Source organism: Rothia sp. HMSC036D11 (genome assembly GCF_001814205.1).
Taxonomy (GTDB): Bacteria; Actinomycetota; Actinomycetes; order Actinomycetales; family Micrococcaceae; genus Rothia; species Rothia dentocariosa.
The window spans coordinates 1-81,930 of sequence record NZ_KV815297.1 but is presented as its reverse complement, the minus strand read 5'-3'; the positions used below and the strand labels follow the sequence as shown (position 1 = coordinate 81,930).

At 56.1% G+C, this 81,930-nt stretch carries 67 protein-coding genes and 4 tRNA genes; 36 read left to right on the top strand and 35 right to left on the bottom strand.

Translation table 11 applies throughout. The features are described from left to right. The first annotated feature begins 350 nt into the window (after positions 1–350). The 4 genes from HMPREF2958_RS05085 (at position 351) to asd (ending at position 4,095) form a co-directional block, all read left to right on the top strand. Complete coding sequence (locus tag HMPREF2958_RS05085) at positions 351–968, top strand: hypothetical protein (protein WP_070697081.1); 618 nt, start codon at positions 351–353, stop codon at positions 966–968. Between the two features lie 172 nt (positions 969–1,140). Continuing rightward, the gene (locus HMPREF2958_RS05080; protein ID WP_070697080.1) at positions 1,141–2,049 is read left to right on the top strand and encodes a thymidylate synthase; all 909 of its coding nucleotides are present in this window, start codon (positions 1,141–1,143) and stop codon (positions 2,047–2,049) included. 8 nt (positions 2,050–2,057) lie between these two features. Then, on the top strand, positions 2,058–2,744 hold the full coding sequence (locus HMPREF2958_RS05075; RefSeq protein WP_070697078.1) for a dihydrofolate reductase: 687 nt from the start codon (positions 2,058–2,060) through the stop codon (positions 2,742–2,744). Positions 2,745–2,955: 211 nt separating this feature from the next. After that, on the top strand, positions 2,956–4,095 hold the full coding sequence (gene asd / locus HMPREF2958_RS05070) for an aspartate-semialdehyde dehydrogenase (protein ID WP_048778374.1): 1,140 nt from the start codon (positions 2,956–2,958) through the stop codon (positions 4,093–4,095). A gap of 240 nt (positions 4,096–4,335) precedes the next feature. On the opposite strand, the gene HMPREF2958_RS05065 is transcribed toward asd, so the two are convergent. Beyond that, positions 4,336–4,680 carry a PGPGW domain-containing protein gene (locus HMPREF2958_RS05065; RefSeq protein ID WP_048754332.1) on the bottom strand — a complete coding sequence of 115 codons (345 nt, stop codon included), beginning with the start codon at positions 4,678–4,680 and terminating at the stop codon, positions 4,336–4,338. Positions 4,681–4,958: 278 nt separating this feature from the next. On the opposite strand from HMPREF2958_RS05065, the gene HMPREF2958_RS05060 reads away from it, so the two are divergent. From HMPREF2958_RS05060 to HMPREF2958_RS05045, 4 genes are all read left to right on the top strand, one after another. Beyond that, positions 4,959–5,771: a hypothetical protein gene (locus tag HMPREF2958_RS05060; protein WP_048752571.1), complete on the top strand. Its 813-nt coding sequence runs from the start codon at positions 4,959–4,961 to the stop codon at positions 5,769–5,771. A gap of 426 nt (positions 5,772–6,197) precedes the next feature. Then, complete coding sequence (locus HMPREF2958_RS05055; protein ID WP_070697076.1) at positions 6,198–7,526, top strand: MFS transporter; 1,329 nt, start codon at positions 6,198–6,200, stop codon at positions 7,524–7,526. 299 nt (positions 7,527–7,825) lie between these two features. After that, the gene (locus tag HMPREF2958_RS05050) at positions 7,826–9,556 is read left to right on the top strand and encodes a hypothetical protein (RefSeq protein ID WP_070697074.1); all 1,731 of its coding nucleotides are present in this window, start codon (positions 7,826–7,828) and stop codon (positions 9,554–9,556) included. Positions 9,557–9,630: 74 nt separating this feature from the next. Then, complete coding sequence (locus HMPREF2958_RS05045) at positions 9,631–10,167, top strand: DUF1697 domain-containing protein (RefSeq protein ID WP_070697072.1); 537 nt, start codon at positions 9,631–9,633, stop codon at positions 10,165–10,167. Positions 10,168–10,234: 67 nt separating this feature from the next. Here the strand turns inward: HMPREF2958_RS05045 and HMPREF2958_RS05040 are convergent, their stop codons facing one another. From HMPREF2958_RS05040 to HMPREF2958_RS05025, 4 genes are all read right to left on the bottom strand, one after another. Then, positions 10,235–10,495 carry a type II toxin-antitoxin system Phd/YefM family antitoxin gene (locus HMPREF2958_RS05040; RefSeq protein ID WP_023133167.1) on the bottom strand — a complete coding sequence of 87 codons (261 nt, stop codon included), beginning with the start codon at positions 10,493–10,495 and terminating at the stop codon, positions 10,235–10,237. A 197-nt stretch (positions 10,496–10,692) separates the two neighbouring features. Further along, positions 10,693–11,802: a UDP-N-acetylmuramate dehydrogenase gene (locus HMPREF2958_RS05035; protein WP_070697070.1), complete on the bottom strand. Its 1,110-nt coding sequence runs from the start codon at positions 11,800–11,802 to the stop codon at positions 10,693–10,695. 138 nt (positions 11,803–11,940) lie between these two features. Further along, positions 11,941–12,402, bottom strand: a complete 462-nt coding sequence (locus HMPREF2958_RS05030) for a MaoC family dehydratase (protein ID WP_048753195.1) — start codon at positions 12,400–12,402, stop codon at positions 11,941–11,943. Beyond that, positions 12,402–12,857, bottom strand: a complete 456-nt coding sequence (locus tag HMPREF2958_RS05025; protein WP_048753199.1) for a MaoC family dehydratase N-terminal domain-containing protein — start codon at positions 12,855–12,857, stop codon at positions 12,402–12,404. Before HMPREF2958_RS05025 ends, HMPREF2958_RS05030 begins: the two co-directional genes overlap by 1 nt. 121 nt (positions 12,858–12,978) lie before the next feature. Between HMPREF2958_RS05025 and HMPREF2958_RS05020 the strand changes: the two genes are divergently transcribed. Together HMPREF2958_RS05020 and HMPREF2958_RS05015 are read left to right on the top strand one after the other, a co-directional pair. Beyond that, a complete protein-coding gene (locus HMPREF2958_RS05020) occupies positions 12,979–13,974 on the top strand; it encodes an LLM class flavin-dependent oxidoreductase (RefSeq protein WP_048753197.1) in 996 nt (331 codons plus the stop codon). Between the two features lie 169 nt (positions 13,975–14,143). Then, a complete protein-coding gene (locus tag HMPREF2958_RS05015; protein WP_004005385.1) occupies positions 14,144–15,082 on the top strand; it encodes a cation diffusion facilitator family transporter in 939 nt (312 codons plus the stop codon). A gap of 73 nt (positions 15,083–15,155) precedes the next feature. Here HMPREF2958_RS05015 and HMPREF2958_RS05010 read toward each other — a convergent pair. From HMPREF2958_RS05010 to HMPREF2958_RS04990, 5 genes are all read right to left on the bottom strand, one after another. Then, positions 15,156–15,227, bottom strand: a tRNA-Thr gene (locus HMPREF2958_RS05010). A 1-nt stretch (position 15,228) separates the two neighbouring features. Further along, positions 15,229–15,302 (bottom strand) — tRNA-Met (locus HMPREF2958_RS05005). A gap of 29 nt (positions 15,303–15,331) precedes the next feature. Next, positions 15,332–15,403: transfer RNA gene (locus HMPREF2958_RS05000), tRNA-Thr, on the bottom strand. Between the two features lie 207 nt (positions 15,404–15,610). Next, positions 15,611–17,698, bottom strand: coding sequence for a DEAD/DEAH box helicase (locus HMPREF2958_RS04995; protein ID WP_070697069.1), 2,088 nt, complete (start codon positions 17,696–17,698; stop codon positions 15,611–15,613). Between the two features lie 465 nt (positions 17,699–18,163). Continuing rightward, complete coding sequence (locus HMPREF2958_RS04990; RefSeq protein WP_070697067.1) at positions 18,164–19,915, bottom strand: DUF2079 domain-containing protein; 1,752 nt, start codon at positions 19,913–19,915, stop codon at positions 18,164–18,166. Between the two features lie 219 nt (positions 19,916–20,134). Here HMPREF2958_RS04990 and HMPREF2958_RS04985 point away from each other — a divergent pair, with 219 nt between their 5' ends. Beyond that, on the top strand, positions 20,135–21,274 hold the full coding sequence (locus HMPREF2958_RS04985; protein ID WP_246828040.1) for a DNA-3-methyladenine glycosylase family protein: 1,140 nt from the start codon (positions 20,135–20,137) through the stop codon (positions 21,272–21,274). 101 nt (positions 21,275–21,375) lie between these two features. On the opposite strand, the gene HMPREF2958_RS04980 is transcribed toward HMPREF2958_RS04985, so the two are convergent. The 3 genes from HMPREF2958_RS04980 to HMPREF2958_RS04970 form a co-directional block, all read right to left on the bottom strand. Further along, positions 21,376–21,741, bottom strand: coding sequence for a thioredoxin family protein (locus HMPREF2958_RS04980; RefSeq protein WP_004005389.1), 366 nt, complete (start codon positions 21,739–21,741; stop codon positions 21,376–21,378). 178 nt (positions 21,742–21,919) lie between these two features. Then, positions 21,920–22,001: transfer RNA gene (locus HMPREF2958_RS04975), tRNA-Tyr, on the bottom strand. A gap of 145 nt (positions 22,002–22,146) precedes the next feature. Next, the gene (locus HMPREF2958_RS04970; protein ID WP_004005392.1) at positions 22,147–22,503 is read right to left on the bottom strand and encodes a hypothetical protein; all 357 of its coding nucleotides are present in this window, start codon (positions 22,501–22,503) and stop codon (positions 22,147–22,149) included. A gap of 149 nt (positions 22,504–22,652) precedes the next feature. Here HMPREF2958_RS04970 and HMPREF2958_RS04965 point away from each other — a divergent pair, with 149 nt between their 5' ends. After that, positions 22,653–23,144 (top strand): YajQ family cyclic di-GMP-binding protein, encoded by a 492-nt coding sequence (locus tag HMPREF2958_RS04965; RefSeq protein ID WP_048753676.1) that lies wholly within the window; start codon positions 22,653–22,655, stop codon positions 23,142–23,144. Between the two features lie 106 nt (positions 23,145–23,250). On the opposite strand, the gene htpX is transcribed toward HMPREF2958_RS04965, so the two are convergent. Then, positions 23,251–24,132, bottom strand: a complete 882-nt coding sequence (gene htpX, locus HMPREF2958_RS04960; protein WP_004005394.1) for a zinc metalloprotease HtpX — start codon at positions 24,130–24,132, stop codon at positions 23,251–23,253. Positions 24,133–24,427: 295 nt separating this feature from the next. Between htpX and HMPREF2958_RS04955 the strand changes: the two genes are divergently transcribed. Together HMPREF2958_RS04955 and HMPREF2958_RS04950 are read left to right on the top strand one after the other, a co-directional pair. Continuing rightward, positions 24,428–25,006, top strand: coding sequence for a Fur family transcriptional regulator (locus HMPREF2958_RS04955; protein WP_013397694.1), 579 nt, complete (start codon positions 24,428–24,430; stop codon positions 25,004–25,006). Between the two features lie 129 nt (positions 25,007–25,135). After that, a complete protein-coding gene (locus tag HMPREF2958_RS04950) occupies positions 25,136–26,626 on the top strand; it encodes a catalase (RefSeq protein ID WP_070697095.1) in 1,491 nt (496 codons plus the stop codon). Positions 26,627–26,837: 211 nt separating this feature from the next. Here HMPREF2958_RS04950 and HMPREF2958_RS04945 read toward each other — a convergent pair whose 3' ends face one another. Beyond that, on the bottom strand, positions 26,838–28,193 hold the full coding sequence (locus HMPREF2958_RS04945) for an SseB family protein (RefSeq protein WP_004005397.1): 1,356 nt from the start codon (positions 28,191–28,193) through the stop codon (positions 26,838–26,840). A gap of 254 nt (positions 28,194–28,447) precedes the next feature. Here HMPREF2958_RS04945 and HMPREF2958_RS04940 point away from each other — a divergent pair, with 254 nt between their 5' ends. Together HMPREF2958_RS04940 and rarD are read left to right on the top strand one after the other, a co-directional pair. Further along, entirely contained in the window at positions 28,448–29,974 is a 1,527-nt protein-coding gene (locus HMPREF2958_RS04940; protein ID WP_070536510.1) for a DUF6882 domain-containing protein, read from the top strand. A gap of 245 nt (positions 29,975–30,219) precedes the next feature. Continuing rightward, entirely contained in the window at positions 30,220–31,323 is a 1,104-nt protein-coding gene (rarD, locus tag HMPREF2958_RS04935) for an EamA family transporter RarD (protein ID WP_070697066.1), read from the top strand. A 143-nt stretch (positions 31,324–31,466) separates the two neighbouring features. On the opposite strand, the gene HMPREF2958_RS10720 is transcribed toward rarD, so the two are convergent. The 5 genes from HMPREF2958_RS10720 to HMPREF2958_RS04915 form a co-directional block, all read right to left on the bottom strand. Further along, entirely contained in the window at positions 31,467–31,604 is a 138-nt protein-coding gene (locus HMPREF2958_RS10720) for a methionine/alanine import family NSS transporter small subunit (RefSeq protein ID WP_080513847.1), read from the bottom strand. After that, entirely contained in the window at positions 31,604–33,214 is a 1,611-nt protein-coding gene (locus HMPREF2958_RS04930; RefSeq protein WP_070536514.1) for a sodium-dependent transporter, read from the bottom strand. The genes HMPREF2958_RS10720 and HMPREF2958_RS04930 overlap by 1 nt, the downstream gene beginning before the upstream one ends. Before the next feature lie 290 nt (positions 33,215–33,504). Next, positions 33,505–34,815: a hypothetical protein gene (locus HMPREF2958_RS04925; RefSeq protein ID WP_048754343.1), complete on the bottom strand. Its 1,311-nt coding sequence runs from the start codon at positions 34,813–34,815 to the stop codon at positions 33,505–33,507. A 119-nt stretch (positions 34,816–34,934) separates the two neighbouring features. Further along, positions 34,935–35,996: a polyprenyl synthetase family protein gene (locus tag HMPREF2958_RS04920; protein WP_048754344.1), complete on the bottom strand. Its 1,062-nt coding sequence runs from the start codon at positions 35,994–35,996 to the stop codon at positions 34,935–34,937. Positions 35,997–36,064: 68 nt separating this feature from the next. Next, on the bottom strand, positions 36,065–36,790 hold the full coding sequence (locus tag HMPREF2958_RS04915) for a demethylmenaquinone methyltransferase (protein ID WP_004005403.1): 726 nt from the start codon (positions 36,788–36,790) through the stop codon (positions 36,065–36,067). Positions 36,791–37,093: 303 nt separating this feature from the next. Here HMPREF2958_RS04915 and HMPREF2958_RS04910 point away from each other — a divergent pair, with 303 nt between their 5' ends. The 3 genes from HMPREF2958_RS04910 (at position 37,094) to HMPREF2958_RS04900 (ending at position 39,649) form a co-directional block, all read left to right on the top strand. Next, positions 37,094–37,927: an ABC transporter substrate-binding protein gene (locus tag HMPREF2958_RS04910; protein WP_070697064.1), complete on the top strand. Its 834-nt coding sequence runs from the start codon at positions 37,094–37,096 to the stop codon at positions 37,925–37,927. Positions 37,928–38,014: 87 nt separating this feature from the next. Then, positions 38,015–38,818, top strand: coding sequence for an amino acid ABC transporter permease (locus HMPREF2958_RS04905; RefSeq protein ID WP_013397707.1), 804 nt, complete (start codon positions 38,015–38,017; stop codon positions 38,816–38,818). Positions 38,819–38,845: 27 nt separating this feature from the next. Then, complete coding sequence (locus tag HMPREF2958_RS04900; RefSeq protein WP_070697062.1) at positions 38,846–39,649, top strand: amino acid ABC transporter ATP-binding protein; 804 nt, start codon at positions 38,846–38,848, stop codon at positions 39,647–39,649. A gap of 214 nt (positions 39,650–39,863) precedes the next feature. On the opposite strand, the gene HMPREF2958_RS04895 is transcribed toward HMPREF2958_RS04900, so the two are convergent. Both HMPREF2958_RS04895 and HMPREF2958_RS11150 read right to left on the bottom strand, forming a co-directional pair. After that, the gene (locus HMPREF2958_RS04895) at positions 39,864–40,241 is read right to left on the bottom strand and encodes a cupin domain-containing protein (RefSeq protein ID WP_238382373.1); all 378 of its coding nucleotides are present in this window, start codon (positions 40,239–40,241) and stop codon (positions 39,864–39,866) included. 145 nt (positions 40,242–40,386) lie between these two features. Continuing rightward, the gene (locus HMPREF2958_RS11150) at positions 40,387–41,877 is read right to left on the bottom strand and encodes a phosphatase PAP2 family protein (protein ID WP_246828039.1); all 1,491 of its coding nucleotides are present in this window, start codon (positions 41,875–41,877) and stop codon (positions 40,387–40,389) included. A 141-nt stretch (positions 41,878–42,018) separates the two neighbouring features. Between HMPREF2958_RS11150 and HMPREF2958_RS04885 the strand changes: the two genes are divergently transcribed. Next, positions 42,019–43,071, top strand: a complete 1,053-nt coding sequence (locus HMPREF2958_RS04885) for an o-succinylbenzoate synthase (RefSeq protein ID WP_070697060.1) — start codon at positions 42,019–42,021, stop codon at positions 43,069–43,071. A gap of 102 nt (positions 43,072–43,173) precedes the next feature. After that, the gene (gene menD / locus HMPREF2958_RS04880; protein ID WP_210400882.1) at positions 43,174–45,105 is read left to right on the top strand and encodes a 2-succinyl-5-enolpyruvyl-6-hydroxy-3-cyclohexene-1-carboxylic-acid synthase; all 1,932 of its coding nucleotides are present in this window, start codon (positions 43,174–43,176) and stop codon (positions 45,103–45,105) included. Between the two features lie 157 nt (positions 45,106–45,262). Here the strand turns inward: menD and HMPREF2958_RS04875 are convergent, their stop codons facing one another. Continuing rightward, on the bottom strand, positions 45,263–46,156 hold the full coding sequence (locus tag HMPREF2958_RS04875) for an MBL fold metallo-hydrolase (RefSeq protein ID WP_013397713.1): 894 nt from the start codon (positions 46,154–46,156) through the stop codon (positions 45,263–45,265). Positions 46,157–46,329: 173 nt separating this feature from the next. Between HMPREF2958_RS04875 and gluQRS the strand changes: the two genes are divergently transcribed. Together gluQRS and putP are read left to right on the top strand one after the other, a co-directional pair. Further along, positions 46,330–47,319, top strand: coding sequence for a tRNA glutamyl-Q(34) synthetase GluQRS (gene gluQRS, locus HMPREF2958_RS04870; RefSeq protein WP_070450914.1), 990 nt, complete (start codon positions 46,330–46,332; stop codon positions 47,317–47,319). Between the two features lie 301 nt (positions 47,320–47,620). Beyond that, the gene (gene putP / locus HMPREF2958_RS04865; protein WP_070697059.1) at positions 47,621–49,123 is read left to right on the top strand and encodes a sodium/proline symporter PutP; all 1,503 of its coding nucleotides are present in this window, start codon (positions 47,621–47,623) and stop codon (positions 49,121–49,123) included. A gap of 109 nt (positions 49,124–49,232) precedes the next feature. Here the strand turns inward: putP and HMPREF2958_RS04860 are convergent, their stop codons facing one another. Next, positions 49,233–50,615 carry a hypothetical protein gene (locus HMPREF2958_RS04860; protein ID WP_238788969.1) on the bottom strand — a complete coding sequence of 461 codons (1,383 nt, stop codon included), beginning with the start codon at positions 50,613–50,615 and terminating at the stop codon, positions 49,233–49,235. Positions 50,616–50,922: 307 nt separating this feature from the next. On the opposite strand from HMPREF2958_RS04860, the gene HMPREF2958_RS04855 reads away from it, so the two are divergent. The 4 genes from HMPREF2958_RS04855 (at position 50,923) to HMPREF2958_RS04840 (ending at position 55,993) form a co-directional block, all read left to right on the top strand. Next, positions 50,923–51,876 carry a 1,4-dihydroxy-2-naphthoyl-CoA synthase gene (locus HMPREF2958_RS04855; RefSeq protein WP_070450967.1) on the top strand — a complete coding sequence of 318 codons (954 nt, stop codon included), beginning with the start codon at positions 50,923–50,925 and terminating at the stop codon, positions 51,874–51,876. 11 nt (positions 51,877–51,887) lie between these two features. Beyond that, positions 51,888–53,414, top strand: a complete 1,527-nt coding sequence (locus tag HMPREF2958_RS04850) for an AMP-binding protein (RefSeq protein ID WP_083313702.1) — start codon at positions 51,888–51,890, stop codon at positions 53,412–53,414. 50 nt (positions 53,415–53,464) lie between these two features. Beyond that, the gene (locus HMPREF2958_RS04845) at positions 53,465–54,379 is read left to right on the top strand and encodes a 1,4-dihydroxy-2-naphthoate polyprenyltransferase (RefSeq protein WP_070697057.1); all 915 of its coding nucleotides are present in this window, start codon (positions 53,465–53,467) and stop codon (positions 54,377–54,379) included. 369 nt (positions 54,380–54,748) lie between these two features. Beyond that, positions 54,749–55,993, top strand: coding sequence for a trypsin-like serine peptidase (locus tag HMPREF2958_RS04840; RefSeq protein ID WP_070697055.1), 1,245 nt, complete (start codon positions 54,749–54,751; stop codon positions 55,991–55,993). Positions 55,994–56,190: 197 nt separating this feature from the next. Here the strand turns inward: HMPREF2958_RS04840 and HMPREF2958_RS04835 are convergent, their stop codons facing one another. Further along, positions 56,191–56,478: a DUF4229 domain-containing protein gene (locus HMPREF2958_RS04835; protein ID WP_004005418.1), complete on the bottom strand. Its 288-nt coding sequence runs from the start codon at positions 56,476–56,478 to the stop codon at positions 56,191–56,193. Positions 56,479–56,614: 136 nt separating this feature from the next. Between HMPREF2958_RS04835 and HMPREF2958_RS04830 the strand changes: the two genes are divergently transcribed. Continuing rightward, positions 56,615–57,037: a PLD nuclease N-terminal domain-containing protein gene (locus tag HMPREF2958_RS04830; RefSeq protein WP_246828038.1), complete on the top strand. Its 423-nt coding sequence runs from the start codon at positions 56,615–56,617 to the stop codon at positions 57,035–57,037. 330 nt (positions 57,038–57,367) lie between these two features. Here HMPREF2958_RS04830 and ccsB read toward each other — a convergent pair whose 3' ends face one another. From ccsB to HMPREF2958_RS04790, 9 genes are all read right to left on the bottom strand, one after another. Further along, on the bottom strand, positions 57,368–58,480 hold the full coding sequence (gene ccsB / locus HMPREF2958_RS04825; protein WP_070697051.1) for a c-type cytochrome biogenesis protein CcsB: 1,113 nt from the start codon (positions 58,478–58,480) through the stop codon (positions 57,368–57,370). Between the two features lie 3 nt (positions 58,481–58,483). Further along, a complete protein-coding gene (locus HMPREF2958_RS04820) occupies positions 58,484–60,238 on the bottom strand; it encodes a cytochrome c biogenesis protein ResB (protein ID WP_246828037.1) in 1,755 nt (584 codons plus the stop codon). Between the two features lie 15 nt (positions 60,239–60,253). Next, positions 60,254–61,270 carry a cytochrome c biogenesis CcdA family protein gene (locus HMPREF2958_RS04815; RefSeq protein WP_070697049.1) on the bottom strand — a complete coding sequence of 339 codons (1,017 nt, stop codon included), beginning with the start codon at positions 61,268–61,270 and terminating at the stop codon, positions 60,254–60,256. Next, positions 61,263–61,904 (bottom strand): TlpA family protein disulfide reductase, encoded by a 642-nt coding sequence (locus HMPREF2958_RS04810; protein WP_013397728.1) that lies wholly within the window; start codon positions 61,902–61,904, stop codon positions 61,263–61,265. Before HMPREF2958_RS04810 ends, HMPREF2958_RS04815 begins: the two co-directional genes overlap by 8 nt. 70 nt (positions 61,905–61,974) lie before the next feature. Next, positions 61,975–62,664, bottom strand: a complete 690-nt coding sequence (locus HMPREF2958_RS04805) for a histidine phosphatase family protein (protein WP_070697047.1) — start codon at positions 62,662–62,664, stop codon at positions 61,975–61,977. 56 nt (positions 62,665–62,720) lie between these two features. Next, a complete protein-coding gene (locus HMPREF2958_RS04800) occupies positions 62,721–63,044 on the bottom strand; it encodes a glutaredoxin family protein (protein WP_239652931.1) in 324 nt (107 codons plus the stop codon). A gap of 180 nt (positions 63,045–63,224) precedes the next feature. Further along, positions 63,225–63,323 (bottom strand): 30S ribosomal protein bS22, encoded by a 99-nt coding sequence (locus tag HMPREF2958_RS10715; RefSeq protein WP_005504750.1) that lies wholly within the window; start codon positions 63,321–63,323, stop codon positions 63,225–63,227. A gap of 311 nt (positions 63,324–63,634) precedes the next feature. Beyond that, entirely contained in the window at positions 63,635–66,553 is a 2,919-nt protein-coding gene (locus HMPREF2958_RS04795; RefSeq protein ID WP_070697045.1) for a FadR/GntR family transcriptional regulator, read from the bottom strand. A 109-nt stretch (positions 66,554–66,662) separates the two neighbouring features. Continuing rightward, entirely contained in the window at positions 66,663–69,128 is a 2,466-nt protein-coding gene (locus tag HMPREF2958_RS04790; RefSeq protein WP_070697043.1) for an ArsR/SmtB family transcription factor, read from the bottom strand. Positions 69,129–69,553: 425 nt separating this feature from the next. On the opposite strand from HMPREF2958_RS04790, the gene HMPREF2958_RS04785 reads away from it, so the two are divergent. Together HMPREF2958_RS04785 and HMPREF2958_RS04780 are read left to right on the top strand one after the other, a co-directional pair. After that, positions 69,554–70,963, top strand: coding sequence for a TrkH family potassium uptake protein (locus HMPREF2958_RS04785; protein WP_070536569.1), 1,410 nt, complete (start codon positions 69,554–69,556; stop codon positions 70,961–70,963). Next, positions 70,956–71,618 carry a potassium channel family protein gene (locus HMPREF2958_RS04780; RefSeq protein WP_004005437.1) on the top strand — a complete coding sequence of 221 codons (663 nt, stop codon included), beginning with the start codon at positions 70,956–70,958 and terminating at the stop codon, positions 71,616–71,618. Before HMPREF2958_RS04785 ends, HMPREF2958_RS04780 begins: the two co-directional genes overlap by 8 nt. Positions 71,619–71,704: 86 nt before the next feature. On the opposite strand, the gene proC is transcribed toward HMPREF2958_RS04780, so the two are convergent. After that, the gene (gene proC / locus HMPREF2958_RS04775) at positions 71,705–72,553 is read right to left on the bottom strand and encodes a pyrroline-5-carboxylate reductase (RefSeq protein ID WP_070697042.1); all 849 of its coding nucleotides are present in this window, start codon (positions 72,551–72,553) and stop codon (positions 71,705–71,707) included. A 161-nt stretch (positions 72,554–72,714) separates the two neighbouring features. Between proC and HMPREF2958_RS04770 the strand changes: the two genes are divergently transcribed. The 6 genes from HMPREF2958_RS04770 to HMPREF2958_RS11145 form a co-directional block, all read left to right on the top strand. Next, positions 72,715–74,085 (top strand): chloride channel protein, encoded by a 1,371-nt coding sequence (locus HMPREF2958_RS04770; RefSeq protein WP_070697040.1) that lies wholly within the window; start codon positions 72,715–72,717, stop codon positions 74,083–74,085. Between the two features lie 576 nt (positions 74,086–74,661). Beyond that, positions 74,662–76,008 carry a hypothetical protein gene (locus tag HMPREF2958_RS04765; protein ID WP_246828036.1) on the top strand — a complete coding sequence of 449 codons (1,347 nt, stop codon included), beginning with the start codon at positions 74,662–74,664 and terminating at the stop codon, positions 76,006–76,008. 434 nt (positions 76,009–76,442) lie between these two features. Next, the gene (locus tag HMPREF2958_RS04760) at positions 76,443–76,931 is read left to right on the top strand and encodes a hypothetical protein (protein WP_004005442.1); all 489 of its coding nucleotides are present in this window, start codon (positions 76,443–76,445) and stop codon (positions 76,929–76,931) included. Positions 76,932–77,319: 388 nt separating this feature from the next. Then, positions 77,320–79,137 (top strand): pentapeptide repeat-containing protein, encoded by a 1,818-nt coding sequence (locus tag HMPREF2958_RS04755; RefSeq protein ID WP_070697038.1) that lies wholly within the window; start codon positions 77,320–77,322, stop codon positions 79,135–79,137. Between the two features lie 141 nt (positions 79,138–79,278). Then, complete coding sequence (locus HMPREF2958_RS04750) at positions 79,279–80,598, top strand: hypothetical protein (RefSeq protein WP_246828035.1); 1,320 nt, start codon at positions 79,279–79,281, stop codon at positions 80,596–80,598. A 77-nt stretch (positions 80,599–80,675) separates the two neighbouring features. Further along, positions 80,676–81,930, top strand: a 1,255-nt coding sequence (locus HMPREF2958_RS11145) for a pentapeptide repeat-containing protein (RefSeq protein ID WP_246828034.1), incomplete at its 3' end; no start/stop codon positions are given.

Genomic DNA, 81,930 nt, shown 5'->3' with positions numbered 1-81,930 from the left:
TCTTGCCTCAAAGGTACACCTGGTGCATAGTGAATTTACCGAGCCAGACCCTTCTATATAAACACTATGGGGTATAAATGCGACTACAAGAATGAGTTCATTGTTCCTGTATTCACTCAGGAGAGTGGGTATTGGCACCGGGCCACGAAGTAGTTTTTACCGGCCCTGATGCTAAGCACCCTTGGTCTCAATAGGAAGATCGGAAGAAGAAATATTTCCCTAGTGGTTTTCCTGACCCGTTGTATGAGGATGGGGAGTGGATTAATGATCCTGATGAGTACCCTGAGAGCACTTCCTATACCGGAGGGAACAGCTAACAGCGTACTAAGTAATCAAGAAGTGAAAATTATATGGGTTTCTATAAGAACGAATCAGATGATACATTCTTCCCCACTATCTACATCACCGAAGACAAGGTGCTAGAACGCCAAACCCAAGCCCTTCGCGATCAAGGATGGGCCATCATCGAAATATCCTGCAAAAACATAGCAGCCTCCCAAGACCCACAAGCAGGAGCCCTCGAAATCATCCGAGCCGTCAACCTCCCGCACAAACTCCCAGATGACAACTTCATGAGCTGGACCCAAGAAATCATCTCAGACCTTGACTGGCTCGATCTGAGCAAAGGAGTCTTCGTCATTCTCAAAGACTATGACGCTCTCTTCACCCCCTGGAGCGGTCCTGAAGAATTTGAAGCAAAATGGATGGCACGACACCTACAAACCGTAGACAGCAACCTGCGCTACCGCCACAGCCGGTTCGCCTACGCTGATTACGACCCACCCCACGTACTCTACGCTATAGAAGTGTCCCGCGATAAACTCGATACAGTCCTCGAATTTTTCGAAGGACACGCCACTATCATCCCTGAGTTTGATGAGGATAACCCAGGAGCAGAATACCCACCTTTTAAAAAATATGTCGATGAGACCCACAGGAACAGGTTATACGGTATCTCTACCTGGTAACTCGATAGCTTCGGAAAATACAAAAGCCTCAGCAAAAACAGGTAGAGCTATATTTTCTGAGCGTCAAGAATCCAGTTTTACGCTTAACGTGGAAAAGCTACTTGGCTCCACTCCCCCTGTACCCGTACAATAGAGTTCTGGCTAAAAATCTACGCCCAGGAGTCAAGTCACCATGAGTACGCCCGCGCATCACGCCTCTGGTCAGCAGAGCATCCCAACCCCCTATGAGGATCTGCTGCGCGAAATTCTTGATGAGAACCGTGATGCTATTGCCGCCGATGCTCAGCGCAAAGACCGTACGGGCACCGGCACGTTCGGCGTATTTGGGCGGCAGATGCGCTTCGATCTGCGTAACTCTTTCCCCCTGATTACCACCAAGCGCGTGCACTTCAAATCGGTAGCGATCGAACTTCTGTGGTTCCTGCGCGGCTCCTCAAATATACGTTGGCTGCAGGAACGCGGCGTGACTATATGGGATGAATGGGCTGACGAAAATGGTGACCTCGGCCCGGTCTACGGGGTGCAGTGGCGCTCCTGGCCCACCCCCAACGGCGGCACCATCGACCAGATCGCGAAAGTGATCGAATCTCTCAAAACGAACCCGTCGTCACGCCGCCACATTGTCTCGGCATGGAACCCCGCCGAGGTTGATGAGATGGCACTGCCGCCCTGCCACGCCATGTTCCAGTTTTACGTGCACGAGCGCCCTGACGGTGTGAAGGAACTATCGTGCCAGCTGTACCAGCGCAGCGCCGACATGTTCTTGGGTGTACCCTTCAATATCGCCTCCTACGCCCTGCTGACCTACCTGATAGCCCACGAGGTCGGTATGGAACCCGGCGAGTTCATATGGACGGGCGGCGACTGTCATATCTACTCCAACCACCTGGAACAGGTGAAAAAGCAGCTCGGTTACGGCAACGACCCCGAGGGTAATCCCTATCCCCCGCGTGAGCCCTACCCGTACCCCAAACTCATTATCAAAACGAAGAAACCTTCTATTTTTGATTATGAGTATGAAGACTTTGACCTCGTCGATTATAAGCATCATCCGGGGATTTCTGCCCCCATCGCGGTTTAGGACAATCGATGCGTGAATATGATTCCTCCTCCCCCGCACGACCGTGCCTCGGCGCTATTTGGGCGCAGACCGATGCGGGTATTATTGGGCGCGACGGCACCATGCCCTGGCGTGTCCCCGAAGACCTTGCGCATTTCAAAACCGTCACCATGGGTAAGCCCGTCATCATGGGGCGGCGCACCTGGGAGTCTTTTCCACCGCGTTTTCGACCGTTGCCTGAGCGCACCAATATCGTCATCAGCCGCAGTATTACGAGCGATTCAGCCGCGCCTCTTAAACGCGATGGCGCGCTTTGGGTTCCGTCGCTGGATGCGGCTCTCACCCTCGCGGGCAACACGCCTTTAACACCCAACGCTACCCAGCACCCAGATGTGGCGCACCAGCGAGTTACTGCCTGGATCATTGGCGGCGGCTCAGTCTATGCGGAGGCGCTTTCCCGCGAGGATTTACCTTCCTTTGGTCGCGTCGAGATTATCGAACGCACCTTCTTCTATTGTCAGGAAGGTAACGAGATTACGGGTGATACCTACGCCCCCGAACTCGCGGTAGAAGGATTTATGGCTGCGGACGAACCAGCGCGATGGCGCATCCTGGGTGAAAGTGCCTGGGAGAAGAGCGAGCGCGGCTACCTGCTGGATGCTTCGGGCGGGAAAAATCCCATGTACTACTCGTTTCAGACCTTAGCCCGCCTCTGATGTACCTGGCGCGGAAATTCCGTACAACAACGTTCGCCTGTGTAAAGGGCAAAGTTTAGTCTCGTTTGTCTGAGGTACATTCGTTCCCCTCACAACGTCTTACGCCAGAGCTCATCACGCTCCTCGCACTTCACCTGGTCTTTCCCCATACTGACTAGGGGTTATGACGCTGTTCCACACGATATGTGATACACGGGGTAGACTAGAAATTATGAATTTTAATCCCGGTGACTCAGTAGGTTTTGTAGGTTGGCGCGGCATGGTTGGTTCCGTGTTGATGAAGCGCATGCTTGAAGAGAACGATTTCAACGATATTTCTCCCGTTTTTTTCACAACCTCCAATGTGGGCGGTGAAGCCCCCACCTTCGACGGCACGCTTGAGCCTTCTACGCTGAAGGATGCGTACGATCTGAATGAGCTTCGCCAGCATAAGATTATTGTGACCGCACAGGGCGGTGACTACACGAAAGAGGTTCACCCGAAGCTGCGCGAGTCCGGCTGGGAGGGCCTGTGGATTGATGCCGCTTCTGCCCTGCGCATGAACGATGATGCCATTATCGTGCTCGACCCCATTAACCGTGATGTGATTGACCGCGGTCTCGAATCCGGTGTGAAAGATTTTATTGGCGGCAACTGCACCGTCTCATGCCTGCTCATGGGGCTGGGTGGTCTCTTCAAACAGGGTCTGGTGGAATGGACCACCTCGATGACCTATCAGGCGGCTTCGGGGGGCGGCGCCCGCCATATGCGCGAGGTTCTGGGGCAGTTCCGCGACCTCGGCAATGAGGTGTCTGCCGAGCTTAACGATCCGGCAGCGGCGATCCTGGAGATTGACCGTAAGGTGCTCGCTAAGCAGCGTTCGGGTGAGCTGGATACCGCGCAGTTCGGGGTTCCGCTTTCCGGTTCGCTGATCCCGTGGATTGACTCTGACCTGGGCAATGGGCAGTCCCGCGAGGAATGGAAGTCTGATGCCGAGACCAACAAAATTTTGGGTCTTGAGGGCGATAACCGTGTGATAATGGACGGTTTGTGTGTGCGTATCGCGGCCATGCGTTCGCATTCTCAGGCGCTCACGATGAAGCTGACCGACGACCTGCCGGTTGCCGAGATTGAGCGCATTATCGCTGAAGATAACCAGTGGGCCCAGGTGGTGCCGAATACTAAGGATGCCACGATGGAGGGGCTGACTCCGGTCGCCGCTTCCGGCTCGCTGAATATTCCGGTGGGGCGCATCCGCAAGTTGGCGATGGGTCCGCAGTACATTAGTGCTTTCACGGTGGGTGACCAGCTGCTGTGGGGTGCCGCCGAGCCGGTGCGCCGCATGCTCAAAATCGCGGTCGGCCAGCTCTAAAGTAGCCTTCTCAAAGTATTCGTGGGCGCGGTGCCGTAAGAACGGTTCCGCGCCTACGTATGTTGAGCCTAGCCCACAAGCTTTGAACGATATGCGTGGGAATGAGCAAAACGTTGCCTGTACCCGCCTCTTGGTGAATAAGCTTTCTGGTTGCCCCGAACCTAGCGGATAAGCCTGTGCCCCGCATCCTCAATCAGGATGCGGGGCACAAACTCAAAGTAGGCAGGTATATCTTTCAGGCTATGCTTTACGCGCAGCCTTCTGGGCTTTTCGTTTTTCACGCCAGGCTACGTAGCGGTGCCAGAGTGAAATCACTAGCTTTTTGAGTCGCTGATTCAGACGATGCGCCCATGCGAACTCGGTTCCCCAGATTCCCAAACCGATAAAGATAAACAGCCAGCCGGGGCCAGGTGTGACAAGCATAATCAGACCGGCAATGAAACAGAAGCCGCCTACGGCAATCACAAGAGGCTTGTAGAGATGTTTCAGCACCGGGTGAGCGTGCATCCGAGCTTTCTTTTTCTCTAGCCACAGGTGAAACTTGCTGGTTTCACTCTCTGTAACTTCATCCTCTAAGGTTTTCACACATCACCTCTTCTCAGGGCGGCTCTCACCTGTGCGTACACGATACATCAACAGCCTAGCACCCGCGCCTGGGAACTCCCTGATAGCCTAACATCGTAAAAAATATCTTTTATGACACCCTCACTATCGCGGCGCCAAAAGATTATAGTATTGTTATCACAACACCTTAATAGCGGACAAGGTTTATAAATATTTGATAACAATATGGCAATGTCTTCTATTTTTAGACCTTTTACCTCATATTAAGGAAATGCACCTCTACACACGCAGAGAGAATCATGGAAAAACTTTCCTATACAACAGAATTTACACTCTGGCCGGTTCCCCATGCCCGACCCCTGATTGATGGAAAGCCAGAGCCGGGTGCGCATCCGGCAGAATATTTGCATCCCGGTAAGCTGCATCTTGAAACGAGCGATGATAATTACGTTGATTTATACATCGTTCCTCCCCTTTTTAAACCCGGATATCCCCCGGGGTACCAGTTTTATGCCGATCTTATTTTTAGCAATATTTATATTGCACAAGATTTACAGTTTTATTATCGAGCATTTCATGATGAATTACAGTTTGCAGTATCCTCTGATACTATTTGGCAAAATCGCGATCATCAATATGCTGTAGCAATTGTTGACAAAGATTTGAACCTAAGCTGGACTCTGCGCGATTCCGACCCCTTGCGCATGGAATTTATCGAAACCGTTATCAACACCATTCACGCAAGCATGTTCAAAATGCCCCCCATTCTTGCCGAGGGCGAGTATATGGAGTTTATGAATGAGAGGAATATTCTGGACTCCGCTCACCTATGCTGCGGCGATCGTGTTCTTCGCGCGATTGATGTTAAGGCACACACGAATGACCCCGTACGAGTTCTCACGGAAACCGATTACAGCGCTGTTATACGCGGTACCGTCTATCCCAGTGCCCGCCTCATCTGGAGCGTCCCTCTAGAAGATGCACGCTACTGGCACAACGCCTACAACGTTTTGACTGTTGATCCGGTCATTGGCGCCAAGATCCCCGCCGATGTGCGCACCATCTTAGAGCATCTGCCCGCCGCGCCCGCCTATACACAGGGACACTCGTAGGTTACTGCGGGTCTTACCCCGCATATCCAATCGGTATTAGATGCGTGATGGCCTGCCCGTGGGCCGTGATGTGCTGGCACACTGTCAGGTTTCGTAGGATGCGGTACCGCATCCTGCCGCCATCCGGGATGTTGACAATACACCCCAGGCTCCTCTGCTGGCGTGAGATATTGTCGATACAAATCACGACCGCATGGCGTATATTCGTGCTGTTTTGAGGGTATCGCCAGGTTCTTGCGGTTAGACAGTCCTGTGCTGCCTGCGGGCGAACACTATATTTCCCGGGACTCTCAGAGGGTTTAAGACTTTATATGACATGTTTAGGTCATTACTACCTTATGTTGATGTAAACTATAGACACGGGAACAAAATTCCCCTTTAGGTACCTATTCCTCGTCAATACTTTCGCATTATCTTAGGCTCCTCATGGCAAAGACCTCTCTGACAGCACGACTAGAAACTCTCCCCTTTACTAAGAAACACACCAAGCTCTTGGGCGTCACCGGTATCGGCTGGGCGCTCGACGCCATGGATGTTGGGCTGATCTCCTTCATCATGGCGGCACTCACCAAACAGTGGGCGCTCTCCCCCACCGAAACAAGCTGGTTAGGCTCCATCGGATTTTTGGGTATGGCTCTCGGTGCCACCGTCGGCGGGCTTCTCGCCGACCGTTTTGGGCGACGCTACGTTTTCGCCGCAACTCTGCTCATCTACGGTTTGGCGACGGGCGCATCCGCACTCGCCGGTTCACTAGCCGTTTTGATGGTTTTCCGGTTTATCGTGGGGCTGGGGCTCGGGGCTGAGCTGCCGGTCGCATCCACGTTGATGTCGGAATTTTCGCCGCGCGCTATTCGCGGTCGCGTGGTCGTTATTTTAGAGGCGTTTTGGGCGCTCGGATGGATTCTTGCGGCGCTTATCGGTACCTTTGTTGTGCCGAACCCAAACGGCTGGCGGTGGGCGCTTGCTATCGGCGTGGTTCCGGCACTGTATTCGCTGATTATTCGTTGGGGAACGCCCGAATCCGTGCGCTTCTTAGAGTCGAAAGGGCGCACTGACGAAGCAGAACGCGTAGTTGCAGAATTTGAGAGCTCCGCGGCCCTCAGCACACGAACTCACGCGGATGAAACCGCCAGCGACAATGCACCTGAGGCTTCTGCCAACGACGCCCAAGAGGCAACCTCCATCTGGTCCGCTCCGCTGCGTAAACGCACGCTGGCGCTGTGTACCGTGTGGTTCTGTATTAACCTCTCGTATTACGGGGCGTTCATCTGGATACCCTCACTGTTGAGCGCACAGGGGTTCAGTCTGGTAAAGTCCTTCGCATTCACCCTGATTATGACCCTGGCGCAGCTACCCGGCTATGCAGTGGCCGCCTACCTGATTGAGAGGTGGGGGCGCCGCGCCACCCTCGCCGTATTTTTGGCTGGTTCGGCGGGCGCGGCGGTATGCTACGGCCTCTCGCATTCGGATTTCTACATTATCCTCAGCGGGTGCTTCCTCTCGTTCTTCAACCTAGGCGCATGGGGCGCGCTCTACGCCATTAGCCCGGAAGTATTCCCCACCCGGCTGCGCGGCACCGGCACCGGCACGGCGGCCGGGCTGGGGCGCATCGCCTCGATTCTGGCACCGCTTATCGTTCCGCCGCTCATCTCTTTCGGCGGCACCGGAGTACTGTTCGCTGTTTTCGCGGCGGCGTTCCTTATTGCGGCAATAACAACCTTCGCGCTGCCCGAAAAGCGCGGGAAATCGCTCTAGCGGCTAAAACCTCCAACACAGGAATGATGTGAAACATAGTGTGCCGAGAAGGTGGGAATCTCTCACCTTCTCGGCTTTTATCGGTCGGTCAGGTTCTCGTGAAGTCGCAGAAGACAAAGGGCGTGTAATCCGTGGCATGCCGCAGGCACACACTATGAGGTGCTGGCGTATTTCCGGGTGCCGGTACGTTATGATGACTAAACATCGCGTGTTGCCGCCTCATGATGGTGTACAGGGTGGGGCTCAGTGCGTATCAGATGAGATAAAACGGTCCAGACATCAACCTCAAGGAGCGCGGCATGGCAGACACACCCGCAGTCACCTATATTCCCTGGCCCATAGCCCACACGCCTGCCCCGCTTGAAAACGGCCAGCCGGTCGCAGGCAGGCACCCGGCAGAATATCTGGGGCCCGGTGTGCTGCACTATATCGGTTCGGAATTTCACCTGATGGCGGAGCTGAACCCCCAACCTTTCGACCCCGAAAATTCACGGCGCTTTCGGGGCGATCTGGTGCATCGGGACACGTATTTCTCAGGCAATATCACGTTCAGTTTCGAAGCTGATGAGGATTATCTTTACTTTACGGCACACGTTTTTCTGACCTGGCAAGAGCCCTCTGACCGCACCTACGCGCGCGCCCGGGTGGATCGTAATTTCGCTTTTCACTGGGAGCAGTCCGATGATGACCCGCAGCGTTCGGTCTATATTGAGGCGGTCTTCATGGCACTGTACCGCAGCCTCAGCGTTGAGCATACGGCGCTTGAGGACGGTGAGTTCCTAGACCTGAACGAAGACAAGCGTTACTATTCATACCATATGCGCCAGGGTGACGATATTATTCGGCTGGCGTACGTTACCGACTACAGTTCTCGAACATACCTTGACGTGACGACCGACTACCGGGCAACGGTTTTGAGCTACTGCCACCCTCCGGCGCAGCTGGCGTGGAGCGTTCCGACCGAGGATGCGCGCTACACTCTCGAACACACCGACCCTCTCATCTATCCCCCAGAGACCGGGGAAAATATTCCCGAATATGTGCGCCGTGTACTCCCCCACCTGCCGACGGCACCCTATCAGCGAGAGGCCCGCACCTATGTTCCCGCCTCAGGCTATAAGGCAACCTTTACGCCTTGGCCTATGACGGTTCAGCAGGGTGAGGATATTCGTGGCGCCCAGTATCCGTGGCAGAGGCTCGTTTCCGGGGAGTTTTTAATTCAAAGCCCGCAAAGCGCCCCCTTCAGAATGTATCTGGATGCCTGCGAACCCGATTGGGATTCCATGAAGGGCGACCACGATACCTACGCCGAGCTAATGCCCATCTCGGGGATTATGCCTAACTTGAATCATGCGCGGCCCTGGTTTGGCGTAGATTTTACGCTCGTCATGCGCCGCTGGCAGAACAATTTGGTGTTTTCCGCGGAGCATCTGACGAAATGGCGTGCCACCGACTGGGAGGTGTGCGCCGTCGCGATCCTAGATGCGGAAGGAAACCTGGTCTGGGAGCTTCGCGATGAGGTCCCCGGGCGCGGCGCCTATATCGAGGCGCTGGTGGGGCATATTGTGGATTCTCTGGGAACCGAGCCGCCCGTACTCGCCCCGGGCGAAGGAAAGGTTCTCTACGACCAGGACGGCCAGGTCTCTTCGGTGCACGTCAATACGGGTGAAGCCATGCTGCGGGCGCTCATCACGCGTATCTGGTACGGGGTAAACCCGACGACCGGTGAGAGGGCACCGTACCTGTATGAGGCGCGGGTCAAAGACCAGTTTGATGAGGATTCCAGTGGCGGGTTCAGCACGATCGCGTGGAGCTCACCCGAGAAATTCTACTACTGGAGCTGGGATCGGGTGCCCGGGTTCGTGCCTGCGGTAACCGACCCCGAGATTCTGCGCCGCGACGAGGTGGATCTGCTGATTCCGCATCTTCCAGTTGCCCCCGGCGTACCCTCGCAGGAGAATGAAGACGATGCAGCAGTGCCGTGGTTTTACGAGGCTTCGGGTGCTGTTTCCGACAATCCTGAGCCGTAAACGCGGGCAACAAAGCCTGCGCCGAGAACTCGACCCAGATTTTTACCATTCATCGTTAGAAAGGGTTTAAGCCCATGCAGTACATTCTTTTACTCAGGAGCGTGAACCTGGGGAAGCTGCGCAAGGTGTCGATGCCCGAGCTGAAGAAGCGGCTGGCTGCGCTGGGGTACGAGAACGTCACAAGCTATATCAACTCGGGGAACCTGCTATTTGTGAGTTCGCGGGATAAAACCACCGTGGTGCAGGAGATTACCGAGCTGCTGGCGGAGTATTACGATTTCGAGATTCCATTCTCACTTCTCACCGCTGACGAATACCGTGAGGATGCGCACAACCTGCCCGCGTGGTGGAACGAGGACATGCCGCGCCTGGACGCCATGTTTTTCACCATTGATGCTGATCGCGATGCGCTCGCCACCGAGCTCGAAACGCTGGATGTTCCCGACGAGGTGCTTCACATAGGAACCTGCGCCGTCTACTTCGGCAACTACAGCACGCCCGACTACAAGAAAGCGCAGTACGGAAAGTTCATGTCAAAGAAAGCCTTCGCAAACCAGCTGACTCTGCGTAACGCCAAAACCTGCAACAAGATTCTGGACCTGCTGGATTAACAACGCCACCCCACCCACATCACAGTTTGAGTTTCGTATGGGGTGGGTGATCCGTTTAATCCGCCAACTAATCCTCAAAATCCACAGGACGGCGTTGGGCACGGCTGCGCGGCTGTAGTTCTAATTCAATATCGGCGGCGTCGAGTGGCATCAAAGCGTCTAAACCACTCCGAACGGATTTAGACTGCAAAGTCTTCTCATACTCGGTATAGGTCATGAGCACATATGCGGGTTCGCCCCGATTGGTAATAATGACTGGTTCGGTTTGTGCCGTTTTCTGTGCTTGGCTGACGTTCTGCTTGAACTCTTGATTGGTCATCACGGTCATTACGATAGCTCCTTACGCAGCGATATATCTGCAAGAATAGGATGCGCCCCTGAGAACGGCAAGAAAACTTCTGAACTTACAGACCCCACAAACCACGAGCAGATAGGATTTCGATGAGCAGATAACTGAGCGCTATCTTTTCGTCAAAATCCTATCTGCTCGCGGGAGTATTCGCGGGAATAAGAGGCTGAAGAGTCCTAAATCTTCCCGTTCACCACAACCGGCTCGGGCACCAGCTCAACCCCGAATTTCTCGGCAACACCGGCGCGCACCACCCGGGCGATCGCGAAAATATCCTCAGCGCTGGCATCCCCACGGTTCGTAATCGCCAGCGTATGCTTGGTCGAGAGCGAGGCGCGACCGCCCGCAATCTCGCGCGAATCACCTTCGAGCCCGAAGCCTTTCTCGAACCCGGCGTGCTGAATCAGCCAGGCGGCGGAGAGCTTCACATGCTCCTCGCTCTCCTGCTGCTCGGTTCCGAACACTCCGGTGCGCGTTACTACCGGGAAACGCGGCGCATCCTCAGGCAAAGAATCAAGCACAGACACCGGCACAATCGGGTTCGTGAAGAACGAGCCGGTCGAGAAGGTATCGCGGTCGGAGGCATCCAGCACCATCCCCTTGGAGGCACGCAGCGCCAGCACCTTATCCCGCACCAGCGCGGATTCGGCACGCTTCCCCACCTGCACACCCAGGCTCTTCGCCAGTTCCCCATACTTAATGGGTGAAGACAGGCTGCCGAGCGTGAACTGGAAATCCACGGTCAGCACCACATAACGCGGTGAACCGTTCACCATGTTTTGCTTCAGAATTGAATCGCGATAGCCGAAACGCAGATCGGCGTTCGCAAAAGTCTTGAAATTCCCCGTCTCGCGGTCCCAGGTGCGCACGGACGCAATGAACTCGCTAACCTCCACCCCGTAGGCGCCCACATTCTGCACGGGGGTTGCACCCACGGTCCCGGGAATACCCGACAGTGCCGCCGGGCCGGACCATTCTTTTTCAATGCTCAGCTGCACGAAATCATCCCACACAGTACCCGCCTGCACGCGCACATTCGCGCCACCGCACGCAGGAATGGGCAGCTCCTCAACCCCGGTGGATGCAATATGCACAACGGTACCGTCAAACCCGGCATCAGAAACCAGCAGGTTTGAGCCGCCACCCACGATCAGCACGGGTTCGTTGGCGGCATCGGCGGAGGAAACGGCCTCGACAATCTCGGCTTCAGTCGTGGCGCGGATGTATGTGCGGGCAGGGCCGCCAACTTGGGCGGTGGTGATCTCACTCAGCAGCTTTTCAGTCATGTCTTTAAGAATACCGGTCTGTCACGTTTTATTCCGTTAGGGTCAGCTAAACCTTATGGTAGGCCCGCCCCGTAGTCGGAGCGGATCTGCCATAACTCAACACACAATCACATAGAGTATCGACCACGAACGCACGGGCTAGGCAAATTTCACTACGGCCTGAGTCTTCATCAGAACCTTCTGCTGCCTGCCTTCACCGTCGTCAGCGGTAACGGTAAGGTCGATGCGAGCCGTGCGCACATCTTCATCCACGGCGCCTACCTTGCCAGTGATGGTCAGCGTATTCGTGGGGGTGTCCGGGTTGTCGCCGCCGGGCGCATCCGGCACCGGTACAGGTTTGGTGAAGCGAGTCTGGTAGTCCACGATCGCGCCCGGATCGCCCGCCCAATCGCTCACCAGCTGCACGGCGGTGCCCATCGTGAGCATACCATGCGCAATCACACCGGAAAGCCCCACGGACTGGGCAAAACGCTCGTTCCAATGAATCGGGTTGAAGTCACCGGATGCGCCCGCATACCGCACCAGTGATGCACGCGAAATCTCGACGGTTCGGGAACCGATCTCTTGCCCTTTTTCGAGTTCTGCAAAGTTTACGGACATTATTCGCCTTCCTCGTCGGCGCGTACCAGCAGGGATGAAATACAGGTGGTGACGGGTTTACCGTCAGCATCGGTGATTTCTTCGCGGGTGGTGAGCATGGCGCCCACACCCATCACACGCACGGAATCCACATGAACTTCGGTGCGCAATTCGTCCCCCGCCACGATGGGACGGTGATGCGTAAAGCGCTGGTCGGCGTGCACCACACGAGAGAAATCGATGCCCGCAGATTTATCACCAATCAGAGCGGCATCGGCAGCTTGGGACAGGATGATAGCGAAGGTGGGCGGGGCGATCAGGTCTGCGTAGCCTGCGGCGCGTGCCGCCTCAACGTCATGATGCAGAGGGTTTTCGGCGTGTACGGCGCGGGCAAATTCCCGGATCTTCTCGCGACCGACGACGTAGGTGCCCTCGGCGGGGTACACGCGACCCACAATGTCAGGGTTAATACTCATACCCACCAGTCTATCGGGTTGGTACCGTAGCTGCCGCCGCTTACCGCGAACATAAAGGTATCCATGAGCATAGGGAGCGTAGACTAAAAGGGTACTTTTTCTCGTTCTGAAAGGAGCCATCATGTCTATCCCGTTCTCGGTCCTTGATCTTATGCCCACGCGCCCCGATGATTCTCACGCGCAGACCATGCGCAAGACGGTTCAGGCGGCGCAGGCGGCTGAGCGTTTTGGGTTCAACCGTTTCTGGGTTGCCGAGCATCATAACGCGGGTTCGCTGCTGTCGTCGGCAACGGTCGTGGTGATGGCAGAGCTCGCCGCCGCAACCGAGCGCATCCGGGTGGGTTCGGGCGGCATTATGCTCCCCAACCACGCCCCCTATGTAGTGGCAGAACAGTTTGGCACCTTAGAGGCGTTCCATCCCGGGCGCATTGATCTGGGTTTGGGTCGTGCGCCCGGTACCGACCCTATGACCGCGCAGGCGCTTCGTCGCGATAATTCTGCGGCCATGAATTTCCCCGCCGAGGTAGAAGAGATTCAGCGCTATCTGGGTGAGCCCTCCCCCATGCGCCGCGTACACGCTATCCCCGGGCAAGGGTCCAATGTGCCGCTCTATATTCTGGGGTCATCAACTTTCGGGGCCTCTTTGGCGGCTAAGCTGGGTCTGCCGTTCTCGTTTGCTTCACACTTCGCCCCGGCTGCCCTGCAGGATGCGCTCAATGTCTACCGCAATAACTTCACCCCGTCGCAAACCCTGGATAAACCCTACGTTATTGTGGGTGCAGGGTCGCTGGTTGCCGAAACGGATGAGCAGGCGCAGCATCTTTTCACGACTGCGCAACAGCACGCCCTGGGGATTATTCGCGGGCGTCCGCAGTTCTCTCCGCCAGTCGACGATATGGAAAAGCTGTGGAGTCCTGCCGAGAAACGGCATATCTCCTCAATGCTTCAGGAGGCGGTGGTCGGTTCCCCACAGACGGTTCAGAGCAAGCTCGAAGATTTGGTTGCCCGCACCGGTGCAGACGAAGTGATTATCACAAGCACGCCGTGGGAGTTTGAAGACCGCATTCGAAGCTACGAATTGCTTTCGGAGCTGCCGATTTTCCAGAAAACCAATTAGACTAACGAGGATTTATCTCACCTCTTCTGAGCGATTTACCACATACTTCTGGCATGTCTTGGCATAAGGTTTATGAGGCTTTACCCTAGATATATAAAATAACTTTTATATATTATTGGTAAGCCCCTTCCCCACACCAAGACATGCCAGAACAACAAAAGGTACGCTCATGAGCTCGGAAGACCAGTATTCTTCTGCCCGCACCCGTTCCCAGAACCCAGACCTGCGTCCGCGAATTGCACTCGCCTTTGGGCTTGCTGCAGCGATTGTCGTAATCCAGTTCGTCGGATCTCTTATGACGGGCAGTCTCGCCCTTCTTACCGATACGGCGCACGCGCTCACCGATGCCTCCGGACTGCTAGTCGCTTTGATAGCGGCGACTCTCGCGCTGAAGCCCGCAACGGCACAACGAACCTGGGGATTCCGACGCATCGAAGTTCTTGCAGCACTCGCCCAAGCCACCTTACTGATGGCGGTCGGTCTTTATGCGGCCTTTGAAGGGATTCATCGTCTCTTCGAGCCTCCAGAGGTACCGGCTTCCGAACTTTTGCTCTTCGGCGTCATTGGTTTGGCGGCAAATATTGCCGGAATCATGGTGCTTTCTGGGCGCCGTGATGCGAACTTTAATATGCGCGCTGCGTTCCTTGAAGTCCTCAACGATGCACTTGGTTCCGTGGGCGTCATCGTCTCTTCACTCGTTATAGTCTTCACCGGCTTCATGCAGGCCGATGCCATTGCGGGCTTATTCATTGCGGCGCTAATTGTTCCTCGCGCGGCAAAGCTCATGCGTGAGACCACCGGTGTACTGATGGAGTTCTCTCCCCAAGGGCTGGATCTTGAAGAAGTGCGTCGCCATATATTGACCGTGCCGGGTGTACATGAGGTTCACGATATACATGCCTCAACCATAGCAACGGGTCTGCCCGTACTGACCGCTCATATCGTTATCGCCGATAAATGCTTCACGAATGGTGAGGCCCTGGAAATCTTGCGGCAAGCCCGAACCTGCGTATCCGAGCATTTCGAGGTATCTATTAGCCACTCGACCTTCCAGCTTGAGAATGCGCTTTTCGGGCAGACAGAACCCGAAGAGACCCAACACCCTTAGATACGTGTGACCCATTTAGCCACCCGAAAGGCACAAACAAAAAAGCCTGCCTCATACGAGACAGGCTTAGCTGAGCCCCGACCGGGAATCGATCCCGGGACCTCCATCTTACCAAGATGGCGCTCTACCACTGAGCTATCGGGGCGTAGCGGTGGACGGGCTCGATCCGTCGACCTCACGATTATGAGTCGTGCGCTCTAACCAGCTGAGCTACACCGCCAGAACATCAACCTTGCAGGCCAATGCGAGAGCCCCGACCGGGAATCGATCCCGGGACCTCCATCTTACCAAGATGGCGCTCTACCACTGAGCTATCGGGGCAACAGATAAAAGTTTACAGTATCCTAAACCACCCGCGCAAATAAGGGTTAGGTGTTCTGTGACACTTTGTTTTGGCCCTAAAAATAGGCGTTTTTACACCGTTTATTCGCGGATGCGCCCGCCGGTTTTTCCGTCCACAATACCGGCGGGCGCATCCCGCTTTTATGAAATAACGAAACGCCTTATTTTACGGCTAACTTTCACAGACTAGTAGCGTTTACCGTGTGACTTTCCGCGGCGATCATCCCGACCGCCACGGTGATCATCGCGACGGGAACGGAACCCGCCGTCGCGGCGATCGTTGCGGCGGAAACCGCGGCCACCGCCTCCCTGAGGTCCCCGATCCTTACGGATGTTGATAAACTCACCGGCAATCTTGGTATCACGCAGACGATCGAAGAAACCCTTGGGCAGATCCTCGGGAAGACCCACGATCGTGAAGTGCTGGCGAATATCGATCGAGCCGATCTGTGAGCCCTTAATACCGCCCTCGTTTGCAAGCGCGCCCACAATGGCAGAGGCTTTAACCCGAGAGGCGCGGCCCACGTTGAGTTTGTAGTTCACCATGCCTTCGTCGCTGTGGTTTCGCCCCTTCTTGGGCCCGCGTTTGCCGCGGTCCTTGGTGTCGTCTGCGAAAGCGCGGGATTTACGGGCAATATCGTCGTTTTCATCGAGGAAGAAGGCGCGACCTTGCTGTGCAATGACGGCGAGCGCGGCGGCGATGTCTTCTGCCGTGGTGTCGTGCTCGTTTTCGTAGTCTTCGATGATCTTGCGGAAGAAGTTTAGGTCTTCCGATTCGATCGTTTCGGTGATCTGCTCGGCGAAGCGCTGTTTACGGCTGCTGTTCACGTCTTGCGCGGTGGGCATGTGCATTGGCTCAACCTTTTGGCGGGTTGCCTTTTCGATCTGCCGCAGCATGTATTTTTCGCGCGGAGTTACGAAGAGTATCGCTTCGCCGTCACGCCCGGCTCGACCGGTACGCCCGATGCGGTGCACATAGGATTCGGTGTCGTGCGGAATATCGTAGTTCACCACGAGGGAGATGCGTTCAACATCCAGTCCGCGGGCGGCTACGTCGGTTGCTACGAGAATGTCGATGCGCCCGTCGCGCAGCGCATCCACGGTGCGTTCGCGCAGCTGTTGAGGAATGTCGCCGTTAATAGCTGCCGCTTGGAAACCGCGTGCCTTGAGTTTATCGGCTACTTCTTCGGTTTCTTTTTTGGTGCGCACGAAGACGATAATGCCGTCGTAGTTTTCGACTTCGAGCACGCGGGTCATGGCGTCAAGTTTGTGGGAGTGCATGACCTGCATGTAGCGCTGGCGGATGTTCGCCCCGGTGGTGGTCTTGGTTTTGACGCGCACCTCGGTGGGGTCGTTGAGGTATTGCTGGGCGATTTTGCGGATCGAGTTGGGCATGGTGGCTGAGAAGAGTGCCACCTGTTTGGCGTCCGGGGTGCCTTCGAGAATGGTTTCTACGTCTTCAGCGAAGCCCATGCGCAGCATTTCGTCGGCCTCATCGAGTACCAGGTACTGCAGGTTTGAGAGGTCGAGCGAGCCCTTTTCGAGGTGGTCGATCACGCGCCCGGGGGTACCGACGACTACCTGTGCACCGCGGCGCAGTCCGGCAAGCTGGGGTCCGTAGGGTGAACCGCCGTAGATAGGAAGCACGGTGAAGTCTTCCATGTGGGTTGCGTAGGAGGAGAAGGCCTCGGCAACCTGCAGGGCGAGCTCACGGGTGGGGGCGAGTACAAGCACCTGGGTGTCTCGGGAAACGCCGTTGATATCGGCAAGTTCTGCCATGCGGGAGAGCGCGGGCAGCGCGAAGGCTGCGGTTTTGCCGGTACCGGTCTGGGCCAGACCCACCACATCGTTGCCGTCCAGCAGCAGCGGGATGGTCTGTTCCTGGATGGGGGAAGGTTTCTCGTAGCCGACTTCTTCAAGCGCGGAGAGCACTCGGGGGTCTAGTCCCAGGTCGGTGAATCGGGGGCCTTCTTCGTGGCTTTCGTGAGTATTGTCTTCAGTATTTTTCTTAGTGGCCGCGTTGTCTTCTCTAGACTCTGCTGTCATGCTTTCTGCAGCGTCTGCTTTATTGTTCGCGGGTTTTTCACCGGTTTCTAGGGAAGATTCTTCAACGGTTTTTTCTACAGATAAGGTCTCTTCGGTATTGCCGAGCGTAGCGCCTTGTTCAGCGTTTTCGGCAGGAATATTTTCAGTCACTTTTTCCTCATTTTGCTGGGGTGTTCGGGCGCACGCTTTTCGGCGCCGTTCGGATTCCCCTACACATTCCAGCCACATTCTGCGCGCCTTATTGTCAGGCGGGCGAGCAAGACAACGCAACCCGGGCATCCGGTAAGGCGGAGGCACTCAGGGATAGGATTTCTCTACGCTGGGGGTTGGTCTTGAATTTCTCGGTGACACGCAAGTCTCGGCACATCTGGAATGAGGTGCGATGTGTATTGACGCCACGAGGCGGCATAGCATACTGAGTTCGGTGATTTTGAGTTCGGCGCCAAGAATGAGGTTAGTAACCGATTCGACCGGTTGGGGCGCACAAGACCTGTATCGGGGGTACCCGTCTTTATAAGTGTACCCTACTTTGGTGCGGCAACGCGCCGGATGCGCGCAAAACCCCGGTTTTTCACCGCGGGTTCTAAGCAAAATAGCCCCTTCAGGTCATGGAAACATGGATGTGCAAGGCTATTTCCCCATACTACTGCGCGCTTGCGGAATGCAGCGCGCAGGGCGGTGGGATGGGTACGCCTAAGATATTTTACGCACGACCTCAAGGGAACCGTAAGTACCCACCTGCGCATAGGGGTGCCCATAACGGTCAGCAGCATACTGTGCGGTGTTTTGCGGCGGGTTACCTCCCCACGCTGAGCCGCGCTTATCGATCACCACGTAGTCGGGCGCCGGTTCCCCCGCATGCCCAATCCAGTAGACGGTTCGACCCGGAATCAGCTGGGTGAGGGTCGAGAGGTCTGCCGCAACGCTTACATCCTGCGGTACCGCCTCAACCGCCTGCATACGGCTCGTTTCGGAGGCCGTCAGCCGGTTGTTGGTGAACGAAGACTTGGTCAAATCGGCAAGCGGCTGGTCGGATGCGGGCGTAACGGTCGGAATCACCGAGACCAGCAGCGCAACCGCCGGGAAGAACCAGAGCGGAACACGGCGGACGGACTGGCGCAGATTCTCTACCCATCCGATGGGTTTATCCCCGGTTTCTGCCGGTTCATCCTCTGATTCTTCGTCTTCCGCAAGCGGCTTAGGATGCGCCAGCACCTTCCCGTACCGCAAGTTGAGGATAACCTCTAGAAGAGCGAGGAACGCCACGGGCATCAGCACGAGCGAGTAGTGCCAGGTGCTCAGCCAGTACGCCTCCGTATTTGAGAGCAAACGCCACAGGAGCGTGGGTAGAATGACGATAGCGAACGGGCTTGCAACCCAGATGATCGCGCCGCAAAAGAGCAGCAGCAGAATCGTCCAGACCTTCTGGTCATAGTTAAAGATGGTGATCGCAGAACCGAGCGGATCGGCGAAAGCGCCGTATACATCAACCTTGTCGCCGTAGTCGAACTGCCCGTTGGCGTTAAAGAGCGGAAGAATGAGCGCAACCGCGGCATAAGACCAGAAGAGACCCCAGAGTATCAGCATGGTTGATTCAGCGGCACCCCGCGTCTTCACCCAGGAATTAAAGGTGTTGCGGATGCGCTCACCCCGCGGCAGCGGTTTACCCTCAGGATTCTGGGGGAAGAGTTCGTCGAGCCCTTTGCGTATCCACCCAGTTCGGATGAATGCGACAATACCGATCATCGCGGCAGTAACGCCCATATCTTCTTTGACGAAGGCGAGCGGTGCCGCCCACAGGCAGGCGCGAATAATATAGCGGGAGCGTTCATCAGCGTTGATGCGACCGGCAAGCACCAGGTTACCCAGCGCCCCACACAAGAACGGCAGAGCGAAGGCAACCTCATGGAATTGCGCAGCCACCGCCTGCTGCACCCCGTAGCTGAGGGCGAAGGCAGCACCCAGAAGAACACCCACAAAAGTTCCTGCGGGTTCGGGTTTGATGTTTGAGAGGGCACACGCCCGCTGTGTAAACCGCACCATCATATAGACGCTGGCGGCAATCATAAAATTCTGAACCACTAGAAGCGTCAGTGGCGAGGGGGAAACCGCATACACAGGCCCTAAAAGCACCAGAATAGGATGAAAATGATCGCCCCACAGATTAAAATCGGTCCCTTTAATCTGCACAATTGGCATGTCAAAATGCGAATATGCCTGCGCCATCTGCGTGAAAATCGCAAGATCCCATGAAGGGGTAATCCAGTGCTTAAGCTGCTGAACGGAGTAATAGCAATAGAGAGCAAAAACCGCTAGGGCAAGCATAATCGCCACCAGTACTCTGCCCGCGGTCACCGAACGATGTGCCCCGGTATGTTGTGATGCAGAAGTTTTCGCCGATTTCTCGGTAGGTTCCGAGTCGGGTGCACTCACCTCAGCCGCCATGCGTTTTCCTCGTGTTTGTTGTGTTTGGTGCCCGGTGGCAAGCACACACGTTCTTAAGTCACGCTACGTCGCCGGTGCGCCCGCTCACCTGTGAAATATATAGTTACTACTCAGGGTATCCTATTATTAAACGTTATCCCGAGATCTGCGCCTTTTTTACGCAGTTAACTCAAGATATATCTCACGCGCATATTTTCTCCCCTACCTGCTAAGGATGCCGTGCCCACCGAATCCGTACCTGATGCCGCATACCGCATCGAGCTTTCCCGCTTACCGATGCGCACCTCGGCGCTGACGGCGCGCATCACGGTAGGGATACAGGCGCTTATTTACCCACACGTTCCGGTGCATGTAGGACAGACACTCGGTCGTTTACAGCGCGGCCCGACCGATCCGACTTTTCACCGTCTGCGTGCCCCGCGTTCTGAGCGCTCACGCACGGCGGACGATACCCTGTGGATCGGGGCGCGCACGCCGTCCCTGCAGCTGCCCGCGACCCTGTACTTTACCCGTCGTTTCGAGGGCGCAACCTCTGCGCTGAATGCTCCGGTTCAGGTTTGCCTATGGGCGGAGTCCTCCCCCGCTACACCCGACGATGCATTCCCCACCGAACAGGTCTACAGCGAGCTTGAAGACTTTGCCTCCCTTATGCCCGCGTGGCTGGGCCTGCACGATCCCCAAGAAGAGTTTGCGAAGCTCCCCGCTTTTGAGCATCTGCCGCTAAAAATTCGGCGTGCTTATCGTGAGAATCCGGGGCTGCGGCTGAGTGCATCCGGGCAGCTCACCCGGCATATGTTAGCGGCGATCGTAGAACAGCGGGTGACCCAACCGGAGGCTTTTGACGCACTGCGCTGGATTATCATGCGATACGGCGAGTCCGCGCCCTTCAGCGGCAATTCGGCACAGCCTCCTTACCTACGGGTGTACCCTACCGCTCAGGTTCTAGGCACAATTCCCTCATGGGATTGGCATCGTGCGCGGTTAGATTCCGCCCGATACAGCGCGATTTACCATTTTGCCCAACGTGCCGATGCGCTCGAACGCCTTGGCGCAACCGGTCGTATCGTGCACCTTGCGGCTGCGCTCGACGATATTCCGGGGATTGGCCCCTGGTCGGTGGCGGAAGCTCTTCAAGGTTTCTGCGGGCATCCGGATGCTGTCAGCGTGGGCGACTACCACTTAGCGCATACAGTGGGGTTTGCTTTTACGGGAGAACGCACCGACGACGCCGGAATGCTTCGCCTGCTTGCCCCTTACGCCGGTCATCGGCAGCGGGTTGTGCGCCTTATTCAGGAGGCGGGCATTCGCAAACCCAGGTATGGTGCGCGTATCAGTATTCCGGATTACCGGGATTTTTAATATGCGTGTGGAGCCGGTACCGTAAAAAGTACCGACTCCACACGCATAAACCACCCTTCACCGGGCGGGTTTATCACCTAACTATCTCTATGATGAAATGGCTAGTTCTGCTCTGCAGTTGCCATTTCTTCACGAACCTTATCCATATCGAGTTCGCGGATCGAAGTAATCACCTGCTCAAACTGGGACTCATTGAGCGCACCGGGCTGGGAGAAGACGAGAATACCGCCGCGGAAACCCATAATGGTGGGAATGGAGGTAATGCCTGCGGCCTGTGCCAGCTGACTCTGATCCTCGGTATCCACCTTGCCGAAGACGATATCGCTGTACTTCTCGGAGGCTGCCTCGTAGACGGGAGCGAACTGCTTGCAGGGACCGCACCAGTCTGCCCAGAAATCGAGGAATACGATATCGTTACCCTCGACAGTCGAGGTAAGGTTCTGCTGGGTGATTTCAATAGTAGCCATGGAGATAACGCTACACCCTGCACGTACATTGCGCTAATTTTTCACTCACAGACTAATAAATAGTTTAAAGCGCGTCATAAACCCTATTTTTTTGCCGTGAGCGGGCATTTTTGTCGGGTGTGCGAGGGTGCCAGATGCAAAGAACCCGGCTACCGAAGTAACCGGGTTCTTTTTAGGGTGGCAGATGAGGGATTCGAACCCCCGTAGGCTGTGCCAGCTGATTTACAGTCAGCCCCCTTTGGCCGCTCGGGTAATCTGCCGAACTAGCTAGGCTAGAAGTTCGCTCAAGCGAACAGAGACTACTGTACAGGTTTTTAATGAACTTGTGAAGCCAGAGCCTAGCTTTGTGACGAATACAACTTTTTGGGCTGTTTTTCGTTTTCGGAGGCTATTTTTCAGGCGAGTTTACAGGTCGCCGTCCTGCTCCATCAGAAGCGTAATTTCCAAATGCTCAAGATAGCGTAGCGCCTGTTCAACTGTGCACATCTCGCTTCGAATCTCACGAGCAAGATCGCGCCGCACTCCCTCGAAGCGGGCAACGAGTTTGGGATCTGTCAGCGTTGAGCCGATTCCCTCGAAGGCAGGAGGCTCAACAACATCCGAAGAATCTTCGCTCTGAACCGCATCCACTCGCTCTGCCTCGGGGATGTTCTCAGGTTCAGAACCAATCGAACTGTAGAGGTCAAGGAACAGCAGGGTTTCAGCATCGCGAGCTTCTTCGCGATTCACGCTGCCGGTCGTTGACGAGTATTGTGTAGCCATGTTTCCATTCTGGATGTTCAAGGTTAACAACAGCTGAGAAATGCATCAATGAACCTGAAAATTATCTGTGAGCGCAACAGAAAACAGGTATTCTATGAGGGACAGATACCGTCGTATTCCGCACAAACACAACGAAAGGACATAGTTTTATGGCAAGCGAATCTTCTTTCGATATTGTCTCAAAAGTTGATAAACAAGAGGTCGCCAACGCCCTGCACCAGGCACAAAAAGAGGTTTCGCAGCGTTACGATTTCCGCGGTGTCGGTGCTGAGATCGACTTCTCAGGCGAGAAGATTCTCATTAAGGCAAACGCCCAAGAACGAGCTCTCGCGGTGCTCGACGTTTTCCAATCAAAGCTCGTCAAGCGCGGTATTTCGCTAAAGTCCCTGGACGCAGGCGACCCCTACGCTTCGGGTAAAGAGACCCGCATCGAATGCTCCATCAAGGAAGGTATCGCACAGGATCAGGCTAAGAAGATTTCCAAGCTGATCCGCGATGAAGGACCTAAGGGTGTGAAGGCTACGATTCAGGGCGATGAGCTACGTGTGTCCTCAAAGTCTCGTGATGATCTGCAGAGCGTGATTTCACTGCTTAAAGGTGCAGATCTTGACGTTGATCTGCAGTTCGTGAATTATCGCTAGATACCTCTGCTGTGCACGTAGCATCAGTGCACCATTAAGGCGGGGTGGTTACCAGTTCTGGTAACCACCCCGCCTTTCGCCTATAAGACAAACACGTACGCAGGTTTTATAGCTGACCGTTATCGCGCGCCATCTGCTGCAGGCGGGCGATGCGTTTATCCATCGGTGGGTGAGTAGACATGAGGTTCTTCAGGCCACCGAAGGGGTTCGCAATCATAGAGGCCGAAGTATTCACAACCTGCTGATTCTTGGGATCCATTGGGTAGAGCGAGACACCCTTCTCCAACTTATTCAGGGCGGAGGCAAGTGCAATCGGATCGCCCGTGAGCTTTGCACCGTCTTCATCGGCATCGTATTCGCGGGTACGGCTGATAGCCATCTGAATAACCGCCGTAGCAATGGGAGCCAGAAGCGACATCAGGATTATACTCAAGAAGTTTCCGCCGCCGCGCTCACGGTTCCCGCCCATCATGGAGCCAAAGCCAACAATCTGCGCCGCCGCCGTAATCAGGGTTGCGATACCGGCTGCCACCGAGCTTGTAAGAATATCGCGGTTGTAGACGTGCATGAGCTCGTGCCCTAGCACACCGCGCATTTCGCGTTCGTCAAGAAGCTGCAAGATACCCTCGGTACAGCAGACGGCGGCATTGCGCGGGTTGCGCCCGGTCGCGAAGGCGTTTGGAGTCTGGGTGGGTGCCACATATAGGCGCGGCATAGGCTGACCGGCGCGCGAGGAAAGTTCCTCGACGATGTCATACAGAACCGGAACCTCCTCGCGGGTAACGGCATAGGCGTTCATGGAACGCAGCGCGAGTTTATCGGAGTTCCAGTATGAATATGCAACGGTACCCAAGCTCACAAGGGCGAAACCCCAGATAAAAATTGAGCTGCGGAAGTATGTTGAAAGGCCGCCGCCGATAAGCATCAGCAGACCGACCATGCCGCCCAGCAGAAGGGCGGTCTTAAGCCCGTTATAGTGTTTGTGCATTGCGTGTACCTTTAGAAATCGTGTTGCCGTGAACGTATTAGATTACAGCATACGGGATATATATATGAGGCAGACATCCAGATTCGCCACCAGCGTGTATTTCGTATTCTCGCATCCACAGGTTCCTCGAATGCGAGCAAGGTCACATGAAGTCTCGAAGTGTTCTGTTATCCCCCAGAAATTCGCAGTTTTAGCGACATAGTGTCATGGTGAAAGTACCCCGAACACGACTCTTATTATGAATTTATCGTAATTGTAATTGTGAAAAAGTCAGATTAACGGTAGAGTATTGTTCATGACCGAACCCCTAGATACGAACGCACACCCGGAACCCGAGCATCCTCTTCACGGATGCTCCCACACCGGCGTGCTACCGTTGGCAGCAGAATCCGCGACCGGACTTCTCACGGAATCTTGGTCGCAAAACTTGCGCGCTAAGGGACGCAGGGTCACGAAACAGCGGCTTGCTGTTCTACGTGCGGTTCAGGCTCACCCCCATGCCAACGCCGAAGAAATAGTCACCGCTGTGCGGCAAGAGATTCCTACCATTACCGTGCAGTCAGTGTATGTGATCCTCACGGATCTGACGAATATCGACATGCTGCGTAAGTTTGAGCCGCCGGGAACCCCGGGGCTCTACGAGACCCGCACGGGCGATAACCATCACCACGCATTCTGCATTCGCTGCGGAAAAGTTCAGGATGTAGACTGCGCTGTAGGCTCAGCGCCCTGCCTAACTCCCAGCGATTTCCACGGCATGGCGATTATCAGCGCAGATGTACTGTATCGAGGCGTCTGCGCAGACTGTCAAACTGAGGCAGAAGCAGAACTGGCAAAGAGCCAGGTGCAAGCCGCAGCGAGCGTTCAGCACTAACGAACCACATTCCCACACCTTACTCCGGGCGTGAAACAGCGCCTTGGTGTTCGTTAGCTGCACCCTAAAACAGGAAGAATGCTCGTCGAAAACCACATAGCATCACCAAAAACACAGGGAGAAGCAAATATGTATCAGACCCCGCAGAACCCCATTCATCCCGGTTCTTACACCACCACGAGTACTGGCACTCCGGTAGCTTCAGATGATCATTCGCTCACCGTGGGCGCCGATGGTCCCATCGTTCTGCACGATGCTTACGCTGTTGAAAAGCTCGCTCAGTTCAACCGTGAGCGTGTGCCCGAGCGTGTGGTGCACGCGAAGGGAACCGGCGCATACGGCTACTTTGAAACCACCGAAGACGTTTCACAGTACACCCGTGCGGCCCTCTTTCAGCCGGGCGTTAAAACCGAGCTGCTGATTCGTTTCTCGACCGTGGCAGGCGAATCCGGCTCCCCCGATACTTGGCGTGACCCCCGCGGTTTCGCGGTGAAATTCTACACCACCGAAGGCAACTACGACCTGGTAGGTAATAACACTCCTATCTTCTTCATTCGCGATGCCATCAAGTTCCCCGACTTCATCCACTCGCAGAAGCGTATGCCCGGTTCGGGTCTGCGCGATCACGATATGCAGTGGGATTTCTGGAGCCTGAATCCCGCAACGGCGCACCAGGTCACCTGGCTGATGGGCGACCGTGGCCTGCCCCGCACCCTACGCCACATGGATGGCTTCGGCTCGCACACCTACCAGTGGATTAACGCCGAAGGCGAGCGCTTCTGGGTTAAGTACCACTTCAAGACCGAGCAGGGCAACGAATTCTTCACTCAGGCTCAGGCCGATGAAATGGCGGGCAAGGATGCTGACTTCCACCGCCGCGACCTGCGCGAGGCTATTGAGCGTGGCGACTACCCCGCCTGGACGCTCTACGTGCAGATCATGCCCTACGAGGACGCGAAGACCTACCGCATTAACCCCTTCGATCTGACGAAGATTTGGCCGCACTCGGATTACCCGCTGATCAAGGTGGGCCGCATGGTGCTGGATCGCAACCCGCAGAACTTCTTCGCCGAAATCGAGCAGGCAGCCTTCTCCCCCTCGAACTTTGTTCCCGGCATCGCGGCTTCGCCCGATAAGATGCTGCTCGGTCGTATCTTCTCCTACCCGGATGCGCATCGCTACCGCATCGGCACCAACTTCGCGCAGCTGCCGGTGAACGCACCCCACGCAGCGCCGGTGAACAACTATTCACATGATGGCTCGATGCGCTACAACTTCAACGACCCGTCCGTTCCCACCTACGCGCCGAATAGTCTGGGTGGACCGCATGCGGATGCGGCACGCGCTGGCGAAGGTAGCTGGGAGTCTGATGGCGAGCTGGTACGCACCGCCTACACCCTGCGCCCGGATGATGATGATTTCTCGCAGGCGCGCACCCTCTACGAGGTAACCATGAACGACGAAGAACGCGAACGCCTGATCAGCAACATCTCTGGTCACGTAGGCGCTGTTCGTTCCGACGAGATTCGTGAACGCGCGTTCCAATACTGGGATAGCGTTCACCCTGAGCTCGGTTCTCGCGTTCGCGAGGCCGTGTCAGCCGCCGCATCTGGTTCGTAAGATACGGCAGCGTCTGTTCTCCTGTAGGTTCGAGAACATGACGCACGGCTGCAGCATGGGGCCGGTGACTTTCAGTGAGGTGGAGTCACCGGCCCCATATTTTAAACCCGTTTACAGGATTACAACCCTCTCCAAACGCAAAATCGCCCGGAAGAGACAACACCGTGTGGGTGTTTCTTCCGGGCGATTTTAGCGTGACGGGTTTTACGAACTATGCGGATGCACTAGCACCAGCGGGAGAAGCGCCGAAGACCGCTTCCTGTTCACGCACAATATCGAGGAGCTCGCGGATCTGCTTGATGTCGAGCACAGCGCTGGGGTTGAAGTAATTGATCTGAATACCCGGGGCATTGAGCTGTTCCGCGAGGGTCAGCACCTCAATCGCATGCGCTACACGCACCTCAATCGCAGGGTCGATAGCGGCAACTTCAATCGGCGAGGTGAACGCCAGCATATTCGTGGGGTTGCCTTCATCATCGGGGACGAATGCTGGCCCCTGTACCTTACTCTTGGGGTCAATCGCCACCACCAGAATAGAGTTTGGTGCCACCAACGAACCGAGAAGCTGCTGCATATTGTCGTTGATAAGAGCCATTTTCGCGCCGTCGTTACGGGGCGAGTTCACAACCCACTGCACCTGGGCGCGCTCAATATAGCATTCGTGGTTGGAACCCGGATCTATCGCAATCAGATCAAGGTCGGGGTTGCTCAAGAAATCCATGAAAATCTTGACGGCCGGTTCACGCAAAATCAGCTCGTCATCGTCGGAGTTTTCACGCATGTAGCTCTTCGAAACATACTCTGCCGACGAGAATACGCATAGCGCCTGCATCCCGTTTTCAAGGCGAATAACCTGGTAGCGCAGCTGCGATTCGGGACCAATATCAAGGTGCCCTGCGGGAACAATAGTTGAGCCGGAAGCATCCACGAGCAAATCGCCGCCGAGCATGGTGCGCACTACGTTAATGAGGGTTCGTTCTTTGACGTCCTTCTTGAAAGCTTCGAGTGCAGCGGCGAGGTAGGGATTGGGAACCTCGTAATCGGTTTCTTTATGCAAACCCGAAACATCACGAGCTCGACCGTGCATACGTTCGGTTGCCCAAGCGGGAATACGCTCGGAATCGCGCGGGAACATGTGCAGATGCTCGCGCACATCCGAAGCACTCAGGGTTCCTTCAGTACCCCAGTTCTCCGGTTCTTCGTCGCGGTTATAAGATGCCCCCACGCTGAACTTCGGTTCGGGCCAGTTATTGGCCGCCACCACCACAGATGCGGTAAACCAGGTGCCGCGGTTGCCGTCGTAGGCGGCGCGCTGGAGCTTGCGAAGATCGGGCAGTACGGGCGAATCTTCCTTGAGGGGACCCACCGAACCGATGTACTCTTCGCCGTCACGGAATTCACGCACGCGAATATAGACCTGCCCGGCGAGGGGTTTTACGTCGAGGATCATCTCGCTCCACCCGGGCTCAGCCTTGACGACATCAAGAAGCCAGCTACCGATACGGTTGAGCGCATCCTGGGTGCGGGCGGCTCTACTCGTCGGTTCAGAACGTCGGGTATCCGTCATGGTTTTCCATTCCTTTATCGTCAGCTTGCATCTTAGGTCCCGGCGGGAAGCTACCCGCTACTCTATTGATTTTAGCGAAGCATCCGCCGTCACGCCGATTTATAACGTCATGATAGGTTAGGGAACACACTTTTGCGTGTGTGTTCTAGCATCGGTTACCAAGTTGTCTCTTGTTCAAATTTTTTCTCCATCCGACCTATAAAATTGGTGCAGTTTGTGGGTACTCACACCAAAAAGGTTGTTACCCTTAACCTATGACGAATTCTTTGCAGGATCTTATTGACGCATCAATCTTTATCTCGACCGAATACCAGGCGCGGTTGGCTGAACTTATTGGGTCTGCTGACTACGATGTAAACTTCGCCGAACAGTCCCTCACGTTCAAGGCCGCCGATCCGGTGTCTTTTCAACCCTACCTGCTCGGTACCGAATCTGAAAACCGTGGAACCTGGATTTGGTCGTGGCAGCAATTGGGATATTTTCCAAATGCGGTAGTCTCAGCGGCGCTGCAGGCGCGAGATGCCGGTGAACGCGACTCAGTTCTGGAGCTGAGTACCGACGAAATTCCGCTCTCAGAGGGATTGGCGCGTCGCCTGACTTTGGCAACGAAAACGGTGACCGGTTTGTACGCTCACTATCCTCTGCCGTCGGGGTCTGTGCGGGCGTGGAGCCTGATTGACAGCCCCGAACTGACCCTGGATGCGCCCACGTACAAAGGTGTAGGGCGCGTGATTGCGAAGGCTCTGCAAAGCGAAGATATTCACGATCATCCACTCGCCGTTAATTCTTATGCACGTCAGCGCGGGTTCCATACCGCTTGGGATACCGAGGCCACCGTGGTGCTCACCATGACCGACGGCGCCCTGCGGCTGTGGTTCGATGAGGGGCGCATTAGCGGTATCGAGCGCGCGAAGCCCGAGGTTACCGCCCAAGAACTTGCGCAGCTTGCCGCAGAGGCTGAGCAGTACCGTGCGGAATTGGCGGCTGAACGCACCGAAGTTGAGCAGGCTGCCGCTGCCGAGGCTGCAGAGCAGGTGGCCCTGCGCGAGCAGCAGTCGGCAGAGCGTGCGGCGGCACGTGCCGAAGCCGAGCAGGCACCCGCCGTTCAGGAACCCGAGGAAGCCCAGACGCCTAAGGACGCACAGGCAGCAAAGAGCGCCCCCGCACAGGAAAATGCACAGCCGGAAGAAGCAGCACCGGCTCAGCCTCAGGCTCCCGCGGCGGCCGCAGATCACGCTGTACCCGCTGGCACAGCGCAGAAACCGGTGGCGGGTGTGCGCACGACCGAGAACCTCTACCCGGATACCGAGGCCCCTTTCGATCAGGATCCGCGCGAGGATTCCGAGCATGGTCGCGTAACGGTCAATACCCTCCCAGGCGATGTTGTTCCGAACGCTGGCGCTGCCGCAGCACAGACCGGCGCACCTGCGGGTCAGGCTAAGGCGGCGAAGCCCGGTGCCTCCGATGCCTCGAAGTCCCGCACATCGATCACCCCGCGCGCAGCTGGCAAACCCGGCGCGAGTGCAGGTCAGGGACAGGCAGCTCCTCAGCCCGGCGCACAGAAGCCCGCTGCGGCAGGTGCCCAGCAGCAGCCGAAGCAGGCGCCCAAACCTGCCGCTTCAGGTACCGACGCATCCGCACCGCAGACCGAGAGCACCCCGGCAACTGCAATTCCGGTGATCAAGCCCGCCGAGCAGAAGGCCGATCAGCACGAGGAACAGGAGCAGACTCAGGAAACCGGCAAGAAGAAGGGCTTCTTCTCGCGGTTCTTCGGTCTGTAGACAACGCGATATCAGCAGGCATACAGGGTCTTTAATCCGTACCTGCGGCATATTATCCTGACCTAGAAATTTCATCATTCCGGTGGGGCGCAACGCTGTATTATGTTGCGCCCCATCGGCGTTTAATAGGCAACTCCCCTCCGCCAGCCGATACCTCGCACTCGTGCAAGAGTGCGGTGAAGAGTAGAGTTGTTAGAAGTTCACATCTCATCTTTCGTTCACAGGTAGGGAGGAGCCCTCACACTATGGCGCAGAACGCTCACAGCGCTACAGCACCCGCATCAGGCACGGCGGCACACGCTGCACAGACCCGCAATGGTTTTATCTGCCTTTTTACCACCTACGCGATCTGGGGTATGCTGCCGCTGTATTTCTATCTCATGGCGTCTTCGTCTGCGCTGGAGATTGTGCTCTCGCGTGTGATTTTTTCGCTGGCGTTCTGCGCGGTTCTGCTCCCTATTTTTCGGTTGACCAAGCCATTTAACCGGGCGGTGCGTACTCCGCGCACTATGGGTATTTTGACGGTGGCGTCTTTGCTGATTGGCGCGAACTGGATGATCTATGTGTACTCCACCACGCACGGGCATACGATCGACATGTCGCTGGGGTATTTTATTAACCCGCTGGTCTCCGTGGCGTTGGGGGTCGTGTTCCTGCACGCAGCCGCTCGAAAAGTTCAGTGGATCGCTATTGGGATTTCGACCGTGGCGGTGCTGATTATGAGCGTGGTGTACGGACAGATTCCGTGGCTGGGTTTGGGTGTTGCCTTCACCTTCGGAACGTATGGGCTGCTCAAGGCGCGGGTGGGGTCGAGTGTGCATCCGGTGGTGTCGCTATCGCTTGAGACTTTTATTTTGCTTCCGGTGGCGCTCGTGGTGCTGTGGTGGATGAATACGCAGGGACAACTCACATTGTTTTCGCAAGGCCCCGGGCATTTCTGGCTGCTCGCTTCCACCGGCATTGTCACGGTAACTCCGCTGGTTCTTTTCTCGGCGGCGGCGCGGGCGCTGCCTCTGTCGGTGATCGGCATGGTGCAGTATATGGGCCCGACCATTCAGTTCTTCCTGGCGCTCTTCGTGCTGCACGATAGGATTACCCCGGATAAGTGGATTGGCTTATCTCTGATTTGGGTGGCTATCGTAATTTTCACGGTGGATGCGGTGCGCGCCTCACGCACCTCGCGCCCGTCGAAACTCACGGCGGTCGAGACCGGCATGATCCCTATTGTGCAGATTTCTCAGTCCTCTGAGGGTGGCGAAGACCGCGAGCAGAACTATCTTCTGGATGCGGTGCAGCTCTCGCCCGAAGACACCGAGGATTCTGCGGCGAACGCCCGCGATAAATCCTGAATTCTTGCCGTACATGCATAAAAGTGTTGGCATGAGGACCGATCAGAGTCCTCATGCCAACACTTTTTATTCGCGCCGAATGCGCGAGTATTCTATGTTTTTACGTGCCGGGCACGGTCCGCAGACCTGCCCGCGCGACGGTATTATTCGGTGGCTGCCTGCTCGACAGCATCATCCTCAGGTTCTTCGGGGTGCCTGCTCAGGTTTACGAGGGCAAACACCAGGCCTCCCCAGATAATGAGGATTGCCACGATCATCATAGCGATAGCTGCACCGCTCATTATGCCTCCTCACCCTGTGCTTTTGCGTGTGCTTTCAGCGCGGCATCGTCCACATGCGTGTGGGCGAGTTTACCGCCGATAACGGGCGGTGCCGGGGGTTCCTCGGCGGCGCGTGACTTATGCGACCACGGCAGGAATGAAATCACGATGGAGCCAACGATCAGGAGTACGACCATGCCCCAGCCGAAGATACCAAGCAAATCTGCAGGGTACCCTCCATGGGGTTCGGCAATTGTCTTCACGAGCGTGGAGATCAGGCTGTACCCCAGGATCAGCGGGGTAACGCCCGCCAAGAGAATCATCCAGATCCAACCCACTTTGAAGGAGGAAACAGAGTTTAGGTGCTCCCGCAGGATCGGCAGCGCCCGCACGCCATAGGTGATCACGACAATAGAGGTGAGGCCAGCGGCAAGAATGCCAAAGTTATTCACGAAGGTATCGAGTATATCCAGCATGTACAGACCGGATGCGGTGGGCATCAGCAGGGTCGAGATAATCGCCAACGGGATAATCACGATCATAGTCGAGGTCAGGCGTGAGGTGCCTGCTTTATCCTGTACACCGGCGATAATGACCTCAAGAATTGAGATGAGCGAGGTGAATCCTGCGAAGAGGAGCGAACCGAAGAACAGGAACCCGATGAGCGCTCCCGCCGGTGCCTGCGAAATAATGGTGGGAAAGGCAATGAAAGCCAAACCTATTCCTTCTTCGACAACTTTATCCACGGCGATGCCCTGTGCCTGCGCCATGAAGCCCAGCGCCGCGAACACGCCGATACCCGCCAGCAGCTCAAATCCGGAGTTGGCGAAGCCCACGACGGCACCCGAGCCGGTCAGGTCGGTCTTGGGCTTCAGGTAGGATGCGTAAGTCACCATAATGCCAAAACCAATGGAGAGCGAGAAGAAGATCTGTCCGTAGGCGGCGACCCACACCTCGCCATTGGTTAGCGCACCCCAGTTGGGAGTGAACAGAGTGTTCAGGCCGTTCATCGCGCCGGGCAGGGTGAGCGAGTACGCAACCAGACCCACGAACATAAAGATCAGCAGAGGCATAAACACCACATTGGCAGCACCCACGCCTTTTTGTACGCCCAGCGCCATGATGACGATCAGGGAAATCCACACCAGCACGAGCGGAATGAGAATGCCGGGGTTAAAGTCAAAGGAAAGCTTCGGATCCCCCACTTTCAGGAAGTCCTTCATGAAGAAAGTTTTCGCGTCGCTGCCCCATTCCTGGTTGAATGAGAAAATCATGTACCGCACTGCCCAGGCGATAACTGCGGCATAGTAGATGGCAATAACCGCGCTAATGCCCATATGCCACCAACCGATAAACTCGGTTTTGCGGTTGAGGCGGCGGAATGCCAACGGAGACGATGCGCGCCCGCGGTGGCCAATCGCGTAGTCGAAGAAGAGGAAGGTGAGGCCTGCGGTCAGCAACGCCACGATGTACGGGATCATGAAGGCGCCGCCACCGTTCTTGTAAGCAACAGCGGGGAAACGCCAAATATTTCCCAGACCAACAGCTGAGCCGATGGCGGCAAAAAGGAAGACCCTGCGGCTGGAGAAGCCTTCACGCTTCGCCGGGGTCTTGGCGGGTTTTGTACCCATGATAGTGGTTACCTCGGTCTAGATGTTCATGTATGCACGTCACGCGACGATGCGCCTTTAAGGGTAGACAGGGCATGTCGTTGTGAACGGAGGCGCGCTAGGGTTTGGGCGCGACTCTCCGGGTGCTCTGTGCTCTCAATGGTGTGTGGGCACAGACGTTCTTTAGGTTTACCTGATGTAGGCTATTTGGTCAATGATAGCCCATCATGTGGGATTCTGTGGGATTTATGAGGGGAATGTAACAGATAAACACAAGCATTTTTAAACTAAAGCTTCTCGACCTTCGGCCCTCACGGCCTCTCATGCCGAGCAGCAGGTGCATCCTGGAAGAGGCCGGATTTATCGGTACTTTTACGGCTCTCTACCTTTGGACTCCGCAAGATTCCCACCAGAATTACCGTGAATCCGCACAGCGGAGCAGCCCCGAGGGCGAGCTCGGTACGGCTCACCACATCCAGCGACACGTGCAGCAGGAGCAAGGCCAACGCAGCCGCACAAACCCAACCGCTCACATATAAACGGTGCATATTCAAGGCAATAGCCAGATTTCCGGCGAGCACAAGCAAGGCGATAATCGCGGATTCGAGGGTCAACATAGCAAGCATCAATCCGGGTGCAAGACCGGCATATTTAGAGTAGAAAATGTCAAAGAGAAAAGGTCCGATAAGATAGGCAAGCAGTGCACCGAAACCGCCGATTCCCAGGACCCACAGACACGGGCGTGCTAAAGCGCGCAGTGGGTGATCTTGGTGCTTTAAGAAAGCCGATATGGCGACCCCTTGAAAGGCCTGAAGCGGCATCATAATCGGCGAACGTGTAACACCAATAGCGGCAACCAAGGCATTGAACTGTGCGCTTTGATCCTGCGTTGTGAACTGTAAGAAAAAGGGGAACGCCGTCATAAGAATCGATGCACCGGCGGATGAAAGCATGAGCATCACAATATTTCGTGCATACCGCCGCGAACTAACATCAATGCTCGCGTGCCAGACGCGCCGCCCAGTGCGTGAAAATACGACGCACGGAAGCCAGATCAGCGAAGCAACAACCACGGCGGTCTCAAATCCGAGCAGGTGCCATGACAACATCACCGCCGCCAGTGTTGCCGCCAAACGTATCAGTGCCTCACCACTGCCTAAAGCGGCGTAAAAATACCAGGAATCCCGCCCTGCGGATGCACCGCTAACCGCAGCATAGACGGCGTACATCACGACGCCGAACGCTATCAGTACAACACTCATCTGCGGGTAGGAGGGGAAAGCGGAGGACCACAGCGGTGAAGTCATGACGACGATCGCGGCAATACCCAGGCCTAACAGGGCTGCCACGGCGGAATATGAAAGTCTATTTGTGTGTGTTCGTGATTCCGGATTCTGCAGAAGGGACGCCCCGACTGCCCGCGTTGTCTCCTGCTGAATAGCGCCGGTTATGCCGTAAATTCCGAACACGAGAGGCCAGAATGCGGACTGAAACTGCCTAAACTCACTCTGCGATAAAAAGTACGCAGCAATAACCGATATAGCAAACGTTGCCGCAGCCGCTATGACCGAACTGAGGAATATTGCGGCAGATTGATATGCGGTAACGGTTTTGTGGGCCATAGTTTCCCTTAAAGAACTCTATCGAGTTCAGCTCCACCTGGGCGTGCTTCACACACTACGCTGCATCGATATACACATTCTCGTGAATAAATTTTCCTGAAGCAACCGTATCACGCGGTTTAGCCCTCGCGATGCACCACGGCATGCGCGAAGGATTCCAGCGCCGCCTTCGCGGTGGAATCCGGCAGCGGCGCAATGGCTGCAATCGCGCGATCCGCCCAATCATAGGCTATCTGCCACGCTTCCTGCGTGACCGGATGCGCGGCGAGCGCGGATACGGCGGCGGCAAGCGCATCGTCACTCGAGAGGTCTGCCTCAATGAGTGTTCGAACCTGACGGGCTGATTCGTCCCCGGCCTCTGCGGCACGGTTGAGCAGGATGGTCGGCAGGGTCGGCACACCCTCACGCAGATCGGTGCCCTGGGTTTTCCCGGAGGATGCACCATCGCTGACGATATCAATCACATCATCGGCGAGCTGGAATGCCACGCCCACGAGTTCGCCGTAGGTGGCGAGCATCTGAATAACCTCTTCGGAGGCGCCCGCCAAGAGTGAGCCGTACTCCCCCGCCGCCGCGATCAGCGAGCCGGTTTTCCCTTCGATCACGGAGATATAGTGATCGAGAATATCCTGGTTTTCGCGTACACCGGTTGTTTCGTAGAGCTGTCCCAGCACCAGGCGTTCGAAGGTTTGCGCCTGAATTTTCATGGGTCGCGTGCCCAGATCGGAGACCAGCAGCGAGGCACGCGAGAAAATGAGGTCGCCCGTCAGGATGGCGACGGAATTTCCCCAAATGGTCTGGGCGGTATCGACTCCGCGGCGTTTGGGGGCTTCGTCCATCACGTCGTCGTGGTAGAGGGTTGCCAGGTGGGTGAGTTCGACGACCACTGCGGCCTCAATCACGTCGTCGTTAATCTGTCCGTCCACGGCGGCGGCAAGCAGAGTCAAGAGGGGACGCACGCGCTTTCCACCGGCGAGCAGTAAGTGTCGGGCGGCAACATCTGCGAGCTTATCGGTGTAACTGATAGCCTCGGCAAGCCGCTCTTCAATCCGCGACAGAGAGGTAAGAATCTGAGGGCCAAGCTGCGGGTCGGACGCAATGAGCTCAAACCCGGCGGGCAGGTTGAAATCGAGTCCTGCCATCAGGTCGGTGGCTGCAATGGATTGCTCTGAGGTGCTCACGATGCCTTCTTCGGTGTGTTGGTGCGTAGCTGTATGCTGTGTGTTGCTCAATGATGATGTGCTGAGTGTTAGTTTTGGGGTTTGAAGCCACGATGAATGGCAACAATTCCGCCGCTGAGATTACGATATTTGACGTCCTGCCAGCCCGCCTGTGCGAACTTGTGGGCAAGGGTTCTCTGATCCGGCCAATCGATAATCGACTCCGCCAAATATACATAGGATTCCGGGTTTGAGGAGATCGCGCGCGCTACGGGCGGTATCGCCTTCATAATGTATTCCTTATATACCTTACCGAAAGGGGCGAAGGTTGGGGTTGAGAATTCCAGCACCACGATGCGCCCGCCGGGCTTAGTAACCCGGTACAGTTCGCTCAGCGCACGGGGGTAATCCGCAACGTTACGCAAACCGTAGGACATGGTGACCGCATCGAAGCTGTCGTCCTCGAAAGGAAGGTCGGTAACATCCGCCCGTACGAAGGTCATATCGGGGCGGCGTTTGCGCCCGACCTCCAGCATCCCTTCGGAAAGGTCCGCGGCGATAACATCAATCCCGGCGTCGGCGAAAGGCTCGGATGAGGTTCCGGTACCGGCGGCAACGTCGAGGACTTTCTGCCCGGGATGCGCATCCACGGCGGCGACGGTCTGCTTACGCCAGTAGATGTGCCGTCCCAGCGACAAGATGCCGTTCATCAGGTCGTAGCGCTTCGCGACGGTGTCAAACATGGCGGCGATATCGCCGGTCTTCTTGTCAAGGGTTGCGCGGGTACCCTGAACATTTTTCTCTACGTTGCTCACGCCTTCAATTGTGGCATGTTCTACCGCCCGTGGGGTAGTTGAGCACCTCCTGATACGTCATCTGAGGTGGCGAACACTTTAACTCACGAAAATATGCACTCTTGTTCCCGGTGTTGCGCACGTGCAGCACGTTTCTCCCGCCGTCCGCTGCGGCGCGGCAGCATTCCTGGTTTTATGCATACTATGCATACATAATTCGTCATTTCCCCAGAAAAATAGTGAATATTTATAGGCATACTTGCATTCTTTATCGTGCAGGTGCACAATGGAAAACATCAAAATTTTCTACACACGGAGCACACCATGTCGATTTTCACCGCAAAACCCAACCTCAAAAAGTCCCTCGCACTCCTCGCGCTCGCACCCCTCGTCCTCACCGGATGCGTCTCAACTGCATCCGACGGCGAAAACGGAGAGGTAAACCTTATCAACAACGGAGTCCTCACCGTCTGCACCAACACCCCCTACATGCCCTTCGAATACGAAGAAAACGGAAAAATCGTAGGTATCGATGCAGATATAGCAAACGCTATCGCCAAAGACCTGGGCGCAGAAGCAAAGCTCACCTCCATCAGCTTTGAAGGCCTCGATTCGGGCACCGGGCTCACCAGCGGACAATGCGATATTGCGCTCGCGGGTATCAGCGTGACCGACGAGCGGAAATCCAAGATGGAATTCACCGATGTCTACTTCGAAGACAACCAAGCGATTCTGGTTCCTAAAAACTCTAAGATCTCCTCCGTCGAAGATCTTAAGAACGCCAAAGTCGGCGCTCAGCAGGCAACCAGCGGCGAATCCTATGCCAAAGAAAAAGGCGCGGATGTTGTGCAGTACGAGGACAACGAGCTCATGTTCTCGGCATTGAAGACCGGTCAGGTGCAGGCCGTCTCGGCAAACCTCTCGGTTATTTCTGAGGCGCTAACCAAAGACCCCGACTCTTTCAAGATCGCCTACCAGACCTCGGAAAACGCCGACCAGATTGCCGGTGCGGTAGCCCCCGAAAAGAAAGCCCTGCTGGATAAAGCAAATAAGACAATTCAGCAGCTCAAGTCCAGCGGCGAACTCGATAAGATCAAGGAAAAGTGGACCAAGGCTAAGTCTTCGTCCTCATCCGCATCTTCATCCAGCGCAAACTAACCGCGATTAGCGCGGTGCGCGTTCGTTCGCTAACGTGCTCCGCGCATCCTGAATATCACGATCAACACAGACTACGTTAGTGTAACGATGGCACAGAATAAACTATCTCCCCGCAAAAAACAGGCGATGTTCCGGTACTCCCAGTACGCTCTGCTGGCGGTTATCGCGGTTCTTATTATTGCCCTTGCCGACTGGAAAACGCTTTCCAGCCAGGTATTCAACCTTGAGGTTGCGCAAAAGCAGTTCCCGAACGTTATTACGGTAGCGCTCAAGAATACTCTGATCTACACGGCCCTGGGTTTCGCCGTAGGTCTAAGCCTTGGTCTTATCCTGGCACTCATGCGTATCTCATCGATCGCACCCTATCGGTGGTTGGCGACAATCTATGTCGAAATTTTCCGTGGCATTCCGGCGCTCTTGGTGTTCTTTGCCTTCGGTTACGGCATTCCCCTAGCCTTCAAAATCCGGTTTGTCGATAACCTCATTCCGGTAACACTCTCCCTTGGGCTGGTGTCCTCTGCCTATATTAGCGAGGTGCTGCGTGCCGGCCTACAGGCGGTTCCGAAGGGCCAGTATGAGGCGGCACGGTCGCTGGGCATGTCGCACACCCGGGCGATGCTCTCGGTAATTATTCCGCAGGCATTCCGCATCGTGCTCCCCCCGCTGACTAACGAAGTTATTCTGCTGACCAAGGATTCCTCGCTCGTGTACCTGCTGGGTGTACAAATCGCGCAGTACGAGCTGGCGAAATTCGGGCGTGAAGGTATTACCGCATCCGGCGCGGGGCTCACTCCCCTGGTGGTTGCCGGCCTGTGCTACCTGATTATTACCGTGCCGCTGGGGCAGCTATCCGCATATTTTGAGAAGCGCACGGGCGCATCACGCAAATAACCACGACAAAGACTTTGGGAGATTGTCATGACTGACACAGTAACATCGGCGGCATCGGTGAGCATCACGGGGCTACACAAGTCTTATGGCAAAAACGAGGTGCTGCGCGGTATTGATATTCAGGTTGAACCGGGCGAGGTCGTCTGCCTAATCGGCCCTTCGGGGTCAGGTAAATCAACACTTCTGCGATGCGTAAACCTGCTCGAAGAGCCCAACGCAGGAACCATTACCGTGGGCGGTGTCGAGGTAACCGATCCGGACGCCGATATTAACGCCTTGCGCACCCGCATGGGCATGGTGTTTCAGCAGTTCAACCTGTTTGGGCATCTGAGCGTGCTTGATAACTGCACGATTGCCCAGATTAAGGTCTTGGGGCGCGATCGTCCAACGGCAGAGAAGATTGCCCGCGAACAGCTGGCAAAAGTGGGGCTGGCAGATAAGGAAAATGCCTACCCGAGTAAACTTTCGGGCGGCCAGCAGCAGCGTGTGGCGATCGCTAGGGCGCTGTCGATGAACCCCGAACTCATGCTCTTCGACGAGCCGACAAGCGCGCTCGACCCCGAAATGGTGGGCGATGTCCTTACGATTATGCGTGATCTCGCCGACGAAGGCATGACGATGATCGTGGTGACCCACGAGATGAGCTTCGCCCGCGATGTCGCCGATAAGGTCGTCTTCATGGCAGATGGCGTGGTCGTCGAAGAGGGACCCGCCGAGCGGGTGATCGGCAGCCCGCAACATGAACGTACCAAAACATTCCTGGCGCGTGTGCTTGATCCCACCCACGTGGATGAAACCCCCGCAGATCAGGATGCGGCAGCAAACGCCTAGTCCGTTTGCCCTGTTTCAGACCAGCCCCGCAGATACGTTTTCCTCCAAGTGCTCCGTGAGGAAGGTATCTGCGGGGTTTTTACCGTTTCACAGAAAACCTGCTCATAACAGCTTTGCCTGTTGGGGAGAATATACGACAATGTCCCGTATCCGTCGCTGGATACGGGACATTACCGTGCTTAAAGGGATTTATTTATTTCTAAGGCGTTGTGCCCTAGACCTGTTCAACCTCAATAGTGATATTAGGCTCCGGATGTGATTCTCCGGTCAGCATAATGACCATCAAGGTCGAGTCTTCGAGTGCCGTGACCGAGTGCAACAGCTTTGCCGTGGTGTGGATGATTTTACCGGGTTCCAGAATAATACTCTGCCCCTTGGCGCTGTAATCAACCTTGCCTTTAAGCACCTGCACAATCACCGGATGTACACTGTGGTGTTCGTGCCAAGATTGACCGCCTGCCAGCTCCATCAGGGTGATGCTGCCACCATCGGCATCAAGAAGTTTCTTCGCCTGCGGCTTAGTCTCAAAGGGGGTAAGAACTTCGGTGAGCTGTGGGAAAACAATCACACGCCCTTCGTGAGTACCCGCCATGAGTTCTAACCTTTCGCCGATGATGGTTGTTCTTTTAGGATACGAACGTCCTAAAATCTGCATGAACTGTACTAAATTCTATGCCTGTGTTAGGGGCTAGGCAAAAAGTGACGCATATATTTCATAACGTGATACGAATACGTCCTTAGTATTCCCACACGCGCGTATAGGGAGAAGATACCTGGTTACGCGGGCGCAGAAGCCGCACCAGTATCGCCGTGGTGCCCGTGCTAACCGCCAAAATCAGGCAGGTTGAGGCAACGAACACTCCCCCGGGCATGGTGGAAAACATGGTGACCGCATACATCGCGACCGCGCAGAACGAGAGGAACAGGCTTGCAATCGTCAGCAGAGGCACCGCGATGGCTCCCACCACGCGAGGGGTCGGTGCGTTAAATTCTGCACGGCGCAGGTACCGAAGAACGCCCAAGCCGAGAACGGTCCAGAGAGCAACTACCAAAATCGCGCTGATAACATCCGCTGGGCGATGCCAGCCGTTAATAATGGTAGATGCGCCCGTAGCGCAGGTCGCCATCGCCGCCAAGACCGCAATCGTGGGTCGAAGCGCGCGAGGCGCTGCGATAAACAGAGCGGCACCTGCAGAAGCGGCGAATGCCGTATGTCCGCTCGGCGCGGAGTTCAAGAGGGCTTCCTGAATACCGAAATTAGGCTTGGTAATCACATAATTCTTGAGGACGTGGACGCTCAAACACGCGCCCGTGCCCGCAAGAATACCCACAATAGCGGGCAGGATGCGGTGCTTCCAGATCAGCCCAATAATAATGCCGATCACCGCGATTACGCCGGTAATTGTCGGCAGGTTATCGAGAGCCGCCAGGGTGGGACGCTGGTATTCCGCGAACTGGCTGGCATATTCGGTAAACGCATTTTCGTCGAGCTGCTGCCCGGTACGGCTGTAAATGAAGAACTGGAACGTGGCGTAGAGCAGGGCACCGAACAGCACCATGACACCCAAATGCTGCGCCACAACCTTGGTACTTGGCGGATCATTAGGAATGGGCGCTTCTGCGGGAACACCTGCCCCGGGGGCCGCAGGGTTCGGGTGAGCACCGTATCCGGCATAGTTCGCGGCGCCCATCGTCTGGTTAGCGGCGTGCGGATGAGCGGCGGCACTGTACTGCGTGCCCTGGGGCGCAGTCTGCATACCGGGAGCACCCATTGGCATGGCGACCGTGGCAGGGTAATCATCCGAAGGGGTTATATCCGGCTGCACACGGGTTTGCGGCTGGGCGGCACGCGTGTGCTGAACGTAGTGAGCACGCGGATCCTGCGATGCGCTGATGGCTTCGGTCGGAGAATCGTCAAGAGCGTCGAGGGCTACCGTGTCGGAGCCTTCATGGGGTTTAGGCGCCTCGTGCGGGTTCGGGATGGCGCGGGTTACGTCCGTGTCTGGTGAGGAAGATGGCAGATCCTGAAGCTCCAGAAATTCGGTCGCGTCATCATCGGTTTCATAGGAGGATTGGATGCTCGATAACGGAACCGTCGCGTCGACATCGGCACTGTCGTTATCGGCTAGAGTCTGAGGGGATAGAATACGCGTAGCATCGTCCGTGTCATTTGAGGTACTGGTATGGCGAGGAACATGACCACGCGATGTGTGAGGACCCTGTGACATACTTTTTCCCTCCAAAATGTCTGTGATGCGGTGTCTGTAAACACGACATAGAAAACACTATCTCAGGTTAAGCTATGAAAAATACGTGTTTTCTAAATTCCAAGCTGGGAGTTTACCGAGAATACCTTAAGGAGAAACGCCATGTCATCCGTGCCGCCGCTAGGATACGGGTTCATCACTGAGGGCTTAGCTTTGCCGCCGTTAGAGCAGGTTTTACGCGCCGTTCGAGTGGTTGATATTCCCATGCGGGTGACCTTCCGCTCAGTCAATCGGCGCCAGAGTGCGCTGATACAGGGTCCCGCCGGATGGGGCGAGTTCGCGCCGTTTTTAGAGTATGACGATCATGAGGCGGCGGCATGGTTAGCCTGTGCGTTAGAGTCCGCCTGGCTGGGGGCGCCGCCCGTTCGGCGAGCCACTATTCCGGTAAACGCAACCCTTCCCGCAGTGAGCGCCGAGCGGGTTCCCGAAGTGCTGAACAACTATCGTGGAACCATCCACGAGCTTAAAATCAAGGTTGCCGAGAAGGGGCAGACTCTCGACGATGATATTGCCCGCGTTGCGGCGGCGCGGCGTGCCCTCCCGAATGCACGGTTGAAGGTGGACGCTAATGCGGGGTGGAGCGTACCTGAAGCTCTCGAAGCCCTTGCGGCGCTGAACAAGTACGATCTGCTTTATGCCGAGCAGCCCGTCGCCACGGTTGATGAGCTTGCGCAGGTGCGTGCCCTGGTGCGCGAGCACAGTCTTTCGATGCTTATCGCCGCCGACGAATCCGTGCGTAAGGCTAGTGACCCTCTCAAGGTGGCGCAGGCGCACGCCGCCGATGTGCTGATCGTCAAGGCGGCGCCTTTAGGCGGGGTTCGGCGCGCGCTAAAGATCGTTGAACAGGCAGCTTTACCCGCGGTGGTGTCTTCGGCGCTGGAATCTTCCGTAGGTATCGCGACCGGTGTGTCTCTGGCGGCGGCTCTGCCGGATCTTCCCTATGCGTGCGGGCTGAGTACGGTCTCGCTAATGAGCACCGATGTGACCGAAAATTCGCTGCTTGCTCGCGATGGCGAGCTCGAAGTGCGGCCGGTTGCGCCTACGGAATCAGCGCTGAGGCACGTTAAAGCAGAGAGCGAAGTACAGGATACCTGGATGGAGCGCATCCGACGGTGCTACCTGGTGCTTCAGGAAACCTTGCCCACGAGTCTTTAGCCAGGTATGTTCTGAACGTTCTGGTCAGTGTTCTGGGGGCTAACTGCCCGTTTAGGGACCCCATATTCTTCACACGCCCAAACACCGGTCTAGAATAGACGGGTGACTGAAAACCCCGACTGTGCCAACACCGTTCAAACTCCCCCCGCTCCAGACTCCATGCTCTCCGCCGTCGCCGTGCTCGATTCCCTGATTCGCGCGGGCATGCGGCACGTGGTGGTCTCCCCAGGTTCTCGAAGCGCTCCCCTGGCATATGCGGTTGCGGCGGCCGAAGAGGCAGGTGCGTTGGTTGCCCACGTGCGCGTTGATGAGCGCGTGGCAGCGTTTACGGCGCTGGGTATCGCGAAGGCTTCGCGGCTGCCCGTGGGGTTAGTGTGTACCTCGGGAACGGCTCTGGGTGAGTATCTGCCCGCCGTGATGGAGGCTTACCATGCCGGGGTTCCACTGGCGATCATGAGCGCGGACCGTCCCGTAAGGCTGCGTGGGACCGGTGCTAATCAGACGACGGTTCAAACCGATTTTTTCTCTCCGTTTGTGCGTGCAAGTGCTGATTTGACCTCGTACCCCGAGCATAATCCGGGGCAGCAGACCGCCGATTTTATGGCATGTTTAGCGGCGCTGACGGGCAGCGATGCGCAGGATTGGTCGCGCACAAGCGATGAGCCCGTGGGGCCGGCGCATATTAACGTGTGTTTCGATACCCCGCTTACACCTTCGGCTCGAACAGCCGAGATTCTTCCCACCTGGGCCGCATCGCTTGCCGAGCATATTGCTCCGGGGGTCGCATCGTACCCCGCTGACCTTGAACCTGCGCGGCTGAGCACTGTCGAGAAGTTTTGGCTGATGCAGCATGAACAGGCGGCTCAGGCCTCGCCACTTAAACCCGAAGGCGCACCAGACTGCCCGAAAACGGTGGTGATCGCGGGAGACGGTGCCGAGCCGTTCGCCGCCGAGTTTGCCCGCGCATTGAATCTGCCGCTGCTGGCGGAGCCTTCTTCGCAGGCGCGGCACGGCGCTACCTCGATTCCCCAGTACACGACGGTGCTCGGGGAACATGCGGCTTCCGAGCTGGGGCAGAGCATCGAGCGAACTATTTTATGCGGGCATCCTACGCTTTCGCGCGCTATTTCTGCGCTTTTAGCGCGTACCGATGTGCAGCATGCCTACTATGCGCCTCGGCGCGCCAGCTGGTATGAGCCTGGGGCTCGTGCCGTTCGCGAGATTGATTCGCCCGCCGAACTTGAAGCATTTGCGCTTATGGGATCGGGCATGCGAGCCGATGATACTTGGCTTGATGCTTGGGTCACTGCCGGTCGGCGGGCTCAGGAGGCATCGCTCACGTTGATCGAAGCCTATCGTTGTACCGAGTCTGAAACAGTGCAGCCGCAGACCTCTGCTCCATCCGAAGAATGTCACCAAGACGGTGCACATACTTCTCAGCCTGCTAGAATTCCCGCTCAGGCGCTTGCACTCCAAACCTGGAATACATGCGCACAGCAAAGTCGAGCCCTTGTCGTCGGCTCGTCGAGTATTGTGCGCGATCTAGATATTATCGCCCCCGCTCTTGGTGCCGATGCGCCCGCACGGGTTCTCGCAAACCGCGGGCTTTCCGGCATTGACGGGCTTATCGCAACGGCTGTCGGTGTTTCTTTAGCGGGCTACTACCCCACCGGCAACGCACGCACGGCTGTCGATGCTTCCGCCCATGTGGCGGGCGCGCCGATTCCGGTTACCCTCATATGCGGCGATTTGACCTTTCAATACGACATTTCTGCGCTGAACCTGCCCATGACTGAGCTTCTGCCCGATCTTGACGTCGTCGTCTATGACGACGCCGGAGGCGGCATTTTCACCGCGCTGGAACACGGCGCTCTTGCGCAGAATCCACAATTTACCCGCGCCATCGAGCGGTTCTTCACGGTTCAGGCGGCACCGAATACGGATTTGGAACGCATGGCGGCGGGCTTCGGTGAGGAGTCGGGTATTCGGGTGCGCATTCACCGCCCGAACGATATTTTCGATACCCAAGCTTAGGTTGCGCCTTACCCCTTCTAAGATTCGCAGAATAAGACCTCCGCACAGGGACGCACCATAACCTCGAAATGGTACGTACCCTATACAGAGGTTTTCAGAAATTCTTATGAATATGACAATATATGTCATACCCAGTCGTCATATGTCTGCGCTTATGCTAGTGCAGGCTGCCAATCGTGATAGGACCGGTGTATCCGGTGGTTTCAGAGCTGTCGGTAGGCACTTCGGTACCATCAAGCTGCGCCATACGATCTAGCAGGAACCGGGTAGGTCCGGGTGCGTACGGCAGGTGGTACATGGCGGCGGTGGTACTCGCATCATTCGGGTCAATAGTCGAATGGCGAATAGCGTAAATAGCCTTCTTCATGGTTTCCTGAAAACGTTCCACAAAGTCACGCTCTACGGGGTCGCCGCAGCCAGGCACATAGACGCGGTAACGATCAAGCTCAAGAAGCGCGCCTAGGGTCTCTACCCAACGATCGGGGAAAGAGTCTTCAAAGGATGGGTCGGTCCCCTGCTCCAGCAGACCGCCCGTAAAGAGCACGTCGTCGATGCCCACCAAGATATCGCCCTCGGTATGGCCGGGACCCAAGTAGATGAGGGTTGCCGAGCGTTCCCCCAGATCAACCGGGGTAAAGGTAATGCCTTCCCCACTTTGGGCAACCAGATGATTTGGCACCACGATATCGGTTGCCGCCCCCTGGTGGTGTGCCATCTCAGGTTCTAGGGTCTCCACATACAGGCGCTGCCTATCTCCGTACTTCTTGATAGCGCGTGCCGCCCGTGGGTGCGACCAAAACTCTTCGGTGCCCATAGCCGCAAAAACGTCGTTCCCGAAGTAACGCTCGGGGTGTGCGTGCGTATTGACGACGACGAGGGGCATACGGGTAATACGACGAACCTCATCATAAATTTCGGTTGCCTGTCGAGGTCCTGCACCGGTATCGATCACGAGTGCTTTCTCAAGACCGAGGATGAGTCCGGTATTTAGACAGTAGTTATCGGTTGCAATACGATAAACACCGTCCGCTAGTTCAATCGTGGTTGCCATACTTCTAACGGTACTCGACTTTAGCGTCAGATACGGAATATTTTTATAAAGGTTTAATAACACACTTGCGAATGTTTATCACGAAGCTCCCGAGAGAATTGTTATTATTTTGTTATTTTTTGCCGCATCCTATGGCGTGAGGCACTTTTAGTGATACCGCTAGGATTAAAATCATGAGCACACACAGCACCACCACCCAGGATTCTTTCGCAATGCACGCTCCTTCTTCACCAGGTGCAGGCAGGTACGCACCATCCCCCTCTGGAGACCTGCATCTGGGCAATCTGCGCACAGCAATTCTCGCATGGCTTCTCGCGCGACAAGAGGGACTGCGCTTTGTGATGCGCATCGAAGACCTGGATCGCGTGCGCCCCGGTGCCGCCGAACAGCAGCTCGCCGATTTAAAATCTTTGGGGCTCGATTGGGATGCAACGCCCGGCGAAGACCCGCAGCGCCACGACCATGTTTTACGCCAGAGTACACGGCTTGCTGCCTACGATGCCGCCGTGCAGAAGCTCCAGGATGCGGGGCTGCTCTACGAATGCTATTGCACGCGCCGTGAGATTTTGGAGGCAACTTCGGCACCGCACGGCATCCCCGGCTCCTATCCGGGAACATGTCGTAATCTGAGTGATGCCGAGCGTGAATCTCGGCGTGAGATACGCCCTCCCGCCCTGCGTTTGCGCGCCGAAATCAGCGAATTTACGGTACAGGATATGTTTGCCGGTGAGTATACGGGCGCCGTCGATGACGTGGTGGTTCGCCGCAACGACGGTACCTACGCTTACAACCTAGCCGTCGTGGTCGATGACCATTATCAGAGTGTGACCCAAGTAGTGCGCGGAGACGATTTATTATCTTCCGCTCCGCGCCAGGCATACTTGGCAGCACTCCTGGGGTATGAACCGCCCCACTATGCCCACGTCCCCTTAGCCCTCAACACGGAAGGTAAGCGTCTAGCGAAACGCGACGGCGCGGTAACGCTGAGACAGCTTCGGGATGCAGGGTTTGCAGAGTCCGATATTTTGGAGTGGATTCGAGCCTCCATTCCCATTCCTGATGCCCCACAGTTCCCGAAATCGGCGCAGGATTTTCTGGAATACTTCGATCCTAAAGCCATGAGTTCCAAGCCGTGGATCGTTACAAATCCTTTAGATTTATAAGAAGCAAAAGCATCACCACACGCCGCCCGTTCACGTTGTGGTCGAAGCAACCTCAAGAGCCGCGAATTTTCGGGGTTGTTTCACCAAAATTTCCCACATAAAACCACGCTTTACCACGGCATACCTCGTATGGTGTGAATATATATTCAGTAGTATGCAAACACGCTGAATGCATTACGAGTTGGTAAATCCATTCCGAGCGGTTAGACTGTATCCCAAACCACTCATAAAGTCATAGAGTTGCGCATAATTACACAGATAGTTACGTGACGAAATCCCAACCACTAGATAGGAATGAGAGATGACCGACGGTACGTTCCAAGTCATCGCACTGGCGATTTACTTTATCGCCATGATTGTGATTGGTCTGTGGGCAAACAGTAAAAACAACGACCTTGACGACTATGTGCTTGGAGGACGACAGCTCTCCCCCACCGTCGCGGCTCTCTCGGCAGGCGCCGCAGATATGTCCGGCTGGCTCCTGATGGGTCTGCCCGGCGTTATTTATCTTTCCGGGCTCTCTAAATCCGATTCGTGGATGGCTATCGGTCTGACAATTGGCGCATGGGTCAACTGGAAGATGATTGCGCCCCGTCTGCGCAGCTACACCGAAGTCGCTGGCGATGCCGTCACCGTCCCCGTGTTCCTCAGTAACCGACTGCACGATAAAAAGAACCTACTCCGCATTGTTTCGGGCATTATCATCCTCGTATTCTTCACCTTCTACGTCTCTTCCGGCATGGTCTCCGGCGGTAAATTCTTCGAGTCTTCCTTCCACCAGAGCTACCTCACCGGCATGCTTCTGGTCGCCGGTATCACCATGTTCTACACCTTCTTCGGCGGGTTTATGGGTGCATCCTACACCGATATGGTGCAGGGCCTGCTGATGGTTACCGCACTGATTGCCGTGCCGATCGTCGCCGTGACCAATATGGGCGGTGCTAACACCGTTATTGATGCTATCGCGAACACCAAGCCCGATGCACTCAACCTCTTTGCCGGAACCTCTATTATCGGTATCGCCTCGGCGCTTGCCTGGGGCCTGGGATACTTTGGTCAGCCGCATATTATCGTGCGTTTCATGGCGCTTCGCACCCCAGGGGATGCGAAAGCCGGGCGCCGCATCGGCATGAGCTGGATGGTACTGACCGTGTTGGGCGCCATCAGCACCGCGTTTGTGGGTATCGCATACTTTGCCACCCACCCGGGGGCCTCGGTCACCGATAAAGAAAAGGCAGAAACCGTATTCCTGGATCTCGCGCAGATTCTCTTCCACCCCTTTATCGCCGGCATGATTCTGGCTGCCGTTCTCGCAGCTATTATGTCCACGCTCTCCTCGCAGCTCGTGGTGTGCTCATCGGCGCTTGTGGAAGACCTGTACAACGTGTTCTCAAAGAAGAAGCTCACCTCGAACCAGTCTCTCTGGCTCGGTCGTATTGCAGTGGCACTCGTGGCGGTTATTGCAACCCTCATGGCTCTCGATAAGAACAACTCGATTCTCTCGCTCGTGGAGTTCGCATGGGCGGGCTTTGGTTCGGCCTTCGGTCCGATTGTGATCCTCTCGCTGTACTGGCGTAAGCTCACTCTTCCCGGTGCACTATCGAGTATGCTCGTCGGCGCGGTACTAACGTTCTTCTGGCGCCAGGTCTTCAACCTAACCGATGCTTGGGGCGTCTACGAGATGATTCCCGGCTTCTTCACGGCGTTCCTCGTGGCTGTTGTGGTCTCGCTTGCAACCTACGAGAAGAACGAGGAAATTGAACAAGAGTTCGATAAGGCCGCAGAACTCGCCAAGGCTGGCTAAGGTCTGAACTTCTGCTCACAGATTTGCCCCGACCCGCGCATTACGGGTCGGGGCAAATTTTTAATATTTTCAGCTCTAGCCTCTGTTTGGGGGCTAATTCACACGGCTTTTAGAGCGTGCCCGCCATCAGTTCCTGGCACCATTTCTGGATCGGATGGCTAGCCTCCAGCAAGGCTCTGCGCAGGATACGGTACGTTTTCGCATCCGTAGCATCATCTACGTTGAAGAGTTCTTGCTCAATCTCGTAGCGCGGCTCTCGCAACTGGTCGAGATGCTGCAATTCGTCCAGCGTCAGCACGCGCACCACCCCATAGTTGTACCCTGTGTGCTCGTTATTCTCGGGAACATACACGCTCCGGGCGAAAGAGGGGCTGTCCTCCTCAAAAATCGTGTTCTGAAAGTTCGTGGTGTCGAGATACGCCGAATCCTCAAGATTGACGGGGCCGGCAAAATGCGAATCGGAGAAATCGACGGAATCGTTATAGATAGAATCCCCGAACGTGGCCTCCTGCAAATAGGTCGAATGCCAGAACCATGCCCGACCGTAATAGACGCTCTTGCTCAGGTTCGCCCGCCCGCCGTAGGTGCACCGGTCAAGATCGGCGAAAGTTGCGTAGGTGCTCAAAAATAGGTCTGCGCCGCGCCTATAATCGCAGTTCCCCAGGCTTGCGTGACCTACGTAGGTGCAGCAGGCAAGATCGGCGTGCCCCTCATAAATACTGTCGTTCAGGGCAGCTTCACCCCAGTACACGTTGTAACTCAGGCTGGCGTTGGCACGGTACACGGACTCGCTGAAATCGACGTTCCCGCGGTAGTTGCAGAAGCTCGCGTTAACCCCTCCGTTGTAGGTCGAAGCGCTGAAATCGGCCTCTGTGTAGTAGGCGGAGTTGCTGCAATCTAAGTACCAGGTGTATGTGGAACCCGAAAAATCGGCTTCAGCGTAGTAGGTGCACCCGCGCAGGTTCAAGCGTCCCTCCCATTGCGAGCGCCCAAAGCTAACCGGATAGAAGAACACGCTGCCCGAAAAATCGAAGGATAGACGGCTCCACGGCCCCGGTCCCTCGTAGCGGGGCATAACCCGCAGGTGAATGGTATCGAGAACGGTTTGGCGGAACCTCGCCTCAGCACGAAACTCGGCTTGTTCGGCGCGGAATCGTGCTTTTTTCTGGGAGTCCCAACGTTTCTTCGGTTCTCGGTTCAGCCGCATGTAGTCTTTATGCCTGGAGGCGGGCAGGTACGGAGCATAGATGCACGCGCAAAATGTATCGATAATAACCTGTGCCTCGGCAAGGCGCTGTTCTTCGGGGGTGCGCTCATCCGCAAGCCACTCATCGGCAAGACGCACCAGAGCGTTAAACCCTCCCACGCGCGTAGCAAATCCGCTCTCCCCTAAAAGCGCGGTCGCCGCCGCATACCGTTCATGCCGCATTGCATGAAGATGGATGAGGGAATCATCAGGTGTTGCAGAAGTTCGCGACGTGTACTCTGACATATTCTTCTGTCCTTGGTGGCTGGGCGGGCATAAATAGGCTCTTCCAGCATCTTATAGCAGGAGTGGATGCGCAAGGAATATGAACGTGACATGTTTCGTCGTGTTTGCCACGATATCGAGTAAACACACGGCAAAACCCTTGAATATGGTGCCCAGTCCTGCAATATTTCTTCAAGGAATCGACAGGTTTTATCGGGAAAGTGTGTTTACGCTTTACATCTGCTTCGCGGCTTATCGCTTAAGGGTAACGGAAGTATCCTCTTGGGTCTGGAGCATGGGCGGGTTCATACTGCGTAAAATAGGGGGCATGACTGTTACGTTCCCTCCCCAGGTTTCCGATATTTTCAACCCGCAGCACTGGCGCATCGTTGAAGGGTTTGAGGATTTTACCGATATCACCTACCACCGCCAGGTGCAGCGCGACGAGACGGGCGAAATCCTGCGCGACTTGCCGACCGTGCGCATTGCTTTTAACCGACCCGAGGTGCGTAACGCCTTTCGCCCGCATACTGTGGACGAACTCTACCGGGCGCTCGATCATGCCCGCATGACCTCGGATGTAGGCACTGTACTTCTAACAGGGAACGGCCCCTCCCCCAAAGATGGCGGGTGGGCGTTCTGCTCGGGCGGCGACCAGCGCATCCGCGGGCGCGATGGCTACCACTACGCCAGCGGCGACACCGCCGAATCTATTGACCCTGCACGTGCCGGGCGGCTGCATATTCTGGAGGTGCAGCGCCTGATTCGTACCATGCCCAAGGTCGTGATCGCTCTGGTCTCCGGGTGGGCTGCGGGTGGCGGGCATTCCCTGCACGTGGTTGCGGACTTGACCATTGCTTCCGAAGAGTACGGCAAGTTTAAGCAGACCGATGCGACTGTTGGCTCTTTCGACGCAGGCTACGGTTCGGCGCTTTTGGCGCGGCAGGTTGGGCAGAAGTTTGCGCGCGAAATATTCTTCCTCGCCAAAGAGTACGATGCACAGCGCATGTACGAGATGGGTGCCGTTAATGATGTGGTGCCCCACGCAGAGTTGGAAAATAAGGGTCTGGAATATGCGGCTCATATTGCCCGGCAGTCTCCGCAGGCTATCCGTATGCTCAAATACGCCTTCAACCTGCCCGATGACGGTATGCTCGGGCAGCAAGTTTTCGCAGGCGAAGCAACCCGCATGGCGTATATGACCGACGAGGCTGTGGAGGGGCGCGATGCGTTCCTGCAAAAGCGTGACCCCGACTGGTCGAACTATCCCTACTATTTCTAGGGTTTCACACGTTGCAGAATAACCGTTCTGTTGTGCCGGAAGGCCCCCGCAATCCCCGTGAGTCCCGGGCGGATAGCGGCGAAGCAGGCGCCATAATAGGCGCTTTCTCCGGTTCGCTCGCGCCGCTTCCTGCCCCACGCCAGGATGCGCTGCATCCGCACGCGGTCATCCTCAGCGCCGATGCGCCCGCCAATCCGCAGGAGATTCTGCGTGCCTTCGAGCGCTCTCTCACCGGGGGCTTGCCGAACGGCGCTCGCGATAATCAAGACCCGCTCGGGCAGGCAGAAGGCCCGGAGTCTATTGCGCTCGTGGTGGGTACCTCCGGGTCTACAGGTACGCCCAAACAGACGGCGTTAAGCGTGCGGGCGTTGCGGGCATCCGCCCGGGCGACCGAGAGGTTTTTTGCGGACTACCCTTCGTCCGGTGCAGCGAAGCCGCGGTGGGCAGTTTCTGAGGAACCTGCGCAATGGCTTCTCGCCCTGCCCGCTCACTATGTGGCGGGAGCCCAGGTTCTCGCCCGGTCGGTGCTCGCCGGAACGACACCGGTAGTTGCCGCATCGGTTACCGACGGGGTTAGTTTTACACCCGAGGTCTTTCTGAACGCCGCCGAGCGGCTCAGCTGCGCCCGCCGGTTCGTTTCTCTTGTGCCCACACAGGTGCACAAGCTCCTAGAAGCCGCCGAAGCCAGCCCCGCACTGGGGTCAGAAATTTACGATGCGCTCGGCCAATTCACCGGCATCCTGCTTGGCGGGGCCCCGGCGAGCGCATCCCTGTTGGCGGCGGCGCGCGAGCTTGGGCTGAACGTGGTCACCACCTATGGCAGCGCAGAAACCGCCGGTGGGTGCGTCTATTCGGGGGTAGCGCTGCCCGGGGTGCGGGTGCGTGTGGTTCCCGAGGACGCAGGTTTATTAGACAGTTTTGTGGCGAGCGCTGCTGCGGATGCCGGGCGGGGCGGCGGCGCTTCGGCAGGGGGACCCCCTAACATCGGGCGCATTTGGCTTGGCGGTGAGCACCTTGCCAGCGGGTATATGGGCGATAGCGCGCGCACCGCATCCCATTTCTTCGTTGATGCCGACGGGTGCCGGTGGTATCGCACCGACGATTACGGCTCGCTCACACCCACTGCCCCGAATGCGCCAGAGAACGAGGGCGCGCCGATGCTGAACATTGTGGGGCGCTCCGATGATGTGATTATTACCGGAGGGGTCAAAGTTTCCGCTCGCGCAGTTGCCGCCGTTCTTGAAAGCCATCCGGCGGTGCGTGAGGCTGCGGTCATGGGCATTCCCGATGCGCGCTGGGGCTCGGCGGTGGCTGCCGCGATCACCCTACGGGGCGCATCCGGGGCGCAGAGTGCCCCCGATACCTCTCGGGCTACATGCGATATGCTGCGTGAGTTCTGCACCGACAAGCTGGGTGCTGCGGGTGCCCCCAAATTACTGAGGATACTCGCCGATTTTCCGACCGCAAGCACGGGCAAACCCGACCGGCAGGCTATATACAGTATGCTGTACAGAGAATACACAAATACGAGGGGCTAAAGACCCCGCCGAGAATCAGTTTTTGCACGCTCGCTACCGGAGGGATCACCGTGGCAACACCCGCAGAGTGGATTGAAGGCGCACGCCTGCGTACCCTACCGCTTGCCCTCGCCCCTATCATCGCCGGATCAGCCGCAGCGTACGAGATTGATGCGTTCAAGCCCTGGTATGCGTTTTTAGCGTTTTTGGTGGCGTTTTTTCTACAGGTCGGGGTGAATTACGCAAACGATTATTCCGACGGTATCAAAGGCACCGATGAGGGCCGGGTTGGCCCGATGCGCCTCGTCGGTTCCGGCGCGGCAAGCGCGAAATCTGTCAAATACGCCGCGTTTTTGTGCTTTGGTCTAGCCATGTGTTCCGGTTTGATTCTGGTGGCGTTGGCAAACCAGTGGTGGTTCTTGGCGATTGGCGCCTCCGCGGTCTTCGCAGCCTGGGGGTATACCGGCGGTAAGCACCCTTACGGTTATATGGGTTTGGGCGATATTTTCGTGTTTGTCTATTTCGGACTGGTCGCCACCTTAGGAACCCTCTATACGCAGTCTCATGAGCTGACGGTGACCGGGTGGGTGTCTGCGATAGCTATCGGACTTATTTCCTGCGCTCTGCTCATGGCAAATAACGTGCGTGATATCCCGACCGACCGTGAATCCGGTAAGCTCACGCTGGCAGTGCGGCTTGGGGATTGGCAAGCGCGCATCGCCTATTGCGCGGAAATGCTGATAGCGCTTCTCTTAGGGGCTTTTGTGGTTCCGCATAATCCCTGGTTTTTGGTAACTTTTATTCTTCTGGGGCCGACTGTTCATTCTTGCGTAACGGTTTTGTTTAAACAGGGACCGGCGCTTATACCCGTACTCAAACAAGCAGGAATTGTGGCACTAATCTATAGTATTTTAGTTGCTATTTCAGTATGGCTACATGGATTAAATCTATTGAGTAATACCATTGAGGTTTTCACAGGGTATTAAGAATACGCACCACTTTGCCGAAAACGCCCTGAACTCTGTTTTTACCGCTTATTCCCGCGGATTCCCACTATTCTTACTGACTCTCCCTCATACTAAAGGGAGTCTTTATGTGAATTTAGCAGGTTTTCTAACGCTTTATTTACATAAAGATTCTTTTTATGTCTCGCAGGGGTATGGTACAACGAGTGAATCTCATATGTTCTCACATCGTGAGTTTTGATGACATAATTCACCTTTTTCTGCATGTCGTATTGACATTTGAAAAGATCTTTATTTACATTAATAGTAATTTCAAGTGTTGACATATCATTCACTCAATTACATAGCGACTCTTGAATCACCACTCTACCCACCTGAAAGGACACTTTCGTGCGCCATTCACTTCAGGGTGCCGTGCAGCGTGCACCCTTTTTTCTTGCAGCATCTTTGCTTGTTTCTACAAGTTTTATCCCCGCGAATGCGGTCTCTACCCCTAACGACTCCGCATCGTACACCCACACCGTCTCTGAGAGAAGCGACGATTCCGCTTCCGCAGTAGCACCTCTCAGCGACGACGTTCTTAACGCCGATCCCCAGGCATCGGTTGTGGCAGGTCAGGAAGGCGAGAATCCGGGGGCTATTCCCGAGGGAGACCCGCGAGTCATTACCTACTGGACGACCGAGCGTATGGAAAACGCTATTCCTGCAGATAACGTAGAGGATCCCCAGCAGGAGATCAACAACGCCGTCTCTCAGATGGAGACTGAAGAGCAGAATCCCGAGGTCGTTTCTCAGGAGGAAACCAACGAGTCCGGTGAGGAATACACCCCGCAGACTCTCACTCAGGAAGCTGACGAGCCTGAAACCACCGCTGAGTCTGTAGACCCCGTTCTGCCCGAACAGCAGAACGGACGCAACGGTGTGCAGCTTCAGGGCGCATCCAAGGTAACGAACTTCTCGCACACCAACGGCAAGATTTTCTACACCGATGCCAGTGACGGTAAAAACTATGTATGCTCCGGTGCAGCGATCAACACTCCCACCAAGCGTACCGTGGTAACCGCTGGTCACTGCGTGCACGGTGGTAAGAATAAGACCTGGCACCGCAATATCGTGTTCGTTCCCGGCTACAACCGGGGCGTGCGCCCGCACGGCACCTTCAGTGCGCAGTACCTGCGTGTTGCCAACGACTGGGTTCAGTACGGTCAGCCCACAGGCGGTACCGGCGACAGCTACAAGCACGACGTTGCTTTCATCAAGACCAACACCAACGAGAAGGGTCAGCTCCTCGTGAATATGGTAGGCGGGCACGGTTTGAACGTGGATCGCAGCCCCATCTTCGAGAGCACCGTCTTCGCATACCCCGGCAACAAAGAGTCCGGTAGGGTTATGCACGCCTGCTGGGGCAACACCCACACGATCCGCATTACTCCCTACTACTTCCCCACTCTTTCGGGATGCGAGTTCGCGGGCGGATCCTCAGGTGGCCCGTGGCTTGCCGACTACAATAATGCGACCGGCCTGGGTAAGGTCCAGAGCGTAACCTCATTCGCAACCAATAACAATACGTCTGTCTCGGGTGCGATCTTCGACCGCCCCGTCTGGGACATCTACCAGAAGGCAGCTCAAGACTAAGAGCTGCCGCGAACAGGTAGTTTTTGGCCGAGCAGGTAGGAAAACACTACCTGACCGGATCGAAAACGACCTGCTCACCACCTAATACACAACTAAGATGCGGCATCCCGCGCCCCTGCCACCACCGGGTGGATTTGGGACTGGGGTGCCGCATCTTTGTTCTATGGAGGCAGATTTAGTGCTGATGGGAGAATATCTTAGAAGTCTTCGCCCGAAACCTTCTTATGCTCATCGACGAGCTGATCTTCGAGCGTGCGGTTCTCTGCTTCATCTTTGTTTTTGATGGTGGGGGCGCGTTTGAAAATTTTACGCATATCCGCGCTAGCGGCGGCGTGAAGTTTGGGGAAGAAAATATACGCTAGGGCGAAGGCGCATAGAATAGCGGCGGGACCAGCAATAAAAATACCCGCATCTATCAGCATAAAAAGGTAAAAGAGTACTACGACGAGGCCGAGCCGCAGCAGTGTGTACTTGAACAAGTTCATAACATCCAGTGTATCGGGGTTGCAATAAGCCCCCAAGTAAACGAATGCGGCACGCCGGGAACGTCACAGATTATTTGACAGTTTTCATTGTTGGTTATGCTCGGAGTGTGTAACACTAGAGACTATGATTCGAGCCATGATGATTATTGGTGCTTTCGCCCTGGTGGTGGGGCTAACTCTATATACTCTCTTGGATGCGCTGCGCACACATCAGGACCAGATGCGTACCTTCCCCAAATGGCTATGGATTATTGCGGTGATCTTTTTCCCCGTTGTAGGTCCTCTCCTGTGGCTTCTGCTGGGCCGCCCGCGCGCCGTGCGAGCCCCTAAAACGCAGCAGGGCAGCGGGTTCACGGGTTCTCGGCGAGGAACACCGCCACCGGCAACATCTTCACCCGACGACGATGAAGAGTACCTGCGCTGGCTCAAGACAAAGGCCGACCGTCAGCGCCGATCCCGCGAAAAGGATGCGGGTACCGGTCCTGCGGACAACGGCACGGGTGAACGCTCTGACGGCGAGAGCAACGAGTCGGATGGAAAAGACGACTCTAAACACTAAGACACGGAGTACTAGAGGATTTTTCATAAATATTGTGGGCGGTATTAAAACACCCGGTAGGTGTTTAATACCGCCCACAATACATTAATCACACAGATAAAACTGCTCTCAAGCAATACCACGCTATAAACATATTCAACTCACGGTATTCTCAAATCGGCATATAACAGTGCAGAGCCAGCTACCGGCAGCCGTCGAGAGCCGTTATCTCAAGCGTGTGAACTGCTAAATGACATCCCGAGATGATAATCACGCACCAGAGTACTTTTTGCCGCATCATAATCGGCGAAATACCCTATGTATAAATCACCCTCGGTTTCATGCCCCAGATTACAGCCCCGAATATGAATGCAAACCCGAGAAGAAAATATTCACGACCGTGAAATTAAAGATAATGCATGCATAGCCGATAATAGACAGCCATGCCGAGCGGGGGCCTGCCCAGCCGCGGGTGGCGCGTGCATGCAGATACGCCGCATACACCACCCAGATCACGAAGGTCCACACCTCTTTGGTGTCCCAGCCCCAGTAGCGTCCCCACGCGTGATTCGCCCAAATCGCACCGGCGGCAAGCGTAAACGTCCACATCACAAACGCCAGCGCGTTCATGCGGAACGCAAAATTCTCTAGAGCCTGAGCGCTCGGAACCAAGCGCATAAACGCCCATCCGCCCGACTTCCCGTTCAGGATGCGCTGCTCGCGCCTGGTCTGCACCAGCTGCAGTACAGCCATCGCGAAGGTAATCGTAAACACCCCGGATGCTAACACCGCAATCGATACGTGAATTACCAGCCAATAGCTTTGCAGCGCAGGCTTCAAATGCCCCACCGGCGTGGGGAAACCAATTGTGGCGGCGCACAGCATAATGAGCACAAGCCCAGACACCAGCGTGCCCACGAAGCGCACATCGCGGAACATGAGGGTTATCAGAAACACCGCAGACACCATGAGCGCGCCTGTGGTGCAGAACTCGTACATGTTCCCCCAAGGCACGCGCTGAGCCGCGATACCGCGCATTATCACGGCGGCGGTGTGCACGAGCGCGGCAAGCACCATCACAACCACGGCGATGCGCGCGGCGGGGCGGCGAACGCCCGTGTACAGCATCGCGGAATCGGCAACCTCACCTTCGAGAGCCCGGGCGGCAGCACCCTTATACCCCATGCCGCGTTCGCCGGTGCCCTGTTCGGTACCGCCCGTGCGAACCGTATCCGCAGCGACATTTGCTGTAGCGGATGCACCAGAAACAGCGCCCGCACCAACCTTTATCTTCGCCTTGACGGCGGGTTTCTGTGCAGTACCCTCAGAGCGCCCTTCCAGGCGCCGTGTCACGCGCGAGTTTGCCACCACATCGGAGGTGAACGCAATAAAAACGACGGTGTAAATCAGCGCCGCAATGTACATAAATAGTTCGCTGGAGCGCGCTAATGAGTCGTTCAGCATCGGCTACTTACCCTCGTTTTCATCATGGTTATCATCATCAAATTCTAGCCCCCAAGCGGCGGCAAAAGCATCGGTGAGGCGTTCAGCCTCGTTCGCAAGGCGCGGATCTTCCCCGCGTGCCAGCAGACCGTATTCGACCACGAGCACGCCATCGGTGGTGTGGGCACGCACCCACACGCGGCGGCGCACCACGAAAAGCGAGACGATAAGCCCGGCGAACGCGACCACAAAGGAGTACAGAACAATATTCTGCCCGGGGTCGTGGCGCACATCCAGACCGACATAGCGCTTATACCCCAAAAACTCGATCTTTCCCTTGTTATCGGGCAGCACAGCTTCAGGATTCTGCGCGCTCAGTACAATGCCGTTGCCCTGTGCCATGGAGTTCAACTCTTGCAGTTTAGAGGTATCGAGTACGTACACATTCTGCGGCTGCCCCGAGTTGAGCCCCAGATCGCCCGAATAGGACTGGAAAATCAGCATGGGGTTCGCGGGGGCGGAATCTACCGAGTGGGGTACGGTAGTGCCGCGCGCATAGTCGCCAGTAGGTAGGAACATGCCCACAAAACCGAGCTGACTGGGTTTGGCGTCCGGAACCTTGAGCACCACCGATGAGGTGTATTTACCGTCCGTGGTAATTCCCACCACGGTGCCCTCATAGGCGACTTTACCTTCGCCGTCCGTCACTCGCACCACGGGCGCATAGCCGTTGCCCGAGAGGAAAATGCTGGTACCGCCAATATCGACCGGTTCGTTCACCTTGAGGGTCTTCTGCTCGGTGCCGCCCTGCGGGTCATGCACCGTCAGTTCAGCCTTGTAATCGAGGTCTTGCCCGTAGGTGTGGCTGTCTTGCTGGCGGTCGTAGCGCACCTGAAAATTATTGAGCGTCACCGCATACGGGGTAAGCCAGTCGGGGTTGTAGTTCGTACCGGGGGTAAACGAATCGTAGCCAATCAGCGAATTGACGAAAGTTTCATCCTGAACCAGAATTTTTTGTCCGCGGTATCCATAGAGCGAACCGAAGGCAACCCCTACCAGAATGCCAATCATCGCCACGTGAAAGAGAATATTGCCGATTTCGCGCAGATACCCACGTTCGGCACCGACCGAGTAGTGTTCGTTCTCTTCGTCCCGAATTTCAACTCGGTAATGGCTCTTTTTCAGGATGCGCGCCGCATCCTCAATCGCACCCTTGGCACTCAGGTTCAGCCCGGCATCCGCCACGGGAATCTCAAGCTGGCGATGCACCGGCATACGGGAAAGGTTTCTGGGGGTGCGTGCCGGGGGCTTACGCCAGTCTTTCGCGTGTTTGATGGCGCGCGGAGTTACGCATCCGATCAGCGAAATAAACAGCAGCAGATAGATAGCAGAGAACCACGCCGAAGAGAACACGTCGAAAAGCTGAATTTTATCGGCAAATTCGCCCCAACCGGGATGGTTCTTAATGTAATCGGTAACCTTGGTGGGGTCTTGGACACGCTGGGGGAAAATCGAGCCAGGCACCGCCGCTACCGCCAGCAAAAGCAGAAGCATGAGCGCCGTGTTCATTTTAGTCAGCTGAGTCCAGCACCAGCGAAGCATACCCACGAACCCGAGGGCTGGTGCATCCTTGCGCGCTGGTTTACCGGTTTTCTCGGTCTTCTCGGATGCGTTCACGGCACGCCCGGCATCTGCGGTTTTGCCCGCCTTGCGGTTTGCGGTGTTTGTATCCTTTGCCTCTGTTGAAGTGTTTTCATCATCGCTGTGTTCGGAAACCATGACAGCCCTCCTTTCTTAGATCGGTAGTTCGTAGGCGGGTAATGCCGCCTGTATCCATGACATCAGCTCGGTCCACAGCCCCGTCATGAGCAGTACCCCGATCAGGATGAGTACGGCACCGCCCACCCGCTGTATGCCCAGGCGATGTTTTCGCGCCCACGCCAGGGTGCTCACTCCCCTGCCCATGCCCCATGCCACGAGCAGAAAGGGAACGCCCAGACCCAGACAGTATGCGAGAGTCAGAACGACTGCCTTGCCGGTGCCGGAACCGCCCGTATATACGAGGGTCTGCACGGCCGCGAAGGTCGGCCCGATGCAGGGTGCCCATCCCAACCCGAAGGTTATGCCCAGAATCGGTGCACCCCACAACCCGGTGACCGGACGGCGATGCAGGCGCTTATCGGTCTGAAAGATTGAAAGCCCGCCCAGAAATACGATTCCCATGAGCACGACCAGCGCGCCCAGAATCATCGTGACCCAGGACTGCCCCTTGAGCCAGGGTGCGGTGCCGAGCTGGGCGAGGACAACAGAGAGAAGCACAAAAATAGCGGAGAATCCCGCAATAAATAGGGCAACTCCGGCGAGTAACCGCCAGGTGGCTTTGCGGCGAGTTACAGCATACTCATTCGGTGTCTGAGCTTTACTCTCTGCTGTTATAGGCGCAGAAACGCTGTGATTGTCTACTACATCCTGTGTTTGAGGTGCCGTTGGCGCTACGTGCCGCGCCGCCGCCGGGTTCACGAGGGCAAAAGTTTTCGCATCCACAGGCTCCGCCGCATGCCCGTCAGCTTGTGATGCACCCGTTGCCGGTATATTCGCCCCGGTCAGCCCCGCAACATATCCCAAATAGCCTGGAACCAGGGGCAGCACGCACGGAGAAGCAAAAGAAATAAACCCCGCGAGCGCGGCAAGCGGTATCGACAGCCACAGCGAGCCGTCTAGCACGGTCGAGCTAATGCTCGCCACGGGGAGCACCCCTACCCCGGCAATAGCGATGAGCGGCTGAACGGGCGTGTGCGGCACGCTAGGCACCCTTCGTCACGGTCTCGACAAGGGTTTTCAGAATGGACGGGTTAGCCTGCCCCAGCACGCGGGATGCCACGCGCCCCTTCTCGTCCAGGATCACGGTGGTGGGCACCGCTTGCGCGGGTACGTATTTGCTGAGCGAGAGAAGAACCTTGCCCGTGACGTCTTTGAAGGAAGGGTAGGTGACGTTGAAGCTGCGCTCGAAGGCTTCTGCCGTGTTCTTCTCGTCGCGCACGTTCACACCGTAAAAGGCGATTTTATCTTTGAATTCTTCGGAGAGTTTCTGCAGGTCGGGTGCTTCGGCGCGGCAGGGGGCGCATCCGGCGTACCAGAAGTTCAGCAGTACCGGTTTACCACGCAGGGATTCGGCGGTGACAGTTTTTCCGTCGAAGAGTTCACCGGTGAAGGCGACAGGGTCACCGCGTTCGGCTTCCTGGTATTCGGTGACGGAACCATCGCCCGCGATATAGCCTTTGTTATCGCCCGAATTTGCCTGTTTCGCTAGGGAATCATCGCTGGATGAGCACGCCGAGAGAAGCACGGCACCTGCGGCGGTGGCGCAAATACCCGCGCCCGTGTGCAGGAGCGCGCGGCGAGTGAGTGGGGTATTTGGCGTCGTGGGTTTTGGCATAGGGTTCATGCTTTCCTTCCGTGCCAGCTGGCGGCGGCATCGGTGTGTGCGAAGGCCTGCGTTCTTAAACTATAGGAGACTAGCTTCCGGGAAGCTGAATTACGCCGCCGTACAGGGGCGAGGCGGGCTCGGAGTACCCGCTCACCTGCGGCATTTCATGGTCAAAATCCGTGCTCTTAAAGTCGAGAGAGGTGATCGAGGCAAGGTTACACTGGCGTGTGCGCGGGTCATGCTGCAGCAAGCGGCCTTCTAACCCCAGACGGGTGACCCAGATGGGCAGCTGATGCGAGACAATAATCGCTTGTGCGCCTTCGCCACCTTTGTCGTAGGCGGCGCGTGCTGCATCCTGAATAGCGGATGCCATGCGTTTTACCTGGTCAAGGTATGGTTCCCCCCAGGATGGGCGCAGGGGGTTGTAGAGTTTGCCCCAGTGTTTACGGTTGTGCAGAAGGCCCTGCCTGGTCACGTGCTCGCCCTCAAAATAGTTATCGGCCTCGATAACCCGCTGATCCGCATGTGCTTCCAGACCCAGCAGCTCGGTGATTGGCGCGGCAGATTCGCGGGTGCGCAGCAAGGGTGAGCACACCAAATGCACAATCTTGGCACCGTCCTGCGCGCGCTGAGCAAATTCCTGGGCGCTCATGCGCACCATGTGCTGACCCTTCTCGGAGAGAGCGTAGTGCGGCAGACGACCGTAGACAATACGTTCGGGGTTGTGAACTTCGCCGTGGCGCATCAGGTGAACCGTAACCGTGGGCTGAGTAGTCATTCTCTCAGTTTCTCAGACTTTCGGCGCTACCCCAAAATATATTGCGAAGTGTCCGGTTAGCGGGCAAGTTTCTTGTCGAGAATCTTGCGCATGCGTTTGGGGTTAATACGCCAAAAATCTTTCGCTTCGCCGTCGATGCGCAGCACCGGAATTTCGGTCTCGTGGCGTTTGAGCAGGTCCGGGTTATCGGTAATATCGAGCTCGGTATAGTCTAGGCCGTATTCGGCGCAGATTTCGCTCACTGTTAGGCGCGCATCCTCGCAGAGATGGCATCCGGGGCGGGTCAAAAGTTCAATGACAGGTTCAGGCATAGTTCCCAGTGTATACCCGTGCAGCTTCTTGAGGTTCTGCCGCGCGATCTTGTGTGCCCACGTCTGCACGCGATATATGTCTGATAGTTATGTTCCCCTGTGCTCTATATTCTTGTTCGCACATATGCTCGGTCGGGAATATATACAGGTCAGAGCGCCACATCTAGGTTCACGCACTGGTGCGCCAGAGGCAAAACACCCCGCATCCTTGCGGTTTAACCTGCTGGATGCGGGGCGCAGAAGCCTTAATTACTTCTTATTGCGGCGCTGGTGGCGAGTCTTGCGAAGCAGTTTACGGTGCTTCTTCTTGGACATACGCTTGCGGCGCTTCTTAATAACGGAACCCATAGGATTTCCTCACTTTTCTAGACCCGGCCAAACCAAACCGGTTTGGTAGCTACCCGGGTATGTTTATACCGGTATAAACGCTCTAAAAGGCATTTTAGGCACAGCAGTGCCTAGGCGTTTTGAGAACGCTACCTTCCTAGGGTACAAGGTAATAGCCTATTTTCACCATTTGAAGGGCAGAAAACCTTCGATTTTGCGAGCTTTCTCTCGCCCCCAGTGTCTTTTCCACCGCAGCTGATATACATGAGGCGGCGAGAACCACGGGTGTATACTCCCGAGTTCCCGCCGCCCCAGATGGTGGCGCGATAGCGCTAGTGGCGCCTCTTGCGGTTCTTCTTCCCTTTCGAGAGGGCACTGGCGCCCTTAGAAGTACCGTTCTGAGCCGGTTTTTTAGCCTCGCTTGCGGAGCTCTGCGTCTTAGCCTGCTTCTTCTGAGCAGCAGCCGCTTCCGCCGCATGCGCCCGCTCGACCGCTCCCAGGACGTCGAAGCCCTCAAAAGGATTCGGAGCGCCGTTAGCGTCTACTGCCGTCAGGGCCTTCTTATTAGCGGATGCAGACTTCGAGGCGCTGCCTGCTACGGGCACAGGCTTTTTCATCTCGGGTTTCTTCGAAGCCGGTTTTGCCGATGCCTGGGCAATTTCCGAAGGTGACGGGGCGGGTTTTACCGGTGTTTTCTCGGTATCTGCCTGAGCCTTCTGCTTGGGTTGAGATTCCACAGGCTTATTCTCAGTTTCGTTCACCGCAGAAGCAACCGGAGTCGAATCGACACCGCTCAGATTAGCCGTTTCCGGGCGGGCAACCGCTGGAACGGGCTGCGGTATGGCTGCAGCCGCCACCGAAACATTCTTCGCCGGAGCCTGAGAATCTGAGTCCTTGCGATTGGGGCGTTTAACCGCCACGGGCTCAGCGGTCGGCGTCGACACCGAATCGGGTGAAGGCTCGTCTAAAGTAATCGCGCTCTGTAGCTCAGAACGTATCTCTTCCGGAGTTTCCTCCAACTCGACATTCGCCGCCGCCCTCTGAACGGGCGCATCCGAAGGTTCTGCCTTCACAGAGTCAGAAGAATCCGTCTGAGGAGTTTCTGCAGCAGGTTTCTCGTGCTTCGCCGAATCTACGCTCTGTGCAGGGGCGGATGCGGGCTTTTCCGCAGGCTTAGTAGGCTTCGAATCTGTCTTATCCGAAGGTGCTGCCTCCGGCGCGGGCTCGGCGCTCTTAGAAGTTGCATCGCTCGATGGCTTCGAGGGTTTCGGGGCCTCAGCAGGCTTGGGAGCCTCTGCCGCCTTCGCCGGTGATGGCTCCGTCGCTGGTTTCTTAGGTTCTGTGGAGGCTTCCCGCTCTTGCTCAACCGCCGAAGACTTGGAGGCCTCGGCGGAGGCAGCGGCAGGGGCATCCTCAGGCGATGAAGCAGAAGCGGACTTAGGCTCTACCTTAGGAGGTTCTGCCGCAAATTTCGCGTTATCTGCGGCTTTCTGCTCGGCCGCCTCCTGCGCCTCAACCAGCTTGACCGCCTGGGTATGCGGCAGGTCAAGACCGAAGTAATGGCGAACGCGGCGAATCAGGCTGATGCGCTCGCTCGCGGGCTTCTCCGCTTTCTCTGGCTTTTCGGACTTGCGCGGTGAGAATTGCGCGGGTCGCACGGGCGGCACGTTTCGGCGCAGGGGCGCACGAATAACATCGTCCTCCCCCTCAGCTTCGGCCTGGGTTGAGGTTGCGGTCTCGGCCTGCTGTCCCATGGTGCGCCACGGAATAAGGCCGGTCGCCACAAGCTCTTCAGCGGAGATTTTACCCACCGGAGCCTTCTCGACATAGACTTCCCGAGCGGGTTCTTGTTCGTCGGGTGTCTCTTCAGCGTCTTTATCCTCGGTGCTTTCGGTCGAGTCTTCGTGAGAGGCAGAGTCGTCCTGCGATTTGCCCTGTGCCTCTTCCGAAGACTTGGATTTTTCGGATCCGTCAGCAGACTTGTCGGGAGCCTTTTCTGCCGTTATCTTTTCAGCAGATTCTTTGTCCTGTGCCTCGTCAGATACAGACTCGCCGGGTTTTTCAACCGGCAGGACGTCATCCTCAAATTCGGGCTGCACGCTCTCAAGCTGGGGTTCGTGCGCCGCAGTTTCCTCAAGGGGGTCGATCGGAGACTCGTGGGTGCTCTCGACGGTTTCCTGCTGCTCGGGAATGTCAGCCGTGGGAGTATCACCCACGTTCTCGGCGGATGCGGTTTCCTCTGCCTGGTCTTCCTCGAAGCCCACAGCCACCGGGGTCGGTACGCGCATACGTCCTTGACGGCGGCGTGAAACGGTGCTTCCTTCACGAATAATTTTTGGAAGCTGCGCGGCCGGAGATTTCTCCTGCTCAGCCTTATATTCTGATTCGGGAATATTCTCGTCGGTATCCTGCTCTGGTTCCGCCTCCTCGTGTTCTTCCACGTCAGCGTCGGATTCGGGCTCTTCAGAAGAATCAGTGCTTTCCTCGGAGTATTCCTCCTCTTGGAACTCCTCGTCATCCTCAGAGGGGTCACCAGGCATACCGTTCGGGGTATTTGCTGCCTGATCCAGTTCTATGCCAGCTTCGGAGTATAGCTCTTGCAGCTGGTGGGCAATTAGCTCGCGCGCGGTGCGGGCATCGCCGTCTTTGACAGCATCTACAATGGCACGGTTTTCCACCCGGATGCGCGTCATCGTGCTGCTCCACAGCGGCAAACGTCCCATAAGCGACAGCAGGGAATCGAAGGAAGACTGGCGGATCGCAACCAGCAAGCCCACGACCAGTTCGTTACCCGCCAAACGCACTAGCCGGTGGTGGAAGGTCAAAAGCTGGTCAAGAAACTCGCCAATACTCAGAGTATCGTCTTGGAGCGTCTCAAGGGCCTCATCAACCTCATCAAATGAGACCTTGTCGGGGTCAATATTAGATACCGCCCAGCTCTCAAGCAGGATGCGGGTCTGCAGCATATCGCGGGTTGGGTAACGCGATGTAGACATGTGCAGACGAATGGGCCCCGCAGCCGCAGCTGCCGGTTCCTCATAGAGATAAGGAATGATCTCTTTACCGCGCCCAGAGTACAGGCGCATCAATTCCATATCTTCAAGGGTTTTGAGTGCATCTCGGGTTCGGGAACGCCCCACACCGATGGCGTGGGCAATCCGCTGATCGTCAGGAAGGCTTTGACCGAGCTGAATATTGCCTTCAAAGAGCTCGGTCTCAAGCCAGCGCAGAATCTTGCGATGAATAGCCAATGAGAACTCCGTTTATACGAGTTAGAGGTGGGATGCTATAAGAACCGTCGTGCACGCGTGCGGTCTATACCGCACAACACCACGAGACGTATGCTGTGAAATATCCATGTTACCGGCGCCTTCCGAAAACGCGTGAAAGCAGCCCGCGCGGGGGTTCTTTCGGGGTATCTGCAGTGCCGAATGCTGAGGTGTATTCCGTCTGTGTCTGGTACGGAAGTTCCTCGTTCTTACCAGATTTTTCGGATGCCGTGCTCTTCGTCTTGTCAGAGGCGTCGGCTGCCTCTTCGTCCTCTTGAGGACGGGCACCCTGCACGGAACTCATTTCCGGGGTGACGACGGGCAGCACCGCTGTGAAGGTCACGGAATCTGATTTGACCGGCGCATTCTCGGCGAGTTTAGCTTCCACGGCCTTAGCCTCTTCGGATTGTGCCTGCGTCATATTCTGTGCGGCGGCAGGGGCGGCTTCTGCTGGGGTTTCAGCACCCGATTTTTGCGGTTCCTGAGCGGTTGACGATGACTCTTCCACCTGAGCCGCTGGCTTTTTCTCGGGCTCCTGAGTTTTTGCGGCAGAATCCGAGGAGGCGGTACCTTCGGCGGACCTAACCGTTGCGGGTTTTGCCGGTTCCTTGGTCTCAGGCGAGCCAGCGTTCCCCTGGCCCTTCTCGGCCTGCTTTTTCTGCGCAGTACCCTGTACCGCACGTTCCCCATTTTCCGTGCTCTTTTCGGCAGTGTCGATGCCGTAGCTCACGGTAGAAGATGTGCCGGGCTGGGCAGCGGTTTGTGCGTTGGTCGCAGTGGTTTCGGCGGGCTTATCCTCGGGTTTCTTCTCGGATGCAGCCGCCTGCATCGGGGATTCGGCGGGTTTCGCAGCCTGGGCTGGGGTTTCTTGAGAGCCCGTGTGCGCTTCGGTTTTCGCACCGAGTTTTCCGGTATGCGCCTGCGCCGCCCGTTCCGAACCCGGCTTTGGGGCAGAAAGCTCTTCACGGACCGATTGTGCCTGAGCCGATTCTGTTTTCGCAGCGGTTTGAGCCTGCGGCGAAGGTGATTCGGGTTTCTGAGGCTTTGTCTGAGCACTCTTGTGAGTATCCTTCACGGGCTTTTGCGCTTCGGCCTTCGCGGCATGAGAGGTCTGCTTAGACTCGGCGGAGCTCGGCTTCACAGGCTTAGCACCCTCGGTTTGCTGGGCAGGCTGCTGAGTGCCCGAAACGTGCGTGCGTTCTTGAGTCTGTGCCTCAGCGTGGAGCTGTTTCACGTCTTGAGAACGCGCGGGAGCCTTAGTCTGCTCGGCGCCCTTCACAGACGATTCAGCGTCCTTCTGAGCTGACACGCTCTTGTCGGTCTTCTCGCTCTTCACTGCCTCCGGCTTTGCCTGTGCGGTCTTATCCTGCGACTTTGACCGGGGAACAAAGCCGCGAGCCTCGGGCGAGAACCCCTGCTGACCGTCATCAATTCCGTCGTCATACCCATAGGACTGCTGCGGTTTCTCCTGATAGGAAGACCCCGAAGGCGTGAAAGGACGCATGGGAATAAATTCGTTTTCCTCAACGGTTCCGGCGGTTTCTGTACCCTCTTCCGATGCAGCGGGTGCCGCCTGCTGGGCAGGTTTTGACACGATGCGCGCGGCAGATTTAGTCGAGGTCTTCGGTCCCAGACCGGAGGTCACCGAACTCTCGGCAGAACGTGCTTCTTCATCAAAAATAGCGGGTTTTGCAATCGCGGCGGTCGTCGTCTTCTTCTTAGCAGACGATTCGCCCTCAGCGTGCGAATCATGAGCGCCAGCCTCGTGGGAAGTACCCTGCCCATCGCGGTCTTTCTGCCCAGAAGCCTTCTCGGCATCCCGCTCGCCCGCAGGGCTCGCTCCGGGCTTCACACCAGCGTTCGCGGAACCGGTAGAACCGGGGAAAGCCTCGAAACGCTTGCGCTGCGAAAGGGTCTTGGATACACGTTCCTGAGGCGTCGGCTCGGGCTGCTCAACGACAGACGAGGATTCAACGGGCTGGGCGGGCGCATCCGAATCCGAGGTCTTATCTTGATCTTGTACATCTTGAGCATGGGCAGTGGCAGCTTCACCAGCGGTTTCATCGGTGGTTTTACCGGTAGCTTTAGGGCGCTGCTCTGTATCTTGATCTTGCTGTTTCTGCTCGTCGGTATCAGACTCGCCAGAACCCGTGGTTTTCTCAGCCTTGGTCTCGGCGCTGGGCTTTTCAGTCTTTTCGGTTTTCGCGGTGTCATCGCCTGAGGACTCGACAACATCGACAACCTCAATCACGGAAGCCTGTTTAATCTGCGACTCCCGCTGTTCCTTCGTGCTGTGTGCAATCGCCTGTATATCGGCAACCCAGGCGGTGATCTCGTCAAATACTTCAGGGTTCAGCGAATAGAGGCGGCGCTGCCCCTCGACCAGCACGGTGACTGCCCGTGCCTCACGTAGAACCTTAAGGTGCTTTGAGATAGTGGGTTGGCTCATGTTCAAGTGCTCAACAACGGCACCAACAGTACGTGTTTGTTCAGCCAGAAGATGAACGATATTGCGGCGGGTGGGGTCCGCGATCACTGAAAAAACGTCTGATTGCATATAGCGATTATGACATATTTCGGCGTATGCTCGATACCTGTTTTATGGGTTCTAGCCCGAAACTACGCGGTTTTTCGCTAAGCTTTCCGCGTATATTACCAAATGCTCATAATATTCCGTTCTAGCTATATATCGTTTAGGGCATATACACGCCCACACAGTGCATGCACCACAACAACCGTTCCAACATTATCCCTAGAAATACCTATGATGTTCCGCTCAGCTGTATGCCTGGGCGATACACTAGAGAAAGCTAAACATCCCCACCAAGACCGTACCCCGCCCAAACTCTGCGCACGATCGGAAAGGAGGCACCCGTGGGACGCTATCTACGTCGCCTGCGCGCGCATCAGCGCAAACGGGTGCGCGATTTTTCTGAGGGTCGCATCTCCACCGCTATCGGCAAGGTTCCGCCTACATCGCCGATGATGTATGAGCAGGAAGAGGTTACTCGCCGCTTCAACCCCTTCGATATCCGAAGCTACGAGAAGCTGCGCAACCTTATTGATACGACTGTCTTCTCCTCACCTTCGCGAACCGCTATCGCGTCCTTCTTTCTGGTGATCATTTTCTTCACCGTAACGTTGAGCCTGCCGATTTCTTCGGTTACAGGCGAACCTGCGCCATTTCACCACGCTTTTTTCACCGCCACCAGTGCGGTGACCGTGACCGGTTTGACGACCGTTTCAACAGCAGCCCAGTGGTCAGTATTCGGGCAGGTTATGATTCTGCTCGCCTGCCAAATCGGTGGTTTAGGCGCGCTGACCATGACCTCGCTTCTTGCCCTGGCGATCGGGCGAAAAATGGGTTTGCGCTCTAAACTTATCGCGCAGGAAGAGCTCAGTATCGGGCGCCTCGGTGAGGTCGGCAGCGTGCTTCGTACCGTCGCTTATACCTCAATCGGGATCGAATCAACGATCGCCCTCGTTCTTACCCCGCGTTTTCTACTTCTTGGCGAGAATCTGCCCACCAGCCTGTGGCACGGTATTTTCTACGCTATTTCGTCCTTTAATAACGCCGGGTTCACCCCGCATTCCGATGGATTAGTACCCTATGGACACGATTTTTTCGTGCTCGCACCCGTTAGTATCGCGGTGTTCTTGGGGGCACTCGGGTTCCCCGTGCTGATGACGATTCAGCAGAAACCCTTCCGGCCCCGCGATTGGACTCTAACGACCAAACTCACGGTGACGACTACGAGCATCCTGTTCGTGCTAGGTGCCCTGCTCTGGGGCATAGCCGAATGGGCAAATCCGCGTACTATCGGCAATTACGGTGCAGGTGAGAAAGTTCTCAGCTCGATTTTCGCTTCCATCATGACGCGCTCGGGCGGGTTCAACCTGGTCGATATGAACGATATTCGCCCGGTCACCGGCCTCATAACCGATGTGCTCATGTTTATCGGCGGCGGCTCAGCATCTACCGCAGGTGGTGTGAAAGTCACCACGATTGCCGTGATTATGCTTGCAATTATTGCGGAGGCACGCGGCGACCAATTTGTGATGACCTTCGGGCGCACTATCCCGGTGTCGGCGCTGCGCATCGCCATTTCGGTGACGATGATGAGTACCGGAATTGTGCTTGTGGGCACCGGAGTTCTGCTGGCAATAACAGACCAGCCACTCGTGCGCGTGCTCTTTGAAGTCATTTCCGCATACGCAACCTGCGGACTGTCAAATGGGCTCTCTACGGAACTGCCGCCCTCGGGCATCTATGTGCTCTCCCTGCTCATGTTTATTGGGCGAATCGGCACCATTACCGCCGCCACCGGTTTGGCGCTGAGGTCTCGCCGCCGCCTGTATAAGTACCCCGAAGAAAGGCCCGTCATTGGCTAGTAACCATAACGCCCCCGTACTGATTATTGGGTTGGGACGGTTCGGTTCGGCGACCGCAGCCCAGCTTCACGCCCAGAATAAAGAGGTTCTCGCCATTGAGAAAGACCCCGAAATTGCGCAGAAATGGACGGGCGTGCTCACCCACGTTGTCTCAGCAGATGCTCGCGATATTGACGCGCTCAGGCAGCTGGGTGCAAGCGATTTCGGGTCTGCGGTTGTAGGTGTGGGTACCTCGATTGAAGCTTCCGTGCTGATTACCGCGAACCTAGTCGATCTGGGGGTTGAGCGTATCTGGGCGAAGGCGATCACCCCCTCACACGGCAAGATTCTAGAGCGTATTGGCGCGCATCATGTGGTCTACCCGGAGGCGGATGCGGGCCGCCGCGCCGCACACCTGGTGTCGGGGCGCATGCTGGACTATATCGAATTCGACGACGATTTCGCGATCGCCAAGATGCGCCCGCCGAAGGAGACTCACGGGTTCACCCTGGCGGAGTCGGATATTCGCGCGAAATACGGGGTGTCTGTGGTGGGTATTAAATCTCCTGGCGAGGAGTTTACCTATGCGGATGCGGCAACGCGCATCCATTCCCGGGATATTCTGATTGTCTCGGGGCAGGTGGATCTGATCGAGCGTTTCGCGGCCCGCCCTTAGGTTCTGTCGTCCCCCTCTCCCTACATAGAAAGAGCCTTTATTTGAATAAAGGCTCTTTCTATGTAGGGAGTAGGCAGGAGGCGGGGCTAGTCAGCCGTGTACTGTTCGCTCAGCTCTGCGGAGCGGGCGGCGCAGGCACGCATCGCATCCTCGGTGAGATCGAAAAGTCCCTGGTCAATAAAGGCATTGATAGCGCGCTCAGTGGTTCCGTTCGGGCTGGTAACAGCCTTGCGCAGGGCGGCGGCATCCGGGTTACTATCCAACAGGTACCCGGCGCCCGCAATCGTTGCGGATGCGAGCCTCTGCGCGGTCTCTTCATCCAGACCGAGCTTCACACCGGCGCTCGCCATAGTCTCTGCCAGCAGGAACCCGTAGGCGGGGCCGGACCCCGAAACAGCGGTGACCGCATCCATCTGGTCTTCTCGCACCTGCACTACCATACCTACGGTTTCCAGGATCTTCTCGGCGAGCGCAAGCTGCTTCTCAGTCACGTTCTCACTCACTGAGATCGCCAACACGCCTTTGCCCACGCTTGAGGGCGTATTCGGCATGCAGCGGATCACCGGCTGACCCGCTGGAAGAGCCTTCTGCAGCGTATCGAGGGTGACTCCTGCCGCCACCGAAATGACGAGTGCATCCGGGGCGAGGGCGGGTGAAATTTCGCGTGCCAATTCAACGATTCCATAGGGTTTAACCCCCAACAGCACTACGGATGCGCCGCTGACCGCCTCACGGTTGGCTTCGGGCTTGAGCTCGCACCCGATCACGACGGCGTCTCGCCCTTTAGGCCCTAACTGATGGCGCAGGCGGTCTATGGAGTTTTTGCTTCGCACGGTGGCGCGGATAGCCTCTGCGGGGTATCCGCCCGCGATGAGCCCGGCAGCGATGGAACCGTTCATGGAGCCGGTGCCGAGGAATGCTATATGTTCGGTCATCTTCGATCCTTACTGTCTGCTTCGTTTGTGCCACGAGGACGTATGCCGCCCGCACCACAGGGTTTGTTATCTAGCATACAATCCAACACCGGATCCGGCGGCTCCCCGCATGTACTCCGGTACAAAAAAAGAGCTGTGGTTCGCGGCTAGAATGTAAAACGATGAAAACACGTCTAATTCGCTGTGCCCACCTTCTGCTGTGCACCGTGCTGATTGGCACGGCCACCGGTGGCGGGGCGATTATTCTGCACTACCTTCTGGATATCATGCAGGAGCTCACGTTCGGGCATACGGAGGCGGAGCATCCGATCGTGACGGATCACAGCGATACCGTTCGACGTGTGCTGGTGTTGATCGCGGTGGGCGTGGCGGTCTCTATCATCTGGTTTTTGCTTCAGCGGCGCACTAAGCTGGTGTCTGTTAAAGCGCAGATTCGCGGCGAAACTCCGCAGGAGCGCCGCCCGGGATTTCTACGGCAAACCCTGCACAGCCTCACTCAGATTGTGGCCGTGGGTGCGGGTGCGCCGGTGGGTAAAGAGGTTGCCCCGCGCGAGCTGGGCGCACTGTTTGCTGGGCGTCTGGCGGATCTGATACGCATCCCGCAGACCGTGCGCCCGGTGTTGGTAGCCTCGGCTGCGGCGGCGGGTTTAGCGGCTGTGTACCAGGTTCCGGTGGGCGGTTTTGTTTTCCTGTTTGAGGCTCTCGGTTTAGCGCTGTCGCTGCGCAATATTTTCACGGGTGCGGTCCTGGTTCTTGTGGCAACCTGCACTGCGAATCTGGTGATTTCGGATGCGCCCACCTACCCCGTCCCGCAGCTGCAGACCACCGGTGAATCGCTGCTGCTCGCGGTCGTTCTTGGTCTGGCTATCGCTCCCCTGGCGCTGTGGTTCCGGGCGGCGTCTCAACGCGCAGAGAGCCGCAAAACTACGAATTGGAACGTGCTCTGGCGGCTTCCTCTGGTACTTGCGTTGGTGGCGGTGACCTCGATTTTCCTGCCGGAGATTCTGGGGAACGGTCGCCCGCTGACCCAGCATATTTTCGATGCCGCATCCGGTTTATCTTCGAGCTCCAGCAGGCTTGACGCGACCGCCTTAAGCCAGGCGCTTCTCTATGCCCTCGCGTTGCTGGCAGCTAAAGCGATCCTGGTGGTGGCGAGCCTGCGCAACGGTGCCTACGGGGGCACGCTCACACCGGGGTTAGCCTTGGGTTCCGCCTGCGGTTTCGTGCTTACAGGCGCTCTAATCCTCGTGTTCCCGACGCTGACTCAGCTTCAACCGGGCGCGGGAGCGCTTCATGCATCAGAACTTCTCGGGACCGCCGGGCTGCTGGGCGCGGTCACTTTCCTGAGCCTGTCGATGAACGCCCCGCTGAGCGCCTGCGCCCTGATTCTCGGGTTCGCCGGGCAAGACTGGCAGGCGTATGCGCCTTTCACGGTAGCGGTCGGCACGGCATGGGGTGTCAAATACCTGTGGATGCGCTTAGGTAACAAAACACAGCACGCCCCGCAGACCGTAGCGCCTAGTCAGCGTTAAGACTCGGCTGGCTGAGGCTGAGCACATATAAGGGAATTTCGCGTGCTTCACGCGTGTCGCACAGGCGGCATGCACGGGTTTCTTGTGTGGATGCGGCTATAATAATTTACTTTACAGTGCACCTATTTTAGGTGTGTTCAGATTCTTCTACCGCCGTCGGCTTCATGCCTACGGTACCACGGGCGAAGATTCACCGGGTTTTCCGGGCGATACACGCACCCGAAAAAGGGAGCCAGCCGCGCATCCGGCTGCAGACTCAAGCTCGACTATACATATGGTGTTGTGCAAGGTAACTTCGTGTTGTACGCTGACTTGGAGATATCTCTCGCTATCCTTAAAGAGCCCAATATTTCCGGGGGTGTTTAGGCAACTCGTGCCCGTTTTGGGTACTATTGCAGAGGTTATCCCGCGAAATTCCAGCTCGCAGCCTAGCCATACCGCTGACCGCGCCTTAGCTGAGCTCTTACCGGTGCCTAGCACCCGCTGGATTTTCTAGGCGGAAAACCACCCCGCCCGCACCGGCTCAACACCTGCCCACAGACTTTAACACCAGCCACAGCATCCGAGGGAGACACGATGAGCGATAAGAATCCTCATACCTCTGAGCGCATACAGGATTCGCACCACCAGGGAGGTGCGCCTTTCAGCAATCCTCGACGCTCTCAGACTTCGACGACTGTGCAGCACGTGCAGGAAGAATCACCTGCCCAAAACTCGCTGCCCCCTCAGGATGCCGGGCCGGATACGCCCGCCCAGACCCCGCAGGATCCGCAAGACGCGAAGACTCAAGAGCCTGCTCAGAAATCTGCCGAGGATTCCTCTGCCGAGAGCGCTCACTCTGCCCAGTCCACGCCGTGGGGTTCACAGACTTCAAAGTCCCAGCCTGCCGAGGCCGAGAGCGCTCAACCCGCCGCCGTTGAGATCGATACGAACACCCCTGCGGAGGCACTTCCCCAGAGCATTTCACGCCCGGACGCTGACGAGGCTGTTCACCACGAAAATACTCAGACCCGTCAGCTGCCGGTACAGAGCCGACCTGAGCAGGGCCCGCTAAGCTCATATCTTTCGGAGAAACCACAGGATTCTGAGGCTCCTGAACCCGCCGTCGCACACGCGGAGGCACCGGAGGCTGAACCTGCCGATAACATTCCGCAGTCCATCTCGCGCCCGGACGCTGACGAGGCTGGCGACGCGGAAGACGTGAGGACCCGCCAGCTTCCCGCCCAGGCCCAGGAACAGGGCGCATTCCCGTCCATCGCCGATACGATGTCTGCCGCTCGGGCAGAGCGCGGGTCTAGTACACCTGCCGACTCCACCACATCCGAGGCGCAGGCTTCCGCAGAGAAAACCGGGACTAAGAAGGTGTATGAAGACACCATGCCCGCATCCGCAATTCCGATCATTACGGCGAACACCCCGGCGGTATCGGTCGGGGCACCGGCAAGCGGTCAAATGTCCGCGACCACGGGTTCGGTGCCTGCGGGTGCCGAGAAAACCCCCGAGCAGAAACGTTCGCGCGAGCTCAAGACCATTGTTACGGTGACCGCGATTCGTACCGTTCTGCTTGCCGCGTGCCTGGTGATGTATGGCTTCGGCTTTGGCGGCGGCGGAACCTTCAACATGATGCTCGGATACGGCGGCGCTGTATATATGCTCGTGCAGATTGCGGCGTGCATTTTCGCGGTGCGCTCGAAGTCTACGAAGGGCATGCGCATCCTGAATGGAATTAGCGCCGGATTGGGTATTATTCTGCTGATCGTCACGGCGATCGTCTATGCTGGCTGGTCGGGTGAGGATTCTTCAGCCGGGGCCTATATCTTCATCATGGCAGATATTATTCTGAGCGTGATTATTGCTTCGGCTCGGTCGATTATCGAGCAGCCGAAGGACGACGTTGAACCCGAGAGGTTAGCACGCGAATAGGCGGTCGTTTTCTCACAGTCTAAGGTCGGATGCGCCGGGTACGGTCCTGGCGCATCCGACTTTTGTATACACTCTTGTGAAAACACCAGGCTCTACGGCAGAAAACTATCGGCTGGCACGGTTTGGGACTAAATGCCTGTGTACCCCGTCAAAGGGCTGCAGACACTTCTAGTCTTAGAGAAGCCTGCCTAATCGGTCGATTTGTTACAGACTGTGACGTCATGCCTTGTTTACTAGACACTCGTGCTTCTTCGCCGGTATTACAGCCTCAAACCCTCGGTTGAACATGTGTATATCTGAGCTGTATTTAGCTTACGAACATTAAGTTTTGATAAATCATCCCTGAGTATGAGGGTTTTTAATGCCGCAAAGGCATAGTATAGAAACTCAACCTATACACCAGACATGCTTGCGAACCATATTTTGGGGGAATCATGAGCACACGAGCAGCATCTGCGGGAGCGTACACCGCCCTAGGCGGCGTTGAGCGTGCGCACGGCATCCCGCAGCGTGGCTCGGGTGAGGTTACCTTCAGGCATACGTTGGCATCCGTGGGGTACACGGTACGCGTTCTGTTTATGGTACTCCCGTATGTGATGACGTTCTTCGCGCTTCTGGTGAGTGGCGATTTGACTAGCGACTGGAGCCACATACTGTTCCACCCGATGGGGCAGTTCATTCTGGTATACGCGCTGGGGCATATTGTTGCGAACGTGTGCTTCAATTTTCGGATGGGCACCGGGCTGGTGCGGTCCGTCAATGCTTTAGGCGCGGTACTGTGTGTGGCGGTTTCTCCGCTGTGGTTCCGACTGCTCACGAGCGGTAACCTGGCGCTGGATGCGCTGTGGACGCTCACGATCGTGCCCCTTGAGTTTGTGGCGTGCTTGACGTTTTACATGCACGCGGTACGGAGGGATGGGTAGACCCCTCCAGACCCTCGCACAGTGTCAGTGAGAGCACCTCCCTAGTGAGCACCCGACGTTCGTTCTTCCGTCGGGTGCTCACTCTCTGTCCGAAACTTTTCGCAGTGGTACCAAAGTGGGAGCGAAAAATTGCATGGGGAACACGGTCTTCGCTTCTGGATTTTAGATACCCCGCATATTCTCGCGCGTAACAGCGCATAAGAGCGGGTAAAAGCTCCACCTGTTAAGTGCAGTGTTACCAAAATAACGCCTTGTCACGGAATATTGAAACACTGTTTATGTGGCGTGGGGTGTCTCAGATTCAACTTAAAGGTGTAAAATTCCTGCTGAAGACTAGCTCTACGACAAGTACGGCATTAGACACCCACTCGCCACAAGGAGCCCCGTCATGGACGACCACCGCCTCAACGCAGAGTCACGCATACAAAACATTACAGAACCGCCGCTTTTAGAACCTTCTAAGCCGCGGACTGCCAGACCTATCGCCTGGTCAATTCTTATATGCGCAATTCTCTGCGTGATAGCCGCAATTATTATTCCATTCCTCACTAAACAAACCACTCTCTCACTTGTGCTGTATGCGATCGGCGGTGTGCTCACAGTTCTCGCACTCATCGTATTTACCCGCCGGAAACGGCCAAACGTGGCGACGGTCGCCCACAAAAGCGTTGATATCTTTGGCGTTACACGCGCAGAACGCGAGTCCATCTACCAGCAAGCTACCGCTCAGCTTGAGGATCAGCAGGCGAAAACGCGGCAGAAAAGTCTCTATACCCTGCTTGCGCTCGTCGATAAATGCCTTGAGGACGAAACTTTAAGCTACGAAGACCGCAATAAGGAGGGGCAGCGCATCGTCAATAAGATCAGTGGGTACATTCAGTCTCCGCCGATTTTTGACCCGCATGCCCTAGAGCTTACGAACGGCGCATTTCACGCGAAGAGCGCCCTTCTGCGCGAAGAAGCTGAGCTGCGTTTCGGCCTGATGCAGCAGATTCGCGACCGTCTGCGCGCCCCCTCGGATGCGGGCGGCTACCAGGACGGCCCGTGGACGAACTTTGAATACGATTTTTCGGGGAGCACCTTCTTCTACCCCATCGAGTTCAGCGGAGTCTTCTTCAATAAGACCGCTGATTTCAGCGGCTGCACCTACATGCACGAAGCCGATTTTAGCGGCACGATCTACCGTAACTGGGCGGATTTCCGCGGTTCTACCTATCTGGCGCACGCGAACTTTAGCGGGTCTTCGTACCACGGCGCGGCGTCGTTGACCGATTCCGTATACCGCAGTACCGCAGACTTTAGCGGTAACCTGTACCTGGATCAGGCGAACTTTAGCGGGTCTACGTACCATGAGGCGGTAACTTTCGTGGATTCCACGTACCGCAACTGGGCGGTGTTTCGTAACTCAACGTACCTTGGCGCGGTGGATTTCAGCCGTTCTGAGTATCATAATCAGGCGAACTTCCATAACTCCGTCTATACCGGCACGGTAACCTTCAACAACTCCGTTTATCATAATCAGGCGAACTTCCATAACTCCATCTACACACGGGTGGCGAGTTTTGGCGACTGCACCTATCATCGGGCGGATTTCAGCGGGTCTGTCTACACGGACGACGTGCATTTCAATAACTGCCGTTACGGTGGCGATGTGTATTTCCGTCGGTCTGTCTATAACGGTTGGGCTGATTTTCAGGGTTCGGTGTACAGCAAGTGGGCGAATTACACGAGCTCGCTGTACTACGGTCTGGCGGGGTTCCAGAACTCGACGTATGCCGACAAGGCGCTCTTTAGGGGTTCCGTGTATGGCAATGCGGTAACCTTCCAGGGTTCTGTCTTTACCGGCGCGGCGCCCGCTTTCATGAATGTTGAGGCGTGGGCGCAGTACATTTCGTTCTTCGCACCGACGGAGAATGTCTTCTCTCTGGGGCAGGGCTACGCTATCGATACCGGTGCTTCCGGGCTGCCGAGTGAGTGCCCGCCGCTGGCTGTGGAGTATCGGCAGTATTTGGCGCATAAGAACGGCGAGCTGCAGGAGATCACCCAGCATCTTCACGGCGACGATGCGCGCAGCACCGATAAGCTGGACCTTACCAAGGAACTTTCGAGCAGGCTGAAGTCTACCGTTGAGGAACTGCACGCCTGGCGCGAGAAAATCACGACGATCCCACTGCAGGAGCAAGACCGCCAGCAGGTAGGGGTTTAGGGGTTCCTTTCCCCTGTCTCTTGCGCGTCCTGCGTAAAAAGGCTCTTTATTCGAATAAAGCGTACTTTTCGCCTCTTTATTCGAATAAAGAGCCTTTTTTAGCGGCTGAAATCTGGAGGCGGCGAATAAGGATGCGGTAGGGTGAAGGGGCACGCCCCAACCACTGGCAAGGAGCCACCCGCCATGACCGCCGGAGACGAGAAAACCCTGATTACCTCACGGCAGGAACGTTACCTAAAAGCCGTCGAACTGCTCGACTCTGCCCGCTCGTACACACGGCTGGGCGCGGTGCACGCACTCGTGGCGCTGGCAGATGAATACCTTGCCGATAAATCCTTATCGGAAGAAGAAAAGCACACGGAAGGCCAGCGCATCGTAGATGTTCTCTGCGCCTATATCCGCTCCCCTTTTGATCTGGCATTTCGGTACGATGAGCTCTCGCAGGATAAGCCCAGCCCACACGGCAGCTATCGAGAGAACCACCAAGAGTTTTCCGTACACAGAGCAGAGCTTTTGGCAGAAGCAAAGGTTCGTCAACGGGCTTTGCAGGAAATTCACCGCCGGTTGCGCCATTTTCCTCAGGGTGACAGAAGGAGTTATGTAGAAGGCTCGTGGTCTGGGTTTGAGTACGATTTCTCGAATAGTGTTTTCTTCTACCCGGTTGATATGAAGGATTCCTGGTATCAGAATTCCGTTGATTTCAGCGGGTGCACGTACTACGCCAGCGCCGAGTTCAGCGGTTCCACCTATGAACGAAGCGCCTATTTTTGCGATTCTACGTACTACGATTGGGCTTTCTTCAACGACTCAATCTATTTTGGTGAAGCCCAATGGAGCGGATCTACGTACCATGATTCGGCGCGTTTCAGCTGGTCTGTTTACTATGGTGAAGTTTCCTTCCACGATTCTGTTTATGGTGGTTCGGTCTTCTTCGACCAGTCTCTCTACTACGATGAGGCTTTATTCTATAGCTCTACTTATGGGGGCGAGGCAGGATTCGACGGCTCTCTGTACCGAGGCTCAGTTTTTGTGAGTGATTCGGTCTTTGACGGAGAGGTCTCCTTATACGGGTCTGTTTTCTGCGGTGCCCTGAATTTTGGTACCGACTTTTTCGGGGAACCTTATCCTTCGCGGTTTGTTCAGAGTGTGCCCTGTTTTGTTGCTGAAAAGAATGCGCGGGCAGCGTTATTTGGCTCGTCCAGCAATAATTTTGTGGTTGAGGACAGCGGTTACTCTATAGTTCTCGGCGCTGACGGTCTTCCACTGGAATGCGGTTTTCTATCTACAGAACAGGCAGACTATCTTACGACAAAGTTTCGGGAGGTGTACGAGACGCGAACTTATTTTCGTGACTCGCAGGTCCCACAAGAGCGGCGAGAGCTTCAGGAAAAGTTCGAGACGCTCAGGGAAGAGCTACGAGCCTTCCGGAAGGATGTTACTAGCCTGCCGCTTAGCAACTAAATTTCCCGCATGGATGGGCTTATCTACGGTAGTGTAGAAAAGGAATACACCACTCACTCATGAGGAATAGATAGTTAATGCCAGAAGAATACGAAGATGTAGAGGCTACGTTAGAACAGGGTACTACGCCAGACCCCTCGCAAAAGGAGAAAAGACGGGGGAGATTTGTAGGCTGGCTCAAAACCCGGCCAATTAATAAGATCGTAGGTAGTACCCTCATCTTCGAAACGCTGTGGGTAGCCTTATTCTGGTTCATACCTCAAGTCCTCCACTGGTGGAGTTGGAACTCAATTGTTAGTGCTGAGCATTTCGTACAGTTCTATTTTGCGTGGGGTCTTGGGATCCTCTCACTCGGATATATAGTGCTGATTCTGTGGCCTATCTTCAAAAAAGATGACGATCCTCGCTGGTTCCACGCACGCATTCTTTCCAGTGGTATTGTGGGCGGCGCGTATGCGTTCCTGCTACCCGTTGTCATGAGCCTACCCGAAGGCAACGTTAATTCTGGTGGAGCAGCGGCGCTTCGGCAAGCAATTCTTCTAGCGACAGGTGGGCTTATCGCTCTTATTGCGCTCGGTGAGACTCGCCGAAAAAATGATAACGACCGTGAAGCAGCTGAGAACCTTCGAATTCATCAACAAGATACTCTTGACCAACAGAAAGACCAGTTTGAGAAGCAACTAGAAAAACAACAAGAGCAGTTTGACGCGAATGCTTTTAAGGACCGTAAAGCAGAACGACGAGAACGCTATACCAAAGCAGTAGAACAGTTAGGCGATGAGAAAGCACCTGTTCGTATGGGTGGCGTATATACACTCGTTGGGCTTGTGGACGAATGGCTCGAAGAAGAGTCTATAAGAAAATATGAGGACAGACTCAAAGAAGGACAGGTTATTATCAATAACCTTTGTGCCTATATTCGTTCTCCATTCACTCTTGCATCTCACTACGATGAGCTTATGCAAGACACCCCAGACGCTGAAGGTGTCTATCAAGACAAAGTGCAAGAATTTTATGCAGACAAAGCCACATTAGATTCTGAAACAGATGTTCGCCTCAGTATTATTAAAGAAATTCACGACCGTCTACAAGGCTCTGGCAAAAACACGCCGGGGGCATGGTCAGACTTTGAATACGATTTCTCGGGAAGCACCTTCTTCTACCCAATAGACCTTACGAACTCTTACTACGCAAAACCTATTAATTTCAGCGGCTCCACCTACAAGGGCTGGGCTAACTTCAGCAACTCCACCTACAAGGGCGAGACTTACTTCACCGACTCCACCTACAAGGATGTAGCTGACTTCAGCCGCTCCACCTACCAAGCCTTGG

What these genes read in the sequence shown, in the direction of transcription:
- HMPREF2958_RS04970 (WP_004005392.1), bottom strand. Translation starts at nt 22,503, where the DNA reads ATGGCTACACAATACTCGTCAACGACCGGCAGCGTGAATCGCGAAGAA.
- HMPREF2958_RS04950 (WP_070697095.1), top strand. Translation starts at nt 25,136, where the DNA reads ATGTATCAGACCCCGCAGAACCCCATTCATCCCGGTTCTTACACCACC.
- HMPREF2958_RS04855 (WP_070450967.1), top strand. Translation starts at nt 50,923, where the DNA reads ATGACTGTTACGTTCCCTCCCCAGGTTTCCGATATTTTCAACCCGCAG.
- HMPREF2958_RS05040 (WP_023133167.1), bottom strand. Translation starts at nt 10,495, where the DNA reads ATGACCGTGATGACCAATCAAGAGTTCAAGCAGAACGTCAGCCAAGCA.
- ccsB (WP_070697051.1), bottom strand. Translation starts at nt 58,480, where the DNA reads ATGCTGAACGACTCATTAGCGCGCTCCAGCGAACTATTTATGTACATT.
- HMPREF2958_RS04835 (WP_004005418.1), bottom strand. Translation starts at nt 56,478, where the DNA reads ATGAACTTGTTCAAGTACACACTGCTGCGGCTCGGCCTCGTCGTAGTA.
- rarD (WP_070697066.1), top strand. Translation starts at nt 30,220, where the DNA reads ATGGCGCAGAACGCTCACAGCGCTACAGCACCCGCATCAGGCACGGCG.
- asd (WP_048778374.1), top strand. Translation starts at nt 2,956, where the DNA reads ATGAATTTTAATCCCGGTGACTCAGTAGGTTTTGTAGGTTGGCGCGGC.
- HMPREF2958_RS04810 (WP_013397728.1), bottom strand. Translation starts at nt 61,904, where the DNA reads ATGAACCCTATGCCAAAACCCACGACGCCAAATACCCCACTCACTCGC.
- putP (WP_070697059.1), top strand. Translation starts at nt 47,621, where the DNA reads ATGACCGACGGTACGTTCCAAGTCATCGCACTGGCGATTTACTTTATC.
- HMPREF2958_RS05055 (WP_070697076.1), top strand. Translation starts at nt 6,198, where the DNA reads ATGGCAAAGACCTCTCTGACAGCACGACTAGAAACTCTCCCCTTTACT.
- HMPREF2958_RS04785 (WP_070536569.1), top strand. Translation starts at nt 69,554, where the DNA reads ATGATGTATGAGCAGGAAGAGGTTACTCGCCGCTTCAACCCCTTCGAT.
- HMPREF2958_RS04860 (WP_238788969.1), bottom strand. Translation starts at nt 50,615, where the DNA reads ATGTCAGAGTACACGTCGCGAACTTCTGCAACACCTGATGATTCCCTC.
- proC (WP_070697042.1), bottom strand. Translation starts at nt 72,553, where the DNA reads ATGACCGAACATATAGCATTCCTCGGCACCGGCTCCATGAACGGTTCC.
- HMPREF2958_RS04930 (WP_070536514.1), bottom strand. Translation starts at nt 33,214, where the DNA reads ATGGGTACAAAACCCGCCAAGACCCCGGCGAAGCGTGAAGGCTTCTCC.
- HMPREF2958_RS05060 (WP_048752571.1), top strand. Translation starts at nt 4,959, where the DNA reads ATGGAAAAACTTTCCTATACAACAGAATTTACACTCTGGCCGGTTCCC.
- HMPREF2958_RS05030 (WP_048753195.1), bottom strand. Translation starts at nt 12,402, where the DNA reads ATGTCCGTAAACTTTGCAGAACTCGAAAAAGGGCAAGAGATCGGTTCC.
- gluQRS (WP_070450914.1), top strand. Translation starts at nt 46,330, where the DNA reads ATGAGCACACACAGCACCACCACCCAGGATTCTTTCGCAATGCACGCT.
- htpX (WP_004005394.1), bottom strand. Translation starts at nt 24,132, where the DNA reads ATGCACAAACACTATAACGGGCTTAAGACCGCCCTTCTGCTGGGCGGC.
- HMPREF2958_RS04875 (WP_013397713.1), bottom strand. Translation starts at nt 46,156, where the DNA reads ATGGCAACCACGATTGAACTAGCGGACGGTGTTTATCGTATTGCAACC.
- HMPREF2958_RS04995 (WP_070697069.1), bottom strand. Translation starts at nt 17,698, where the DNA reads ATGTGGCTGGAATGTGTAGGGGAATCCGAACGGCGCCGAAAAGCGTGC.
- HMPREF2958_RS04965 (WP_048753676.1), top strand. Translation starts at nt 22,653, where the DNA reads ATGGCAAGCGAATCTTCTTTCGATATTGTCTCAAAAGTTGATAAACAA.
- HMPREF2958_RS05015 (WP_004005385.1), top strand. Translation starts at nt 14,144, where the DNA reads ATGAGCTCGGAAGACCAGTATTCTTCTGCCCGCACCCGTTCCCAGAAC.
- HMPREF2958_RS05080 (WP_070697080.1), top strand. Translation starts at nt 1,141, where the DNA reads ATGAGTACGCCCGCGCATCACGCCTCTGGTCAGCAGAGCATCCCAACC.
- HMPREF2958_RS04910 (WP_070697064.1), top strand. Translation starts at nt 37,094, where the DNA reads ATGTCGATTTTCACCGCAAAACCCAACCTCAAAAAGTCCCTCGCACTC.
- HMPREF2958_RS04895 (WP_238382373.1), bottom strand. Translation starts at nt 40,241, where the DNA reads ATGGCGGGTACTCACGAAGGGCGTGTGATTGTTTTCCCACAGCTCACC.
- HMPREF2958_RS04830 (WP_246828038.1), top strand. Translation starts at nt 56,615, where the DNA reads ATGATGATTATTGGTGCTTTCGCCCTGGTGGTGGGGCTAACTCTATAT.
- HMPREF2958_RS11150 (WP_246828039.1), bottom strand. Translation starts at nt 41,877, where the DNA reads ATGTCACAGGGTCCTCACACATCGCGTGGTCATGTTCCTCGCCATACC.
- HMPREF2958_RS04955 (WP_013397694.1), top strand. Translation starts at nt 24,428, where the DNA reads ATGACCGAACCCCTAGATACGAACGCACACCCGGAACCCGAGCATCCT.
- HMPREF2958_RS04990 (WP_070697067.1), bottom strand. Translation starts at nt 19,915, where the DNA reads ATGGCGGCTGAGGTGAGTGCACCCGACTCGGAACCTACCGAGAAATCG.
- HMPREF2958_RS04755 (WP_070697038.1), top strand. Translation starts at nt 77,320, where the DNA reads ATGGACGACCACCGCCTCAACGCAGAGTCACGCATACAAAACATTACA.
- HMPREF2958_RS04790 (WP_070697043.1), bottom strand. Translation starts at nt 69,128, where the DNA reads ATGCAATCAGACGTTTTTTCAGTGATCGCGGACCCCACCCGCCGCAAT.
- HMPREF2958_RS04900 (WP_070697062.1), top strand. Translation starts at nt 38,846, where the DNA reads ATGACTGACACAGTAACATCGGCGGCATCGGTGAGCATCACGGGGCTA.
- HMPREF2958_RS04940 (WP_070536510.1), top strand. Translation starts at nt 28,448, where the DNA reads ATGACGAATTCTTTGCAGGATCTTATTGACGCATCAATCTTTATCTCG.
- HMPREF2958_RS05020 (WP_048753197.1), top strand. Translation starts at nt 12,979, where the DNA reads ATGTCTATCCCGTTCTCGGTCCTTGATCTTATGCCCACGCGCCCCGAT.
- HMPREF2958_RS10715 (WP_005504750.1), bottom strand. Translation starts at nt 63,323, where the DNA reads ATGGGTTCCGTTATTAAGAAGCGCCGCAAGCGTATGTCCAAGAAGAAG.
- HMPREF2958_RS10720 (WP_080513847.1), bottom strand. Translation starts at nt 31,604, where the DNA reads ATGAGCGGTGCAGCTATCGCTATGATGATCGTGGCAATCCTCATTATC.
- HMPREF2958_RS05085 (WP_070697081.1), top strand. Translation starts at nt 351, where the DNA reads ATGGGTTTCTATAAGAACGAATCAGATGATACATTCTTCCCCACTATC.
- HMPREF2958_RS04820 (WP_246828037.1), bottom strand. Translation starts at nt 60,238, where the DNA reads ATGGTTTCCGAACACAGCGATGATGAAAACACTTCAACAGAGGCAAAG.
- HMPREF2958_RS04980 (WP_004005389.1), bottom strand. Translation starts at nt 21,741, where the DNA reads ATGGCTACTATTGAAATCACCCAGCAGAACCTTACCTCGACTGTCGAG.
- HMPREF2958_RS05045 (WP_070697072.1), top strand. Translation starts at nt 9,631, where the DNA reads ATGCAGTACATTCTTTTACTCAGGAGCGTGAACCTGGGGAAGCTGCGC.
- HMPREF2958_RS05025 (WP_048753199.1), bottom strand. Translation starts at nt 12,857, where the DNA reads ATGAGTATTAACCCTGACATTGTGGGTCGCGTGTACCCCGCCGAGGGC.
- HMPREF2958_RS04765 (WP_246828036.1), top strand. Translation starts at nt 74,662, where the DNA reads ATGAGCGATAAGAATCCTCATACCTCTGAGCGCATACAGGATTCGCAC.
- HMPREF2958_RS05035 (WP_070697070.1), bottom strand. Translation starts at nt 11,802, where the DNA reads ATGACTGAAAAGCTGCTGAGTGAGATCACCACCGCCCAAGTTGGCGGC.
- HMPREF2958_RS05075 (WP_070697078.1), top strand. Translation starts at nt 2,058, where the DNA reads ATGCGTGAATATGATTCCTCCTCCCCCGCACGACCGTGCCTCGGCGCT.
- HMPREF2958_RS04925 (WP_048754343.1), bottom strand. Translation starts at nt 34,815, where the DNA reads ATGGCCCACAAAACCGTTACCGCATATCAATCTGCCGCAATATTCCTC.
- HMPREF2958_RS04770 (WP_070697040.1), top strand. Translation starts at nt 72,715, where the DNA reads ATGAAAACACGTCTAATTCGCTGTGCCCACCTTCTGCTGTGCACCGTG.
- HMPREF2958_RS04760 (WP_004005442.1), top strand. Translation starts at nt 76,443, where the DNA reads ATGAGCACACGAGCAGCATCTGCGGGAGCGTACACCGCCCTAGGCGGC.
- HMPREF2958_RS04905 (WP_013397707.1), top strand. Translation starts at nt 38,015, where the DNA reads ATGGCACAGAATAAACTATCTCCCCGCAAAAAACAGGCGATGTTCCGG.
- HMPREF2958_RS04945 (WP_004005397.1), bottom strand. Translation starts at nt 28,193, where the DNA reads ATGACGGATACCCGACGTTCTGAACCGACGAGTAGAGCCGCCCGCACC.
- HMPREF2958_RS05050 (WP_070697074.1), top strand. Translation starts at nt 7,826, where the DNA reads ATGGCAGACACACCCGCAGTCACCTATATTCCCTGGCCCATAGCCCAC.
- HMPREF2958_RS04805 (WP_070697047.1), bottom strand. Translation starts at nt 62,664, where the DNA reads ATGACTACTCAGCCCACGGTTACGGTTCACCTGATGCGCCACGGCGAA.
- HMPREF2958_RS04885 (WP_070697060.1), top strand. Translation starts at nt 42,019, where the DNA reads ATGTCATCCGTGCCGCCGCTAGGATACGGGTTCATCACTGAGGGCTTA.